The 115,343-nt window shown below is 38.4% G+C and carries 110 protein-coding genes, 1 tRNA gene and 1 pseudogene (1 of these 112 running past the window's edge); 86 read left to right on the forward strand and 26 right to left on the reverse strand.

Going from position 1 to position 115,343, the window contains the following annotated elements:
• Nucleotides 1-429 precede the first annotated feature (429 nt).
• A complete protein-coding gene (locus C9J37_RS11090) occupies nt 430-1,260 on the forward strand; it encodes an aldo/keto reductase (RefSeq protein ID WP_107895397.1) in 831 nt (276 codons plus the stop codon).
• 49 nt (nt 1,261-1,309) lie between these two features.
• Here the strand turns inward: C9J37_RS11090 and C9J37_RS11095 are convergent, their stop codons facing one another.
• From C9J37_RS11095 to C9J37_RS11105, 3 genes are all read right to left on the reverse strand, one after another.
• Nucleotides 1,310-3,484: a 5'-nucleotidase C-terminal domain-containing protein gene (locus C9J37_RS11095; RefSeq protein WP_107895398.1), complete on the reverse strand. Its 2,175-nt coding sequence runs from the start codon at nt 3,482-3,484 to the stop codon at nt 1,310-1,312.
• A 255-nt stretch (nt 3,485-3,739) separates the two neighbouring features.
• On the reverse strand, nt 3,740-4,579 hold the full coding sequence (locus C9J37_RS11100) for an RluA family pseudouridine synthase (RefSeq protein ID WP_107895399.1): 840 nt from the start codon (nt 4,577-4,579) through the stop codon (nt 3,740-3,742).
• A gap of 220 nt (nt 4,580-4,799) precedes the next feature.
• The gene (locus C9J37_RS11105) at nt 4,800-5,225 is read right to left on the reverse strand and encodes a disulfide oxidoreductase (protein ID WP_107895400.1); all 426 of its coding nucleotides are present in this window, start codon (nt 5,223-5,225) and stop codon (nt 4,800-4,802) included.
• 214 nt (nt 5,226-5,439) lie between these two features.
• Here C9J37_RS11105 and C9J37_RS11110 point away from each other — a divergent pair, with 214 nt between their 5' ends.
• Nucleotides 5,440-6,555, forward strand: a complete 1,116-nt coding sequence (locus C9J37_RS11110) for a GAF domain-containing sensor histidine kinase (protein ID WP_024362329.1) — start codon at nt 5,440-5,442, stop codon at nt 6,553-6,555.
• Between the two features lie 13 nt (nt 6,556-6,568).
• Entirely contained in the window at nt 6,569-7,216 is a 648-nt protein-coding gene (locus tag C9J37_RS11115; protein ID WP_107895401.1) for a response regulator, read from the forward strand.
• 109 nt (nt 7,217-7,325) lie between these two features.
• On the opposite strand, the gene C9J37_RS11120 is transcribed toward C9J37_RS11115, so the two are convergent.
• Entirely contained in the window at nt 7,326-8,447 is a 1,122-nt protein-coding gene (locus tag C9J37_RS11120; RefSeq protein WP_107895402.1) for a response regulator, read from the reverse strand.
• Between the two features lie 409 nt (nt 8,448-8,856).
• Here C9J37_RS11120 and C9J37_RS11125 point away from each other — a divergent pair, with 409 nt between their 5' ends.
• Nucleotides 8,857-9,783, forward strand: coding sequence for a helix-turn-helix transcriptional regulator (locus tag C9J37_RS11125; protein WP_107895403.1), 927 nt, complete (start codon nt 8,857-8,859; stop codon nt 9,781-9,783).
• Nucleotides 9,784-9,874: 91 nt separating this feature from the next.
• Nucleotides 9,875-10,621, forward strand: a complete 747-nt coding sequence (locus C9J37_RS11130) for an effector binding domain-containing protein (RefSeq protein WP_107895404.1) — start codon at nt 9,875-9,877, stop codon at nt 10,619-10,621.
• A gap of 58 nt (nt 10,622-10,679) precedes the next feature.
• On the opposite strand, the gene C9J37_RS11135 is transcribed toward C9J37_RS11130, so the two are convergent.
• The 4 genes from C9J37_RS11135 to C9J37_RS11150 form a co-directional block, all read right to left on the reverse strand.
• Entirely contained in the window at nt 10,680-11,588 is a 909-nt protein-coding gene (locus C9J37_RS11135) for a cation diffusion facilitator family transporter (RefSeq protein WP_107895405.1), read from the reverse strand.
• Between the two features lie 74 nt (nt 11,589-11,662).
• Nucleotides 11,663-13,006: a hemolysin family protein gene (locus C9J37_RS11140; protein WP_256093288.1), complete on the reverse strand. Its 1,344-nt coding sequence runs from the start codon at nt 13,004-13,006 to the stop codon at nt 11,663-11,665.
• A 460-nt stretch (nt 13,007-13,466) separates the two neighbouring features.
• Entirely contained in the window at nt 13,467-13,877 is a 411-nt protein-coding gene (locus C9J37_RS11145) for a hypothetical protein (RefSeq protein ID WP_107895406.1), read from the reverse strand.
• A gap of 170 nt (nt 13,878-14,047) precedes the next feature.
• Nucleotides 14,048-14,251: a YheE family protein gene (locus C9J37_RS11150; RefSeq protein ID WP_024362321.1), complete on the reverse strand. Its 204-nt coding sequence runs from the start codon at nt 14,249-14,251 to the stop codon at nt 14,048-14,050.
• 221 nt (nt 14,252-14,472) lie between these two features.
• On the opposite strand from C9J37_RS11150, the gene C9J37_RS11155 reads away from it, so the two are divergent.
• The 3 genes from C9J37_RS11155 (at nt 14,473) to C9J37_RS11165 (ending at nt 16,812) form a co-directional block, all read left to right on the forward strand.
• Nucleotides 14,473-15,615 (forward strand): DUF445 domain-containing protein, encoded by a 1,143-nt coding sequence (locus C9J37_RS11155; protein WP_107895407.1) that lies wholly within the window; start codon nt 14,473-14,475, stop codon nt 15,613-15,615.
• Between the two features lie 15 nt (nt 15,616-15,630).
• Complete coding sequence (locus tag C9J37_RS11160; protein ID WP_024362319.1) at nt 15,631-15,975, forward strand: YlbF family regulator; 345 nt, start codon at nt 15,631-15,633, stop codon at nt 15,973-15,975.
• A gap of 174 nt (nt 15,976-16,149) precedes the next feature.
• Entirely contained in the window at nt 16,150-16,812 is a 663-nt protein-coding gene (locus C9J37_RS11165) for a ribonuclease H family protein (protein ID WP_107895408.1), read from the forward strand.
• A 147-nt stretch (nt 16,813-16,959) separates the two neighbouring features.
• Here the strand turns inward: C9J37_RS11165 and C9J37_RS11170 are convergent, their stop codons facing one another.
• A complete protein-coding gene (locus tag C9J37_RS11170) occupies nt 16,960-17,337 on the reverse strand; it encodes a hypothetical protein (protein ID WP_235617089.1) in 378 nt (125 codons plus the stop codon).
• Nucleotides 17,338-17,514: 177 nt separating this feature from the next.
• Here C9J37_RS11170 and C9J37_RS11175 point away from each other — a divergent pair, with 177 nt between their 5' ends.
• The 14 genes and pseudogenes from C9J37_RS11175 to C9J37_RS11240 form a co-directional block, all read left to right on the forward strand.
• The gene (locus tag C9J37_RS11175) at nt 17,515-19,020 is read left to right on the forward strand and encodes a coproporphyrinogen III oxidase (protein WP_107895409.1); all 1,506 of its coding nucleotides are present in this window, start codon (nt 17,515-17,517) and stop codon (nt 19,018-19,020) included.
• A 300-nt stretch (nt 19,021-19,320) separates the two neighbouring features.
• Entirely contained in the window at nt 19,321-20,451 is a 1,131-nt protein-coding gene (locus C9J37_RS11180) for a glycerate kinase (protein ID WP_107895410.1), read from the forward strand.
• 171 nt (nt 20,452-20,622) lie between these two features.
• Entirely contained in the window at nt 20,623-21,411 is a 789-nt protein-coding gene (locus C9J37_RS11185) for an HAD family hydrolase (protein ID WP_024362314.1), read from the forward strand.
• Nucleotides 21,412-21,706: 295 nt separating this feature from the next.
• Nucleotides 21,707-23,491, forward strand: coding sequence for a XylR N-terminal domain-containing protein (locus C9J37_RS11190; RefSeq protein WP_107895411.1), 1,785 nt, complete (start codon nt 21,707-21,709; stop codon nt 23,489-23,491).
• A 170-nt stretch (nt 23,492-23,661) separates the two neighbouring features.
• Nucleotides 23,662-25,200, forward strand: a complete 1,539-nt coding sequence (locus tag C9J37_RS11195; protein WP_107895412.1) for a 4-hydroxyphenylacetate 3-hydroxylase N-terminal domain-containing protein — start codon at nt 23,662-23,664, stop codon at nt 25,198-25,200.
• 20 nt (nt 25,201-25,220) lie between these two features.
• Nucleotides 25,221-26,186 carry a catechol 2,3-dioxygenase gene (locus C9J37_RS11200; protein WP_107895413.1) on the forward strand — a complete coding sequence of 322 codons (966 nt, stop codon included), beginning with the start codon at nt 25,221-25,223 and terminating at the stop codon, nt 26,184-26,186.
• 92 nt (nt 26,187-26,278) lie between these two features.
• Nucleotides 26,279-26,758 (forward strand): flavin reductase family protein, encoded by a 480-nt coding sequence (locus C9J37_RS11205; RefSeq protein ID WP_107895414.1) that lies wholly within the window; start codon nt 26,279-26,281, stop codon nt 26,756-26,758.
• 10 nt (nt 26,759-26,768) lie between these two features.
• Nucleotides 26,769-27,557 carry a 2-keto-4-pentenoate hydratase gene (locus C9J37_RS11210; protein ID WP_107895415.1) on the forward strand — a complete coding sequence of 263 codons (789 nt, stop codon included), beginning with the start codon at nt 26,769-26,771 and terminating at the stop codon, nt 27,555-27,557.
• A gap of 2 nt (nt 27,558-27,559) precedes the next feature.
• Nucleotides 27,560-28,444 (forward strand): acetaldehyde dehydrogenase (acetylating), encoded by an 885-nt coding sequence (locus C9J37_RS11215; protein WP_107895416.1) that lies wholly within the window; start codon nt 27,560-27,562, stop codon nt 28,442-28,444.
• Nucleotides 28,445-28,459: 15 nt separating this feature from the next.
• Entirely contained in the window at nt 28,460-29,464 is a 1,005-nt protein-coding gene (gene dmpG, locus C9J37_RS11220) for a 4-hydroxy-2-oxovalerate aldolase (RefSeq protein WP_107895417.1), read from the forward strand.
• Between the two features lie 29 nt (nt 29,465-29,493).
• Nucleotides 29,494-30,285: a 2-keto-4-pentenoate hydratase gene (locus C9J37_RS11225; protein WP_107895418.1), complete on the forward strand. Its 792-nt coding sequence runs from the start codon at nt 29,494-29,496 to the stop codon at nt 30,283-30,285.
• A gap of 16 nt (nt 30,286-30,301) precedes the next feature.
• Nucleotides 30,302-30,499, forward strand: a complete 198-nt coding sequence (locus tag C9J37_RS11230; RefSeq protein WP_107895419.1) for a 4-oxalocrotonate tautomerase — start codon at nt 30,302-30,304, stop codon at nt 30,497-30,499.
• 13 nt (nt 30,500-30,512) lie between these two features.
• Entirely contained in the window at nt 30,513-31,988 is a 1,476-nt protein-coding gene (locus tag C9J37_RS11235) for an aldehyde dehydrogenase (RefSeq protein ID WP_235617090.1), read from the forward strand.
• 394 nt (nt 31,989-32,382) lie between these two features.
• Nucleotides 32,383-32,691, forward strand: a pseudogene (locus C9J37_RS11240) (transposase); the annotation flags it as partial.
• Between the two features lie 158 nt (nt 32,692-32,849).
• Here the strand turns inward: C9J37_RS11240 and serA are convergent.
• Nucleotides 32,850-34,457, reverse strand: a complete 1,608-nt coding sequence (gene serA / locus C9J37_RS11245) for a phosphoglycerate dehydrogenase (protein WP_107895421.1) — start codon at nt 34,455-34,457, stop codon at nt 32,850-32,852.
• A gap of 812 nt (nt 34,458-35,269) precedes the next feature.
• Here serA and C9J37_RS11250 point away from each other — a divergent pair.
• Nucleotides 35,270-36,934, forward strand: a complete 1,665-nt coding sequence (locus tag C9J37_RS11250) for an FAD-binding dehydrogenase (RefSeq protein WP_107895422.1) — start codon at nt 35,270-35,272, stop codon at nt 36,932-36,934.
• An 81-nt stretch (nt 36,935-37,015) separates the two neighbouring features.
• Here C9J37_RS11250 and trhO read toward each other — a convergent pair whose 3' ends face one another.
• Entirely contained in the window at nt 37,016-37,972 is a 957-nt protein-coding gene (gene trhO, locus C9J37_RS11255; protein WP_107895423.1) for an oxygen-dependent tRNA uridine(34) hydroxylase TrhO, read from the reverse strand.
• A 139-nt stretch (nt 37,973-38,111) separates the two neighbouring features.
• On the opposite strand from trhO, the gene C9J37_RS11260 reads away from it, so the two are divergent.
• Nucleotides 38,112-38,894: an enoyl-CoA hydratase gene (locus C9J37_RS11260; protein ID WP_024362300.1), complete on the forward strand. Its 783-nt coding sequence runs from the start codon at nt 38,112-38,114 to the stop codon at nt 38,892-38,894.
• Nucleotides 38,895-39,146: 252 nt separating this feature from the next.
• Here C9J37_RS11260 and C9J37_RS11265 read toward each other — a convergent pair whose 3' ends face one another.
• Nucleotides 39,147-39,332, reverse strand: a complete 186-nt coding sequence (locus C9J37_RS11265) for a YhzD family protein (protein ID WP_024362299.1) — start codon at nt 39,330-39,332, stop codon at nt 39,147-39,149.
• Between the two features lie 289 nt (nt 39,333-39,621).
• Here C9J37_RS11265 and C9J37_RS11270 point away from each other — a divergent pair, with 289 nt between their 5' ends.
• From C9J37_RS11270 to yhaM, 3 genes are read left to right on the forward strand one after another with little or no spacing between them, the layout of a single operon-like run.
• Nucleotides 39,622-40,836, forward strand: a complete 1,215-nt coding sequence (locus C9J37_RS11270) for a metallophosphoesterase family protein (RefSeq protein ID WP_107895424.1) — start codon at nt 39,622-39,624, stop codon at nt 40,834-40,836.
• Nucleotides 40,833-43,733, forward strand: coding sequence for an AAA family ATPase (locus C9J37_RS11275; protein ID WP_235617091.1), 2,901 nt, complete (start codon nt 40,833-40,835; stop codon nt 43,731-43,733). The genes C9J37_RS11270 and C9J37_RS11275 overlap by 4 nt, the downstream gene beginning before the upstream one ends.
• The gene (yhaM, locus tag C9J37_RS11280) at nt 43,730-44,668 is read left to right on the forward strand and encodes a 3'-5' exoribonuclease YhaM (protein WP_069514654.1); all 939 of its coding nucleotides are present in this window, start codon (nt 43,730-43,732) and stop codon (nt 44,666-44,668) included. The genes C9J37_RS11275 and yhaM overlap by 4 nt, the downstream gene beginning before the upstream one ends.
• Nucleotides 44,669-44,721: 53 nt before the next feature.
• On the opposite strand, the gene C9J37_RS11285 is transcribed toward yhaM, so the two are convergent.
• On the reverse strand, nt 44,722-45,678 hold the full coding sequence (locus C9J37_RS11285) for a peptidylprolyl isomerase (protein WP_107895426.1): 957 nt from the start codon (nt 45,676-45,678) through the stop codon (nt 44,722-44,724).
• Between the two features lie 143 nt (nt 45,679-45,821).
• Here C9J37_RS11285 and C9J37_RS11290 point away from each other — a divergent pair, with 143 nt between their 5' ends.
• Nucleotides 45,822-45,929, forward strand: a complete 108-nt coding sequence (locus tag C9J37_RS11290) for a YjcZ family sporulation protein (RefSeq protein ID WP_080647610.1) — start codon at nt 45,822-45,824, stop codon at nt 45,927-45,929.
• A 181-nt stretch (nt 45,930-46,110) separates the two neighbouring features.
• Here C9J37_RS11290 and C9J37_RS11295 read toward each other — a convergent pair whose 3' ends face one another.
• The 6 genes from C9J37_RS11295 to C9J37_RS11320 all read right to left on the reverse strand — a co-directional run bounded on the left by C9J37_RS11295 (nt 46,111) and on the right by C9J37_RS11320 (nt 49,485).
• Nucleotides 46,111-46,296: a hypothetical protein gene (locus tag C9J37_RS11295; protein ID WP_010857338.1), complete on the reverse strand. Its 186-nt coding sequence runs from the start codon at nt 46,294-46,296 to the stop codon at nt 46,111-46,113.
• Between the two features lie 70 nt (nt 46,297-46,366).
• Nucleotides 46,367-46,912 carry a DUF3267 domain-containing protein gene (locus C9J37_RS11300; RefSeq protein WP_107895427.1) on the reverse strand — a complete coding sequence of 182 codons (546 nt, stop codon included), beginning with the start codon at nt 46,910-46,912 and terminating at the stop codon, nt 46,367-46,369.
• Between the two features lie 121 nt (nt 46,913-47,033).
• Complete coding sequence (locus C9J37_RS11305) at nt 47,034-47,594, reverse strand: HTH-type transcriptional regulator Hpr (protein WP_107895428.1); 561 nt, start codon at nt 47,592-47,594, stop codon at nt 47,034-47,036.
• Between the two features lie 156 nt (nt 47,595-47,750).
• The gene (locus C9J37_RS11310) at nt 47,751-48,146 is read right to left on the reverse strand and encodes a YtxH domain-containing protein (RefSeq protein WP_107895429.1); all 396 of its coding nucleotides are present in this window, start codon (nt 48,144-48,146) and stop codon (nt 47,751-47,753) included.
• 209 nt (nt 48,147-48,355) lie between these two features.
• The gene (locus tag C9J37_RS11315; RefSeq protein ID WP_107895430.1) at nt 48,356-48,892 is read right to left on the reverse strand and encodes a tryptophan transporter; all 537 of its coding nucleotides are present in this window, start codon (nt 48,890-48,892) and stop codon (nt 48,356-48,358) included.
• Between the two features lie 179 nt (nt 48,893-49,071).
• On the reverse strand, nt 49,072-49,485 hold the full coding sequence (locus C9J37_RS11320) for an HIT family protein (protein WP_107895431.1): 414 nt from the start codon (nt 49,483-49,485) through the stop codon (nt 49,072-49,074).
• Between the two features lie 104 nt (nt 49,486-49,589).
• Between C9J37_RS11320 and C9J37_RS11325 the strand changes: the two genes are divergently transcribed.
• Nucleotides 49,590-50,339 carry an ABC transporter ATP-binding protein gene (locus tag C9J37_RS11325; protein WP_107895432.1) on the forward strand — a complete coding sequence of 250 codons (750 nt, stop codon included), beginning with the start codon at nt 49,590-49,592 and terminating at the stop codon, nt 50,337-50,339.
• Nucleotides 50,323-51,507, forward strand: a complete 1,185-nt coding sequence (locus C9J37_RS11330) for an ABC transporter permease (RefSeq protein WP_107895433.1) — start codon at nt 50,323-50,325, stop codon at nt 51,505-51,507. The genes C9J37_RS11325 and C9J37_RS11330 overlap by 17 nt, the downstream gene beginning before the upstream one ends.
• Before the next feature lie 76 nt (nt 51,508-51,583).
• Here the strand turns inward: C9J37_RS11330 and C9J37_RS11335 are convergent, their stop codons facing one another.
• Both C9J37_RS11335 and C9J37_RS11340 read right to left on the reverse strand, forming a co-directional pair.
• Nucleotides 51,584-52,744: an amidohydrolase gene (locus C9J37_RS11335; RefSeq protein ID WP_107895434.1), complete on the reverse strand. Its 1,161-nt coding sequence runs from the start codon at nt 52,742-52,744 to the stop codon at nt 51,584-51,586.
• 22 nt (nt 52,745-52,766) lie between these two features.
• Nucleotides 52,767-53,282, reverse strand: a complete 516-nt coding sequence (locus tag C9J37_RS11340) for an antibiotic biosynthesis monooxygenase family protein (protein ID WP_107895435.1) — start codon at nt 53,280-53,282, stop codon at nt 52,767-52,769.
• A 233-nt stretch (nt 53,283-53,515) separates the two neighbouring features.
• Here C9J37_RS11340 and hemE point away from each other — a divergent pair, with 233 nt between their 5' ends.
• The 3 genes from hemE to hemY all read left to right on the forward strand — a co-directional run bounded on the left by hemE (nt 53,516) and on the right by hemY (nt 57,057).
• Complete coding sequence (gene hemE, locus C9J37_RS11345) at nt 53,516-54,568, forward strand: uroporphyrinogen decarboxylase (RefSeq protein ID WP_107895436.1); 1,053 nt, start codon at nt 53,516-53,518, stop codon at nt 54,566-54,568.
• A 123-nt stretch (nt 54,569-54,691) separates the two neighbouring features.
• Nucleotides 54,692-55,612: a ferrochelatase gene (gene hemH, locus C9J37_RS11350; protein WP_103977681.1), complete on the forward strand. Its 921-nt coding sequence runs from the start codon at nt 54,692-54,694 to the stop codon at nt 55,610-55,612.
• A 14-nt stretch (nt 55,613-55,626) separates the two neighbouring features.
• On the forward strand, nt 55,627-57,057 hold the full coding sequence (hemY, locus tag C9J37_RS11355) for a protoporphyrinogen oxidase (protein ID WP_107895437.1): 1,431 nt from the start codon (nt 55,627-55,629) through the stop codon (nt 57,055-57,057).
• Between the two features lie 578 nt (nt 57,058-57,635).
• Here hemY and C9J37_RS11360 read toward each other — a convergent pair.
• Together C9J37_RS11360 and C9J37_RS11365 are read right to left on the reverse strand one after the other, a co-directional pair.
• Nucleotides 57,636-58,394, reverse strand: coding sequence for a hypothetical protein (locus C9J37_RS11360; protein ID WP_107895438.1), 759 nt, complete (start codon nt 58,392-58,394; stop codon nt 57,636-57,638).
• Nucleotides 58,395-58,489: 95 nt separating this feature from the next.
• A complete protein-coding gene (locus C9J37_RS11365; RefSeq protein WP_107895439.1) occupies nt 58,490-59,050 on the reverse strand; it encodes a hypothetical protein in 561 nt (186 codons plus the stop codon).
• A gap of 360 nt (nt 59,051-59,410) precedes the next feature.
• Between C9J37_RS11365 and C9J37_RS11370 the strand changes: the two genes are divergently transcribed.
• From C9J37_RS11370 to C9J37_RS11395, 6 genes are all read left to right on the forward strand, one after another.
• Entirely contained in the window at nt 59,411-60,379 is a 969-nt protein-coding gene (locus C9J37_RS11370) for a YncE family protein (RefSeq protein WP_235617092.1), read from the forward strand.
• Nucleotides 60,376-61,059 carry a response regulator transcription factor gene (locus C9J37_RS11375; protein WP_107895440.1) on the forward strand — a complete coding sequence of 228 codons (684 nt, stop codon included), beginning with the start codon at nt 60,376-60,378 and terminating at the stop codon, nt 61,057-61,059. The genes C9J37_RS11370 and C9J37_RS11375 overlap by 4 nt, the downstream gene beginning before the upstream one ends.
• On the forward strand, nt 61,056-62,444 hold the full coding sequence (locus C9J37_RS11380) for a sensor histidine kinase (protein WP_107895441.1): 1,389 nt from the start codon (nt 61,056-61,058) through the stop codon (nt 62,442-62,444). The genes C9J37_RS11375 and C9J37_RS11380 overlap by 4 nt, the downstream gene beginning before the upstream one ends.
• Before the next feature lie 3 nt (nt 62,445-62,447).
• A complete protein-coding gene (locus C9J37_RS11385) occupies nt 62,448-62,957 on the forward strand; it encodes a FixH family protein (protein ID WP_107895442.1) in 510 nt (169 codons plus the stop codon).
• A gap of 123 nt (nt 62,958-63,080) precedes the next feature.
• Entirely contained in the window at nt 63,081-63,650 is a 570-nt protein-coding gene (locus C9J37_RS11390; protein WP_024363870.1) for a TetR/AcrR family transcriptional regulator, read from the forward strand.
• Nucleotides 63,651-63,752: 102 nt separating this feature from the next.
• Nucleotides 63,753-65,942 (forward strand): YhgE/Pip family protein, encoded by a 2,190-nt coding sequence (locus tag C9J37_RS11395; RefSeq protein WP_107895443.1) that lies wholly within the window; start codon nt 63,753-63,755, stop codon nt 65,940-65,942.
• Nucleotides 65,943-66,318: 376 nt separating this feature from the next.
• On the opposite strand, the gene yhfH is transcribed toward C9J37_RS11395, so the two are convergent.
• Complete coding sequence (gene yhfH / locus C9J37_RS11400; protein WP_069514604.1) at nt 66,319-66,444, reverse strand: protein YhfH; 126 nt, start codon at nt 66,442-66,444, stop codon at nt 66,319-66,321.
• A gap of 142 nt (nt 66,445-66,586) precedes the next feature.
• On the opposite strand from yhfH, the gene C9J37_RS11405 reads away from it, so the two are divergent.
• The 29 genes from C9J37_RS11405 to C9J37_RS11545 all read left to right on the forward strand — a co-directional run bounded on the left by C9J37_RS11405 (nt 66,587) and on the right by C9J37_RS11545 (nt 95,215).
• On the forward strand, nt 66,587-67,579 hold the full coding sequence (locus C9J37_RS11405) for a lipoate--protein ligase (RefSeq protein WP_107895444.1): 993 nt from the start codon (nt 66,587-66,589) through the stop codon (nt 67,577-67,579).
• A gap of 219 nt (nt 67,580-67,798) precedes the next feature.
• Entirely contained in the window at nt 67,799-68,503 is a 705-nt protein-coding gene (locus C9J37_RS11410; RefSeq protein ID WP_107895445.1) for a response regulator transcription factor, read from the forward strand.
• Nucleotides 68,503-69,486, forward strand: a complete 984-nt coding sequence (locus tag C9J37_RS11415) for a sensor histidine kinase (protein ID WP_024363874.1) — start codon at nt 68,503-68,505, stop codon at nt 69,484-69,486. The genes C9J37_RS11410 and C9J37_RS11415 overlap by 1 nt, the downstream gene beginning before the upstream one ends.
• A gap of 11 nt (nt 69,487-69,497) precedes the next feature.
• The gene (locus tag C9J37_RS11420; protein ID WP_107895446.1) at nt 69,498-69,929 is read left to right on the forward strand and encodes a hypothetical protein; all 432 of its coding nucleotides are present in this window, start codon (nt 69,498-69,500) and stop codon (nt 69,927-69,929) included.
• A 12-nt stretch (nt 69,930-69,941) separates the two neighbouring features.
• Nucleotides 69,942-70,718 (forward strand): ABC transporter ATP-binding protein, encoded by a 777-nt coding sequence (locus tag C9J37_RS11425; protein WP_024363876.1) that lies wholly within the window; start codon nt 69,942-69,944, stop codon nt 70,716-70,718.
• On the forward strand, nt 70,690-72,630 hold the full coding sequence (locus C9J37_RS11430; protein WP_107895447.1) for an FtsX-like permease family protein: 1,941 nt from the start codon (nt 70,690-70,692) through the stop codon (nt 72,628-72,630). The genes C9J37_RS11425 and C9J37_RS11430 overlap by 29 nt, the downstream gene beginning before the upstream one ends.
• A gap of 141 nt (nt 72,631-72,771) precedes the next feature.
• Nucleotides 72,772-74,319, forward strand: coding sequence for a fatty acid--CoA ligase family protein (locus C9J37_RS11435; RefSeq protein WP_107895448.1), 1,548 nt, complete (start codon nt 72,772-72,774; stop codon nt 74,317-74,319).
• A 305-nt stretch (nt 74,320-74,624) separates the two neighbouring features.
• Entirely contained in the window at nt 74,625-75,272 is a 648-nt protein-coding gene (locus tag C9J37_RS11440; RefSeq protein WP_407656243.1) for a VTT domain-containing protein, read from the forward strand.
• 497 nt (nt 75,273-75,769) lie between these two features.
• Nucleotides 75,770-76,999: an EAL and HDOD domain-containing protein gene (locus C9J37_RS11445; RefSeq protein WP_107895450.1), complete on the forward strand. Its 1,230-nt coding sequence runs from the start codon at nt 75,770-75,772 to the stop codon at nt 76,997-76,999.
• A 425-nt stretch (nt 77,000-77,424) separates the two neighbouring features.
• Nucleotides 77,425-78,273: a YitT family protein gene (locus C9J37_RS11450; protein WP_069514576.1), complete on the forward strand. Its 849-nt coding sequence runs from the start codon at nt 77,425-77,427 to the stop codon at nt 78,271-78,273.
• A 50-nt stretch (nt 78,274-78,323) separates the two neighbouring features.
• Nucleotides 78,324-78,650 (forward strand): cytochrome c551, encoded by a 327-nt coding sequence (gene cccB / locus C9J37_RS11455; protein ID WP_107895451.1) that lies wholly within the window; start codon nt 78,324-78,326, stop codon nt 78,648-78,650.
• Nucleotides 78,651-78,875: 225 nt separating this feature from the next.
• Nucleotides 78,876-79,811, forward strand: a complete 936-nt coding sequence (gene hprK, locus C9J37_RS11460) for an HPr(Ser) kinase/phosphatase (protein ID WP_069514570.1) — start codon at nt 78,876-78,878, stop codon at nt 79,809-79,811.
• A 37-nt stretch (nt 79,812-79,848) separates the two neighbouring features.
• The gene (gene lgt, locus C9J37_RS11465) at nt 79,849-80,670 is read left to right on the forward strand and encodes a prolipoprotein diacylglyceryl transferase (RefSeq protein WP_107895452.1); all 822 of its coding nucleotides are present in this window, start codon (nt 79,849-79,851) and stop codon (nt 80,668-80,670) included.
• 12 nt (nt 80,671-80,682) lie between these two features.
• Nucleotides 80,683-81,324, forward strand: coding sequence for a pyrophosphatase PpaX (gene ppaX / locus C9J37_RS11470; RefSeq protein ID WP_107895453.1), 642 nt, complete (start codon nt 80,683-80,685; stop codon nt 81,322-81,324).
• 4 nt (nt 81,325-81,328) lie between these two features.
• A complete protein-coding gene (locus tag C9J37_RS11475) occupies nt 81,329-81,871 on the forward strand; it encodes an acyltransferase (protein ID WP_024363886.1) in 543 nt (180 codons plus the stop codon).
• A gap of 649 nt (nt 81,872-82,520) precedes the next feature.
• Nucleotides 82,521-83,693 carry an ATP phosphoribosyltransferase regulatory subunit gene (locus C9J37_RS11480; protein ID WP_107895454.1) on the forward strand — a complete coding sequence of 391 codons (1,173 nt, stop codon included), beginning with the start codon at nt 82,521-82,523 and terminating at the stop codon, nt 83,691-83,693.
• Nucleotides 83,686-84,309 (forward strand): ATP phosphoribosyltransferase, encoded by a 624-nt coding sequence (gene hisG / locus C9J37_RS11485; protein WP_024363888.1) that lies wholly within the window; start codon nt 83,686-83,688, stop codon nt 84,307-84,309. Before C9J37_RS11480 ends, hisG begins: the two co-directional genes overlap by 8 nt.
• Nucleotides 84,310-84,398: 89 nt before the next feature.
• Nucleotides 84,399-85,673, forward strand: a complete 1,275-nt coding sequence (hisD, locus tag C9J37_RS11490; RefSeq protein WP_107895455.1) for a histidinol dehydrogenase — start codon at nt 84,399-84,401, stop codon at nt 85,671-85,673.
• Between the two features lie 4 nt (nt 85,674-85,677).
• A complete protein-coding gene (gene hisB / locus C9J37_RS11495) occupies nt 85,678-86,277 on the forward strand; it encodes an imidazoleglycerol-phosphate dehydratase HisB (protein ID WP_024363890.1) in 600 nt (199 codons plus the stop codon).
• Nucleotides 86,274-86,906, forward strand: a complete 633-nt coding sequence (gene hisH, locus C9J37_RS11500) for an imidazole glycerol phosphate synthase subunit HisH (RefSeq protein WP_107895456.1) — start codon at nt 86,274-86,276, stop codon at nt 86,904-86,906. Before hisB ends, hisH begins: the two co-directional genes overlap by 4 nt.
• Entirely contained in the window at nt 86,900-87,661 is a 762-nt protein-coding gene (hisF, locus tag C9J37_RS11505; RefSeq protein WP_069514549.1) for an imidazole glycerol phosphate synthase subunit HisF, read from the forward strand. The genes hisH and hisF overlap by 7 nt, the downstream gene beginning before the upstream one ends.
• Nucleotides 87,658-88,275: a bifunctional phosphoribosyl-AMP cyclohydrolase/phosphoribosyl-ATP diphosphatase HisIE gene (gene hisIE / locus C9J37_RS11510; protein WP_107895457.1), complete on the forward strand. Its 618-nt coding sequence runs from the start codon at nt 87,658-87,660 to the stop codon at nt 88,273-88,275. Before hisF ends, hisIE begins: the two co-directional genes overlap by 4 nt.
• Before the next feature lie 90 nt (nt 88,276-88,365).
• Nucleotides 88,366-89,883 (forward strand): tetratricopeptide repeat protein, encoded by a 1,518-nt coding sequence (locus tag C9J37_RS11515; RefSeq protein ID WP_024363894.1) that lies wholly within the window; start codon nt 88,366-88,368, stop codon nt 89,881-89,883.
• 105 nt (nt 89,884-89,988) lie between these two features.
• A complete protein-coding gene (gene trxB / locus C9J37_RS11520) occupies nt 89,989-90,933 on the forward strand; it encodes a thioredoxin-disulfide reductase (protein WP_107895458.1) in 945 nt (314 codons plus the stop codon).
• A gap of 533 nt (nt 90,934-91,466) precedes the next feature.
• The gene (locus C9J37_RS11525; protein ID WP_107895459.1) at nt 91,467-91,934 is read left to right on the forward strand and encodes an NUDIX hydrolase; all 468 of its coding nucleotides are present in this window, start codon (nt 91,467-91,469) and stop codon (nt 91,932-91,934) included.
• A gap of 9 nt (nt 91,935-91,943) precedes the next feature.
• Complete coding sequence (gene rapZ / locus C9J37_RS11530; protein ID WP_107895460.1) at nt 91,944-92,831, forward strand: RNase adapter RapZ; 888 nt, start codon at nt 91,944-91,946, stop codon at nt 92,829-92,831.
• 4 nt (nt 92,832-92,835) lie between these two features.
• The gene (locus C9J37_RS11535; protein WP_107895461.1) at nt 92,836-93,807 is read left to right on the forward strand and encodes a gluconeogenesis morphogenetic factor MgfK; all 972 of its coding nucleotides are present in this window, start codon (nt 92,836-92,838) and stop codon (nt 93,805-93,807) included.
• 90 nt (nt 93,808-93,897) lie between these two features.
• Nucleotides 93,898-94,845 carry a DNA-binding protein WhiA gene (gene whiA, locus C9J37_RS11540; RefSeq protein WP_024363899.1) on the forward strand — a complete coding sequence of 316 codons (948 nt, stop codon included), beginning with the start codon at nt 93,898-93,900 and terminating at the stop codon, nt 94,843-94,845.
• A 112-nt stretch (nt 94,846-94,957) separates the two neighbouring features.
• Nucleotides 94,958-95,215 carry an HPr family phosphocarrier protein gene (locus tag C9J37_RS11545; RefSeq protein WP_024363900.1) on the forward strand — a complete coding sequence of 86 codons (258 nt, stop codon included), beginning with the start codon at nt 94,958-94,960 and terminating at the stop codon, nt 95,213-95,215.
• A 169-nt stretch (nt 95,216-95,384) separates the two neighbouring features.
• Here C9J37_RS11545 and clpP read toward each other — a convergent pair whose 3' ends face one another.
• The gene (clpP, locus tag C9J37_RS11550; protein WP_024363901.1) at nt 95,385-95,972 is read right to left on the reverse strand and encodes an ATP-dependent Clp endopeptidase proteolytic subunit ClpP; all 588 of its coding nucleotides are present in this window, start codon (nt 95,970-95,972) and stop codon (nt 95,385-95,387) included.
• 307 nt (nt 95,973-96,279) lie between these two features.
• On the opposite strand from clpP, the gene C9J37_RS11555 reads away from it, so the two are divergent.
• From C9J37_RS11555 to C9J37_RS11570, 4 genes are all read left to right on the forward strand, one after another.
• A tRNA-Arg gene (locus C9J37_RS11555) sits at nt 96,280-96,354 on the forward strand.
• A gap of 505 nt (nt 96,355-96,859) precedes the next feature.
• On the forward strand, nt 96,860-97,654 hold the full coding sequence (locus tag C9J37_RS11560; RefSeq protein WP_107895462.1) for a basic amino acid ABC transporter substrate-binding protein: 795 nt from the start codon (nt 96,860-96,862) through the stop codon (nt 97,652-97,654).
• A 94-nt stretch (nt 97,655-97,748) separates the two neighbouring features.
• On the forward strand, nt 97,749-98,453 hold the full coding sequence (locus C9J37_RS11565; protein ID WP_107895463.1) for an amino acid ABC transporter permease: 705 nt from the start codon (nt 97,749-97,751) through the stop codon (nt 98,451-98,453).
• Nucleotides 98,450-99,172: an amino acid ABC transporter ATP-binding protein gene (locus C9J37_RS11570; RefSeq protein WP_024363904.1), complete on the forward strand. Its 723-nt coding sequence runs from the start codon at nt 98,450-98,452 to the stop codon at nt 99,170-99,172. Before C9J37_RS11565 ends, C9J37_RS11570 begins: the two co-directional genes overlap by 4 nt.
• A gap of 56 nt (nt 99,173-99,228) precedes the next feature.
• On the opposite strand, the gene C9J37_RS11575 is transcribed toward C9J37_RS11570, so the two are convergent.
• Nucleotides 99,229-99,843, reverse strand: a complete 615-nt coding sequence (locus C9J37_RS11575) for a spore coat protein (protein ID WP_107895464.1) — start codon at nt 99,841-99,843, stop codon at nt 99,229-99,231.
• 157 nt (nt 99,844-100,000) lie between these two features.
• Here C9J37_RS11575 and C9J37_RS11580 point away from each other — a divergent pair, with 157 nt between their 5' ends.
• From C9J37_RS11580 to rnr, 14 genes are all read left to right on the forward strand, one after another.
• Nucleotides 100,001-100,582: a LemA family protein gene (locus C9J37_RS11580; RefSeq protein ID WP_107895465.1), complete on the forward strand. Its 582-nt coding sequence runs from the start codon at nt 100,001-100,003 to the stop codon at nt 100,580-100,582.
• On the forward strand, nt 100,582-101,340 hold the full coding sequence (locus tag C9J37_RS11585; RefSeq protein WP_107895466.1) for a TPM domain-containing protein: 759 nt from the start codon (nt 100,582-100,584) through the stop codon (nt 101,338-101,340). Before C9J37_RS11580 ends, C9J37_RS11585 begins: the two co-directional genes overlap by 1 nt.
• Before the next feature lie 266 nt (nt 101,341-101,606).
• A complete protein-coding gene (locus C9J37_RS11590) occupies nt 101,607-103,883 on the forward strand; it encodes a S9 family peptidase (protein WP_107895467.1) in 2,277 nt (758 codons plus the stop codon).
• Between the two features lie 147 nt (nt 103,884-104,030).
• Entirely contained in the window at nt 104,031-104,258 is a 228-nt protein-coding gene (locus C9J37_RS11595; protein ID WP_107895468.1) for a glutaredoxin family protein, read from the forward strand.
• Between the two features lie 368 nt (nt 104,259-104,626).
• Nucleotides 104,627-104,749 (forward strand): hypothetical protein, encoded by a 123-nt coding sequence (locus tag C9J37_RS29390; RefSeq protein ID WP_255313811.1) that lies wholly within the window; start codon nt 104,627-104,629, stop codon nt 104,747-104,749.
• A gap of 253 nt (nt 104,750-105,002) precedes the next feature.
• Nucleotides 105,003-106,031 (forward strand): sugar-binding transcriptional regulator, encoded by a 1,029-nt coding sequence (locus tag C9J37_RS11600; protein ID WP_107895469.1) that lies wholly within the window; start codon nt 105,003-105,005, stop codon nt 106,029-106,031.
• A 37-nt stretch (nt 106,032-106,068) separates the two neighbouring features.
• Nucleotides 106,069-107,085 (forward strand): type I glyceraldehyde-3-phosphate dehydrogenase, encoded by a 1,017-nt coding sequence (gene gap / locus C9J37_RS11605; RefSeq protein WP_107895470.1) that lies wholly within the window; start codon nt 106,069-106,071, stop codon nt 107,083-107,085.
• A gap of 427 nt (nt 107,086-107,512) precedes the next feature.
• On the forward strand, nt 107,513-108,697 hold the full coding sequence (locus C9J37_RS11610) for a phosphoglycerate kinase (protein ID WP_107895471.1): 1,185 nt from the start codon (nt 107,513-107,515) through the stop codon (nt 108,695-108,697).
• Nucleotides 108,698-108,751: 54 nt separating this feature from the next.
• Nucleotides 108,752-109,513 (forward strand): triose-phosphate isomerase, encoded by a 762-nt coding sequence (tpiA, locus tag C9J37_RS11615; protein WP_025220484.1) that lies wholly within the window; start codon nt 108,752-108,754, stop codon nt 109,511-109,513.
• On the forward strand, nt 109,506-111,047 hold the full coding sequence (gene gpmI / locus C9J37_RS11620; protein WP_107895472.1) for a 2,3-bisphosphoglycerate-independent phosphoglycerate mutase: 1,542 nt from the start codon (nt 109,506-109,508) through the stop codon (nt 111,045-111,047). The genes tpiA and gpmI overlap by 8 nt, the downstream gene beginning before the upstream one ends.
• 2 nt (nt 111,048-111,049) lie before the next feature.
• The gene (eno, locus tag C9J37_RS11625) at nt 111,050-112,342 is read left to right on the forward strand and encodes a phosphopyruvate hydratase (RefSeq protein WP_024363916.1); all 1,293 of its coding nucleotides are present in this window, start codon (nt 111,050-111,052) and stop codon (nt 112,340-112,342) included.
• Between the two features lie 781 nt (nt 112,343-113,123).
• Nucleotides 113,124-113,351, forward strand: coding sequence for a preprotein translocase subunit SecG (secG, locus tag C9J37_RS11630; RefSeq protein ID WP_024363917.1), 228 nt, complete (start codon nt 113,124-113,126; stop codon nt 113,349-113,351).
• A gap of 204 nt (nt 113,352-113,555) precedes the next feature.
• A complete protein-coding gene (locus tag C9J37_RS11635; RefSeq protein ID WP_024363918.1) occupies nt 113,556-114,302 on the forward strand; it encodes an alpha/beta hydrolase in 747 nt (248 codons plus the stop codon).
• 37 nt (nt 114,303-114,339) lie between these two features.
• Nucleotides 114,340-115,343: the beginning of a ribonuclease R gene (rnr, locus tag C9J37_RS11640; RefSeq protein ID WP_107895473.1), read on the forward strand. The gene runs 1,444 nt beyond the window's last position; only the first 1,004 of its 2,448 coding nucleotides appear in the window; it begins with the start codon at nt 114,340-114,342; its stop codon lies beyond the right edge, outside the window.

The following is a 115,343-nucleotide window of genomic DNA, read 5'->3' on the forward strand; positions in this document are numbered from 1 at the left end:
CCACGATTGAGGTGAGATACCCGCGGGATGGGAGGGAATACCCGCGAAAAAGAGGTAAATACCCGCGAAATGGGAGGGAATACCCGCGAATCAGAGGTGAATCCCACGATTGAGGTGAGATACCCGCGGGATAGGAGAGAATACCCGCGAAGCAGAGGTGAATACCCGCGAATGAGGTGAGTTATCCGCGGGATGGGAGGGAATACCCGCGAAGCAGAGGTGAATCCCACGATTGAGGTGAGATACCCGCGGGATAGAGGTAAATACCCGCGGAATAGAGGTAAATACCCGCGAAGCAGGAGTAAATCCCACGGAACGAGAGCAATTCCTTGCGCACAGCAGAAAGAATTCGATAACAGAAATGAATGGTATTATTTTTAATCCAATTTTTTGTATAATGAAACTAGGAAAAGAAAGGGGCTGATGTTTTTGAATATACAATCAACAAAAACGTTAACAAATGGTATTGAAATGCCTCGCTTTGGTCTAGGCGTATACAAAATGACAGAACGTGATGAAACGTTACAGGCGATTGATAAGGCATTGAAAGTGGGGTATCGTGCAATTGATACTGCTTCGTTATATGGTAATGAGGTAGAAGTGGGTGAGGCGATTCGTTACTCAGGCATTAAGCGCGAGGATATTTTTGTCACAACAAAGGTGTGGAATACAGACCAAGGTTATGATGCAACGCTACGTGCCTTTGAAGTGTCACTAAAAAAATTAAACATGGATTATTTAGATCTATATTTAACGCATTGGGCAGTGCCTGAAACATTTGAGGAAACATACAGAGCTATTGAGCGTTTGTATGATGAGAAGTTAATACGAGCAACAGGTGTGTCAAATCACCATGAACATCATTTGCAAAAACTATTATCAAAAGCCAATATCGCGCCAATGGTCAATCAGGTTGAATTACACCCATACTTACAACAAGAGGCATTAAAGGCATTTTGTGCAGAGCATGGAATTGCAGTCACAGCATGGTCACCACTAGGGCGTGGGGGTGTGCTTGATAATTCTACTATTCTTGAAATCGCTCAAGAAATAGGGAAGACAGCGGCTCAAGTCGTGCTTCGTTGGCATTTGCAAAAAGATACATTGATTATTCCGAAATCTGTAACTGCCAGTCGTATTGAGGAAAATGCACAAATATACGATTTTGAATTAACGCAGGCTCAGATGGATCAAATGACAACATTAAATCGCAATCATCGTTTTGGACAAGATCCAGATAATTTCAAATTTAATTTTTAACTATAGAAAATCCCGCTATCAAACTAGTTGAAGCGGGATTTTGTTCATGTTATTTCGATTCTTTTACATAAGGGATGTAGTTTGATAGCATTTTTGCCATATGTGCACGTGTCGCGTTGTTACTTGGCATGAATTTGCCATTTGAACCGCTAGCAATCTTTAAATCTTGCATAAGTGCGATAGCTTTTTGTGTTTCTTCATTGTATTTAGAAATATCGCTGAAATCAGCAGTTAAACCAGTTTTTGCATCATGTTGTAAGTTATAGGCACGTGCAAACATTAATGCAAGTTGAGAACGTGTTACTTTTGCAGTAGGGTTGAACTTGCCATTTTGACCTTGTACAATGCCAGCTTCTGCAAGTGCTGTAATCTCTTTTTGAGTCACAGCTTCTAAACTAGTAATATCAGAGAATGTTGTTGCACCTTTTGCTTCTAGCTTTAAGACACGCGCAATAAATGATGCAGCTTGTGCACGAGTTAAGTTTGCATTCGGCGAATATGTTGTTGCCGATGTACCTTGTGTTAAATCACGATAGTAAAGATCACGCACGTAACCTTCTGTTTCAGAACCTTTAGCAATATCCGTAAATGGAATTGTTGCGATAATGCGTCCTTCCACTTTAGCGTCTACTGTTTTAAGTGAATTTAAGTGATCGATGAACATTTCAAAGTCTACTGTACCAGGTTCACTTACACGGCCGTCTGCATAAACTTTTGCAAGCATATCATAGCCGTCTTTTCCTTGAGCAATAAATGTATTAGTTGCTCCTTTGTAGTAAGCTGCTTTATCTAGCTCTTTACCATTTAATTTAAGAGAAGTGACACGTTTGCCAGCAGGCGCTTTACCATCGAATTCTACTTGTAGACCAGAGAAATGCAGGAAGCCCCCTGATTCTTTCGGGAACTCTTTCACACTTTGTTCGACAATTTCATAGAGTTCAGCACCTGTTACTTTTACGATACCAAGTGCATTACCGAAAGGCATTACCGTCATTACTTCACCAACAGTGATATCGCCTGCGTCAATGCTCGCACGGATACCGCCACCATTTTGGAATGCGAATTGTACTTCTGGGTCAATTTTTTTAGCGCCAGCTAGCATACCATCCGCAATAACGTTCCCTAGATTTGTTTCGCCAGCACGAACGCCCCAAAGTCCACGTTTGCCATCAAGTATTGAAACAGCTGTATTGCCTGTTGATTGTTGCTTAACTGCTGCAATTTTTTCATTATAAGGCGCTAATAGTTTTGTTGCATCAGCATCTGCCGCTACAGGATTTTCTTTATTATTTAAAGCATGTAATTGGCCGAAGTATTCAACAACAGCACCGTTATCGTCAAACGTTAAATCTAGCTCACCTAAGTTTTCACTATATTGTCCTGTTTGAACAATAATTGTCGGATTTTTAAATGAAGTATCTGCTTTCACAGCTTTATCTAATTTTGTATGTGTATGTCCACCTACAATGACATCGATACCTTCTACTGCTGATGCTAGTAGTTTATCATTATCCCAATCAGCAGAATCGTCATAGCCTATATGAGTAAGCGCAATAATTTTATTGACGCCTTGTTTTTCAAATTCAGCTACTGCTTTTTTTGCAGAGTCGATATAGTTTGCAAATTGTACGTTTGCTACGCTTGAAATAGATGGCGTTTCCTCTGTCGTTAAACCGAAAATACCAACTTTTTCACCGTCAATATCTTTAATAATGCCGTTATAGATTTTACCGTTTTGGAAGTCTTTTGTTACTGTTTGGAATTGTAAGCCATCAAATAATGGGTCTTTTGAGAAGTCGAGGTTGCCTCCAAGTAATGGGAATTCAGCACCTTTAACAAATTTTGCAAGAGCAGCATGACCTTCTGGGCTTGACCCTAAATCGAACTCATGGTTACCAAATGTCATCGCATCGTAACCCATTAGGTTCATTAACTTCATTTCTACTTCTCCAGTAAATTCGTTGAAGTAAAGCGTACCAGTTAATGCGTCACCTGCATCTAATAGAAGTGAATTCGGATTTGCTGCACGTAACTCTTTAATTTTTGTTGTACGTTGCGGAGCATATTCAGCGTGCGAATGTGTATCATTAGAATGTAAAATTGTTAAATTAAAGCCTTCCTTTGTAGCAGCTGGTGCTGTTTCTGCTGCATGTGCCGCAAAGCCCGGTGAAGCTAGTAAACTGGCAGCTAGAGTTGTTGCTGCAATACTTTTAACCCATTTCATATAATGAATTCCTCCTTCATGTATATGTCAGATGACTGACAATTTACTCTATTCTAACATGAAAGAAATCCATCGTCATTACCAATATTGGAAAAATCAATATTAAAATTATTGTAAAAAATAGGTGAAGTAATTATTAATTCATAAATTCATATTGTAATTTGAAATAAATATTAAAAATGGATATTTTTATTTTTGGAACTTTTCCATAAAAAATAGCACAAACCTTGAGCAGGTTTGTACTACATTAGGTTACTATGATTCGTCTTTCACTAAAATGAGCTTATTTAAAAATGGGTGTTCAAATTCTAATTGGATAGCATGTAGTGCATAGTCACCACTTGCCGTTTCACGTGCACCGTACATTGTATCGCCAATAATAGGATGACCGATATGCGCCAAATGTACACGAATTTGATGTGTACGACCTGTTTCTAGTACAAGGTGGACAACACAAGAATGTTTATAGCGTGCTACAACTTCATAGTGTGTGACGGCATGTTGACCTGTCTTTGAAACGACGCGTCGTGTCGGGTGATGACGATCTTTACCAATAGATTCAGCAATCGTACCAGATGTGGAGCGAAGATTGCCTTGTACCTCAGCAGCATACGTACGAATAATTGTCTTTTCTTCAATCATCCGATCAAAAATTGATTTGGCTAGAGGATGTTTTGCAACTAATAATAAACCTTCAGTGCCCTTATCTAGGCGATGTACATGCTCTGCATAGTGATGGCCTTGCTCTTTCATATGAGCCATTACATGGTTCATACAAGTATGTGTATCGTGGTCATCATTTGGATGGGTGGACATGCCCTTAGGTTTAGAGACAATTAAACAGTGATCATCTTCATAAACAACGTCAATTGCACAAACAGGTGTTGGCTTATAGCTAGAAGCTGGGATTGGGAATGTAAATTTTAACATGGTTCCTGCTGGAAGTGGCTCCTTCCAAAGTAAGGGCTCGCCATCTATTGTTGTGACAGCCTTTGCCATACGTAATTCATGTACTAGCTTTTTTCCCAGTCGCCAATGATTTCGCAAAAGCTCCTCAATCGTGATATTACTGTCTTTTATTTCATATTGAAACATCGATTTTCCTCCGTGGAATAGGGTATATATAGATACCCTTGTTTTTGATACAAAAAAATCCGCTCCATTTCCGCAGGCGATTCACACGAAACAAATGTTAAAGCCGCTAGATAATCTAGCTTGAATCGCAGTCCCGCAGGCATAGCGCGAATTTTCTTATGTTATTCTGTCTTTCAAACATCATACTTACATGAAAGAGAACTTTACGCATTAAGTTGGATCACTTTGCAGCTTTAGAAGCCTTTAGTAAATAGAAGCTAGCTCCTGCAATTAAAATAAATGCAGTTAGGGCCAAAAACGGGATTGTAATGAACCCAAGCCAGTTTATGTATTGACCTGTACAAGATACGGCACCACAAGATGGGGCAGATTCAGCTAAAAAGCTTAGTTTCTGAATACCATAATGATAAAGTGATACTGTACCTCCCATTATAGCAAAGGCTGCTGTTGTTACCGCAATACGTGTATTTTTTTGAATAAGGGCTATAGTAGTCATGATTACAATTGGATACATAAATATACGTTGAATCCAACACATTTTACAAGGCTCGTAATGACGAATTTCAGAAAAATATAAAGAACCGAGTGTTGCAACGACGGACACTATCCAAATAAATAATAAACTATTTTCCTCTTTTTTAGACATATCAAAACTCCCTTTATTATAACGCTGTACTTGTTAAGATTATATGTGTTTTGAATTTAGAAGTAAAATGTTTCAATTATAACCAGCCAATACGCTCATACCATTCCAAAATCCGTTGGAAATTCAGTCTAAAGTATGAATGGCTCAGGCAGACACCTGCTACTTGGAAATGTTATCATTACTAGTAGTAATGCCAATAAAAAGAGGTGTTTTTGTGAGAGAGAACGAGCACTCCAATATTAGTATTTTAAAGGAAATTGCTGAGTTATTGAACGAAGAAACAGAAATCGTCACAACATTAAAAGGCGCACTAGTAAAGTTTTTAAATGGCACAAATTTTGAAACAGGCTGGATATTCTTTATTGACGAAAAGGGACGATCAGAGCTCGTTGTCCATGAAAATTTACCAGAGGCACTTGAATATAAAAATTGTCACTATTTAAAAAAGGGAGGTTGTTGGTGTGTCTCCCGCTATCGCAATGAGGAGTTAAAAAAGGCTTCGAACATTATTGAATGTCAACGTATCGAAAGTGCAATTGCTGCGAATGTTGGCGATCACGATGGCATCACACATCATGCAACAGTACCACTTCAATCGGGGCAGGAACGTTTTGGTGTCTTGAATGTAGCGTCCAAAAATACAGTGCGTTTTTCAGAGGAGGAACTTGCTTTACTTGAATCAGTTGCCTTTCAAATGGGCTCGGCTATTAAACGGATATTATTGACAAAGCAAGAGCAGGAAATGGCACTTGTGAAAGAACGTAACCGATTAGCACGTGACTTACATGATTCTGTCAACCAGCTATTATTTTCCGTGACATTAACGGCGAGGGCTGGCATTGAAATGAGTAACGATAGTGAAGTAAAGGAAACGTTTAAGGAAATTCAACATTTAACACAGGATGCTTTAACTGAAATGCGTGCACTAATATGGCAGCTACGACCAAAAGGCTTGGAAAATGGGTTATTAGAAGCGATAAAAGTGTATGCAGAAATGCTTGGCTTAAAGCTTCATGTAACCGTATCGGGCGTACTGCAATTTCCATCTCGTATTGAAGAAACATTATTTCGTGTGGCACAGGAGGCACTTAATAATGTGCGTCGCCATGCTGGAGTACTGGAGGCGGCACTTTATATTACTGTCACAGCTACGGATATATTATTAGTTATTCGTGATGAGGGACGAGGCTTTGTGATTGATCATGATACTAAGCTTCTATCCATGGGCTTACAATCGATAAAGGATCGGGCTAAATCGGTAGGAGGTACTGCTGACTGGGTAAGCGAAATTGGCAAGGGAACTGAACTGCTAATTCGTTTACCGTATTGAGGGGGGAACGACAATGATTCGTGTACTAATTGCAGATGACCATCATGTAGTCCGACGAGGATTATTATTTTTTTTAAAGACACAGAAAGATATTGAAGTGGTAGGGGAAGCGAAAAATGGTGTGGAAGCGGTCGCACTTGCTGAAAGTATACAGCCAGATATTATATTAATGGATTTAGTAATGCCAGAAATGGATGGTATTCAAGCAACGAAACGTATAAAAGCTAAGTTTCCACAAATTGAAATTTTAATGTTGACGAGTTTTTCTGACCGAGATCATGTTGTACCAGCTATGGAAGCTGGAGCGGCAGGCTATCAGCTAAAGGATATTGAGCCCGATGAATTAGTATTATCAATTCGTCGCATTATGCAAGGGGAACATACTTTGCACCCTGAAGCAACATCGACGCTTGAAATGGATCGTCAACAATCAGAAAATGCACTACATGTGTTAAATCCACTAACCCCACGTGAGCAAGATGTGCTTGCTGAACTGACGAAGGGAAAAAGCAATCGAGAAATTGCATCATCTTTATTCGTTACGGAAAAAACAGTGAAAACACATATTTCAAATATTTTTGCGAAACTACAAGTACAAGATCGCACGCAGGCTGCGCTTTATGCAGTAAAGCATGGATTGACAGAGGGCAGTGGTCAGTAGAATAACCAGAAATGGGACAAAAGCGAAAAAGTGTTAGATTGACTAAAGGCAATCTAACACTTTTTGCTATGTGCATTTTGCAAAGATTCACCATGTCGTTCATATAAGTTTATTGATTATGACTAAATAATTTGTTCGACATTTCTTGCAATGTAGTACTCGGCGTAAGGGCCAAGTCTTCATTTAATTTTTGTTCGTAGGTTAAAAAAACCGAGTGAGCCTGTTTTTGCATTCCTGCATCAATCAACAGTTTTAAGTATTGTTCGATTTTATAATCATTATAAGGGTCGAACTCTAATAAGCGATTCAGATAATCTATGGCCACTTCTGTTTCATTCATTATGCTAATTTGAAAGCCTTTTTCCAATAACTCTATGTAGGATTTAGTTAGCTTATCTCTGTCTGCAGTAGCCCATTCATAATCATCAAAAATGAGTAGCCCATCTTTATAAATGGCAAGGCATTGATTGATTAATGACAGAGGGGGGCAATCTAACTTCTTGAAATCACTAAAATAATCTTGGAAGTCATATAAATCACACATGATATTGGGTTTTTCAAAAATATAATACTTATTTGAAAATATAATACAATTGGAATATCCCATATTATTTAATGTTTTCCTTAAATAGGATAAGGCTGTATGCAAATTCGATTTTGCGCGAACATAATCTAAATTTGGCCAAAGAATTTCAATGAGAACATCCCGATGAATGGGCATGTTTGGACGTAATATGAAATAAGCAAATAATTCCTTTGTTTTTTCTGTTTTGAAGGAAACGAGACTATTATTGCTATAGGTAGCGAATTGATTAAAGCATTGGACGTTTAACGTAGTATTAGAAGTTTGATGTACCAACTGTTGCATAGAAAATTCATGTTCAATACGTGATACGGTTTTTTCTAATCGTGCTAGGCTAATCGGTTTAAGTAAATAATCAAGTCCTCCAATTTCATATGCTTGTATGGCAAAATCTGAATACGAAGTAATAAAGATAACAATTACATGTGGTCGATTGCTTTTGATAATATCAGCAACTTCAAGCCCATTCAGTTCATCAAGCTTTATTTCTAAAAATATGACTTCAAAGTCCAGTGATGGAAGGCTATTTAAAAATAGCTTTACACTAGTGAAGGTTTTAGTAACCTCTATTTGTTGAAAGTTTTGTAGCTTATTTTGAAAATAGTGTAAAGCTAGAGGTTCTTTGTCTATTAAAACGGCTCGAATCACATCAAAATCTCCTTTATACAATTAAATTGAAAACCATTAAACTCTAGTTCATTTTTTTGAAAAGGTCTCCCCTTATATAGAGGATAGAAGTTTTTTATGTACTGTTAAGAGAATTGAAATAATTGTATAAGCGTTTATAATTAAACTATTTTGAAAAAAATAAAAATATAATAGTTAAACTAGAAATTTGATTGAAGGGTTAAAGTTTGTTTTTTTTCTTATTTTATAAAACCTTTTTAATGCTTGTATTATGTAATAGCCGTTATTATAGTACATTTGACTTAAAGAAAACTCAAAAGGTACTTAAAAAATACTTAAAAATAATAGGATATAAGTAATTGAAAATTACTTTGTTGTGGAAAAGTAGTGTGTGATTTAAAAAAATGTACAAAGTTGAGGGATTGAAGAAATGAAAGTAGATCGTTTACTCACGATGACAATGATTTTAATTAATCGTAAAAAAGTAAAAGCACAGGAATTAGCCGAGTTATTTGACGTATCTGTTCGAACCATTTATCGGGATGTCGAAACCCTGAGCTGTGCGGGGGTCCCAATCTTAAGCCAACAAGGGGTTAATGGCGGAATAAGTTTAATGGATGGCTATCGAATGGATAAGCAAGTATTAACGAAAGAGGAACTAACCTCTCTTTCAATTGCCCTTAAAAGTGCTTTAACCTCCTATGAGGATGCCCATGCTAAAGCTGTTTTAGAAAAGTTAACTGGTGTAGCAGATGAGCAAGTAAAACAATCCATTGATCATTTTTTTATTGACCTTAGTCCATGGGGACAAAATATACTATTAAAAGAACAAATCACATTATTGAAAAAAGCAATCGAGGGCGAGCGTTGTGTAAGCTTCTTGTATTCGACTACTTATGGTACGATGACCAATCGAATAATAGAGCCGCACACTTTAGTGCAAAAGGGCAAGATGTGGTATATTTACGGCTATTGCACATTAAGAAACGGTTTTCGTCTATTCAAAATATCAAGAATGAAGCAAATGAAAGAGGAGCAACGCAGTTTTGAACGAAAGGAAGTACATTTATCTGACCTTCCGTGGGATAAAGCATGGCAACAACCAGAAAATTTAGTAGTACTCACACTGTCATTTGATGCACAGATTCTAACATTAATGGAAGAAACATTTGGTGTGGAACAGATAGATTATGAAAGGTCCATCGTGCAAGTTGCATTGCCGGAAGATGAATGGCTCTATGGCTTTTTGCTAAGCTTTGGTAATCGAATAAAGCTTCTTGACCCACCTTACTTAGTTGATATCGTGCAAAAACGGGCACAACAAATCGTCGAAATGTATACAGCAAACAATAGGTAAAATCATTTTTGTCCATTCAATAGATGACATACAGATGTCAAGTTTGCTTTGTTATAGTAATAACAAATTAAACGAAGGGTGGACGTAAACTATGCAAAGTTATTGCCAAAGCTGTGGGATGCCATTAGTGCATGAAAAATTATTTGGAACAGAAAAAGAGGGGCAAGTTTGTCGGGACTATTGCACATATTGTTACGAATTAGGAGCGTTTAAACAGCCGAATGTAACGATCCATGAAATGATTGACATATGTGTACCTCATTTAAAGGAAGAAGGGATGGCAGAAGAAGAAGCACGACAAATGTTAGCTTCCTTTTTACCACGTTTAAAAAGATGGAGAACAGATACTGGAAAACAACCTGTGATGAAAGAAAAACAAAGCTTTCATATCGCTGGGATTTCAGCAAAAACGAATAATGCGAACGAAATCACAGCACAAGCGAAAATACCACAATTATGGACCACTTATTACCAGCAAGATATTGCAGGTCAACTACCAAGTCAAAAAAACAATGCCGTCATGTATGGGCTGTATTCAGAGTACGAAACAGATGTGACCGGAGAATATACACTCACGCTTGGAGTGGGGGTATCGGCTGACGTCGAAGTTCCAACAGGAATGGTCATAAAAACAATTCCCGCATCAAAATATTTAGTGTTCACTTCAGAAAAAGGGCTAATGCCAGATATTGTAATACAAGCTTGGCAAGATATTTGGGCTTGGTTTGCCAATACTACGGAAGTAGAACGAACGTATAGTGGGGACTTTGAATTGTATGATGAACGATGTGCCCAGCCTCATGAGGCACAGGTGGATATTTATATTGCAATTAAGTAAATACAATACTGCTAGTTAAAACGCGAGTGACATAATACAACAAAGCCAGTGCCTACCATCAAGTGGTAGGTGACTGGCTTTTGCTTGTTGGAGGTAGTTCTTTGATATGTGGTTCAATATGCACAAGCACCTGACAAAAGCGATTTTCGCGCATAATGGTATGTTCAATTTCCTCTGTAATACGATGACTTTCATAGACGTTTAAATAAGGATCGACAGTCACTGTTATATCGATAAAGTACATATTCCCATGTGCACGCCCTTTGAAATCTAAAAGCTCAATCACGCCACTAACATTGCGAATTAATACCGATAATGTCTCGACTTCATCAATATCAAAGGCATCTGTAAGACTTTGAACAGCTTCCCAAAATATTTCTACAGCAGTTTTAATTATTAGAAAAGCGACAACAAGGGCTGTTAATGTATCAATAATCGGAAAGCCAAAAATTGCTCCGAATATCCCGATGGCTGTGCCGATACTGACCAGCGCATCCGAGCGATTATCATAGGCAGCAGCTTTTACAGCCGCACTTCGTATTTTTTTTGCCAGTGCTAAATTATAACGATAGACAACATACATGACGGCTGCACTTCCGATTGCCACAAATGCTGTTAACAAAGATGGTGTTGTGCCAGATGGCTCCCATAGTCCTTGTAAAGAAGCAATTAAAACTTGTAAGCCGACGATTAGCATAATAAATGAGGCAACGAGTGACGCAACAGTTTCAGCTCGTAAATGACCATATTGGTGATTTGAATCTGGTGGTCTTTGCGCAATGCGTAAGCCGATTAAAACGGCAATGGATGCAATGATATCCGTTGTATTGTTTAATCCATCTGCTTTTAAAGCTTCTGATGTTCCGATATAGCCAATTGTTAGTTTTACTGAGCTCAGTATTAAGTAAGTGGCAATTGATAGCCAAGCTCCTTTTTCCCCTTGACGTAAATTTGTATAGAGCTCCATTTTGTTTCCTCCTCGCAAAACTTTCGGGCATTATAAAACGACCCCCTTATATGAAAGGGAGTCGTTTTGCATTTTTATTTATCGTCTTTCGATTCTTCGATTTCATTTGTTAAATCAAGTTCAGGTAATTTCAGAACTTCTAAGTATAATATGTGGTGACCATCTAATTCTTTTGCTGTAAATTCATAACCTTGCTCTTCAATGCTATCACCTTCGATTGCATCAAAACGCTTTGTCATGAACCAACCACCAATCGTATCGATATCATCATCTTCTATGTCAGTACCTAGCATATCATTGACGTTTTCTAGTAGCATTTTTGCATCTAAAATAAAATGATTTTCTGCAATTTCCTGTACTTCTGGAATTTCATCTTCATCAAACTCATCTTGAATATCCCCGACAATTTCCTCGATAATATCTTCAATGGTTACAAGACCTGATGTACCACCATACTCATCCATTAAAATAGCCATATGAATACGTTCACGTTGAATCTTGAGTAACAATTCGTTAATTTGCGTAGTTTCCATCACGCGAATAATCGGTTGCATATAGTCAATTACTAATTTATCACCATTTGCAGGGTCTTTAATATAAGCAGTTAATAAGTGCTTCATATTCACTAAACCAATAATATGGTCTTTATCCCCGTCGATAATTGGATAACGAGTATATTGCTCCACACCCATTAAATCAAATACTTCTTTAATCGTAAGTTCTTTCTCAATACCGACGATTTCAGTACGTGGCACCATGATTTCTTTTGCAAGACGATCTGAGAACTCGAAGATACTGTTAACATATTCATATTCTGCGTTATTAATTTCTCCACCTTTTAAACTATCTGACAAAATCATGCGCAATTCTTCTTCAGTATGTGCAACTTCTGATTCTGACATCATTTTAAGACCGAATAGACCTGTTAAACCACGTGCAGAGCCATTCAATAATTTAATGATTGGATAAGTAATGTTGTGGAATAAAATTAATGCACCAGAAAAGTTTAATGTTACAAATTCTGCTTTTTGGATGGCTAAAGTTTTTGGCGCCAATTCCCCAATAACTACATGCATAAACGTTACGATTGAGAATGCAAGTATAAATGAAAGGATAGATGTTATGCTACCGCTCAGATTTAGAAACTCGAACACTGGATGTAAAATGATTTCAAATGTAGGCTCACCTAGCCAACCCAGTCCAAGTGCTGTAATGGTAATACCTAATTGACATGCAGATAAGTATTCGTCTAAATCTGATACAACACGTTTTGCATTTTTCGCTTTTTTATGTCCTTCAGCGAGTAATTGATCGATGCGGGTAGTTCTCACTTTTACGATTGCAAATTCAGTTGCAACGAAAAATCCTGTCATTATAATTAGTAGGGCGAATGCCGCCAACCTAATGGTTATTTCCAATATGTCTCCGTCCAAATAATTCCTTTGTCCCCGCCCAAATGAGGGAAGTAAACAAAGTGTACACCTCCTATGATTTAAAAAATTGTTGGATGTTTTAATCATAAGTTATTTGTAACTAAAACACAAATATTGACAACGACTTTTTTATACTATTTTAAGATGGATTTGCTAATAAAGAAAACGGATACTTTCAGATGACAAATGATTGAAAATCAATAGGCATTATGCTAACTTTAAATGGAGCAAGGATAGTTTGTTTAGAGAAAGAAGCATTTGCATCTCATATAAAACGACACGTCAAAAATCTCAAGAGAGCTTTACTTGCTGATTTTTTTAAATGAATTATTTTAATATGCAACAAAAAAAGGTTGTCTCATATGAGGCAACCTTTTTTGCGCGAACGAGAAGCACATAAATGGACACTTTTATAATATGTATTTCTAAATAGGGCAATAATTTTTTACTGTTGGAAGCGCAACTTTAGACAAGCCTTTTCCACATCATGAACAGTTTCTTTTAAAGGGATCGCGTCTAAGTATGTGGAGATGGTGATAGGAGCCTTTTCGGTTAGTCCTTGTTGTGTTAGGACATAATGTTTCCCATTGTAAGATAAGTATAGATGTTTAATGGAACGTTTTCCTATTCCATTAGGAGATTCGAAAATAGCTTTTAGCTGGCTGCAATACTCACTATAAAAATTACTACTATATCCAGATAGTGCTTCGAATTTTTTACTATCGATTGAACTGGACTCATCGACTAACTCGAAAATTTTTGCGGAAAATTCCGAAAAAAGTTCTTTTACTTTAGCACGAATTAACGCTTTTGAATTATAGTTATTTAAGTCATCAGAAAGTGCGACTTTACTCATTGAAATAGCCTCCTGCATATAAAACATTTAGAATTAAATTCATTTATTAAATGTATAAGAAAAATACAGGAATATCAATATAAACAGACACTTTTCGTATAATAGCAGTGGTTTTAATAGTAAAAATTAGGCGTTTTTAATTATGCAAAGGCAAAAAAATATTGGTTTTTTTAGTCATAAATATGGAAGAGCATTAACTCATGAATCATTTTTTTAACATCTTCTTCATGTGGAGGAATAGGACCAATCCATTGGATGACGCCATCCTTTAAATATTCTGCCGCGTAACGTTCGCGTTGATAGAAAAAGGAAATGGCCCATCCAGGAAGCTGTGTATTTTCAAATAAAGGTTTAAAGCTAAAATGCTGAATCATATACAAACCCCATTTCTAATGATATGTATTTAATATTATTCAAGGATAGTGGTAATATTGCAACTAAACAATATCGGATGATGTTTCGATAGGAACAATTATGCTTTGTCGTAATAAAATGGAGGGTATTTCTTTCGTTGGATTTCATTGCTCTGCTATAATGAGTGCAATAGGCGACAAATTACGCCAAATGTGAATACGATTGAAATGAGAGGATGCTAATGGACAATTTTTTAGTGACATTATTATTTATGGCAATTATCGGCGCCGCAATTGGTGGTATAACAAATCATCTAGCGATTAAAATGCTTTTTCGACCGCACGAAGCAATCTATATTAAAAATTGGCGCGTACCATTTACACCGGGTCTTATTCCAAAAAGACGTGATGAACTAGCGAAACAATTAGGTCTTACAGTTGTAAATTATTTATTAACACCTGAGACGTTTAGAAAGAAATTTTTCTCTAAAGATATTCAAGATAAAGTTGAACAATTTGCACAAGTAAAAGTGGAAGAGACATTTTTCACGAACGATAAAACCATTCAGGACTGGCTAGATTTAGCTGGCTTCTCTGATATGCCTGCCACTATTGAACAAAAAGTTGAACGAATTGTAGCGGGACAATTTGAATCAGTAAAGAATACATTATCCACGAGATCAATTCGTACACTGTTATCGGAGGACATCCAAAATACGATTGATGCTAAAATTCCATTAGCAGTGGGACATATTTTAGAGAAGGGTGAGGAGTATTTTTTATCACCCGCAGGCGAGATGACGATAAAGGCAATGATTGATGACTTTTTATCGTCAAAAGGGTCACTTGGCGGTATGATTAATATGTTTTTAGGCGATTCCTCATCACTTGTCGGCAAAGTACAACGCGAGCTTGTAAAGTTTTTACAAGCCCCTGGTACAACATCGCTGCTGACAAACATTTTTTCACAAGAATGGGAAAAGTTAAAAGACCGACCAGCTATGGATTATTTAGGGGATATTGACTTTGAACCGATATTGGCAAATTTACAAAGCTATGTAAAAGATCAATTAGCAGTAGCACAACGCTTACAGCATCCTATTTCCTATTATTGGCCAACAGGTAGTTCTTGGATGAGGGAAACGGTAATACCTCAAGTAATTGATAAAGCATTTGTTAGAGCAGAAGATAAATTAGAAGATGTGCTAAAACGTTTAAATTTACAAGAAGTAGTTCGTGAACAAGTGGATTCGTTCCCAGTATCAAAACTAGAAGAGCTTGTACTTGGTATTTCCAAGCGTGAATTTAAAATGATTACAGTGCTAGGTGCAGTTCTTGGTGGTTTAATTGGTATTGTGCAAGGTTTAATTGTCTACTTTATTTAGAAAGGGGAAATAAGAATGGTTAATATTTATAATGAAATTAATGCTTTGGAGGCTACTTTCCGTAAAACAGAGGAATTTAAAGCATTGGAAGCCGCAGTCGCTGTAGTGAAGGCAGATGAAGATGCCATAAAGTTATTCCAAAACTTCCGCAAAATTCAGGTGGATTTACAGAAAAAACAAATGGCTGGTGAGGATTTACAAGAAGATGAACTGATTTATGCACAAAAAACTGCTCAGCTTGCGCAACAAAATGAGAAAATTGTAGCGATGCTTGAGGCAGAGATGAAGCTTAGTGGTGTAATCGAAGAAGTAAATCGTATTTTAGTAAAACCGATACAGTCGTTGTATGAAGGCATGTAAGTAAGTCAAAAACTATAGTAGCTGAAAATAGTTGTCGATAGACTGTTACATGTTGCGACGAATAAATAAACGGTTATTTGCACATATAACAAAGTAAGTAGGAAAACGTGTCTCGGCTATTCGGGACACGTTTTCACTTTAGTTAACCGTAGCTTATATTATGGAGGGATTGTCATGCATGTTTTAATTGAATGGGCTTATAAAACACCAAAGGGTGCGGGAACAGTATTAAGGTCAGAAGAAATGCCGGCAGCACAAGCTTTATTGTTGGCAGAAGATATGGAACGTACTGGACGTGTCAAATCACTACAATTTATTGACCGACAGAATACGAACTGGTCTATCAAGGAGGTCAAGGCTTATTTAAAGGAAGTTGAAACAGAACCTCATAACATTACTGTTTATTTTGATGGAGGCTTTGACCGTACAACGAGACAATCTGGGCTTGGGTGTGCCATTTATTATGAGCAAAATGGTAAGCCCTATAGGTTAAGAAAAAATGCATTTTCTGCTGAACTTAAATCAAATAATGAGGCAGAATATGCCGCGCTATATTTAGGTTTAGTAGAGCTTGAATTATTGAATGCTCACCATCTACCGATACAGATTGTAGGCGATTCGCAAGTAGTTATTAATCAGCTAACTGGCGAGTGGCCAGCTTTGGAACAGGATTTTTCAGACTGGGCGGATAAAATCGATGCAAAATTAAGCGAGCTTGGCCTACAAGCAAACTATCAACTAATTTCCAGAAAAGAAAATACTGAAGCGGACAGATTGGCTACACAAGCATTAAACGGTATTGATATTACAGGGTTGAGTGAAATGATAAAGGAATAATACACGAAAGTGAGGTGTCCAAATAATGATAGCTCCTAAGACTGAAGATAAGGTCAAAGAAATTTGACATTGTCTTCAGTCTTTTTATTAACCATACATATTAGGTTTCGTGATGTTTTGAGGTAGGAGTCTTTGTGCTTACTTGTCCTATGCGAGCTGTTTATTTGTTACATACTTCGGATACTTTTTAGCGAATTGCTGTAAAGCTTGCTTGAAATGAAATGTATGCATAAAGTTTTGAGCTAAACGTAATTCATCAGAATAGTGAAGGATATGGCGAAAATGTTGTTGAATAAAGTTTCGGGCGTGTTTATAATGCTCGTTGATAGAGATAGCACCGTACATTTCTTGTTGATTGATAAGATAAATCAAATCACAAAGAACTTTTTGCCCACGATATTTCAGTAATATGGTCACATACAAAGTCTTTTCATCACAGCGTTGTAAATCAAAATGATGGAAAGCTACTTCTAATTGCTCAATGAAGTTAGAAACAGGAGAATACTTGTCTGTAACTAGAACCACTATCAACACCACCTTTTTTAAAATTATAAGTAATAGTACTTAATATGTCTATCGTTAGACGGAATATTCTGTCATTATGGCAGTTTTGCTTATCATTAATAAAATTTGTTAAACTATTGAGGCAATCCATTTATTGAACAGAGTACACTGGAATATTGAAAGAAGAGAGCGAATACGATGAAAATTATTCAAATAGATCAAAAGTATCCTGAAGATTGGATTCGCGTGTTAAATCATATTGCGAATTTATTTTTTGAGGATTCGAAGTTGAGTACAAATGCACAAGAAGCGGAGATGTCAGTTGCATTCAGTTACCGCGTTGATGCTAATTTTACTGTCTATACAAGCGCGGTATTAGAGGTTGATGGTAAACGCTATACAAATGATTACCATATTGAATATGCGACAGAAGCTGTTGGACGTGAGCAAAATATTCGTATGAAACGTGCATTATCGCATGTATTTTTAGATGTGCTCGAGCAACATACGGGGATGCATCAACAATGGGGTATTTTAACAGGTGTCCGTCCTACAAAGCTCTATCACAAATTCCGTAAAGCTGGTATGGATGACGCAGCAATTGCGGAAGTGTTAATTCGTGATTTTCGATTGTCAGAGGAAAAGGTAGCATTGTTGAAAAAAATTGTTGAACGACAGTTAGTTACTATTCCTGACTTAGACCATATCGGGAAAGAGATTAGCGTTTATATTGGCATTCCGTTCTGCCCAACCAAATGCGCTTATTGTACCTTCCCGGCCTATGCGATTGGTAGTAACCGTAAGCAGGGGCGTGTGACCACGTTTTTAGATGGACTACACATCGAATTACGTGAAATGGGTAAATGGCTGACAGAAAATAACATGACAATAACTTCTATTTATTGGGGCGGGGGTACACCCACTTCAATCGAAGCACATGAAATGGATGCATTATATCAAACGATGTATGATTCTTTCCCACATCCTGAAACGATTCGTGAGGTAACAGTTGAAGCCGGTCGTCCGGATACGATTACACCAGAAAAATTAGCTGTTTTAAAAAAGTGGGGCATTGATCGAATTAGTGTTAATCCGCAGTCTTATACAGATGAAACACTGAAGGCAATCGGACGTCATCATACGGTACAAGAAACGGTTGATAAGTTTTGGTTAGCACGTGAATCCGGTATGAATAATATTAATATGGATTTAATTATTGGCTTGCCGAATGAAGGGACAGAGGAGTTCCAACATTCTTTAGAGGAATCAGCAAAAATGCAACCAGAGTCGTTAACTGTGCACACGTTATCCTTTAAACGTGCTTCAGAAATGACGCGTAATAAAGATAAATATAAAGTAGCTGATCGCGATACGGTAGCAGAAATGATGCAGATGGCACAAGTGTGGACGAAGGAAAATGATTATGTTCCCTATTATCTATACCGTCAAAAAAATATTTTAGGTAATTTAGAAAATGTAGGCTATAGTAAAGCAGGCGAAGAAAGCATTTATAATATTGTCATTATGGAGGAAGTGCAGACGATTTTAGGGATTGGCTGTGGAGCATCTTCTAAATTTGTTCACCCTGAGACAGGGAAGATTACACAGTTCCATAATCCAAAAGATCCGGCGGCTTATATCATGACGTTTGAAGAAGCCATAGGTAAAAAAATCGAGCTATTAAATGATTTATATCATGCCTAAAGAGCAAAGTGTTAGATTGAGTGTGACCAATCTAACACTTTTGCTGTTTTAATGTCTATGAATCGCCAGTAAAAGTTTGTGAATCGCCACAAAATGACCATGAACCGCCACAAAGACAGGGCGAATCGCCACAAAATGACCATGAACCGCCACAAAGGCAGGACAAATCGCCACAAAAACTTCCTCTAGCTTTTGAATTTATTGTTATTATAATAATTTGTAAGCGCTTAACATTTGATATTCTATAGGATTGTCCGACTGCTAACACCAAGGTAAATATGAACAGAGTGGGGGTATAAAATGAAAGTCATTATTTGTCCAGATGCTTATAAAGGTACTTTATCTGCATTTGAGGTTGCAAATGCAATGCAGGCAGGCGTCTTGGATGTAGATCAAGCAATTGAGACAGTTATTTTACCAGTAGCGGATGGAGGAGAGGGTACATTAGAATCACTTATTGCTTCAACAGGCGGGAGATATATTTCAGCAAGTGTACTTGATCCGCTAGGCAGAATGATTAAAGCAAACTATGGAGTGCTTGGGGATGAAGAAACCTGTGTCATTGAGATGGCACAAGCTTCGGGTATTATGCTGTTGCAGGACAGCGAAAAAAACCCTGAGCTTGCATCAACGTATGGCACGGGACAGTTAATTAAGGCTGCGCTAGATAAAGGTTTTCGTAAGTTTATTATCGGTATTGGTGGCAGTGCCACAAATGATGCGGGTATTGGTCTATTACAGGCACTTGGGCTGCAATTTAGGAAAGGTGATGGTTCATCCATTGCTAATGGCGTGTCGGGATTACTAGATTTAGCATCCATTGATAGTAGTCAACTCGATGTACGGTTGTCTGAGGCAACATTTACTATTGCTTGTGATGTGGATAATCCTTTGATTGGAGAGCGCGGAGCTACAGCAATTTTTGGTCCGCAAAAGGGTGTCAAAGAGCATGAAATTGCTTTGTTTGATGAGTGTTTAAAACGATTTGCAGATATTGTGGAAAGACAATTTCACATTCGTTTACACGATTATAAAGGAGCTGGTGCGGCAGGAGGCGTTGGTGGCGCATTAATTGCCTTTTTAAATGGCACTTTCCAAGCAGGCATAGATATTGTGTTAGAGGCTGTACAGTTAAAAAGGCATCTACTAGACGCTCAAATAGTTATTACTGGTGAGGGCAAATCGGATCGTCAAACATTACATGGAAAGGCGCCATTGGGGGTAGCGCTAGCTGCAAAATCAACAAATGCTCATGTTGTGCTATTGTCTGGTGCTATTGATGAAAAGGATAAGCCTGCTTTGCTTGATTTTTTTACCGTTGTGGAATCACTAGTAGATGAATCCACTACTGTTGTGCAGGCAATGCAAGAACCATATCGTTTTATTCGCATGAAAACAAAACAAATAGTAGCGCATTACGTGAAAAATTGAGTGCCAGTCACCGAAACAATTCTGAATTCAGTGCCAGTCACGCAAACAATTATGATGTTTGTAGGAGCGAGAACTTGCTCAAAAAGCTATGCTAACTATTTTGAAAATATGCTAAAATAAGCGATATGAATGCTTTTTGTTCAAGTAGAAAAGAAGCTAGGAGCTGACACTATGTCAATTAATACAATTATTTTTGATTTGGATGATACGTTGTTATGGGACAAAAAATCTGTTAAAACAGCTTTTGAAAAAACATGTGAATATGCAGCGACAATACATAATGTGGATTCAGCAGCATTAGAGGAAGCAGTACGCAAAGAAGCACGTGCACTTTATGAAGGCTACGAAACATATGATTATACAGTATTAATCGGTATTAACCCTTTTGAAGGGCTTTGGGGAACATTTGATGACCCTACTGATTCTTTCCAAAAAATGAAAAAACTTGTGCCAGGTTATCGTACTGAAGCATGGACCAAGGGTTTAGCGGCACTTGGTATAGACGATGCAAAGTTAGGTGCTGAACTAGGAGAACGCTTTGTAGCCGAACGCAAAGTTTCACCTTTTTTATATGAAGATACTTTTACCGTTTTAGATGAGCTAAAAGGCAAATATCAACTGATATTACTAACGAACGGTGCACCAAGTTTACAAAATTTAAAGCTTGAAATTACACCTGAAATCGCACCGTACTTCGACCATATCATTATCTCTGGTGATTTTGGTAAAGGAAAACCAGATGCCTCTATATTTGAGCATGTGATGGAAACGGCGGGCATTACTGCTAGCGATGCTATTATGGTTGGCGATAACTTAAATACGGATATTTTAGGCTCTTCTCGAGTGGGTATGCGCAATGTGTGGATTAACCGTGAAAACAACGAACTAACTGGGAATGTAACACCAACCTTTGAGGTAGATTCGTTAACAGCCTTATTAAAGCTTGTACAAGAGCTTTAATATCTTTACTATTTTTTAAGTACTGATTGTTAAATGGTCAGTACTTTTTTTATGCAAACATATTGGGGTCTAGTAATTTAAATTGTCTGAAAACTAAAAATATACTATGATTGTTAGTAAACTTAAACACTTTAAATCTTCGAATTATCTATCTGGCAACGCTTTTGTGCTCTTCTTTGTTTAATGTCAAGAAAACGCTTACTTATTCGTCTGGGAAATCGTAGTAGTAAGGGAAGATGTGTAGACAGTAAAAACATGATGGGAGAAAACAGCATGTTTATGGGGGTGCCTATTCATGAAAGCAAATCGTTTAGTGTTTGAAAATGCTATAGATATTAATCCACGCTCAGGCATTATAAAATTCAATGGGAATCGAATGATTTTAAAGTCAGCTGAAGCGCTTGGCTTTTTTAGACGTGATATTATTCAAACCTTGAATATGGAGCGTGCAAAAGGTTTTTTATTACGATATGGCTGGGCGTGTGGCTACAGTGCTGGTGGCTCTATCGAGAAAATGTACAACTGGAAAGAGTTAAAAGAGTTAATTAGGGCTGGTGCTGCCATTCATACATTAGAGGGCGTTGTCAGTGTACAAATTGATGTATTAGAAATAACTAATGACAAATTTGAAATGGAAGGTAAATGGTTTCATTCTTACGAGGCAGAGGAACATGTCCGCCATTTTGGTTTTAGTGATGAAAGTGTTTGTTGGACATTAATCGGTTATGTAGCAGGCTTTTTAGCCAAAACGTATCCAAAAGAGATTGTCGTTTTTGAGGAAAAATGCCGGGGGAAATGCGATGATTATTGTAAATTTGTTGTACGGACAAAGGAGCACGCTACTGAAGAACAGTTGGAAATATTACGCTACTTTCAAGATACTTCGTTAGCTGATGAATTAGATAATACATTTAATGAGTTAAAAAGTCTCAATAATTCCATTGTGCATTCAGACACTATTCATAAACAAATGACACATGCAATGCTTGAAGGATATACATTAAACCAGCTGTTATACCTGTTAAGTGATGCGTTACAATGCAGTGTAACTGTGGAACGAAGATACTTAATGAAACCAATTGGTTACTATTTTATACATGAGGATGATGAACGACTTTATATAGAAGCGAGTCGTAAGAAAAAAGAGTTTCGCCATGAATATGATATTATGACAATGAAAAAACAATTGGGTACATTGGTAATTTTAAGTCACAAAGCATTAACACGTGAACAGGAAATGATTATTGAACGCGCTGTAACGGTTTTTTCGATTTATTTATATACACAAATACAAATCGCACAATCGCAGTGGAAGAAAAAATCGGATTTTTTAGATGAAGTTATGAGTCAACAATCTCCTTCTGAGGAGCTTATTAAAAAAGCACGAAATATTTTTTATTTTGATCCGAGTAAAAATAATCGTGTTATCGTTATAACAATGGAACAGGAAGAACCCGAAATAGTGCATAGCTTTTTAGCTACTGAGTATTTAAATGTGGAGTGCTTTATTAAAAATCAGGAAGTACTGCTTATTCTTGAAGATTGCAAGAAAGATGTTCAATATATGTCGAACTTCCTTAGCGGTCTATCGAAAAGGGTAATGGAGCGCTTTAAGCAAGCAACTTTCCAAATTGGCGTAGGAAAAAATGCAGAGAAGTTAGAAGAAATCGGGAATAGCTATAACGATGCGAAATTAATATGCCAATTTTTACGTTACGCAGCCCCACAACAGACACAAGCGGCCATTTATGAAAACTTCCAGCATATTATGTTATTTTTAAAAACGACAAATCCAAGAGAGCTTTTACAGTTTTATAAAGAGGTACTTGGTCAGTTATTAGAATATGATGAGCAAAATCATGCAACACTTGTCCATACGTTAGAAGTCTTTTTAAACCATAGCGGTAACGTCAATCAAACTGCAAAAGCTTTGAATCTATCAATCCCTGGTTTTCGTTATCGTATGGAAAAAATTGAATCATTATTGCAGGAAGACATGCGTATAGGGGATGGTCGTTTTCGCTGTCATTTAGCGTTAAAAATTTATTATGCAATTAAAACTTTAGAAAATGAAAAATGAGAAAAGTCAGCGATTTCGCTGGCTTTTTCTATTTTATACGAAAATTTCTTTCAAATTTTAAAGAAAAAAAAGAGAAGACTATACTTTTTGTTAATTATCAAAAAATTCAAAAAGTATTAAATTGAAATAGACATGTCAAACAAGAAAAAAGATTTGTAGGAGGGAAGGGAATGGTTGTTCAACAAAGTACGAAGCCATTGACAGGGCAGGAATATTTAGAAAGTTTAAAAGATGGTCGGGAAATTTGGTTACATGGTGAACGTGTGAAGGATGTCACGACACATCCAGCTTTTCGAAATTCAGCACGATCGATTTCACGTTTATATGATGCCATGCATGACCCGCAATACAAAGATATTTTAACTTGTGAAACGGATACGGGGAGCGGCGGTTATACACATAAGTACTTCCGAGCAGCACGGAGCGCAGATGATTTAATTCAAGGACGAGACGCAATTGTTGCTTGGGCAAAACTGACTTATGGACAAATGGGACGCACACCAGATTATAAAGCATCCTTCCTTGCAACGCTCGGAGGAAATCCCGAATACTATTCACCTTTTCAAGAAAATGCAAAGCGTTGGTATAAAGAGTCACAAGAGCGCAATTGGTTTTTCAATCATGCCATTGTCAATCCACCAGTGGACCGTCATAAAGACGTGCATGAAGTCGGCGATGTATTTATTCAAGTAGAGCGTGAAACGGATAAGGGCTTAATCGTTAGTGGTTCGAAAATGGTGGCTACTGGCTCTGCAATCACAAACTACAATTTCGTTGGTACGTATGGTTTACCTATCAAAGATAAAAAATTTGCGGTGGTTTTTATTGCACCTATGGATGCTCCAGGAGTGAAGCTTATAAGCCGTACTTCATATGAAATGACGTCTGCTATTATGGGAAGTCCGTTCGATTACCCATTAAGTAGTCGCTTCGATGAAAATGACGCCGTACTTGTATTCGAACAAGCGCTTATTCCTTGGGAAAATATTTTAATTTATGAAGATATGCAGAAGACGACTTCATTCTTTGTAGAAAGCGGTTTCATTAATCGTTTTACGTTCCAAGGTGTCACACGCTTAGCGGTGAAATTAGATTTTATTATTGGTGTCTTGCTAAAGGCATTAAAGACAGCAGGTACGGATCAATTCCGAGGTGTCCAAGTGCATATTGGCGAGATTATGGCGTGGCGTCATATGTTCTGGTCATTAAGTGATGCGATGGCGCTGAATCCAGAGAAAAAAGAGAATGGCATTGTCATTCCAAATTTAAATGGTGGATTAGCCTATCGGGTATTTTTGCAGGAAGGCTGGCCGAAGATTAAAGGCATTATACAGCAAATCGTAGCAGGAAATTTAATTGTGCAGCCATCCAGTGCAAGGGACTTTTTAAATGAGGAATTCCGTCCAACATTGGATAAGCTTTATCGTGGTTCAAATGGTATTGAGGCTCTTGAAAAAATTAAAACCATCAAGCTACTGTGGGATGCCATTGGTACAGAATTCGGTGGTCGAAGTGAGCTATATGAACGGAATTACGCTGGAAACCATGAAGACATAAGGTTACAAACATTGTTTGGTGCACAAGGGAGCGGGAAGACAGACGAGTTTATCGCTTTTGCAGAGCAATGTATGGCTGATTATGATTTAACCGGTTGGACAGACCCAACTTGGGTAAATCCAGATGATGTGAATTATTTTACAAATAAATAAAAAATCAGGGGGAATGATGGATGACAAATTTTGATGTAGCACAATTAGCGCACGTGGAGCTTTTTACACCGAAACCAGAGGAATCTTTAAAATTTTTCACCGATTATATGGGGCTACAAATTACAGCGCGTGAAGGGCAATCGGTTTATCTACGAGGGTACGAGGATTTTTATCATCACACATTAAAGTTAACAGAAGGTAAAGAAGCTGGTCTTGGACATTCGGCATGGCGTGCAAGTTCACCTGAAGCGTTAGAACGACGGGTTGCATCGTTAGAGAAAAGTGGCTATGGGAAAGGTTGGATCGATGGCGATTTAGGGCATGGTCGTGCTTATCAATTTGTTACACCTGATGGTCATAAACAAGAAATTTTGTGGGAAGTAGATTATTTCCAGCCAGCGGAAAATCAAAAAACATTATTAAAAAGCCGTCCACAAAAAAGGCCATTAATGGGTGTCCCTGCTCGCCGTTTAGATCATATCAACTTAATGTGTAGAGATGTAGCAAAAAATCGTGAATTTATGTCTGAACATTTAGGCTTTAAGCTACGTGAACAAATTGTCTTAAATAATAATGAAGAAATTGGTGCGTGGATGAGTGTGAGCCCATTAGTACATGAAGTGGCATTAATGAACGATCAAACTGGTAATAGTGGTCGCTTCCATCATATTGCGTTTTGGTATGGCTATCCACAGCATTTAATGGATACAGCGGATATTTTCGTAGAAAACGGAATTCAAATAGAAGCGGGCCCAGGAAAACATGGTGTAAGCCAAGCGTATTTCATGTATGTAATGGAGCCTGGTGGAAACCGAGTAGAATTATTTGGTGACTCTGGTTATCTCATTTTTGACCCTGACTGGAAGCCAATCACTTGGCGCGAAAATGAGTTAGATGAGGCGATTATTTGGTATGGCTCACCTCTACCTAATGAGTATTTCTTATATGGCACACCTGATCGTGCAGTGAAAGTTCCAGTGAAATAAATAGATGTGTAATAAATAGCGCGCCTAAATAGCTGTCTTAACTACTACTTTTTAGTATTTGAGACAGCACTAATTGATGAGGAGGTTATGTAATGGATGATCGTCTGTTTAGAAATGCAATGGGGAAATTTGCAACAGGTGTAACTGTCATTACAACAAATGTGAATGGCACTATTCATGGCATGACGGCAAATGCGTTCATGTCTGTTTCACTTAATCCAAAACTAGTAGTGATCTCGATTGGGGAGAAGGCTTCAATGCTGGAGCATATCAAGCAAAGTGGGACATTTACAGTCAATATATTATCGGCACAACAGCAAGAATTGTCTATGTTATTTGCCGGCCAAATGAAAGAAAAGCGCGAGGTCCAATTCAGTGATTTACAAGGGGCCCCGACAATTGAAGGGGCGCTTGCACAAATAAGCTGTGAAGTAGCGAGCACATATGTTGAAGGCGACCACACGTTATTTATCGGCAGTGTAAAGGACATTCAGCTAGAAGATGGAGAGCCGTTACTATTTTTCAATGGAAGATACGGCTCACTTGCAGTGGAAACAACAATGCAGGCTTAGGAGGTTGACAATGGATAGACAACTTTATGCAAAGAAATTATTAGAAGCAGAAGAAGCAAAGCGACCTATTGCCCCATTAACGTCCACTGTACCAGATATTACTGTCGATGACGCTTATACGATTCAATTACTTCAAATTGCCGCAAAGCAACAAATGGGCAAACAAATTATCGGTAAAAAAATAGGTTTAACAAGCAAGGCGATGCAACAACAATTTCAAGTAACAGAACCAGATTACGGTCATATTTTATCGGATATGGTTGAGGTGGACGGTGCAACCATTTCTCTCAATCATTTTATTCAGCCAAAGTTGGAATTTGAAATAGCATTTATCTTGAAGAAGGATTTATATGGGCCCTCTATTACGGAGATGGATGTTATCGAAGCGACAGATTATATTGTGCCAGCTTTAGAAATTATTGATAGTCGTATTACCGATTGGAAAATTAATTTTGAAGATACAGTAGCAGATAACGGTTCTTCCGCAATGGTTATTATTGGCGGCACACCAACAAAATTGACTGAGGTAGATTTACCGCATATTGGTATGAATGTTTATCGCAATGGCGAGCTTTTTGATAGTGCAGCAGCGGCTGCTGTAATGGGAAATCCACTACGGGCAGTAGCATGGCTTGCTAACAAGCTAAGTAAATATCAGATTGGCTTGCAAGCAGGAGAAATGGTTTTAGCAGGCGCATTAACATCAGCCGTAACGATAGAAGATGGAGATAGTTTTACAGCGGAGTTTGCTCATCTTGGTGCTGTTTCCGCCACGTTTAAAAGAAAGGAGGAGAAATAAAAGTGGTCAAATTGAAAGTTGCCATTTTAGGCTCTGGAAATATTGGGACAGATTTAATGTACAAAATTGAGCGCAGTGAGTATTTAACGATGAGTGTAATGGTGGGAATAGACCCTACATCGGATGGCATTCAGCGTGCGAAGGATCGTGGCTATCATACCATTACAAATGGTATTGCGGGCTTAATTGCATGCCCAGAGCTCTTCGATATTGTGTTTGATGCAACAACTGCTAATGCCCATAGTGCGCACAGTGAACAAGTACTGGCACTTGGCAAAAAGATAGTCGATTTAACACCAGCGGCTATTGGTCCATTTGTTGTGCCGTGTGCAAACTTGGAAAAGTACGTGGCGGTTGACAATGTCAATATGGTGACTTGTGGGGGGCAAGCGACGATTCCTATTGTGTATGCCATTAATCAAGTGGTGGATGTTACGTATGCAGAAATTGTGGCAACGGTGGCGAGTAAAAGTGCAGGGCCTGGCACACGGGCTAACATTGATGAATTTACACGCACAACAGCTAGGGCGCTAGAGGAAGTAGGCGGTGCAAACAAAGGGAAAGCCATTATTATATTAAATCCCGCAGAGCCGCCAATTATGATGCGTGACACCGTACATGTATTAGTGAATGAAGGTGGCAAGGAAGAGGAAATTACAAAGGCTATTGAAGAGATTGTGAACGCTGTACAACAATATGTACCGGGTTATCGCATGACGAGTGCCCCTATTTTTGAAGGTCAACAAATATCAGTTTTTTTGGAAGTTGAGGGGGCGGGAGACTTTTTCCCACCGTATTCAGGAAATCTCGATATTATGACAGCGGCAGCAGTGCAAGTCGGAAATCAAATGGCTAAGCTGCAACATGGAACAGTCAAGTCGAACTAATTGGAGGTGAGGATGATGACAAAACAACTAACCGTTTTAGACGTGACATTGAGGGATGGTAGTCATTCAATGCGCCATGCATTTACGGAGCAGCAAGTGCGAGATGTTGCAAGAGGTTTAGGAGAAGCAAAAGTGAAATACTTTGAGGTTTCTCATGGGGATGGATTAGGTGGTTCCTCTTTGCAATACGGTTTTTCGAAAGTGGATGAACTGAAGTTAATAGCGGCGGCAAAAGAAGAATGTGGTGATTCGGCAATTTCAGTCTTAATATTACCTGGAATTGGTCTAAAGGAAGATTTAAAAAATGCTGTGAAGGCGGGCGCTACCATGGCGAGGGTTGCAACGCATGTCACGGAGGCAAATGTTGCTGGTCAACATATTTATTTAAGTCGAGAATTAGGATTGAAAACAGTCGGCTTTTTAATGATGGCACATATGGCTCCGACGTCAGTAATAGTGGAGCAGGCGAAATTATTTGAAAGTTATGGAGCTGAAATTATCTATGTGACAGATTCAGCAGGTGCCATGCTTCCCCATGAGGTGAAAGAGCGGGTAGCTGCACTAAAATCGCATGTTGCTTGCGAAATTGGCTTCCATGCCCATAATAATTTATCACTTGCTATGGCAAATACGATGGCTGCAGTCGAGGCAGGTGCTACGTATGTGGATGGTAGTTTACGCTGTTTAGGTGCTGGTAGTGGAAATACTCAAACGGAAGTAATGGTAGCGGTTTTCGACCGTCTAGGCTATGAAACAGGCATTGATTTATATCGAACAATCGACGTTGCCAATGAAGTCGTAGCGCCATTTATGCCACGACCTCAGGAAATAACGGGGTCTAGCTTAATGATGGGCTATGCAGGCGTTTACTCAAGCTTTTTACTATTCACTCAAGAAGCAGCGAAAAAATATAACGTAGATGAACGCGAAATTTTAGTAGAACTTGGCAAAATGAAAGCAGTAGGTGGTCAGGAAGATTTAATCGCAGAAATTGCGCGTAACATAGCAGTTGTTAAATAGTCAGTATAAAGAGAATGGAGGAACGAGCGATGATGAAAACCGATACGCTAGATCAAATTGCGTATGAGCTGTATTTAGCTGAGCGGGATGTGTACGAGGTTACGAAGTTTGTTGAGCGCTATCCAGAATTAACCGTTGAGACAGCCTATGATATTCAAGACAAACTTATTGAACTAAAGTGCAAACATGAGCAAACATCCATCTCGGGGCTTAAGCTCGGTTTAACAAGCAAAGCTAAACAGCATATGATGGGAGTTCATGAGCCTACTTATGGCGTGTTATTAGCGAATATGGCGGTCAATGCCCAACATCCAATATCACTAAAATCACTTATTCACCCCAAAATTGAGCCAGAGATTGCCTTCGTGTTTAAGCAAGATTTAGTCGGCCCAGTAGTGACTGTCGCGCACGTACTGACAGCAACTGCGTATATTGCACCTGCCATGGAAATAATTGATAGTCGCTATTTAAACTTCCATTTTACATTACCGGATGTAATCGCTGATAATTCCTCTTCCTCTCGCTACATAGTGGGTTCGCAAAAATATGCAGTGAATGAAGTGGATTTGGTTAATATGGGCTGTATTTTTACACAAAATGATGAAATGATAGCGACGAGTACAGCAGGTTCCGTTATGGGGCATCCAGCAAGAGCCATTGCATGGATGGCGAATAAATTAATTGCCCGTGGTCAGCAAATTCGAGCAGGGGATATTGTACTTAGTGGCGCATTAACAGGTTCTGCTACAATGCATGCAGGAGATAGCTTTACTGTAAGTTTTGACGGAATGGAATCATTATCTGTTCAAGTGGAGCGATAGATAAGGAGGAGTCGAGATGCCATTTATTCAAGTAACGTTTATTGAGGGGCGAACGAAAGAACAGAAGGAACGATTAATAGAAGAAATGAGTAAAACCGTTTCTTCGGTACTCGATGCACCACTGGAAACGGTTCGTGTATGTTTAAATGAAATCCCAAGTTCTCATTGGGGGATTGCAGGAAAGTCCATCCAACGTCGACAAAATGAAGAGTAAGGAGTGGTCTATCATGGCAAATACACAAACGACATTGAAGGAAGTTAAACTATTTATAAATGGAGAATATGTAGAATCTTCTTCTCAAACATTGTTCGAGGTGAAAAATCCAGCGACTCAGGAAATTATTGCAAAAGTTCACGAAGCTAGTTTTGAAGATGTGGATCGTGCTTGTGAAGCTGCACGTCAAGCTTTTGAAGAAGGTCCTTGGCGAACGATGCCACTCTCGGAACGTTGTGCAAAAATTCGACGGATGGCAGAAATCATCATTGAACGAAAAGAAGAGTTAGCACGCTTAGAGGCATTAGACGTAGGGAAGCCTTATCAAGTAGCGTTAGAGCGTGAAATCCCGCGGGCAGCGGAAAATTTAAAGTTTTTTGCGGACTTTATGGAGCAGCAAGGTGGTGAGGTATATCCAATGGATGATGCGTATTTAAATTATACGCGTTATGAGCCAGTTGGGGTAGCTGCATTAATTACACCATGGAATTTACCTTTTATGCTGACAACGTGGAAGCTTGGGCCATGTTTAGCTTCAGGGAATACGGCAGTTATTAAACCAGCAGAAATTACCCCATTAACCGTATCGTTACTTGGGGAGATTGCACAGCAGGCTGGCATTCCAGATGGGGTTGTTAATGTCGTTCATGGTTTTGGTGTTCAGTCAGCAGGAGAATTTATGACGACACATCCTGAAGTTGATTTAATTTCTTTTACGGGGGAAACAACAACAGGGAAAGCTATAATGAAAAATGGTGCAGATTCATTAAAAAAGGTGTCATTTGAATTAGGTGGAAAGGCAGCTAATATTATTTTTGAAGATGCGAATTTAGATAAGGCCATTCCTATCTCCATTCAGGCGGCATTTATGAATTCGGGTCAAGTATGCTTAGCAGGATCACGTATTTTAGTGCAGCGTACTATTTTAGATGAATTCCTTACACGCTTTAAAGAAGCGGCTGCAGCATTAGTTGTTGGCGATCCTCAAGATGCCAAAACGAATATGGGGCCAGTCGTAAGCCAAACGCATTACAACAAAGTAACTAGTTATTTAAGCATCGCTGAATATGAAAACTCTACGCTTATTTATGGCGGCAAACGCCCTGAATTACCAGCACATTTAAGCACTGGATATTACCTACAACCGACTATATATTTGCAGGAAAATGCTCAAGCACGCATTTGCCAAGAGGAAATTTTCGGTCCAATCGTGACGATTATTCCATTTGACACAGAAGCGGAAGCATTAGCGATTGCAAATGGCACAGAGTATGGATTGAATGCAGTGGTCTGGACAGAAAATTTACAGCGTGCACATCGTATTTCACATGATGTGCGGGCGGGAACAATTTGGGTCAATTGCTGGTTTGTACGCGACTTACGTGCCCCGTTTGGTGGCTTTAAAAAGAGCGGCGTAGGGCGTGAAGGTGGTCACCATAGTCTAGAATTTTTCACCGAAGCAAAAAATATTTGTATTGCGTTAAAATAACACCCAAACAAAAAGTAGGGCAGACAACAACGGCATAGCCAAAAGAGTTAGATTGACTGCCATCAATCTAACTCTTCTTTTTTTGTCCCAGCTTGTTAAAATAAACTCCGTTTTTCATGAATAAGAAAAAAAGCAGAGAGTAATCACTCTCTGCTCAGACTGTAGACAAACTCGAAAAATTTCGAGTTTGCCTACAGTCTTTTTTCATTTAAAAAAAAAATAGATGTCTACTCCCGTTGATTTCCGCTACGTTCGGGCGCTTTCCGCGGGCACATCGTAAGCCGCAACCCTCGCTAACGCGCGGTCTGTTGCGTCTTACGTACTGTGCGTTCCCGCAGGAGTCGCCCGCCCTTCGCTCCAATCAACTTGATATGAATTGCTATCAATCAACTATAAATTTTGTGCTAATTGCCCCTGGCTATCACAATGTACAGAAAGCAAGAATCATCAAAAACTTATTCAACGTCATATAAGGGAAACATATATGGAAGAAGCTGAACATTTACGCCATTCATATGATATTAAACAAATTTATGCAAAGCGTAAAGAAACGATTGAACGTGTCTTTGCAGATGCAAAAGAAAAGCATGGTATGCGATGGACAAACTTAAGGGGTCTTAAAAAATTGTCCATGCAGGCGATGCTTACTTTTGCTGCCATGAACTTGAAAAAGCTTGCTACTTGGACATGGCAAGCTGCTTAAGGAGAGTAGATATGCTCATAGAGAATGGTCAACTTGGGAATTAAATCCAATTATTTACTATAAAAAATGACAAAAGACATCAAGGTTAAAACTTCTTGATGTCTTTTGTCGACAATCTGAGCAGAGAGTAATCACTCTCTGCTTACGTATTTTAATGATTAAAGGTCAATTGCTTTTACTTCGTCGATGTTTTCAAGTTGTGCAACGAATGCTAAATCTTCTTCTGTCACAACATTATCGATAGTTAGCATCATAACAGCTGTTCCGCCAACTTCAGCGCGTCCCACTTGCATCGTAGCGATGTTGATGTCTTTTTCAGCTAATTTCGTTGCCACACGTCCAATTGCACCTGGTTTATCTGTGTTTTTAATGTAAAGAAGGTGCCCTTCTGGTACAACGTCTACTACGTAGTTTTCTACTTTTACAATACGTGCGCCAAGGCCATTTAGTAATGTACCAGCTACTGTATGTGTTTCATTTGCTGTTTTTACTTCAATCGTAATTAAGCTTGTGAAGCCTTTAGCAGTAGTAGTTTTATGTTCGTTAATTTTCATACCGATACGTTCAGATAAGTAGCGAGCATTAACGTCATTGACATGGTTGCCGTGGTTTTTAGCTAGTAATCCTTTTAATGCATTAGAAGTTAAAGGACGTACGTCGTAATTTGCTACTTCACCAGCATAAGATAAGTTAATCTCTTTTACAGGCTCTACTGTAACTTGTGATAAGAATGAACCAAGTTTTTCAGCTAATTCAAAGAAAGGTTCTACTTGTGCAAGAAGTTCTTTTGGAATTGAAGGCATATTAACTGGGTTTGTCACTGTACCTGTTTTGTAGAATTTAATAATGTCATTAGAAACGTCAACGGCTACAGATTCTTGCGCCTCAATTGTAGATGCACCTAAGTGAGGTGTTGCAATCACTTGTGGTAAAGTTAGTAATTTATGATCAGTCGCTGGTTCAGAAACGAATACGTCTAGTGCTGCACCTGCTACTTTGCCTTCTACAATCGCATCATATAAATCGTCTTCATTGATGATACCACCACGTGCACAGTTAATGATACGTACGCCATCTTTCATCATAGCGAATTTTTCTTTGTTAATAAGGTTACGTGTTTCAGGAAGTAATGGTGTGTGTACTGTAATGAAGTCAGCTGCAGCACAAATTTCTTCTACAGTAGATTTTGTTACACCTAATTCATTTGCACGTTCATCAGTTAAGAATGGATCGTACGCCATAATATTCATACGTTGCCCTTTTGCACGGTAAGCTACTTCTACACCGATACGACCGAAGCCAACAACACCTAATGTTTTATTTTTAAGCTCAACCCCAACATATGATTTACGGTCCCATTTACCATTTTTCAGTGTGTTGAAAGCTTGTGGAATGTGACGAGCAAGAGAAGTCATCATGGCGATTGTATGTTCAGCTGCAGAGTTTGTGTTACCATCGGGAGCATTGACTACGATAATACCATGCTCTGTTGCAGCAGCTAGGTCAATGTTGTCAACACCTACACCAGCACGTCCAATTAATTTTAAATTTTTTGCAGCTTCGATTACTTCGCGTGTCACAGTAGTTTGAGAACGCACAAGTAATACGTCGATATCAGCGATTTTTGCAATTAACTCCTCTGGTGCTAGCCCAGTATCAATAATAACGTTTAAGTTTAAATCTTTCTCTTGGCGTAGTGGGAAAATACCATCTTCACTTAGTGGGTCAGCGATAAATACGTTAATAGTTTTTGTTGCAGTTGTCATTTGTAATTAGCTCCTTTTAAATAAAATTATTAGTGGTGTCTCTATGTGACAGTCCGGATTTTGTAATATTGCGGCATCTTACAGCATGCAAACAATCTCCTTTCTTTATTCGAAACAATATAAAAGCCCTCCACGCCTTACAAACACAGGTATTGTGTCGTAAGGGGCGAAAGGCTGAATAAATATAGGTTCGCGGTACCACCCTTAATCACTGAACGAAAGGATTCCGTTGCAGTCTTAGCTATATGCGTAACGTGCATGTGACGGATAGGCTTACTTTGACAGTTTCGGCTTATCTATTCGGGAGTGGAACTATATCGTAGAAATCACTGATTTACACCAACCATCAGCTCTCTTTGGATTTTCTTTCGACTAGCGTGTCTCCGTCGTTATATTTTTGTGTGATTAAATTTGATAACATCATAATCCTTATTGTTCACCTTTGTCAACAATAAATCGAAAAAAGATTAAAATTTCTCACTTCAAAAGTCTGAAAACTACTTAAAAACGAACTATAATAACAATTTAATTTAATAATGTTCGTCTTTTTGCGGAGGACAATGTAAGCGCTAACGAATCTGTCAAGACAGGTGACATGGGGGTTTCTAGAGAATGAAAAGATAAAAAAACAATAAAGAATTATTGGAATATAATAGATTATTTCCAAAAAACTCTCTTTATTTTGATGCGGAAGGCGAACAATTTTGTGCTGAAACATTTTTGGCAAAGTAATAAAAAGTTAGAAGGTAAAGCAACAACAAGAGAAGAATGTATGTAGTGAAAGGTGGATTTAGATATTTGGGGGTGTAGGCATGAAATACGATGTAGCGATTGTTGGTGCTGGACTGGCTGGACTTGTTGCCGCCTGTGAATTAATAGATGCGAAGAAGCGTGTACTGTTAGTGGATCAGGAGCCTGAAAATTCGATGGGGGGACAGGCATTTTGGTCTTTTGGTGGCATCTTTTTAGTAAATTCACCAGAGCAAAAGAGGCTTGGCATTAAGGATAGTAAAGAGCTTGCATGGCAGGATTGGCTAGGGACTGCTGGTTTTGACCGATTGGAAGATGAGGATGCATGGGCTTACAAATGGGCACGAGCGTATGTAGATTTTGCTGCTGGAGAAAAATACGCTTGGCTTAAATCGTTCGGAATAAAGTTTTTCCCTGTTGTTGGTTGGGCTGAACGTGGGGGCTCATTAGCAGGTGGTCACGGTAATTCAGTTCCGCGTTTTCATATTGTCTGGGGAACAGGCCCAGGGATTGTAAAGCCATTTGCCGATAAAGTGAAAAAAGCGATTAAGGAAGGCTTTGTAGATTTTAAGCCGAGGCACCGTGTCGATGAATTTATACAAAAAGACGACAAAATTGCAGGGATAAGTGGCACAATTTTAGCAGAAAGCTTTGCCCAACGTGGAGAGCAAAGTTCGCGTCTTGGCATTGGTGCATTTTCCTATGAAGCAGATGCGGTTATTGTAGCAAGTGGTGGTATTGGTGCCAATATTGACTTAGTGCGCAAAAATTGGCCAGCTCGACTTGGGGCACCACCGAAAAATATGGTATGTGGTGTGCCAGCGTATGTAGACGGCCGAATGCTAGAAATTACTGAACATGTAGGTGGCCGTATCGTTAATCGTGATCGTATGTGGCATTATACAGAGGGATTGAAAAATTGGGATCCAATTTGGCCAAATCACGGTATTCGTATTTTACCAGGCCCATCCTCCTTGTGGTTTGATGCCGAGGGAAATCGCTTTGGGACACCCAACTTTCCAGGATTTGATACATTAAGTACATTAGAGGCTATTCAAAAAACAGGTTATGATTATTCATGGTTTATTTTAACGGAGAAAATTATTGAAAAGGAGTTTGCTTTATCGGGTTCAGAGCAAAATCCAGATTTAACAAATAGAAGCATCCCGCAGTTGCTGAAACGTATATTGCCTGGTCCACCTGCGCCGATTCAAGCATTCAAAAATCATGGTGAGGACTTTGTTATTGCGAACGATTTAAAGCAACTCGTCGATGATATGAATAAACTTGCAGGTAATGACTTGCTTGATTTTATAAAAATTAAGGAACAAATTCTAGCACGAGATCGTGAAATGGATAATAAATTTACGAAGGATGTCCAAGTGAATGCCATTTACGGAGCGAGAAATTATATTGGTGATAAGGTCGTGCGCGTTGCAAAGCCTCATAAAATGTTGGATACAAAAAATTGGCCATTAATTGCGGTGCGCTTAAATATTTTAACCCGTAAAACATTAGGGGGATTACAAACCAATTTAGATGGGGCTGTAATTGGTATGGACGGACAGCCGGTGCCAGGGTTATTTGCAGCTGGAGAAGTGAGTGGTTTCGGTGGCGGTGGGGTACACGGATACCGCGCGTTGGAAGGCACATTTGTTGGCGGATGTTTATTCACTGGACGGCAAGTAGGACGATATTTAGCCCGTGCCAGTCACTCACACAATTAGGGTATCTGCGGGAAGCACGAAATGTAAGTCGCTTGCGGCTTACAACGTGCCCGCAGTGCCAGTCACTCAAACAATTTAACGTTAAACTTGTGCAATTTTTACGATTTGTTCTTCCACTTGCTCTTTTGTCCAGCCATTTTCTTCAACAAAGAAATTACGTTTTGCGCGACGGCAATCATCTGAACAGCTGCGCATATAAAATGCCTCATGCTTTTCCTCGCATAGCATTAATTTATGACATTCCGGATTCGCGCAATTTGTATAACGCTCTGTTGGCTCTCCTGTAAAATAGTCTTTGCCAACAATCACATGCTCAACCTGATTAATCGGCACACTGCGACGGCGGTCAAAAACAAACATCTGTCCATCCCATAATTGTCCCTGAACTTCAGGGTCTTTAGCATACGTGGCAATACCGCCATGTAATTGACCGACACTTTCACCGTAGCCCTCACGCTTTAACCAACCAGAGAACTTTTCGCAGCGAATGCCGCCTGTGCAATAAGTTAAAATATCTTTACCAACAAAATCCTCTTTATGTTCCTCCATCCAAGCAGGAAGATCACGGAAGTTTTCGATCTCTGGACGCACAGCATTGCGGAAATGTCCTAAATCAAATTCATAATCATTTCGTGCATCGATAATAACGGTATTATCTGCCTGCATACGCGTCATAAATTCCTTAGGTGTTAAATATTCGCCCGTTATTTCTAATGGGTTAATATCCTGTTCTAGCCCTAGGTGGACAATCTCTTTACGAGGACGTACATGCATTTTTTTAAAGGTATGTCCTTCTGCTTCATCGATTTTCCACATAATATCTTTAAAACGAGGATCTGCCTTCATATGATTCATATAGCGTTCCGTTTGCTCAACCGTACCAGAAACTGTCCCGTTAATGCCCTCTAATCCTACTAAAATACGACCGAGTAAACCAAGTTCTTTACAGAATGCTAAATGCTCTGCTGCAAATGCTACAGGATCCTCGATAGCAACATATTTATAATAAAGTAATACACGAAAGTCCTTTTGTGTCACAAAAATACCCACCTTTAATTTCATTATTCGACATTAAATATAGCATAACAACAGCTATTTTGCGTAGAACAGAAGGAGTTTTCCAAAAAAAGACGAATAGTACATAGTGAATGACTATTCATATTTGGGGGTGTGGGACATGGAATTTTCAACAATTACATTAGAAAAATTAGAGCGTCGTGCAACATTAACGCTCAATCGACCACAAGCTATGAATGCAATGGACGATGTGATGATGCGTGAATTAGCGGAGTGCTTTGAAGCATTACAGCAAGAACAGGAAATACAGGTTTTGGTTATTCGCGGGGAAGGTAAAGTTTTTTCTGCAGGTGGGGATATTAAAGCAATGCTTGATCCTAATAAGCCGTTAAATATTGATGAGGCAATGGGCTATTTAACCCGTATTGTTAAGGCTTATTACCAACTACCAATGATTGTGATAGCTGCAGTTCATGGTGCTTCAGCGGGGTTAGGATTTAGTTTAACACTTGGTGCAGATATTATCGTTGCTTGTGAAAATAGCAAGCTGGCAATGAACTTTATCGGGATTGGCTTAATACCAGATGGTGGGGGTCATTTCTTTATGAAGGAAAGAATTGGCACTGTAAAGGCAAAACAAATGATTTGGGAAGGAAAAGTGCTAACAGCCGAGGAAGCACATAGTGTAGGCTTAATTGATTATGTTGCGCCTGAAGGGTCGGTTTTTGCAGTGGCTGATCAGTTAGTAGGAAAGATGCTTGCTTCACCAATTGCGTCAATGATTATGACAAAAAGAATTTTGCATAGTCAGAATATGCCTCAATTAGAGAGCATTTTAGCGATGGAAGCACAAGGGCAATCCGCTATGCGAAAAACGGCAGATCATTTAGAAGGTATTCATGCATTTGTTGAAAAAAGAACACCTGTCTTTGTAGGACAATAAGGCATTCTTGTAATTGAGGTATAGGTCACAGCTTAGCAAAGAACAGGCTGGATAAAAGTACGATTGATGTTTTGATAACAATAGACTATACAAGGTAAGCCCCGCCACGAACATTTCTGTAGCGAGACAACGAGATTCCGTTGCATGCATGATGCAAAAGAGAATGCTCGATGCTCGACCACAAAAAGCGAAGTGGCGGGGCTTACCTATTTTCAAAGATATAGCTAATTACAATGTGACATGCGTCATCGATTAAACATGGAATAATATTAATTTTCCAGAAGAGTTAACAAGGCGATGTGTTTTTTCCGCAACTCCCTTTTCTTCGATTTGCTGTTGACCGTTTACTTTTGCAGCTTCATCATTTTCAAATGTCCAAGTTTCATCATACAAAGTTTCTCCAGTTTTCTCAAAAGCTGTAAAACGATAATTATTCATACACAAACCCCACCCTTTACTAAATTATATCTCTATTATACATAGAAGAAATATAAACTTCACGGTATATCTAGCGAATATTTCGATAATTTACGAAAATTGTGGAAAATTTAGTACAACCTCAAGAAGAGCTGTTACATGAATTCGTTTCTCATATTGTAGGAAGTATGATAAAATAGAACAAATATTCGCTTTTGATTCATCCTTTCTGTAGATAGGCACAAATCTACAAACAAAATTAAAATCTAGACTTAATTATGAGATTCCATTTATTTATAGAGGTGATTAGATGTCCGCAATTCGTTTTTTCCATATGGCAGATTTACATTTAGATAGTCCTTTTAAAGGCTTATTTGGATTACCTGACAATAATCTTAAGAAAATTAGAGCAAGTACCTTTGAAGCATTTGATAAAATTATTCATAGGGCAATCGAAGAAAGACCAGATTTCTTGCTTATTGTTGGGGATATTTATGATGGAGAAAATCGTAGCTTACAGGCACAAAGACGTTTTCAAACAGCAATGGAAACACTTTTTGAGCATAACATCCCCGTTATTGTCAGCTATGGCAATCACGATCATTTACATGGTTCTTGGACACGCTTTGCCTTGCCAAGCAATGTCTACGAATTACCAGCAGATACGAGTGTTGTGCAATTAAAAATTCGTGGTCAGCAGGTCAATATTTATGGCTTCAGCTATGGTCAGCGTCATGTAAAAGAAGCAATGATCCATCATTATCCAGTTGCGCAGGATCAGCATGCTATCCATATAGGTATGTTGCATGGCAGTGAAGCCAGTGATTCAACGCACGCAGTTTATGCACCATTTAAAAAAGAACAACTTCTTGCAAAAGGCTATCATTATTGGGCGCTTGGCCATATTCATAAACGACAGTTATTACACAAAGAACCACCTATTGTTTATCCAGGCAATATTCAAAGCCGCCATCGTAATGAACAAGGAATAAAAGGATTTTACGATGTAACCTTGTCACAAACCTCTGCTAATTTAACATTTGTACCAACTTCTGCTGTTGTTTATAACGTCGTAGAAGTGGATTGTACAAATGTAATGCATGCCAACGAGTTACTGCAAAAATGCGAGGAGGCTATCGCAAACAATCGCATGGAATATGGTGCCTCAGTTATTGACTTGCACTTACACCATATAGATGATGAAGCTGAAACATTATTTGAACATGCCACGATAGATGAATGGCTAGAAACCATTCGGGAAGCAGAGGATGGTATTGAACCGATGGGGTGGGTGCAAAAACTATTTATCCACAAAAGTACAGCTTCTTCTGAATCGACAGCTATAACAAAATCGGTAATAAGCGTTATGGATCAATGGGACATTACGGAGTGGAAGGATATTTTAAAGGATTTGTACCAACATGCGAGTGGTGCGAGATTTGTTGAACCTTTAACGGAACGAGAAATTGAGCATTTGAAGCTTGAGGCGCAGGCGTTATTAGCGGATGAAATTCAAAGGGTGTGAGAACTTTGTTAACGATACAGAAAATCCACATTTACGGCTTTGGTAAACATGAAAATATCACCATCTCCCTCCAAGATGGTGTGACCATTTTTTACGGTATGAATGAAGCTGGGAAAACGACAATCCAGCAATTTATACTGCAGATGCTTTTTGGTTTTCCAACAAAGCAGCAAAGCCAGCGGAAATATGAGCCGAAGACATCACCGAAATTTGGCGGTCAATTGACCATTCAACACCCAATATATGGTCAGTGTACAATTGAACGTGTAAAAGGAAAGGCAACGGGCGATGTCACAGTTTATACAGAAGATGGTACAAAGGGGCATGAGGAACTGTTAGCGAAGCTTTTGTATGGCTATTCACGCGCATCATTCGAAGCTATTTTTTCATTTTCCATTCATGAACTACAAGGCATCGAAAAAATGTCGGAGGAGGAACTGACGCATTTATTGCTCGCATCGGGAACGACCGGTATTCACCAACTATCAGCACTTGAAAAGAAATTAGACAAAGATGCTGGCGAACTTTTTAAAAAATCTGGTAAGTTGCCACTTATTAATCAAAAGATTGAGCATTTAAAACAGCTTGAAAAGACGATTAAAAAAGAACAGGCGACCATTCATACCTTTGAAGCTAAATCGCTCAAATTACAGCACCTCGAACACCAGTTAAAGGATTTATACAACCAGCAAAAAACATTGCAACATGAATGGCAACAACTTACTATCATGAAACAAGCGCTGCCACTTATTGAACAGCAAGATAAACTACAGCAGTCACTGAATAGCAATGCACCTGTTCAATTCCCTCCAGAAGGAATTAGACGCTATGAACAGTTAAAAGATCGATTAACGCATGAAACGTTGCAACTGACGCAACTAGAGGACCAATATCAAGCTCTACAAAGTAAGCTACATTTGACCGCGGATGAACAGGCCATTGAAGAAATGACAAGGCTGATGCATAAGGAAGCAACGTGGAATCAGCTTGTTGTTAAAGAACAGAACTTAAAGGACGAGCTATTTGTCCTACAGCAAGACATCGAAGCCCAGTTTCGTTTATTAGGTGTGCAAGAAAAAGAAGCGCAAGCAATACTTCTTGAGGGTACTGTATCTTTACAACAAGAGGAACAATTTCAACGACAATTGACCGTATTAAGTGCAACAGAAGAAGAGTTAAAGTTTTATTTACAATCATTGGAGCAAATACATGCGGAATTAGATAACATTGCTGGACAGAAAAAGCAGCTTCAGCAGGAGGCATTAACTGCTGAGGAAGAACATATTTTAGCACAGTGGCCCCAGAAAAAAAAGCGCTTGGAACAATTACGGCATGTTCAGTTACAACGCTCGAAACCGAAGCAACCGATACTTTTTATTTATCTCGTGTTAGCTATAAGTATTGTGGCAGTTGTTTATGGTGTTGTTGAAAAGAATTGGGCGGTCATTGTGATTGGAGCCATCTTAGGGCTATTATTCTTATTGTTTTTAAAACATGCTAAACAAGTGGAAGAAGAGCCGCTGGAGCGTAATAGCCACTTACTAAAGGAACTAGAGCAAGAAGAACACTTAGTTCAACAGTTGCTTGCGAAAAAACAGCGTCTTGAAGATCGGTGGATAGTAGCTAATGAACAACAGCGCGACAAAGAACGCCAGTATGCACAGCTCGAACATAAAATTCAACAAGCTGAACAAACAAGCGCTGAAGCAAATCAAATGCTGGAAAACTTTTTGCGGCGTTTTCGTTTAGAAGGAAATGTGCCAAGGACTTTATTGCCGGAGTTGTTTATGCGCATTCGCGCTGTACAGGAAATGGACGTAAAGCAAAGGAGCACATTCAAGCTTTTGCATGCGATACAAAATGAAAAAAACGAGCTTTATGAAGCGGTACAGCAAGTTTTAAAAAATGAATATAGTGAGCAGGAAATTTTTATGCATCTGCGTGCAAGCTATTTAGCGATTCAGCAGGCACAACAACAAATGTTGCAAACAACAGAACAAGTTGCCCATCTACTATCAAAAAAGCAAGAGGTACAATCACTTTTGCAAAACTATGAATCGCAAATCGCTCAGTTATTTACTAGAGCAAACGTCAATTCAGAACACGCTTTTTATGAGACGTTTGAGCACTTTCAGCAGCAACAAAAGCTACAGACACAATTACAAACAATTCAAAATCAGTTAGCTTCTCTAGAAATACAGCAGCAAGAGCGTTTGCTAAATGGGGCACAACTTCATGAAAAAATACACGCATTAGAAGAAGAGCGTAATGCCCTTCAAGTGACAATTGATCAATGTCTAGAAGAGCGAGCTACATTGCAGATTGAAAAAGAACAATTGCTCAACGATGAAAAATATGGACTATTGCTGCAACAATTTGAGCAAGAAAAAGCACTATTGCAACAACTGATAGAACAATGGGCTAGTAAAAAAATGTTGGCAACCGCAATTCATGAAACATTATTTCGCCTACGTGAGGAGAAATTGCCACATGTCCTTACGCAAGTAAATGCTATTTTCCATTCCTTAACAGCTGGCCGTTACGATAAGCTCTTTATTCATGAAGAAGGCTATTTTGAAGCACAAGCCGTTTCTGGCTTACGCTATCATGTAGCAGAATTATCACAAGCCACAAAGGAGCAAGCTTATATTTCTCTGCGAATGGCACTTGCGAAAACCCTTGCAACTTCAGCACCATTCCCGTTTATTATGGATGATCCTTTTGTCCATTTTGATCGAAACCGTACAAACAAAATGGTACAATTAATGAAAGAAGTAGGATATGAACGTCAAATTTTATATTTTACTTGCCATGAAGGGATGCTCGATCTTTGGCAAAAAGAACAAATTGTCGATCTAGGAGCACTAGCAAATGAAAGGGGAGTGACGTCCACATGAAAGGTATTACGACGCTCCAAGTAGGAGAATCAGTTGATCAATTTTTATTAATTAAACAGTCGACAAAAGGGGTTACCACTGTAGGTAAGCCATTTATGTCACTATTACTACAAGATAAAAGTGGAGATATTGAGGCGAAACTATGGGACACAAACGAAGAGCATGAAAAAATGTATCATGCAGAGGCGATTGTCCATGTAGGTGGAGAAATTCACGACTATCGCGGGAAAAACCAATTACGTATTAAAACGATTCGTGTGGCAAAACCAGAGGAGGGAATTGCAGTGAATGATTTAGTTCCTTCTGCAGCTACTCCAAAAGAACAGCTTTACGAAGAATTAACACAATTTTTCTTTGATATTAAAAATCCGAATATTTCTCGTATTACACGTGCAGCTATTAAAAAGCACCAGGATGCTATTTTAGTATATCCAGCAGCAACAAAAAACCATCATGATTATGCTTCTGGCTTGCTGGATCATATGGTATCGATGCTGAGACTAGGAAAAGCAATTGCTGATTTGTATCCAACGTTAAATCGTGATTTGTTATACGCGGGCATTATTTTACACGATATAGGTAAAGTTGTTGAATTATCTGGACCTGTGGCAACAATGTACACAGTGGAAGGGAACTTACTTGGTCATATTACCATTATGGTCAATGAAATAGCTAAAATCGCAAGTGAGCTTGGAATCGAAGGCGAAGAAGTGATGCTTTTACAACATTTAGTGCTTTCACATCACGGGAAAGAAGAATGGGGCAGTCCGAAAAAACCGATGATTCAAGAAGCAGAAATCTTACATTATATTGATAACATTGACGCGAAAATGAATATGCTTACACGAGCATTGGGTAAAACAGCTCCTGGAGAATTTACAGAGCGACTATTCCCACTCGATAATCGTTCGTTTTACAAGCCAAGTATTCAGTAAAAAAAGGGTTACGCTTTATCAGCGTAACCCTTTTTTCTATCGACAAGCCAAGATTATTTAGATTCTTTATCTGTAGATTCATCTTTGCTTTTTTCTTCAGCTTTTTTAGCTGCTTCTTCAGCTGCTTTTGCTTGTTCTTCAGATGTTGTTGTAAATGATTTTAATGCATCTTTTAATTCTTTATCAGAAGTTTTAAAGTCTGCATCTTTTGCCATTTTTGCAACAATGTCTTTTAGCAATGTTTGATCTTCACCAGTTTGTTTTAATTTGTTAATCATTGTTGTACGAATTTTATCTTCTTCGTCTTTAAATGACCCAACACCTTTTACATCGCGCTTTTCCGTAATTTCAATTACGTGATAGCCGTAGCTTGATTGAACTGGTTCACTTAATGTATTTAATGGAAGTGCATAAGCAGCATCGTTGAACTCATCTACCATAGAGCCAACAGTAAACCAACCTAGCTCGCCGCCTTTTGCTGCAGAACCAGTATCAGTTGAGTATTCTTTTGCAACATCAGCAAAAGATGCGCCACCTTTAATTTTTTCAATAGCTTCTTTCGCAGTTTTTTCATCTGCTACAAGAATATGACGACCATTTAATTCTGTTTTCATTTGTTCATAATATTTTTTTACGTCTTCTTCTTTAATTGCTTTGTCTTTTAAAGCTTTATCTTGAAGCAGTTGTACACGTAAAGAATCTTTAAAGCCTTGTTCAGTTAAGCCGTTCTCAGCAAGCGCTTGTGCAAAGCTATCACCAAATTGTGATGCCGTTGCGTCGTATTGTTCTTTGATTTCTTTATCAGTCACTTCATATTTGTCGGCTAATACTTTTTCTGTCACCATCTGTTGTAATACATAAGAGCCTGTTAAAGTCTTTGCTTTGTCGTTAAAATCAGATACTGAAATATCGCCTACTTTAGATGTAACTAACGCTTTATCAGCTCCACTACAAGCACCAAGAGCTAAAATTGAGGCTGCTAATGTTAAAGATAATACAGTCTTTTTCATATGGATATTCTCTCCTTACTTTCGTTTCGTCCATTTTTTACTATAACATAAACGTTTTAAAAACAAAATGGTTCCCCCTTGAGTATAGCCTAAATTTCAAATTTCAAAGCGCATAGGATATAGAAAAGAAAGGGGGTGAAGTTATGAGCAACGGAGGATACGGTGGTGGCGGTGGCTACGGCTCAGGCTTTGCTTTATTAGTTGTGTTATTTATTTTATTAATTATTGTTGGTGCAGCGTTCCTATACTAATTAATAAAAAGCCGAAAAGCTAAGGATATGTTTTTCCTTAGCTTTTCTTAGCAATATCTAGGCATTCGCACCGCACGCTTGGGTCGAGGCCAAAAGAATTTTGGCGTCACTTAAAACCAATAGCTGTTTCAATGTTTTAAAAATAAAGACCCGCGTGCGGACGGGCGCGGATGCGTCTTCATTAGACTGCAAATAAAATTTCAACATAAAATGATACAAGTAAAATTGTAATAAGTATATTGATAGTTCGGAATATCTTTGGTTGGTTTTCTTCGGGAATTTCACGTCGCATGCACAGTGCGTATGTCATGCGGTTAATTTGAAATAAATAGAATACCGAGAATAGAACTACAATCATTAATAGCAAGTCTATTCCTCCCCTCTTTCAGTATTATTAGCATATCAAAAAACTTCAATAAAACACAAGTACAAGCGAATCAATGAATCGTAGGTGGTACTAAAATTTCATAGCCCTTCGGTGTTTCTTCGATTTGGGCATCTTTAGGTGAATTTAATAAATATTTCACGTAAAGAATATCAATTAAACATAAACTGCAATGATACGCTAAAAGTAATGTTCCATAATGTGTATAGGCAGGTAATAGCCATGTACCGATAACGATACTTGTATTTAACACAATAAAGGGTGCAAGTAATGCAAAAATATATCTAGTTTTTGATAAGGGCTCTCGGATACGCATGTGTAGTACAGGAATAACGTAAAACTGGGTACGGATACGTAATTTGAGATGCTGGCGTAAGTCAAATAATGCGAGAAAGTGAATATATTTATGGATAGGGTAAAGAGCAAGTACAGCAACCACGAATAACCAGAATAAATGGTCAGTATAGTACTCATCATTGAATAAATTAAATGTCACATAGGACACTGAAAAGACAGATAGAAAGACGATTACAGCCATCATGATGATACGTGTCTTGCCATAATGATGTTCGAGGTTTAAAATTTTCCAGCAATGCATGTTTAATATCAACTCCATAATAGGGAAGGGTCCTATTTAATGTAAATTGATTTCTAACAGAATGCAAGAGAAAGGAGGTATTTCAGAAATGTTTCTGAAACGCCTCCTTTTTAACATACATTTATCCTTTTACAGTTGAACGTTCTTCTAACGTGTCAAAGGAATCACGGAAGTGTTGAAATGAGCGTTCAAAAATATCGATAAAGTCTTCACCATAAATATTACGAATAACAGCCATCACATCTAAAAATTCCGGGAAGCGACCATATAAGTCTTTTAACGCTAACGAGCCCTCAAGTACAGAATGATATGTGTTATGATAATTGCTATTCATTTCAATAATAAGGTCTGTCCCTGTGTCAGTGAGCTCTACATAAGTATTACGTTTGTCATCATCACGTTTCGAAAACTTTAGTAATCCACGTTCTTCTAGTTTTTTAGAGAAGTTAAAAGCGGTTGAAACGTGCATTACGCCAAATTTTGCTACATCTGAAATGGAAGCCCCTTTTAAATGATAGGAAATCCACAGTATATGGTGCTCGTTAATGTTTAAATCATAAGGTTTAATCCACTGTTGCCAATCCTTTTCAACTGCTTTCCATAAGGCCTTTGATAACTGTGCAATTCTTTGACTGTAAAGCATCGCTTCTTTTTGTGTGTATAGTTCCTCTGACAAAGCCATCACCTGCTGCTTTCTTTAACATTTTAAAATTATTATAGCAATAAAGAAAAAAAGTTTAAAGTTAGAAAAATTAAAAAATTGAAAAGTGGTTAAAAAATAATATTTTGATGATTATTTTTGGTAAAAAAATGTGATTTTATTTCGGAATATAAAACTTTATACCTGCGCTTTTTCTTGTGGTTTTTTCTTTTTATCGGTAAATTGTGCAATGTTTTTCTCGATTTCGTTAATTGAATTCTGTAATGCTTCTATTTCTTGTTGTAAATTATTCTTTGTCGGTTCGATTTCTTGTGAGAAAGTAGTAATCGACTGTTTTAGATCATTTATTATTTGTGGTATATTATTTTTTGCTTCATTTGTCAATGTGCTAACGGATTGTTTCACGTTGTTAACTTGATATTTAACATCTTGAAGCTTTTCTTTTGCACTATCTGTGTTAGACAGTAAAGTAGTGCGTAATTGTTGACCTGATTGAGGTGTTGAAAAAAGGACCGCAATGGCACCACCAATAATGCCTGTTGTTAATCCGAGTAAAAATGGTCTTGCTTTCATAATTAAGTACCCTCATTTCTATATTTGTTATCTTTTCCTCTATTAAACCATGAAATCCATAGATTCAAAAAGAAAAAAGAAGCTAAACGAGTGATTTTGCTTCACATTTTAGCTTCTTCCCTTATATTTAGGCTTAAAACGTCTTACGTTCGCACCTGTATTCATTGTTCGTTAAAAAAGTGTAGCAACAAGCAATAGCTGCTGCGATGTTATAAAGCTTGTGAAATTGCTGTGTTGAATTTAGAGCGTTTCACTAATTTTGCAACGATTGGATAGATAATCACAAAGGCTACAACGTTAAATGCAACAGCTGGTATGACAACACCAACAAATAACATTGTGAATGTTGCGCCAACGTTTGCGTTAAACACAAAAAGGGCAACGGATAAAAAGACTGTACCTGATAAAATGGTACCTAACCCAACTAAAATAGCTGATACAGCAAAATGACTAACAACTTTTTTCAGCATGATCAGTATTGCTAAAAACGCAAATCCAGTAACTGCTTTATCAATAATATTTGGGATAAAGCCTGCTGGGAAAGTTGTAAACAAACCTGATAGTACCCCTGTTGACAAGGAAAGTAAAAACGTTTCTTTTATTGTAGGGAACAATAAAATACCGATAAACATCATTGTTAACATGAAGTCAGGTTTCATGCCATTAACCATACCTGGTGTGACCACATAAAGGGCAGCACCGACACCAACTAAGAGTGCCATTAACACTAAATTTTTTGTATTCATTTCTAATCTCTCCTCAACTATGCTAATCTAGTCGTCTCCTAACGTGTCCTCATGACCGTTAGCGAAACTTATTAGTGATTGTACGCTAAAATTGTTCGTTTGACAATAGCGTTCCATGTCCAATTGTAACCAGCACTCATGTATGCAAATTGTTTGCGTGCCTGGCACCAAAGAATGCACTAAAGATTCGCTTTAATGCTGTCGGCAACTTCTGTCAATTGAGCTGGCGTATATTTTTGTGTTTGCCAAATTAAGCCTAAGCCTTCTTTTTCGTCATAACGCGGAATAAAATGTAAGTGGTAGTGGAAAACAGTTTGTCCAGCTGCGGCACCATTGTTATTAATGGTATTCATGCCAATTGGGTTAAATGCTGCTTTAATGGCATTGGCTAGCTTTGGTGCGACCGCATATAAATTACGCGCTACATCTTCAGGCATTTCAAATAGGTCTTGGCAGTGCTGTTTAGGTATTAATAAAGTATGACCTTTTGCAACAGGTGCAATGTCCGTGAATGCATAGACATGTTCATCTTCATATACTTTTGTGCTTGGAATTGTTCCATCAATGATTTTGCAAAATAGGCAATCGCTCATTCGTAAAATCCCCCTTATTTAATATGTAAGTTTATTCTATCATACTCATAACTGAATCATTTGCTAATTTTTGATAAAATAATAACTAGAAGAGGAGTGAGGGTATGTCGGTATTAGAAGTGCAACATGTGACAGGTGGTTATACGAAAAAGCCTGTGATTAAAGATTTGTCATTTACAATAGGTAAAGGAGAACTTGTCGGGCTAATAGGTTTAAATGGTGCAGGTAAAAGTACGACCATTAAACATATCATAGGTACAATGCTCCCAAAGGAAGGCGACATTCGTCTAAATGGCGTAACGTTAAAAGAAAACACGGACAAGTATCGAACAGCATTTTCATATATTCCTGAAACACCAGTTTTATATGATGAGTTAACATTGCGTGAACATCTGGCATTAACAGCAATGGCCTATGGTATAGATGAGGCTACACTTGCGGCCCGTTCTGAACAGTTGTTAAAAGAATTTCGAATGGAAAAGCGTTTAAACTGGTTTCCATCGCATTTCTCCAAAGGAATGCGTCAGAAAGTGATGATTATGTGTGCTTTTTTAGTTAATCCAAGCCTCTATATTATAGATGAGCCGTTTGTTGGGCTCGACCCGCTTGGTATTCAATCATTGCTAGATCAAATGGATACAAAGAAAAAGGAAGGGGCATCGATTTTAATGTCCACGCACATTTTATCGACGGCCGAAAAACATTGTGACCGCATTATCTTATTGCATGAAGGAAGAGTGCGAGCGCAAGGAACGATGGCTGATTTACGTAAAGCATTTGCAATGCCTCATGCAACGTTAGATGACCTCTATATTGCTATGACGAAGGAGCGGGACCATGAAGAACATGCGTGATGTATGGTCCTCGCGCTTCATGCACTATATCAGTGAAGTACAAAAATATATGCAGTTTATTTTCACTGGACATATAGCGATTGTACTTGTATTTCTTGTTGGAGCCGGGGGCTATCAATATAGTGAATGGTTGAAAATCGTAGAAACAGATTTTCCGGCGGAAGGGCTCATTGCTTTAATAATCGGTATACTATTAGCATTTAGCCGCCCAACAACATTATTGCGCGAGCCAGACCAAGTATATTTATTGCCATTAGAATCAAAAATGTCACAGTATTTTAAAAAGGCGCTAGCGTGGACGTTTTGGTCACAAGTTTGGATTGTGGCAATTGTTTATATCGTTTGTATTCCGTTAATAAAAGCTGTCACAGAATTAACAACCTTAAATATTTGGTCAATATTTTTCATTGTCATCGCCTTGAAATTTGTAAGTGTGCAGGGAGAATTTAGTTATCGTTATAGTGAACGTGGTCACTACGTATGGGTCGATCGATTAGTACGCGCTATCGTATGTGGTGTAACCGTTTATATGGGGCTTCAAATGCAGCTTCTGTTAGCACTCGTTGTGGCGGTCATCGGATATGTCTATGTATGGGTGTTTCGTAAAAAATGTGCGAATGAGCCTGTACCATATGAACATTTTGTAAAACTAGAACAAAATCGCATGATGAGTTTCTACCGTTTTGCAAATTATTTCACAGATGTACCCCATCTACATGGAAGTATTCGACGGAGAGCGTGGCTTGACTGGTTTTATCAGTTCATTCCCTACCAAAAGGGCAATGCTCAAAAGTATTTAGTGTTCCGTACGTTTATTCGGACAGACGATCATTTTTATTTATGGCTTCGATTAACGGTTATCTCAGCCGTAATTGCAGCCTTTGTCAATACACCATTGGTAACATGGAGTGTGGCTGGTGCACTTAGCTTTGCGACGACGATTCAGCTAAAGCAAGCATTAATAGCTAGCGGAGAATTCCGTATGGACATGCTTTATCCATTGCCAGAAAATGCACGTAAAGTTGCCGTTCAGCAACTAGTGCGCCTGACTATGATTGCCCAAGCTGTAATTGTCGGTCTTTGTGGTGTGACACAGCCGATGTTTTATGTGACACCCATCATCATCTTTGTGGTAAGTGAATTGACTGCCAAGATGTCTAAGTCTTAAAAACAGGATGTTTTGTTAGGAGCAATGTTAAAAAGCTCATTTTACCGAATCTTCGTAGGTAAAATGAGCTTTTTGTTTATTTGACATATTGATATTCGAGGGCAGCGTTTAACATAACTTTTGCTGCGACAAGCATACCTTTTTCATCAATATCAAATTTTGGATGATGATGTGGTGCATATTCAGTAGGAGCTGCTCCTGTGAAGAAAAATGTCCCTGGCTTTTCCTCTAAGTAGTAAGCGAAATCTTCACCGCCCATTGTAGCTGGTATTTCAACAACATCGCAAATATCTTGCGCGATATCTCGAATAAAACATGTTTCTTTTTCATGATTGACAATTGCAGGATAGCCTCGACGGTAATCAAGTTCTATCGTGCAATCTTGAGCAATTTCAGTGCCATGTACAACCCGTTTAAATTCACGTTCCATCGTTTCACGTACCTCTTTGTCAAAAGTACGGATTGTGCCATTTAAATAGGCTGTATCTGCAATAATGTTATCAGCATTCGAAGCAACGAATGAGCCAACTGTAAGAACTGCTGACTCAGTTGGCGCTACACGGCGTGCCACAAGTTGTTGCAAGTTCATAACAAGTTGGGAGCCAATCACAATAGCGTCTTTTGTTTGATGAGGGTGTGCGCCATGGCCACCTTTACCTTGAATTTTCAGTTCAAAACTATCAACTGCTGCCATTAATGGACCAACCCGGTAGCCAATCATACCCGTTGGATGATTGGATGATAGGTGTGTTCCAAATATAGCATCAACCCCGTTCAGTGCACCTGCTTGTACCATACCGATAGCACCACCTGGATCGGCTTCTTCAGCATGTTGATGAATCAGCACATATTCTCCTGCTAAGTCATCGCGCATTTCCCATAAAAGTTTTCCTATGATTAATAATGTAGCGGTATGCCCATCATGACCACAAGCATGCATAACACCAGCTACTGTCGATTTGTAAGGGACGTCCTTTTCATCTTGGATAGGAAGTGCATCAAAATCTGCACGTAAGGCAATTCTTTTACCAGGTTTGTTCCCTTTAATGCGCGCGATTAGTCCGTAGCCGCTAACATTTGGTTCAACAGGGACACCGAGCTTTTGATAATATTGCATAATATAATTGGCTGTTTCTTGTTCTTGGAAGCTTAGTTCTGGATGCATATGTAGATGGCGGCGAATCGCCACCATTTCTTCAAAATGAGCATCAATTTTTTCGAGTAATTGTTGATTCATAAATAAGTGCTCCTTTTAAAAATTAAGCCTCTTCTTCTTGAGGGGCAACACTATATGTTGAAACATAGGAAGCGGCAGAAAAAATATTTTGTTGTCGCATGCCAGTCGGCTCTTCACGTTGGGCATGAGCTGTTTTATAAGCTTGTGAGCTTTTCCATGCTTCAAATGAGTGTGGTCCATTCCATTGTGTCATGACAATATACGTGTCACCATTCAATGGACGTAGTAGTCGGAACGCCACAAAACCAGGCTCGTCTTCAATTGCACGTGCGCGATTTAAAAAACGATGTTCAAATACAGGACGACCTTCATCAGTAACGGGAATATTGTTGAAGACAAAGAAGCCGCGTTCTTCTAATTCGTTTACAGAATCCAATACTTCGAATTTACGTGGCGTTGCAAAAACAGATTTTCCTTCTGTTTCATGTATAAGCACAGAATTTCCTTCTCCGTGCAATAAAATCATTTGCTCATCAGGGTACTTATTTTTCACCTGTTCCATAAATTCTCCTGTGCCAGAAGTTAAATAAATATACATTATTTTGCCCTCCTTATGAATAGCTAAAATTGCGTGATTAACTCCATTTAAGTGCAAGTCGAATGCTTTGTCAAAAAAGAAGGCGCGTAGAAAGAACAATTTTATGACATTTCATGAGGAAAACTATACAATAGCAGAGGAAGCGTTTACTATTGAAAACGGATATCAATAATAATGGAATAAACAAGTGATTTTTTAAGATTTGAATTTCATCGAGGGGAAGGAAATAATCAATGACAACACTTTTTAATGATACACTTCTACGTGCTGCAAAAGGAGAAAGGACTGAACATACACCGGTCTGGTATATGCGACAGGCAGGTCGTTCTCAGCCAGAATATCGTGCAATTAAAGAAAAATATTCATTAGAGGAAATTACACATCAACCTGAGCTTTGTGCGTATGTAACACGTTTGCCGGTAGAAAACTACAATGTGGACGCTGCAATTTTATATAAAGATATCGTAACGCCACTACCAGGTATCGGTATAGATGTGAAAATTAAAGCGGGTGTAGGCCCAGTTATTTCTAATCCAATTCGCTCAGCAACAGACGTGGAAAAATTAGGTGAGTTCAATGCAAAGGAACATACACCTTTCGTATTAGAGACAATAAAATTACTAACAGAAGAACAACTTCATGTGCCATTAATATGTTTTGCAGGAGCGCCATTTACATTAGCGAGCTATATGATTGAAGGCGGACCTTCTAAAAACTATAATAAAACAAAATCATTTATGGTTTCAGAACCACAAGCATGGTTTGCGCTAATGGATAAATTAGCAGATATGATTATTGCGGACGTTTCTGCACAAGTAGAAGCAGGTGCTAAAGCGATCCAAATATTTGACTCATGGGTAGGTGCTTTAAGTGTGGAAGACTATCGTGTCTTCATTAAACCTGTTATGACACGTATTTTCGGCGAGTTAAAAAAAGAAAATGTACCACTTATTCAATTCGGTGTAGGTGCAAGCCATTTAGTAAAAGAATGGCATGATTTACCAATCGATGTAGTAGGCTTAGATTGGCGCTTACCAATTAAAGAAGCGCGCGCAAAAGGTATAACAAAACCAGTACAAGGAAACTTAGATCCTTCATTATTACTTGCTGATTGGTCAGTAATTGAAAAACGAACAAAAGATATTATCGATCAAGGCTTAGAGGTGCCAGGTCATATCTTTAATTTAGGCCATGGTGTATTCCCAGAGGTTGATCCAGCAGTATTAAAACGTTTAACAACACTTATTCATGAATATAGTGCCCAACAAATTCAAGCACATTCGTAAAGTAAGTGTAAGTAAAAAGTAAATTTAACTAAACGATTACACTTCTTTTGATGTAGTTGTTGTTAACGTATAGAAATCATACAAAAAATATAGCTTAACTATTATTTAGAGGTGAAAAGGACTATGAAAAAAGTTAAAGGTTTATTAGTGATGGCATATGGTACACCCTATAAAGAAGAAGATATTGAACCGTACTACACACATATTCGTCATGGGCGTAAACCGTCTGACGAGCATTTAGAAGATTTACGCAGTCGCTATGAGGCGATTGGTGGTTTATCACCACTGGCTGCTGCAACAGAAGCACAGGCTGAAGCTTTGTGTGCACGTTTAAATGAAGTGCAAGATGAGGTAGAATACAAGCTATTTATTGGTTTAAAGCATATTCATCCGTTTATTGAGGATGCAGTGGAGGAAATGGTCGCTGCGGGCATTAAAGAAGCCGTATCAATCGTCTTAGCACCACATTTTTCAACATTCTCTATTAAATCATACAATGGCCGCGCAGCGGAAACAGCAGGTGACCGCCTAACAATTACGTCTGTTGAGTCTTGGTATGATGAGCCTAAGTTTATTGAATATTGGAAGGAGAAAGTGAACGAAACATTCGATGCTATGTCTGCTGAAGAACGCGAGAAGGCTTGCTTAATCGTATCAGCGCATTCACTTCCAGTAAAAATTAAAGAACTAGGCGATCCTTACGAAGACCAATTAATTGAAACAGCTCGCTTAATACAAGAAGCTACGGGTGTGAAAAATGTAGAAGTGGGCTGGCAATCAGCAGGACAAACACCAGAGCCATGGTTTGGTCCAGATGTGCAAGATTTAACACGTGATCTTTATGAGCAAAAGGGGTACCGTTCATTTGTTTACACACCAGTAGGGTTTGTAACAGAACATTTAGAGGTACTTTACGATAACGATTATGAATGTAAAGTTGTTTGCGATGAGTTAGGTGCTAACTATTATCGTCCTGCAATGCCAAATACACATCCATTATTTATTGATGCGATGGTAGATGCAATTCATAAAAAATTAAGCTAAGCGAAAAGAAAGTGATGATGTTGGTGACTCAAAAAAGACGAAAGGTAGTTGTTGTTGGCGGTGGCATTACAGGCCTTACAGCTGCGTTCTATATGCAAAAACAAGCGCGTACAAAAGAATTGCCGGTAGATATCGTACTTGTCGAGTCGTCATTACGTCTTGGCGGAAAAATCCAAACGCTTAGAAAAGACGGCTTTATTATCGAGCGTGGACCAGAATCCTTTTTCGATCGTGAAAGTCATGTGCAAGCACTGGCAAAAGAGCTTAGTATTGAACATGAGATGATCACTGGAGATTCGGGCCCAACTTATGTAGCTGTAGGAAGTAAATTGTACCCTATTCCGAGCAGTCTGATGTCAGGAGCAACGCCACATATCTCGTCATTCATTACATCTGGTTTGTTTTCACTTAGTGGAAAAATTCGTGCAGCGGGAGATTTTATTCTCCCGCGTTCTGCACGGGTTGACGACCAACCATTAGGGGAGTTTTTTCGAAGGAGATTTGGCGCAGAGGTTGTAGAAAACCTAGTGGAACCTTTACTTGCAGGAACATTTGCAGGGGATATTGAACAGCTAAGTATGCGCTCTATATTTCCACAGCTTTACGAATTGGAGCAAAAATATCGCAGTTTGCTCTTCGGTATGAAGAAATCAGGTACAAATTTTTTAAGTTACAATCAGATAACAAAGGATAAGGGGATTTTTCAAACCTTTGAAAATGGACTTGAGACACTGATCGAAAAGTTAGAAGAATCTCTACTTCCAGGGACAGTTATGAAGGGTGCGAAAGTAGAACAAATTGATCATGGTAAAGATGGTGCTGTGCAAGTCGTCCTAAATAATTTTTCGCATATAACAGCAGATGCAATTATAATCGCAACGCCATTTAATGTGGCACAAAAGATGTTTAGTAAGCATCAGCTTTTGACAGAGTTAAATACGATGAAAGCCGCAACTATTGCTACAGTGACGATGGCATTTAAAAAAGAGCAACTTGGAGACTTAGATGCACTTTCGTTTTTTGTCTCTAGAAATAGTGATTTTTCAATAACATCTTGTACGTGGATTAATCGAAAATGGCCGAATACTACCCCTGAAGGCTATGTATTATTACGTAGTTATATTGGTCGTGTCGGTGATGAAACAATCGTTGCCTTATCTGATTCAGAGATTGAAAAGACAGTATTACAAGATTTAAAGAATACAATAGGGCTAGACGGTGAACCCGTGACAACCGTTGTCTCTCGTTGGAAAAACGCTATGCCACAATATACTGTTGGACATGAAGCTAAAATTGCTCGTGTAAAGGAAGAACTTTATCAACACTTTCCAACAGTAAAACTTGCAGGCAGCTCTTTTGAGGGAATTTCAATTCCGGAGTGTGTAGAGCAAGGCTGTAAAGTGGCAAATGAAGTTTTAAGTGATATTTTTAAACAGGAACAGTAAAAGGAGGCTGGGACATAACTAGAAAAATTTAAGGAATAGAGGAAAGCTGTTCATAAATTTTTGCTATATGGAGACCTTAGCTATTCTTGCTTTTGCAAAAAAAAAAAATTAGAAGTGTTCACTAGTTGTTGGTAGCGAAGGAGGTGACTCCAGCTCAGAACAGCACATAATGTTAGACGCGGGCATTCTGCGCGCAAGCAGAGGGTTGCGGCTTACTGTGCTGAGCGGAAAGCACCGTCGTAGCGGACAACAACGGCATAGCAAAAAAGTGTTAGATTGATTAGGTTCAATCTAACACTTTTTCTCTTATGTCCCAGCTACTTTTTTCTTGATAGGATGTTTTTTTAAGTATTTGTTTAAAGCATAATTACTAGTTTGAATAATCATAAAGTGGCTGTCGGGTCATTTTGGATATACAGCACGTTAATTTTGAGAGAATTTTAAGAGAGGTTTATCGTTTCACTGCCTATGAAATTGCGATTGTGAAAGAGGACTTTATATAGCTAAATAAATATCAAATTATGCAGATGAAAAGACAATAACTGCAAGAGGTTAGTTCTTGCAGTTATTGTCTATTTCTAATCTTTCAATTCCTTTTTTGCTTCATCTACAAATGACCAATATATTTGATAAAATTCCTTCTTTTTAATCGATTCTGCTGGTGTTAAACCATAATGCCATTTTCCATTAACACTTTCTAGTAATGTATGTCCTGCGATGGTTACATCATAGTCATAACCACCTAAAGAATTCATAGTTGCACTAACAATACCACCACCTGATAGTGGTTTATTGGTTTCTATAGTAATGTTATCCTTTTTGTTTAAATAATCAACAAGTGACCGTTCTCCCAAGGGTAGCATCCTATTTTCAGATCCATGTTTTTTTATGGCATTCATGGCCTGTTGATGTAGTGTTTTTCGATCTGGAGATACTGGTGAAATATATTGTGCCAGTAATTTTTCAATTTGTATATTAATTGCTGTGCTTTCATCAGCATTTCTTAGTGCAGATTTTGCAGCGATTGCAGTTCTAGTAGCTACTGCTTTAATTTGGTTTATTAACTCATCCTGTGAAGGAATCTTCATACCTTTTGTCGGTATCACATTCCAATTAGGTGTATATAAACTATTCAGACCTAATGAAACTGTATTTATATGCGATGTCTTACCGACTTCATTTTTTGTATAGTTCCATAATGAGGGGGAAGTATTTGGATTTTCTTTTTGAAATTCGTATTTTTCTGCCAACCGGGATTGGTCGTCTTTTTTCTCGTAATTTGTATTCGTTTTGTATATGGGTTTAGATTGTATTTGCGATAAAGTAGTGATTTTCATAATTATATTCCACCGCCTTCGAATAGAAATGATAAGTAGTTATTAAAAAGTGGATGTCTAGAGTATAGATTAATATCTAGTGCAGTTTTAAAAAGTTATTTATATTCTACAATCATTGTACTACCCATTACAGTGAACCCATCCATGCCTGTATGCTGCATAAGAATATTTCCTTCTATTTGGACGAACCAATTAGTATTGGCTTTTGCATCCTTAAAGGCTGTTGTTTTGCTAGTAGATGTAGGCTTATCGGTCTTTTGGAACTTTACAGCAACTGGTGAACCACTACCATTGCTAATAAGATAGTTGTCAATCGATGTATATTTTGATTGTGTGACTGTTATATTAGTTGGACAATAAATCGTGATGCTGACTACTTTTGAATCATCAGGGATCACTTTGGTTAAATCAATGGATTGACCGATAGATTTAATTTTCCCTGTTTGTCCTGTTGATGTAGCGAAATCCTTAGATAGTATACTTGTTTTCGACGGATTAGTTGCGTACGCATCTAGTACATCATCTAATGGTACCTCAATGCTTTTTATTTCAATGTCATCTGTATCAGTTGGTATGTTTTCTGTTGCAAGCGTAGCAGAAGTCCCCATCGATAATACCATGGCTGCCGTTAGTCCTGAGTATATAAGCTTCTTCAAATTCAAAACCACCTTATATATTTTTTTATATCTTTAGACTGCACTATGAACTATTGTATCACCAAATTCCAAAATTTTCATACATAAACAATGTTTACAAAATATGTGTTTAGCGATAATGGAGAATAGGTCCACAATATGCAAGATTTTGCACGCTAGGAGCTTAGGAGATAAAAAAGACTTCCTTATAACAATCATACATAAACTAATGGTTACCATAATGTGATTCCTTCTTACGATAAAGTCTTTTGCTATTGATAGTAAACACGCGCTGTTATCAGCTAGCAATGTGTCATAAATTTACCTTTCAAGTTTCACGCAGATTTCACAAATGTGAAGTATAGTTAGAGGGCAGAGGTGATGATTTTGAAAAAATGGGCATTCTTCATTTTTTCTTTTATACAAATTATTTGGTTAGCAGGGTGTACAGAGAAATCTTTTGAGCCGATTGAACGTAATCAGCATTTTATAGCGTCTCTCAATATTCAAGAACCATCCCTTGATTTTATTGATGATCAGGGTGGAGTTTTTGCATCTTGGACATTTGACAAAGCGTATACAGGCGCAATACTCCTCGATAAGGACCAAATTTTACTATATGGTCATCAATTAGATGAAATAGATGTTTTTGCACTTTCGACAGGTAAAAAGCTCTATTCAAAAAAAGTAGAAATTGGCACGACCAATGTGTATTATGCGCCGAAGTTCAAACAATTTTTTGTTACGAATAGTAAGATGAATACAGTGACAAGCTTTGATGTGGAAGGCAATGAACTTGCTTCACAGCGGCTTGGCAATTATCCGATGTCGATGGCAACGTATAAAGATAAGCTTTATGTGGTGAACTATAAAGACACGAAACTATCAGTGTTATCCATTAAAGATTTAGCGATAGAACAACAGTGGCCAATAGAAAAATCGTCACATGGGATTGTCATTATTGAAGAGACAAATGAGTTATGGATTGGTGGACACGGTGAAGGAAGCAAACCGAATAGTTCGGTGAAACGTTATGATCTTACAACGGGTGCTGTTCATGGTCAAATAGAAATGCCTTTAATGCCAGTAGGTTTAACAAAGACGAAAGATAATGTGTTAGTGGTCAGCCATGGTCATAATGAATTATATGTCGTGGATTTTAATGGTACAGTGAAATGGCATAAAGAGGTAGGGGCCAACCCATTTGTTGTAAATCAGTTTAAGAATTATATTGTTGTAGCTGGCTATGACGACCACACATTATATTTTATAAAAGACGGTCAGGTACAAAAAACAGTTGATGTTGGTAAAGGTGCATTTCAACTGTTAGTAAGGGAGGAAGAAAAGTGACAACGGTATTAATTGTTGATGATGAGCAAGATATGCGTAATTTAATCGAAATGATGCTCAATAATTCCAAGTTCGAGACCTTTACAGCTGCAAATGGAACTGAGGCGTACGATATTATTGTGCGGGAAAAAATCGACTTAGTTCTATTAGATGTGATGATGCCGCATGAAGATGGTTTTACAGTTTGTCAAAGTATTCGTGCGATGTCGAATGTTCCTGTAATTTTCTTAACGGCACGAGATGCGAATGAGGATAAAGTAAAGGGTCTGACACTCGGTGGAGATGATTATATCGTAAAGCCGTTTACAAATGATGAACTAGTGGCACGAATGCATGCTGTATTAAGAAGAAGTGGTTCTAATATAACCGATTTGCAGCAAAATATTGTTGTCTTTGGGTCCATTAAATTAGATGAGATTTCTCGGAAAGTTTCAGTTGAAGGGAAAGTAATCCCGTTAACTTTAAAGGAATTTGAATTATTACATTTATTTATGAAAAATCCAGGCAATGCCTATTCACGTGAACAATTGTTAGAGCGTATTTGGGATATAGATTATTTAGGGGGAACAAGGACGGTTGATACCCATATAAAAACATTACGCTTGAAGCTTGGAAAGGAAGCGGCAGGGTATATTCAAACCGTTTGGGGAGTAGGCTACCGCTTTGACCCTGGCGAATGAAAAAGATTTCCACACGTATTTGGCTACTAATATTTGCATTTTTGATTATTACAGTTGTTTTTATGTATGTACTGACTGATTTTTTATATGAACAGCTTTATGTGGAAGATACAGAAAGCATGATGATCGAGGTCGGTACAAAGTTACAAACAATGTATACGAGTGGCAAAGTGACAGATGAATTTATTGCTGATATTGAACATTATAATAATTATTCTAATTTAAATATTTTTGCTGTTAGAAATCCACGTGAACTTAGTGCATGTGTTCCGTTTGATATTGATTATGAAACATTGATAGGTGCAGAAGAACGGCAACAATTGCTAGAAGGTAATTATGTGCAAAAGATTGGCTATGAGCCTCGGTTCGATCGGCAACTTATTTCAGTTGTTCTGCCATTAGTAGATCAAAACAGGTTAGAGGGCATTATTTATATTTACTTCCCATTAGCAAAAATCAGTGAGTTAGCAAGCCAAGAAGTCATTTTCTTATTTTTGAGCGCATTTGTCTTTTTGATTGTGATGAGCTTCTTTGTATATAAAGGTATTCAACGTATTATGCGGCCATTAAATAACTTACAAATAGCAGTGGAGCAAATGTCGTATGGTCATTATGAAACACGAGTGCCGGTTAAATCTAGTGATGAAATAGGTAAACTATCCAGCACTTTTAACGGCATGGCGGAGGCTATACAACGTGAAGATGAAGTACAAAAAACATTTTTAGCAACTGTTTCTCATGAATTACGAACACCTATTAGCTATGTAAAAGGGTATAGTGAAGCAATGCAAAATGGTATTATTGCAGAAGAGCAAAAACAAGAGACCATTCAGTTGATCGTGCGAGAAGCAAATCGTATGGAACGTTTAACAAATGAGCTTCTTCAACTTGCTCGAATGGAAAACGAACAGAAGGATATTGCCCTTTATCCGATTCCACTTGCAGAAACATTACGAGAAGTACGAAAAATTTTAATGCATCAAGCTCAAAAAAAGAATATTACGTTGCATCTTAATGTAGATGATGAACTAATTGTCAAAGCGGATGAAGTGAAGCTTAAGCAAATATTTATTAACATTATCGAAAATGCTATTAATTACTCTTATGAACAGTCAACAGTGGACATTGTGGCAGTCGAAAATAATGGGCATGCACTTATTACGATAAAGGATGATGGCATCGGTATACCGCTGGAAGATTTATCGCATGTGACAGAGCGTTTCTATCGTGTTAATAAAGCGCGTAGTCGTGCAGATGGTGGCAGTGGCTTAGGTCTATCTATAGTGGAACAATTATTAAAGCAGTTACATGGTAAAATTGAAATCGAAAGTGAATTAGATAAAGGTACAACAGTAAAGATTACGATGCCGTTAATGGAGGAATAGAACATGAAGAAGTGGATTTTGACATTGTTAGCTGTACCCGCATTATTAGTTGGGTGTGGGGAAAAGAAAGAACCGGCTACAACTTCCACATTAGAGGAGCCTCAAATGTTGGAAGTAGAAATATTAACGTCAAAAGAAGTAGCAATTAATGCTCCGGTCGAGCTAGCTGCTCACGTTACCCAAGGTGAAAAAAATATTGATGATGCAATCGTAGAATTCGAAGTGTGGGAATCAGGTAAACGCGATGAAGGTCAAATGTTAGAAGGTAAATTAGAGAAAGATGGCGTCTATAAAGCCCAGACAACATTCGATCATGACGGCGTATATTATATGTTTGCTCATACTACAGCTAATGGCATTCATAATATGCCGAAACAGCAAATTACTGCTGGTACACCTGATATGACAAAAGTAATTCAAGAAGATGAAAAAGCCAATATGAACATGCCAAATCAAGGTACAGATTCATCAGAGGACACAGAGCAACAAGAAAATGAAAAAAATCATCATTAAAAGCTTGCATTATTTTTAAAATAGGAATATTATAATGACCAGATGACCGAAATGGTTTTCTGGTCATTATTTAATTTCAGTGTACAAAAGGTGTACATAACTTAACAGGAAAGGATGTCACAAATGGATCGTAGGCAGGAAATTATTGAAGCAGCTGCAAAATCATTTACGTTGTTTGGCTACAAGGCAACGACGATGGAACAAGTGGCGAAAATTGCGAATGTCGGTAAAGGAACGATTTATACATTCTTTGCAAATAAAGAAATTTTATTTCAAGAGATTGCGATGTCACTTGTACGTGAGATGAAGGCGGAAGCGGATGCAGTGTTGGATGTATCAGCAAGCTTTATGGATAATGCGCATCATGCTTTAATGAAAATGCTACAGTTCCGTGAGAAGCATCTTTTATTTGCGAAGTTAATAGAAGAAGAAAAAGAATTACGTACGCCAGCGGTCAAACAAGTTCTAATTCGCATTGAGTCTGAAATATTATCTTATATGGCAACATTAATTCAACGACGAATTGATAAAGGTGAAATTCGAGATTGTGATGCAGAGTTAGTAAGTTACCTGTTATTAAAAGCGTATTTAGCGTTCGTAGTAGATTGGCATGAGCTACATGGCGACATGATTCCAGAAGAAAAGATACTAAATCTTTTTAAGGAGACAATCTTTCGAGGGCTCGTTCTTTAAGAAAAAATCTACAAATTTTACACATGGTGAAGTTTGCGATTTTTTTGCAGTAAAATGACCAAATGACGTTTTCGGTCAACTAGTATAGGAGTGAGAAAAAATATGATTAAAGCTGAATGGCTGAAAATCCTTAAAACAAGAAAAATGCTTGTTTCAATAATCGCTGTCCTATTTATTCCGGTCATGTATGCAGGCATGTTTTTATGGGCGTTTTGGGATCCATATGCAGGTATGTCTAATTTGCCGGTAGCGATTGTTAATGATGATAAGGGTGCAGAAATGGATGGAGTGAAGTTAGACTTAGGGAATACCTTAGTCGATAAACTCGTCGATAGTAAGCAATTTGACTTTATAGAAGTGTCAAAAGAAGAAGCAGAAAAAGGATTAAATGGTCGAGACTATTACATGATTTTAGAAATCCCAACAAATTTCTCAGAGCATGCTACGACTTTACTTGATGACAAACCTTCTAAATTAGTAATGAATTATATTCCGAATGAAGGCTTGAACTTCTTAGGAGCACAAATTGGCGAAACAGCAATGGATCGCATTCGTGCGGAAGTAAATACGCAAGTTTCTGCTACGTATGCAGAAAAATTATTTGATTCTATTGCCACAATGGGAGATGGCTTTACAGAAGCAGCTGATGGTTCTGTTAAGTTAGACGAAGGCGCTCAAAAGGTAGCAAATGGAGCGAAAGATTTAAAAGGATACTTAGAGCAATTAGCTTCTAGCACAATTGAACTTTCTGATGGTACAGATAAAATTACCAAAGGTGCAGCGAAAGCGGCTACGGGTGCTAACGACTTATCAACTGGTCTTGTGAAATTAGAGAATGGTACAGTGCAGTTACAGCAAGGTGCACAGCAGGCAGCTGCAGGTGCAACAAGTCTTCAACAAGGTCTATCTCAATACACACAAGGTGTAGCGAAAGTAGAAGCAGGCCTTACAACAATAACTGAAAAACAACAGCAAATTATTGCTGGTGCAACATCAGTTGCTGAAAATGCTGGTAAGCTAAACAGTTCAGCAAATCAGTTATCTAATGGTTCTGCACAAGTGGAAGCAGGTATTGCGGCTCTAACAGCACAGCTAAACAGCACAATTGATGCAATGCCAGCAGAGCAAGCCGCTGCTTTAAAGCAAACGTTAGCTGAGTTACAAGCTGGTAGTACCAATGTGCACAACGGTTTAAATGCATTAGCAGCAGGTACTGAAAAATTACAAGCTGGTGCTAACCAAGTTAGCGGTGGTGCATCACAAATTGCTGCAGGTCAAAAAGATGTTTTAGCTGGTGCAAATGCATTAGCAGCAAAAAGCAATGAACTAGTTCAAGGTGCACAAAGCCTTCAAGCTGGTAATGCCACTCTTGCTAGTAAACTAGGTGAATTACATGCAGGTGTAAACACAGCTGTTGCTGGTTCACAAACATTAGCTTCAGGATTAAATGACTTAGCGAGTGGTACAACAACATTGAATAAAGGTACTTCAACACTTGCTTCAAAATCTGGTGAGTTAGCAGAAGGCTCTGCAACACTTGCTGATGGTTCAACTGAACTTGCCGATGGTACAGCGACACTATCTAGCAAATTAGGTGAAGCTAGTGAAAAAGCAAACGAAGTACATGCAAATAATGACACATATGATATGGTTGGTAGTCCGGTTGAAGTAGAAAAAGAATCAATCAACCATGTTCCAAACTATGGTACAGGTTTCGCACCTTACTTTATTTCACTTGGATTATTTGTTGGAGCATTGCTAATTTCAATCGTATTCCCACTTGTAGAACCAGCAATTCGTCCGAAAAATGGCGCATCATGGTTTACAAGTAAAGTGACAGTCCTTGCATTCGTAGGTTTAGTGCAAACTTTATTAACAGTAGCCATTGTAAAATGGGGCTTAGGTCTTGAAGTACAAAATTTAGGTTACTTTGTACTAACGGCGTTACTAACAAGTTATGTGTTCCTAGCCTTAATTCAAATGTTAGTTTCTATTTTCGGTGATCCAGGTCGTTTTATTGCCATTGTTGTACTGATTTTACAACTTACAACAAGCGCGGGTACATTCCCACTTGAACTGATTCCATCACCATTGCAAGTATTCAATAAATTATTGCCAATGACATATACTGTTCAAGCGTTTAAAGCAAGCATCTCAACAGGCGACATGACGTATTTATGGCAAAACTATGGTATGTTATTTGGCTACCTAATTGTGTTCTTAGTTATTACTTTTGGTTATTTCATGTTATTACACACAAAACGTTACTCAAAAGTAGCAGAAGAAAATTAAACGAGTGCCAGTCACTCAAACAATTAGTGACTGGCACTCAAACAATTTGGCACTTAGCATAATATAGGCTCCTAAATCGTAAAAATCCACTTCGCTTTCCGCGGGCACAGTGTAAGCCGCAACCCTCGCTGTCGCGCGGTTTGTTGCGTCTTACAACTTGTGCTGTTCCCGCAGGAGTCTACGTGGATTTTTACTTAGTGCCAGTCACTCAAACAATTTCATTTTAAATGTAAAACAGCAGCTGATATGAGCGTATCAGCTGCTGTTTTGTGTAAGTGTAAGAGATTTAATTAATGGTTCATCATAAATGTATGATGAGTGGTGTCATTATTAGTTCGTGTGGGGCACGAAATGACGTTACAGCATAGGCAAATGCTTATAGGCAGTTACATTTTTCACAAGTGTTGCTGTAGCATTCGCTTTGTTCTTCGATCTTTTCACCGCATTCTGTGCATTGTTTTGCAGGTAAGTTCTTGAAAAATTCAACTACGTTTTCTAACATTGTGGACTCCTCCTTTAAGTTCATCTGTACTATTACTGTTTTATTATTTTCTAGTGTATTATAACAGATGCGTTTCGTCAACACAAAATGCCTAATTTACGTTAAAATAAAATATGGATATTTTGTGAAGGAGGAAACGACTATGATTTTCGTTGATAATAAAGGGATTCATGATCCACGCATTAACCTTGCCATTGAGGAGTATTTACTAAAGACAATGGATGTAGAGAAGGAACCGGTGCTGTTATTTTACATAAATCAGCCATCTATTATTATTGGGAAGAACCAAAATACGATTGAAGAGATTAATACAGATTATGTTGAAGATAATGGTATCATCGTTGTGCGCCGCCTTTCTGGTGGAGGTGCGGTGTACCATGACCTTGGAAACTTGAACTATAGCTTTATTACGAAGGACGATGGCGATAGCTTTATGAATTATAAAAAATTCACACAGCCAGTTGTCGACGCGCTTGCAAAAATGGGCGTAAATGCGGAGTTATCGGGTCGTAATGATATTTTAGCTGAAGGACGTAAAGTATCTGGTAACGCGCAGTTTTCTACTAAAGGCCGTATGTTTAGTCATGGGACATTACTGTTTGATACAGAAATAGATGCAGTTGTATCTGCATTGAAAGTAAAGAAAGATAAAATTGAATCAAAGGGTATTAAATCCATTCGTTCACGTGTAGCAAATATTTCTGAGTTTTTAAAGGATAAAATGACCGTTGAAGCATTCCGCTTAGAAATTTTAAAATCCATTTTCGGTGGCGAAGAAAACATTCGTTATTATGAGCTAACGGAAGAAGATTGGGCAAATATTCATCAATTATCTGCTGAACGCTATCAAACTTGGGAATGGAACTACGGGAAATCCCCTCGCTTTAATATTCAAAAAACACATCGCTTCCCTACAGGTGGGATTGATATCCGCCTAGAAGTGAACCACGGCATTATCGAAGAAGCACATATTTTCGGTGATTTCTTCGGGGTGGGCGATATTGCCGATGTTGAGCAACGCTTAGTTGGTACAAACTATGATCGTGCTGCGATTGCGATGTCTTTAGATGATATCAATATCCCAACATACTTTGGTGGCATTTCTACAGAAGAGTTTTTACAGTTAATTTATTAACAGTAGACAAAAAATAGTTGGCTAATGCCTTTTCCTAAAAAAGATATTTTAGCCTAACTTGGTGTATATGATGGCAGTCATGCTGTGGAAAAATTAAAGTCTAAACATGATGGAACCGTTGAACTTGAAATTACCAATATATTCACAATAAATAGGGCACGCGCAATTAGGGCGCGTAGCCTTTTTTTGGTACAATATATGATAGAAAGGAGTGTCATTATGGAGAAGCATCGAATATTTATTGTCGAGGATGATGTGAAAATTGCATCATTGCTTGCAGAAACACTGAGGAAATATCAATACGAAGTGGAAACGATTCAAGAATTTGACCACTTAATAGAAGAATTTACAGCCTTTAATCCACATATGGTTTTGCTTGATATAAATTTACCTGCGTATGACGGCTATTACTGGTGTCGTCAGCTACGTCAACATACAACATGTCCCATCATTTTCATTTCAGCGCGTTCTGGTGAAATGGATCAAATTTTTGCGCTTGAAAATGGGGGTGACGATTTTATTACAAAGCCATTTAATTACGAAATCGTTCTCGCTAAAATCCGTAGTCACTTGCGTCGTACATATGGAGAATATGCCGCTAGACAAGAAGAACGGACGATTAAACAAGGACAGCTTATACTGCATTTAGAGCGTATGGAGCTGCACAAAAATGATTTAGAAATTCCATTACAGAAAAAAGAATGTATTATTTTAGAATTGTTAATGGGCCATGCACCCAAAGTAGTAACACGTGAGCAACTGCTAGAGGAGCTATGGGACGATCAAGCATTTGTCGATGAAAATACGTTAAATGTGAACATGACACGTGTTCGCAAGAAGCTAGCCGATTATCATATTGCCTCAACAATTGAGACTGTTCGCGGAGCAGGCTATCGTTTTATATTAAGTGCGGGTGAGCTGTAATGGGCTGGAAATTATTTTTACGTGATTATGCAACATTTTTTATTTTTCAACTGATTTTAGTCGGTTTTATTATGGTGTTGTACTGGCTTGATGGCTTTCGTAACGTCGATACGGCTATTTATTCTGTAAGTATTAGCTTGGTATTACTATGCTCTTTTTTACTTATTCGTTATTTAATGCGCCAAAGTTATTTGGGTAAAATATTACATCTTCCAAAATCAATGGAAGATGTGTTACAAAAAAATGCCAAGACACCAGAAGCGGTGCAAGTAGAAAAATATATGCATGAACTGTACCGACTGTATCAGCATGAGCTTCATTCCTTGTATGCTAGCCAAAAGCGCCACGATCAATTTATGAATCAATGGGTACATCAAATGAAAACGCCTATTTCTGTCATTGAGATGCTGTTACAGGATGAACGCCCTCTCGATAAAAAGAATGTGCAAGAAGAAATAGATCGCTTACGTAGAGGATTGGATATGGTGCTTGTTAACGCACGTCTAGAAAATTTTGAAGAGGATATGCAAGTCGAACAAATTCCGTTAAAAACAATTGTTACTGCAACTGTTAATGAAAATAAACGTTTATTTATTACGAATCGTGTTTTTCCAGAAATCCATATTGAGGACGATATTATCGTAGCAAGTGATTCAAAGTGGCTTCGATTTATCATCGGGCAATTTGTAACAAACGCAGTGAAATATACATTTGAAGAGAATAAAAAAATCGTGATGTCTGCGATTAAACAAGATGATCATATTCAGTTAGCGATTTGTGATGAAGGAATTGGTATTCCTGCTTCGGACCTTTCACGTGTGACCAAAGCCTTTTTTACAGGTGAAAATGGGCGTAAAACTGGAGAATCCACAGGTATGGGCTTGTATTTAGCAAAGGAAATCTGCGGAAAACTAGGGCATCAATTGGACATTACATCTGAAGTAGGCAAAGGGACGATTGTCACCGTGACATTTACAAATTAGGGGGAGCAGAAATGGCAGAAGTACGGATTGAAGACTGGGTATTAAATATTGAATTAGATAAAACGAAGGAGTTGTACGCGTCACACACAGAACTTTGTGATTGTTTGTTTTGTGAAAATTTCCGTCAGGCAAGCTTATGCCTACAAGATGAAGTTGTGCATTTTTGTGATGCACTTGGGCTAAACTTACATAAACCAAGTCTCCTAAATGCTTTCCCAGTTGAAGGCGAGCAAGTGATGTATAGTGGGCACTATTCAGTTTATGGTGAAATAATTGAAGGTGAGTTAGATGCATGGGATGTGGTAGTTGGAGAGCATTGCTTTAGTCTAGTGCAAGAAGAAGTGAAGAATGCTTCAGCCGAAATAGAACCGCACTTTCAAATTGGCTTTGAGGTGGTATTCAATTGGCTTTTACCAAAATCTATGGAATTAATCGAGAAATAAGGTGAACAAAGTATGCCTATTTTAGAAATAAAGGATGTTACGAAAGTATACGAGGGCAAGGTGACGCATCGTGCACTCAATCAATTAAGCTTTGAGGTTGAACAAGGCGAGTTTTTAGCAGTAATGGGTCCATCAGGAAGCGGCAAGACGACGTTATTAAATATTATTTCTACGATTGATGAACCAACAAGTGGGGAAATCATTTTAGATGGCATGAACCCGCATAAGCTAAATGCGACAGAGCTTGCTTATTTTAGAAGAAGACAGCTCGGCTTTGTATTTCAGGATTTTAATTTATTGCATATGCTTACGGTTGAAGAAAATATTGTATTGCCGTTAACGCTCGATCAGCAGCCGTTAGAAGTAATGGAGGAGCGTCTTGCAGGTATTGTAGAAAAGCTTGATTTAACTTCCTTTTTGCATAAACGTCCGAATGAAATTTCAGGTGGACAAGCACAGAGAACCGCCATTGGAAGGGCGCTGATTCACAATCCAAGCCTTATTTTAGCTGATGAACCAACAGGGAATTTAGATTCGAATTCCTCGCGTGATGTCCTTGAACTATTAACAAAAATTAATAAAGAAAAACAAACGACAATCGTGATGGTGACACATGATCCAATCGCCGCAAGTTATTGTGATCGTGTGCTCTTTATTAAGGATGGGGAATTTTTCAATGAGATTTATCGTGATGATCGACGTCAAATGTTTTTCCAACGAATTTTAAATGTATTGAGCTTACTAGGAGGAGGGCAAGTAGGTGACCTTTCGACAATTCGCTTACCGTAATGTCGTACGGAACAGCCGTATTTACGGTGCCTTTTTTATGGCAAGCTTTTTTTCTGTGGCTGTATTTTTTATCTATTCAATGCTGATGTTTCATCCAGATATTGAACGTGGGATTTTAGGAGAAGTATCATTAGTCGGCATGATTGGTGCAGAAATCGTACTTGTCCTCTTTACTTTGTTCTTTTTATATTATTCCATGAGTGCCTTTCTAGAGGCGAGATCCCATGAGTTCGCTATTTTATTGCATCTTGGGATGGAAAAGCGCCAAATGAACAAACTTGTCTTTTTAGAAACAATGATTATTGGCTCAGGTTCGATTATTGTGGGCATTATTTTTGGCTTCTCATTTTCTAAGTTTTTCTTTATGATCGTTCGAGAAATTTTACATTTAGAGAATTTGCCGCTCTATGTATCTTGGCAACCTTTTTTGCTTACGATAGGAGTCTTCACAAGTGCTTTTGTAGTTATTTCGTTTATTAGCGTATATTTTACACGTGAGAGAAAATTGCGAGATCTTATCAAAGGGAATGATTATTTAACTAGTGTGGCTAGTTATTCAAAGATTCGCGCAACATATGGTGTTATTTTGATTTTAGCAACGTATGCACTGGCAGTTATCGTTTCCCATACGACGATGATAGGTTTAACTTTATTGATACCTTTCTCGGCAACATTTGGAACGTATTATTTTTTTAGTGATTCAGTACCGTTCTTTTTAGAAATTGCTCGTGGGAAACGTAAATTTCATTGGCGACGTTATCGCTTATTATCTTTAGCCGAGCAGACACATATTATGATGGATAATGTGAAAATGTTCTTCGTTGTTACAATGGTTTCGACACTGGCGTTTTTATCAGTCGGTGTTTTAGCTACAATGTCTTCTTATACGACGCAATATGATCGATTAAATCCATTAGGGCTTATTTATAAAGGAGATATTAATAATCCGTTTGAGGCTGAGCATATCAATTCTTTGCGTATGCAGTTAGAAGACAAGGGTTTATCCTATCATTTATCCCGTTTTCTTGTTGTCAAGCAAACATCCTCCTTTACACACAATGAGGTGGAAGTATTCCGCGAATCTGATATGAATGTCTTGTTGTCTTCTTTTAACTATCCGTTAATTGATTTGGCGTCTGGTGAGGCAGTGTTTATACCATATTCCGAAGAGTCTTTGAAAAAACTTAAAAATATAGTAGTCCATACAATTTTAGAAGAAAACAACATTCCTATTACTATCGATAGTGTCTATCCTAAAATCGTATTCCCAGGTTCCATTGTTAGTGTAAACTCGATTGTGATTAGTGATGAAGACTTTGTGAAGCTTGTAAAGCCGATTACTAGTAAGGGCGCTGTGCAACCCGTCTATCATTTATTTACATTCGATATTCCACAGTGGATGGAGACGAAGGAAATTGGCAAGGATATAGTGGATGTTGCCTCAACGGAATATTTTTATAGTATAAAGAAGGGCAAGCATAGTCCATTTTATTTTGAAAATGCAGGATTAAATTATTCTTATATATTAGCTACCTACTCATTATTTACATTAGTTGGTGTTTTAGTGGCCACTGTCTTTTTATTAGCTGCTGGTAGTTTTATTTACTTTAAATTGCATACCTCACTTGAACGAGAAAAGCGGAAATTTGATGTACTAAAACGCATGGGCTTAACAGATATTGAGTTGAAAAAGCTGGTCAATCGTCATTTATTCCCGCAATTTTTCTTACCGTGGGGCGTTGCTATGATGCACAGTGGCTTTGCTTTCATTATGGTGCAGGGCATTTTAAAAGACATTGCTAATATTTCAATTGTGAAAGAAGTGTTCTTTGCATTTGGCTTTTTTGTCCTAATACAAGTTATCTATTTTTACTTAATTCGTTGGCGTTACATCTCCCATATCCGTTCTTGAAAATACGTACAAAAGAGAAAAAAATGATTTTTTTAACGGTAATATTGACACGAAATAAAAAGTTTCATTGTTTTTTAGATATATTTCTTATATAATATTACTGAATAACGATTCATTTTATACGATAAGGGGATGGTGTAATTGAATTTAGTTTCATGTGTTCGTCAACAAGCAGCAGAGCAGCCGGAAAAAATTGCGTATCATTTTATGGGGAAAGATACTTCATATGGGGAATTTGAGCACACAGTTGGCCGCTTTGCACAGGGGTTACAAGATTTAGGGGTACAAAAAGGGGACCATGTGGCGTTTTTACTCGGCAATACGCCACATTATTTAATCGCTTTATATGCAACGATGCGTCTAGGAGCAACAGCAATTCCTGTGAATCCAATCTATACGCCAGATGAGATATCTTATATTTTACGAAATGGCGATGTTAAAGCGGTTATTGCACTCGATGCATTGCTTCCATTAGTAGAAGTAGGTGTACAGGCATTCCCAGAAGTAGTGACATTTGTCGTTTGTGAAACAACAGCAGATGTAGCTGAAAAAATAGCTGCTTTATCGGAAGAGGCAAAAGCGAAAACACATTTATTTTCGCATATTGTTGCAAGTGCCACTGGATCGTTAGAACCGGTAGACATCGCACAAGATGATACGGCTATTATATTATACACTTCGGGAACAACAGGCAATCCAAAAGGTGCCATGCTGACACACGGAAATGTTTATTCAAATGCCCGTGATGTCTCAACGTATTTAGGGTATCAAGCAAATGATCGGATTATTGCAACATTACCAGTTTTCCACGTGTTTGCATTAACAGTCGTAGTCAATGCACCATTGATTAGTGGAGCAACCGTTTTACTTACACCTCGCTTTAGCCCAAGTGAAATTTTCACATTGGCGAGAGAGCAACAGGCAACTGTCTTTGCGGGTGTGCCTACGATGTATAACTTTTTGTATTTATTACCAGAAGGCAAACCGGAAGATTTTTCAACAATTCGTTTAGCCATTTCAGGGGGCGCATCATTACCTGTTGCACTATTACATAATTTCGAGAAGAAATTTAATGTACGTGTATCAGAGGGCTATGGTTTATCAGAAGCTTCACCGGTAACATGTTTCAATCCATTAGACCGTGAGCGAAAAGCTGGCTCTATCGGTACATCGATTAATAACGTTGAAAATAGAGTGGTAGATGTTAATGGTATAGATGTTCCTGTCGGTGAAGTTGGTGAGTTAGTTGTTCGTGGTCCAAATGTCATGAAAGGCTATTATAAAATGCCTGAAGAAACGGCGATGGCCATTCGTGATGGTTGGCTTTACACAGGGGATCTTGCAAAAGTTGATGACGAAGGTTATTTCTATATCGTCGATCGCAAAAAGGATATGATTATTGTTGGCGGTTATAATGTTTATCCGAGAGAAGTAGAGGAAGTTCTATTTGCTCATGATAATATCGTAGAGGCGGCAGTTGTTGGCTACCCAGACCCTAATTTTGGTGAAGCAGTACATGCATATATCGTACTCAAGGAAGTAGCGGCTACGACAACAGATGATATTTTGGCATATTGTGCAAAGCATATGGTGAAATATAAAGTGCCAAAAGTTGTGGAAATATTAGATGAGCTTCCCAAAAATACAACAGGTAAAATTTTGCGTCGTACTTTAAAAGAAAAAGTATAAACGAATTGATAAGTCAGGCCCACCACAAAAAAATTTGTGGTGGGCTTGTTGGTTTTGGAACAGCTACTTAAATTATCAGAATTGTTTGGGTGTCTGGCACTTACGGAGAAATAAGTTGAGTGCATAAAGCCGGAGTGATAAAATCAGTCATGTGTAATCCTTCTACATACTTTAAAAGGGCTTGTCATATAGTAGGGGAGTAGTAACTTGTATACTTTGTTGTATTGTTTTGGAACCCTTTTGTGCGCAACAACGTCCAAGCTATTAAGAAAAATTAAATTGAAAGAGAGCATACAAAACCAATGATAGGACTCATTCAAGAGTTAATAAGTTTTATAATGCATATTGATGTGCATTTGGAAGAAATCATTCGTGATTTTGGTAATTGGAGTTATCTTATTCTATTTGCCATTGTCTTTGTTGAAACAGGTGTCGTGATTTTCCCATTTTTACCGGGTGACTCATTACTTTTCGCAAGTGGCACATTAACAGCTGCAATGGGCGCCTTTGACTTATGGATACTAATTCCTGTATTTTTGGCAGCAGCAATTTTAGGCGATACAATGAATTACCATATCGGTCATAAAGTTGGGACATCAATTCCTCCGAAAAGTTTTTTAGGCCGTATCGTTAAAAAAGAACGTATGGAAGCAGCGGAGAAATTTTTTAACACGCATGGTGGCAAAACAATTGTAATTGCTCGTTTCATGCCTTTCATTCGTACGTTTATTCCGTTTGTTGCAGGGGCAAGTAAGATGCATTATAGCTACTTTTTACTGTACAACATTGTAGGCGCTGTTTTATGGGTATTCAGCTGTACACTCCTTGGATATTTCTTTGGTAATATTCCAATTATTAAAGATAACTTCTCAGTAGTTCTTATTTTAATCATAGTTATCTCAGTTTTACCGGCTGTTATTGGCGCTTTTAAATCTAAATTTGGTGGGAAATAAAAAGATGCTTCAGATAACATTTGCAGGCTGATACTAAAAGAAAATTATGTTAAGCATTATTTACACTGGCTAGCCCTACCACTATTTTTGGTGGTAGGGCTTTTTGTTATTTCCATGGTGGGAGGAAAATCTATCTAAACTTTAAAAATCTCAACTATAGTGTCCGGCATCAATATGAAATATCTAATCTTAAAAATTTACTATCACAATGCAAAACTGTAGGATGCTATTGTCCAAGCTGTTACTTTTGAAAAATCAGTATAACACCCTTCTTAGTAAATGTTGCGCATGGTAAGCAAGTAAAAAGTGAAAGCAAATTTTTAATATAGATGCATAAAGTAGTAATGCTTTATCTTTTTTAGTCATAAAATGTAAATTATATAGGTAAATGCTAGTTTCTCGATAAGAAAAATTTATTATAGTGTTGAAAAAATAAGTGTAAGGTAATGAAAAGTGCTATAATAATTACTAGAAAATGGTGAATTGGAGGCAACGAAATGGAAGTATTCATCGGAAGACAGCCAATCTTTAATCTTCACGAACAGGTCGTTGCATATGAGTTGTTATATCGAAACAAAAATGTAAATTCATTTCCTGATGTCGATTCAGATGCTGCAACAGTGGATGTGTTAGTGAACTCATTTTTATCAATTGGTATTGAAGAGGTGACGAAAGGTAAGCCTTGTTTTGTTAATTTTACGGAAAACTTGCTTATGAGTTCAATCGATGAATTTTTAGATCCTTCGCAAGTAGTAATCGAGATTTTAGAAGATGTACCACTAACACCAAATCTAGTTAAGCGTGTCATTGAGCTGAAGTCGCATGGGTTTAAAATAGCGTTAGATGATTTTATTTTAAAAGAAAATGTACCAATATATGATACGCTTTTCCCGCATATTGATTTAATTAAAGTGGATTTCTTAATATCTTCTTTAGTTGAAAGAATGGAAATTGAAAATATGGTAAAGGAAAATTTCCCCCATATTAAATTGCTTGCGGAAAAAGTGGAAACACAAGAGCAATATAGAGTCGCCAAGCATTCAGGCTATGAGTTTTTTCAAGGTTACTTTTTTGAGCAACCTCAAATCATTAAAGCGATGGATATTCCCGCAAATGCCATCCAATATTTTCATATAATTTCTCTCTTAAAGGAAGAAGAACCGAACGTTCATCTGTTAGCAGAAAATATTGAACGGGACATATCGTTGACGTATAAATTATTACAAATGATTAATAATTCTAGTAAGCGTTCAAAATCGAAGATACGCTCCATTAAGCAAGCTATTTTATTACTTGGCTTAGCAAATCTTCGAAAGTGGATTTATTTACTAGCTCTGCGTGAATTCGATGATAGGGCGGATACAGATCTTTTTCAAGAGTTGATGCGAACATCTTTGTTCAGAGCAAAGGTTTGTGAAAAATTAGCCAAACGCAATTATAAGCAAAACTTTTCTGAATACTTTTTAGTTGGGATGTTTTCGTTAATTGATGCGATCTTACAAAGACCGATGAATGTTATTTTGCAACAATTACCTTTTTCAGAGGCGATTACAGAAACAATATTAGGTGGTCAAACAGAGATGACACCTTATCTTGAATTTAGTATTGCGCTTGGAAAATTAGATTGGCAACGATTAGAAGAATTAGCACCACAAATTAATATTGAAATGGCAAGTATTGATCTTTTATATAATGAAGCACTAGAATGGGCAGAAACATCATTATAATTAGGGAAAACGACAGCTTATAGGAATTGTAGCAAGGGGTGACTCCTGACGAAAGGTATTCCGCACGCAACAAGAGGTATGTGTCCTTACGGTGATGAGCGCAAAGTGCACCTGTAGCGGACAACAACGGCTTAGAAAACGAGGCTGGGACATAACTAGAAAAATTTAAGGAACGCGTTAGCGAGGGTTGCGGCTTACTGTGCTGAGCGGAAAGCACCGCCGAAGCGGACAACAAAGGCACAGCAAAAAAGTGTTAGATTGACTGCCATCAATCTAACACTTTTTCTCTTTTGTCCCAGCCTGTTTTCCTCATTTATTCAAACTACTTTCTCTTTATCAAGATGAAGTTCTCAACGTGAATACTATTTGCTATAATCATGTCGTCATCTTTAGAAAAATCTGATAGTTGAAGCGGGCGTGAGGAAATGAATCAAACACAAGATGTAAGGGCAAGTATTGTGGAATATGTTTATGTGATTGTTGGTGCCGCAGTTGTGGCAATAGGTTTTAATGTCTTTTTACTACCAAATCAAGTAGCGTCAGGTGGAGTTAGTGGCATAAGTACCATTTTACATGGTTTATTTGGCTGGAATCCTGGCCTTGTACAATATGCATTTAATATCCCATTGTTTCTAGCAGGAGTAATAATACTTGGTAAAAAGTTTGGCGTAAAATCTTTTATTGGGACAATAACATTACCGTTTATTGTGTTATTGACAAATCACTGGGAGCCGTGGACAGATAATCCTTTACTTGGTGCGCTTTTTGGCGGAATTGTTGTAGGCTTAGGAATAGGACTTGTCTTTAAGGGGAATGCTTCTACTGGTGGCACTGATTTACTAGCCCAAATTATTACAAAGTATACCGGATTATCGCTTGGTACAAGTGTACTATTAATTGATGGAATTATCGCAATTAGTGCTGCAATTGTTTTTGACTTAGAAAAAGGGCTCTATGCGTTAATTGGACTGTATGTCACAACGAAAACGATTGATATTATCCAGTTAGGTTTTAGTCAATCGAAAATGGTTTATATTATTACGTTAAAACAAGATGAAGTGCGTGATGCGATATATGCTGAAATTGATCGTGGTGTGACAAAGTTACCTGCAATTGGCGGTTATACAGGAGAAGCACGACCCGTTTTAATGGTCGTTGTCTATCAAACAGAGTTCACAAAGCTGAAACAACTCATTAAAAACGTTGATCCATCAGCGTTTGTCATCGTTTCTGATGCTTATGAGGTGTTAGGTGAAGGTTTCAAACGTGCATAATTTTGGTATAATAGCTTGGAAAGATATTCATTTACTTAGGAGGGGTACTAATGAAAAAAGCAATGTTAACATTAGTGTTCGGTTCAGCGATTTTCTTAGCAGCATGTGGTGGTGGCGGAGATAAAGCAGCTACAGATAACAAAGATACTGCTGCTGAACCAGACGGTAAAGCAATCGCAATGAAATCATGTGTTACTTGTCACGGTGGCGAGCTACAAGGTATGGGGAATACACCTGCACTAAACAATGTAGGTTCTCGTTTATCTGAGCAAGAAATTTTAGACGTAATTAACAATGGTCGTGGGGCTATGCCAGCTGGACTTATTAAAGGTGCAGACGCTGAAGCCGTTGCAAAATGGTTGGCTACACAAAAATAATACAATGAAAAAACTAGCGGTTCTGGAGACCGCTAGTTTTTCTATTTTTATCATGTGCATAAGCTTTCTGAGATAGTTTTACATTTGTTATGTACAACCTTTAACTAGAAGTAAGTATAATAGTGTTACTAATCATCATGCACACAAGTGTAAATTCATTTCTTTTATACATAGGCATGCTAAAATAAAACAATATTCAATTCGTTTGAATGGAGGCTGCAAATATTGGTCGTAGTATTGACAAGGGATGTAATGGAAAAATTTAAGCTAGAGTTATTAGGCGGCGAAGAAGGTATAGGAAGAACAATTACCACAAGTGATATTTCTAGACCGGGGCTTGAAATGGCTGGGTATTTTACGCATTATCCTGCTAATCGAGTACAGCTACTAGGGAAAACAGAGCTTTCCTTTTTTGAAATGTTACCAGCGAATGTTAAACTTGAGCGCATGCGATTGCTATGTTCACAGGATACGCCTGCTATTATTATTTCGCGTGATTTAGAAGTACCAGAGGAGCTTATTCAAGCTTCAAACGAAAAGCATGTACCTGTATTTAAAACTCACATGACAACAACGAAATTTTCGAGTAGGTTAACCAATTATTTAGAGGGACGTTTAGCACCTATGACAGCGGCACACGGTGTGTTAGTCGATGTGTATGGCATTGGTGTGCTTATTATCGGAAAAAGCGGGGTTGGGAAAAGTGAAACAGCTCTTGAACTTGTAAAAAAAGGGCATCGATTAGTTGCAGATGATTGTGTGGAGATCCGTCAAGAGTCGGAGAACTTTTTAATAGGGAGTCCGCCACCGCTGTTAGAGCATTTATTGGAAATACGAGGTATTGGTATTATCGATATCATGACACTTTTTGGGGCAAGTGCCGTACGACCATATAAACGTATTACCTTAATTATTGAGTTAGAAATATGGGATCCAGACAAGGTTTATGATCGTTTAGGTTTAGAAGAAGAAAAAATGAAAATCATTGATACGGAACTAACAAAACTCACAATTCCAGTACGACCTGGACGAAATGTATCCGTAATCATCGAAGTAGCGGCGATGAATTACCGTTTGAAGAAAATGGGTGTCAATGCAGCGGAAGAGTTTTCAAGACGCTTAGATGAAGTTATTGCTTCATCAGATGAGTTAGATGATTAATGGGAAACGGATTGTCACATATTGAGAGGAGCATAAGATGGATTTATTACTATTAGACATTAACCCGGTCGCCTTTCATTTAGGGCCAATTGCTGTACGTTGGTACGGACTTTTAATTGTGTCGGGGATTATATTAGCATATTTTGTTGGACAACGAGAGGCGGTAAAACGCGGATTACCTGAGGATTTTCTAGCTGACTTATTATTATGGGCAGTACCGATTTCCATCGTCTGTGCGCGCATCTATTATGTTTCTATGCGTTGGGATTATTATAGTGAAAATCCAGGCAATATTATTGAAATTTGGAATGGTGGTATTGCGATTCATGGTGCGTTATTAGGTGCATTTGCGACGGCTTACATATTTACGCGGATAAAAGGGGTAAGCTTTTTACGAGTAGCTGATATTGCAGCACCAAGTATTTTGATTGGTCAAATTATTGGTCGTTGGGGCAACTTTATGAATCAAGAAGCATTTGGCGGCCCAGTGTCACGTTCATTTTTAGAAAACCTGATGCTACCGGATTGGATTATTAATCAAATGTACATTGAAGAACTAGGCACATATGTACATCCTACATTTTTATATGAATCTGTTTGGAATTTCATCGGTTTATTAATATTATTGGCATTACGTAAAGTGAATCTAAATCGCGGTGAAATTTTCTTTAGCTATTTAATATGGTATTCAATTGGTCGCTTCTATATAGAAGGTTTACGTACGGATAGTCTTTATTTAGTAGGAGACTTGCGTTCGGCTCAGGTTGTTTCCATTATCGGCATTGTGATAGGTCTTGCGGCAATTATTTACCGTAGATTGAAAGTAAAGCCTGCTGTGAAATATTTGGACAATAAGTAAGGGGTGTGTAATATGGCTGTAAAAGCATTACTTTTTGATTTTGATGGTACATTGTTAAATACAAATGACTTAATCATTCAATCATTTATGCACGTGTTAGAAGAGAGATTTCCCGGGCAATATTCGCCAAAAGATTGCCTGAAATTCATGGGTCCGTCATTAAAACAGACATTTAGTGAATTAACGCCAGGTGAAGAAGACGAAATGATGGCTAAATATCGCGCTTGGAATGAAACACATCATGATGAGCTTGTCACAGAGTTTCCGGATGTTGTGTCAACTTTAGAGCAATTAAAGTCAATGGGCATTAAATTAGCCATCGTCTCAACAAAGCGCAATGCGATGATTGACCGAGGATTGAAGATCCTAGGTGCTAGTCATCTATTTGAGGTGATAGTGGGAACTGATGATGTCCAACATGTGAAGCCTGATCCAGAGCCAGTTTTACTTGCTCTTACACGTCTTGGTGTCGCAAAGGAAGACGCCATTATGATTGGTGATAATTCACATGATATTGAAGCTGGACACAATGCGGGTGTAAGAGCTGCGGGTGTCGCATGGTCACTTAAAGGGGAGCAATATTTACAGCAGTTTAATCCGGAATATCTATTGCACCATATGAAGGATTTACTTGCTATTGTGAAAGAGGGGTAAAGGGATGGCGCGTAAAACGGAAAGATATCGTGTCGAAGGAGCAAACTCGCTATGGAATGTATATGATACGGTGTCCTTTTGGAAGGTGATGAAGTGCTTCATTGTCATTCAAATTGGACGCTTCACACCTTTTTTACGCGTGAAGAACTGGCTGTATCGCACTTTTTTAAAAATGAAAATTGGTGACCAAACGTCTTTCGCTTTAATGGTCATGCCAGATACGATGTTCCCAGAACGTATTCATGTCGGCAATAATACAGTTATTGGCTTTAATACGACAATTTTAGCGCATGAATATTTAATTGAAGAGTATCGTTTAGGAGATGTCCATATTGGCAATGAAGTAATGGTTGGTGCCAATTCGACCATTTTACCGGGAGTGACAATAGGGGACGGTGCTATTGTGTCTGCGGCAACACTCGTTCATAAGGATGTACCAGCAGGTTGTCTAGCAGGTGGCAATCCGATGCAAATTATTTACACTGCGGAACAGATGGCGGAGCGCAAACGAAGTGAAGTTGTCCAATGGTGCACGCCGAAAAAGTAAAATAATGAAGATGAAAAGTGTTAGATTGACTGCAAATCAATCTAACACTTTTTTGCTATGTCGTTGATGTCCGCTACGGCGGTGCTTTCCGCTCAGCACAGTAAGCCGCAACCCTCGCTAACGCGCGGAATGCCAGCGTCTTACGTTGTGCGCGTTCTGTGCTGGAGTCATCGCCTTCGCTACCAACAACTAGTGAACACTTCTAATTTATTGCAAAAGCAAGAATAGCTAAGTTCTCCATATAGCAAAAATTTATGAACACCTTTCCTCTGTTCTTTAAATTTTTTAGTAATGTCCTAACCTCTTTTTTTGCTATGGCGTTATTGTACGCTTCAGCGGTGCTTTCCGCTCAGCACAGTAAGGCTGCAACCTTCAACTCATTTCGCTTGCAATTATTATATTTTTAAAGCAAGAACAGCTAAATTTAATGTAATGTCCGCACTTTGATGTCCCCTATATAAGTGAGGCAATCGTCTCGATAAACATTTCACTTTGTGTAAATAGGTGTATAATTAACAGAAGTATTGAAATTATTTGTGAATTTAATGTGTAAAACATTGACTGAAATAAAGGAATGAGTTAAAATACTTTCATATTCTAATTCTCTAACACTCTAGTGAATTAAAGCGAAACGTAAGGAAGTGTCAACATGTCGTCGATTAAAATGTTCGAAAAGCCACTTGGTATGCGTGATAAATTTCCGCAAATTTATGAAAAAGTAGAAGCTGTAAGACATACAGGTCGAAATTTTTTACGCTCAAGAGGCTATGAATTTATCAAAACGCCTACAGTAGAGTATTTCGATACGGTAGGGAAAGCATCTGCAATTTCCGATGCGCATTTATTTAAGCTTGTAGATAGTCAGGGCAACACCCTCGTCCTACGTCCTGATATGACAACACCGATTGCTCGAGTAGCCACTTCAAAATTATTGAAAGAAATGATACCGCTGCGCTTAGCTTACTTTGCAAGTGTATTCCGTGCACAGGAAACAGAGGGTGGACGTCCCGCAGAATTTGAGCAAATGGGTATTGAGTTAATTGGTGATCATTCCGTGTTTGCGGATGCTGAAGTAATTGTTACAGCAATGGAGCTATTAAAACAATTTGGATTAGAAAACTTCAAAGTCACAATAGGCCATGCAGGTGTCTTGAATTGTATTTTGCAGGACTATACGGAAAGCATTGAACAAGAAGATGTTCTGCGTACACTGCTTGTACAGCGCAATTATGTAGGCTTTGAGGAGGCGGTTGCATCATTTGATTTACCAAAAACAAAATCAGATGCACTGTTACAGTTTATTGAAGAGGCGATGACCTTAAAGGAAATTCGTGATATTGAAAAATATGTGCGTAAAAATGACGCATTAGAATATATGCAACAACTTGCAAAATTATTAGAAATCGCTAATCTTGCACAGTATGTCGCGTTTGATTTTACTCTTTCAAGCCATATGAGCTATTACACAGGTATGTTATTTGAAGTATTTGCTTCAGGCAGTGGTTTCCCATTAGGAAATGGTGGCCGTTACGACGGTTTGCTTGAAGTATTTGGATCAAAGGTCGGTGCTACAGGCTTTAGTATTCGTGTAGATAGATTATTAGAAACGATTACTGCACAAGCTTCAGACAAGGAAGAAGCCATTGTGGTGCTATTCGAGGAAGAAGATTTTGAAGAGGCTCTAGAAAAAATAGAGGCTTTAAGAGCAGCGGGTAAACAAGCGACTTTACAGTTGAGAAGTAGTTTAGTTGATGAAGCAGCCTTTTTAACGCATTTTACAAAGGTAGTTGTTGTTGGACAGGAGGAAATTCGCGGTGAATGAATTAACCATTGCTATGCCGAAAGGGCGCATTTTTGAAGAGGCATACCAAATGCTTATTGAAGCGGGCTTTAATTTACCAGAAGAGGTTGAAATGTCGCGTAAATTAATGATCGAAATTCCAGAAGAAAAAATACGTTTTATTCTAGCGAAACCTATGGATGTGCCTGTTTATGTTGAGCACGGTGTAGCCGATATTGGAATTGCTGGAAAAGATGTTTTACTGGAGCAACAGCGCGTGGTACATGAGCTTCTTGATTTGAAAATAAGTACTTGCTATATTGCTTCAGCTGGCTTACCGAATACGACGATGAACGAACTTGCGCCACGCATTGCGACGAAGTATCCGAACATTGCCATGAAGTATTATAAAGGGATTGGCGAACAAGTAGAAATTATTGAATTAAACGGGTCGATTGAGCTTGCGCCAATGATTGGTTTAGCGGACCGTATTGTTGATATCGTATCGACTGGACGTACGTTAAAAGAAAATGGCTTAGTTGAGTATGAGTATATTACGGAAGTTTCATCACGCTTAATTGCCAATCCAGTAAGTTACCGCATGAAAGGTGACCGCATAATCGATTTGGTGAAACGTTTAAAGAAGTGTGTCGACTAATGAATGTTGTTTCATCGTAATAACTGAAAAAACGCAAGTTGCGAAAAGGAACTGCACGAATAGCTAGAAATTTAAAGGAGACTTTTTCCATGAAAATAACAAAGTTAGCAAAAGGTATTTCCTTGAAACGACCACTAGAAGGTGGCAACGAAGAGCAATTAAAAATTGTACGACAAGTATTGGCAGATGTTCGAGCACAAGGTGACAGCGCAATACGTACATATACAGAAAAATGGGATGGCTTTGCTCCAGACAATTTACGTGTCACAAAGGCAGAGATTGAAGAAGGAGTAGAGGCAATCGACGCGCAATTATTTGCAGATTTAACAGAAGCTGCCCACAACATTCGCGTTTATCATGAGCAACAAAAACGTTCTGGCTATCGTTTGGAATTAGCGGATGGCTCTTGGCTTGGGCAACGGATTACCGCACTCGATGCAGTAGGTCTTTACGTTCCAGGAGGAACAGCGGCCTATCCTTCTTCCGTGTTGATGAACGTTATACCTGCTCAAGTAGCTGGTGTTAAGCGAATTGTTATCACATCACCGGCGGGGCGTGACGGGAAATTACCTGCTGGTGTACTTGCCGCAGCTCATATTTTAGGTGTGGAAGAAGTATATAAAATTGGTGGGGCACAGGCAATTGCAGCACTTGCCTATGGAACGGAAACAATTCAAGCCGTCGATAAAATAACGGGTCCAGGTAATATTTACGTTGCCCTTGCTAAACGCGAAGTATTTGGTGAGGTCGCGATTGATATGATTGCCGGACCAAGTGAAATTGCCGTAATCGCAGATGAAACAGCTTTTGCAGATGAGGTGGCTGCAGACCTATTATCACAGGCAGAACACGATAAGATGGCCTGTGCCATTTTAGTGACAACATCTGAGCAACTTGCTCACGGTGTGGCGCTGGAAGTGGAAAGACAATTAGCGACTTTACCACGTGAAGAAGTAGCGCGTGCCTCAATCGAAAATTTTGGCGCGATTTATATTGCTGAAACGATGTCAGATGCAGTGGAGGCAATTAATTCATTAGCCCCTGAACATTTAGAAATCGTGACCAAAAATGCCGAAGCGGTGGCAGAGCAAGTGCGCCATGCAGGTGGTATTTTCATCGGTCGATATAGCTCCGAGCCTGTTGGAGATTATTTTGCTGGCACAAACCATGTGCTACCAACAAACAGCACAGCGCGTTTTGCAAGTGGCTTAAATGTGGATGACTTCGTAAAAAAATCGAGCATCGTTTATTATACTGAAAAAACTTGGGCAACGAACGCCCCGAAAATTGCACGCTTAGCTCGGATGGAAGGCTTAGAGGGCCATGCTCGTGCTGTAGAATCTCGTGGATGGGAAAAGGAGTAAGACGATGACAGAACAGAAACGCTACGCAAAGGTAGAACGCAAAACAAATGAAACACAAATTTCAGTTGCCATTGAGTTAGATGGCGAGGGCAAGGCGGATATCCAAACAGGTGTTGGCTTTATGGATCACATGCTGGATTTATTTATTAAACATGGTCTATTTAATGGCACAATTCAAGCGAATGGTGATACGCATATTGACGACCACCATACAACGGAAGACCTTGGCATTGTATTAGGACAAGCCATTCGTCAAGCGCTCGGCGATAAGAAAGGTATTAAACGTTATGGTAATGCCTTTGTACCAATGGATGATGCACTGGCACAAGTTGTTGTCGATTGTTCAAATCGTCCACATTTAGAGTATCGTGTGCCTGAACTAAAAGAGAAAGTAGGAACTTTTGATACGGAGTTAGTGCATGAGTTTTTATGGAAATTTGCGCTTGAAGCAAGAATGAATGTCCACGTTATCGTACCGTATGGTCATAATACACACCACATTATCGAAGCTATTTTTAAAGCATTAGCTCGTGCCATTGATGCGGCAGTTGAAATTGATCCTCGCGTTAAGGGTGTACCTTCCACAAAGGGGCTGTTAACGTGAAAATAGGTGTCATTGACTATGGGATGGGTAATTTATTTAGTGTTGAACAAGCACTAAAACGACTTGGCTGTGAAGTCATTGTAACAGCACAAGAACAGGAACTAGATGAAGCCGATGCCCTGTTACTGCCAGGTGTTGGCGCTTTTCCCGATGCTATGAAACGTTTAGCTGAAACAAAATTAGATAGCTACTTACAAAAAGTACAAGCAGATAATCGACCATTGCTCGGTATTTGTTTAGGCATGCAGTTATTATTTGAGGAAAGCGTAGAGGTGACACCTACGAAGGGACTAGGTTTCTTCAAAGGCAGCATTCAACGTTTTAGCGGCATTCAAGGGGAGCAGTCCTATCGAGTACCTCATATGGGGTGGAATGAATTGATTGTGACGAATCGACCAGCATGGCTCAAAGAAGAGGCACCTGCCGAGCACGTTTATTTTGTTCATTCTTTTTATGCCACGAATATTGAACCGACAGAACTAGTGGCTTATGCTGACTACCATGGCATTGAAGTCCCAGGGATTGTTGCCAAAGGCTCGATTACAGGTATGCAATTCCATCCTGAAAAATCAGGTGAGTTAGGCGTGTACTTATTAGAACAATGGTTAAAAGGGGTGGCGGCTTGCTAACGAAACGTATTATTCCATGTCTTGATGTGAAGGAAGGACGAGTTGTCAAAGGTGTACAGTTCGTATCATTACGTGATGCAGGAGATCCGGTTGAACTTGCAAAGTTTTATGATGAGCAAGGTGCAGATGAGCTTGTTTTCCTAGATATCTCTGCATCGCATGAAGGCCGTGAAACAATGGTCGATGTAGTGCGCCAAACTGCGGCGACACTAGCCATTCCATTTACTGTTGGTGGCGGTATTCGCTCGTTAGAGGATATGAAGCGTATTTTACGCGCTGGTGCCGACAAAGTATCTGTTAATACTTCCGCTTTAGAACGCCCAGCGCTGATTAAAGAAGGTTCTGACTATTTCGGTGCACAATGTATTGTTGTTGCAATTGATGCGCGCTATAGTGAAGAAGACGGCACGTGGATGGTCTATACACACGGTGGTCGCAACAAAACATCTTGGCAAGTAATAGAGTGGGCAAAAGAAGCTGTCCGCTTAGGTGCTGGCGAGATTTTATTAACAAGTATGAATCAAGACGGTGAAAAATCTGGCTTTGATTTAGCTTTAACGAAGGCTGTACGACAGGCCGTGACAGTCCCAGTCATTGCAAGTGGCGGTGCAGGGAATGCCGAACATTTTTACGAAGTATTAGCGGACGATGTAGATGCAGATGCAGCACTTGCAGCATCCATTTTTCATTACAAAGAAACGAGTGTAGCGCAAGTAAAACAATACTTACGTGAAAAAGGAGTGGCAGTAAGATGATAGATAACATTAAATTTGACGATAAAGGTCTTGTTACAGCAGTTGTGCAAGATGCCAATACAAAAGAAGTATTAACTGTGGCTTATATGAATAAAGAATCATTAGAAAAAACATTAGAATCAGGCGAAACATGGTTTTACTCACGTTCTCGTGAAGCGCTTTGGCATAAAGGAGCGACGAGTGGTAACGTACAAAAAGTAGTGTCCATTAAAGCGGACTGTGATGGCGATGCATTAGTTGTAGAAGTACTTCCTGCTGGTCCCGCATGCCACAATGGCACAACATCTTGCTTTACGACAGTACTGCAAGAAAAAGAAAAAGTTGGTTCGGTTAGTATTATCCCTGAGCTAGTCAAAGTAATTGAAAAGCGTGAGCAAGAAATGCCTGAGGGTGCATATACTACATATTTATTCGATAAAGGCATCGATAAAATTTGTAAAAAAGTCGGGGAAGAAGCAACAGAGGTAGTTATCGGTGCAAAAAATCGTGATCCAGAAGAAGTAAAATGGGAAGCGGCTGATTTAATTTACCACTTATTAGTTTTACTGCAAGAACAAAAAGTAAATGTTTTTGACGTATTACATGTGTTGGAAAAACGTCACGAGGAGAAATAACAGCATATCGCTTATTGTATGGTATAATATGAGTTACTGTAAAAAGGAACGTATAATGCGTTCCTTATTTCTTGTTTCGGAGGAAATATTTTGGAAAAGAAACGTCAAAAAGAGAAGCAAACGAATGTCGTATCGTTCATTCCAACAGGCGACTATTATTATAAAAAGTCAATTCAAGCGATGAATAGCGGTCAAATGGATAAAGCCTATAAATATTTACAGCGTGCTGTAGATTTAAGTCCGGATGATCCAATGATTTTATTGCAACTAGCGATTGTAGAGTTAGAAGGTCAAGGTTTTGAGGAAGCCTATGATCTGCTTCGTCGTGCCTATCAATTAGACCCCAATGAGCCGGAAATTATTTTTTATATGGCTGAGGTATCAGGATGTGTCGGCATTATTCAAGATGCCAAACGCTTTGCAGAGCAATACTTAGAAATGGAACCAGAAGGTGCATATGCGGATGAAGCGGCAGAAATATTAGATTTTGTTGCTTTTGAGCACAATGAATATGAAGAGCTTGAAGGCAGTGGCGAGGATTTATATCGGCAGGAGCAAGCACGTCGTTGCATGGAAAAGGGTGACTTTCCAGAAGCAATCAATATTTTAGAACAATTAGTAGAAGATAGACCGGAATTTTGGTCAGCATACAATAATTTAGCTTTAGCTTATTTTTATGTAGGTGAAGCGGAACAGGCTAAAGCGATTTTGAACACGGTTTTGCGTGAAAATAAAGGGAATCTCCATGCATTGTGTAATCTAACGGTTATTGCCTACTATGAGAAAAATGATGAGGAATTAAATGCTCTTTTAGAAGTATTGGTGAAAATTCAACCTTATGCTTGGGATCATCGTTACAAATTGGGCGCAACGCTTGCGCTGATTGGTCAATATGAAACTGCATTTAAATGGCTACGAAGCATGCAGAAGCGTGGTTATTTAGGTGATCCAGGGTTTTACTTTTGGTTATCTCATGCGGCCTACTTTTCTGGTTACGATGATATTGCCAAAAATGCTTGGGAGCAGTTACTTGAGTTAGATCCAGATAAAGAAGGTTTTGAACCTTGGCGTCAGCAGGAAAATACATATGAGCTTGACGCATTAGAGCATGATCGTGACTTCATTGTAGCGAAGCTTGAAAGTGAGTATATAAGTGATCGTTTATTTGGCTTGTTTTTATTACGAGGAACAGCGCATAAACAGGAAATCATTGCGCATCCTAAATGGATAGATGTAGAGCAATTTGGTGCTTTTGAAAAGCTTTTTTTAGCTTATGCACTAGGCCATCAGTTTGATGAGAAAAACAAAGTAGAGGCAAGTTTTTTAAGAGCCGTACGTGTACCCGAGATTTTGTTGGAGCACTATGGAAAATTGACGACAATCGTCGCACCAATGTTCCAAATGTGGTTCGTGCTTTGTGAACAAGCACTTAGTCAAAATTATCGCTTTACAAATCCGGCTGCTATTGCAGGTGCAAATGATTTTTTATTCCGCTCATCTCGCATGTTGAAGGTGACGAAAAAAGAAATCGCAGAGCAATATGGCATATCTGTAGCAACATTATCGAAATATATAGATGAAATATTAATGTACTTACCAACGAGTTAAATTGAAGCTGTGAGCAACTTAGTTGAATAACTTCATGCTTTCACATACGATGAACATACTGAACGTTATTATAAAAAAGTATTACAAGTTTAGGAGGAAGTAAGTATGTCAGAAGAAAAAATTTATGATGTTGTAATTATTGGTGCAGGTCCTGCCGGAATGACTGCGGCTGTTTATACATCACGTGCAAATCTTTCAACATTAATGATTGAACGTGGTATCCCTGGTGGACAAATGGCGAATACGGAAGAAGTAGAAAACTATCCAGGATTTGATACTATTTTAGGGCCTGAGCTATCTACTAAAATGTTCGAGCATGCGAAAAAATTTGGTGCTGAATATGCTTACGGTGATGTCTCAGAAATCATTGATGGCGAAGAATATAAAACGATAAAATCAGGTGCAAAGGAATATAAAACACGCTCAATTATCCTTTCTACTGGTGCAGAGTATAAAAAAATGGGTGTACCTGGCGAAAAAGAGCTTGGTGGACGTGGTGTCAGCTATTGTGCTGTATGTGATGGTGCATTCTTTAAACAAAAAAATCTCGTTGTCGTAGGTGGCGGAGATTCTGCTGTTGAAGAAGGTGTGTATTTAACGCGTTTTGCTGATAAAGTAACAATTGTTCACCGTCGTGATAAATTACGTGCACAAAAAATTCTACAAGATCGTGCATTTGCAAACGACAAAATTGATTTCATTTGGAATGCAACAGTGAAAGAAATTAACGAAGCTGATGGTAAAGTAGGCAGCGTTACATTGCAATCAACTGTAGATGGCACAGAATCAGAATTTGTGGCTGATGGCGTATTTATTTACATTGGGATGTTGCCATTAACAAAACCTTTTGAATCTCTAGGCATTTTAAATGAAGCTGGTTATATTGTGACTAACGACAATATGGAAACAAATGTACCAGGTATTTTTGCTGCTGGGGATGTGCGTGAAAAAACGCTTCGTCAAATCGTTACTGCGACTGGCGATGGCAGTATTGCAGCGCAAGCAGCACAACATTATGTTGAAGAGTTATTAGAAAAAATTAACGCATAATAAGCGTTATACCGAGTGATGGTCTCAAAAATCTTAGAAGCGCATTGCAATTGGCCGTTATTACCGGAAAAAAATACAAATTTTTAATACGGTTTTAATATTGCTGTAACTTGAATGACATATAAAAGGTGTAATATAAAGACTGTAATTAGCAATCCCCCTTTTATTTTTTTAGTAGGTTGTTTCCGCCTAAATTAGGTGGGAGCAACCTATTTTTAGTGCCAGTCACTCAAACAATTCTGAATTCTTAAAGCGCTGCAAGTAGCTTATTTTACGCAATAGTAAACCTAATGCTAATTATTTTGGATATGTCATGTCTGACAGTAGAAAACTGTATACTATATGTAGAAGGAATAGTGTGAAATAATGGTTATTGAAAGATGCGTTGACCTTTTCTGTATGCATTTGAAACCTTTGGGATAAGTGATTTAATCATTTTTTACGCAAGATTCCATAGTTGTGAAATGAGGACAAACTCTGATAGGTCTTGCTATAATAAAAAATAGAATGCAAAAGAGATTAGAGGTGTGCCTATGCAAAGAATTGCAAACTTAATCGCCGTAAAAGACGGCCAAGTATTATTACTTCAAAAGCCGAGACGTGGCTGGTATGTAGCACCAGGCGGGAAAATGGAGAGCGGTGAGTCTATTTATGAGTCTGCTTTACGTGAGTTTCAGGAAGAAACAAATGTAATCCCATTGAAAGCGCATTTAAAAGGTGTCTATACGATGGTTATTAAAGAAGATAACGTTAAGGTAGATGAATGGATGTTGTATACTTTTGTAGCGAAGGATATTGAAGGTGTACCATTCGAAGAAACAAGAGAAGGTAAGCTTGCATGGCACCCGATTGAAGATTTAAAAAAATTGCCAATGGCTGAAGGTGACCGAACAAATTTACAATTTGCTGTATCACAATCAGGCATTCAGTACGGTACGTTCGAATACACGAAGGATTTTGAATTACTTCATGAAAAAATACAAATATCAATAGAACAATAAAGGAGCTGCATGACAGTGGTGGTTGAAAGTCAACAACATGAATTGGTCATTATTACAGGAATGTCTGGAGCTGGAAAAACGGTAGCTATTCAAAGCTTTGAGGATTTAGGGTATTACTGTATTGATAATTTACCACCAGCGTTACTCACAACTTTTTTAACTTTACTTAGAGATTCAGGTAAAAATATTACACGTATTGCCGCGGTCATGGATATGCGTGGCGGTGACTTTTTTGATTCGCTCATTGGTGCGCTTGACCATATATTAAAAGAAGGCGATATCGTTGCTCGTATTTTATTTTTAGATGCAGATGATCAAACGCTTGTAAGACGATATAAGGAAACAAGACGTGCTCACCCATTAGCTGTTACTGGTTTACCGTTAGATGGTATTAAACAAGAACGTATACTTCTATCCGAAGTAAAAGGTCGCGCTAAATTTGTTTACAATACATCCAACATGAAACCAAAAGAGTTACGCGAGAAAATCGTGAATGAATTTGCAAGCGATGCAGATCATACTTTTTCAATTAATATTATGTCCTTTGGATTTAAACATGGTATGCCAATAGATGCAGATTTAGTATTTGATGTGCGCTTTTTAAAAAATCCATATTATGTGGAGGAATTGCGCTATAAAACAGGTTTGCAAACAGAAGTTTCTTCTTATGTATTAGCGTTAGAGGATACACAAATCCTAATTCAAAAACTAACGGATTTGTTTGAATTTATGGTACCGCTTTATAAACAAGAGGGGAAATCACAACTTGTCATTGCTTTTGGTTGTACAGGAGGACAGCATCGTTCGGTGACGTTGGCAGAATATTTTGGTGCTTGCTTAGCCAAAAATGAAAATGCTGTGATATCGCACCGTGACATCAATCGAAGAAAGGATTGAGTGAATGGGGAAAAAGCATACAAGGCTAGTTGTAATAGGTGGTGGTACTGGCCTTTCCACGTTACTGCGTGGTTTAAAGCATCACCCGTTTGATATCACTGCAATCGTAACCGTTGCGGATGATGGTGGTTCCTCAGGACGTCTACGTGATGACTATGATATTCCCCCACCTGGGGATGTCCGCAATGTCATCGCTGCATTATCAGACGTGGAGCCACTTGTTGAGCAAATGTTTCAATATCGTTTTTCAGTATCAGAGGATTTGAACGGTCATTCTTTAGGTAATTTAATGTTAACCGCATTAACAGATATAACTGGGGATTTTAGCCATGCTATTAGTGAGATGGGAAAAGTGCTAAAAGTACATGGGCGAGTGATTCCGGCCGCTAATAAGAAGATTACTTTACATGCCGAGTTAGAAGATGGCGTTATAATTGAAGGTGAGTCTAAAATCCCGACAGCATCAAAACGCATTAACCGCGTTTTTTTAGTGCCTGAAAATGTGAAACCGTTACCAGAAGCAATACGGGCAATTCATCGGGCAGACTATATTTTAATAGGTCCTGGAAGCTTATATACGAGTATTATTCCGAATTTGCTTGTGAAAGAAATTGGGGAGGCTGTCGTAAAAGCAAAGGGGCGCAAAATTTATGTATGTAATTTAATGACTCAAAAAGGTGAGACAATTTCCTATACAGCAGGTGACCATGTGCAAGCGATACACAAGCATGTTGGAAATTCTTTTATCGATTCTATTTTAGTCAACGCTGAGCAACTGCCGCATCCTGTTAAAGAGTTGTATAAAGAAGAATGTGCAGAGCCCGTAACATTTGATGTTGGAAAGCTTGAAAGTATGGGATTAGAAGTTATTAAACGAGATATTGCAACCATTCGACCTGATGGGACAGTTCGCCATAATGCGGCAAATGTTGCAAAATGGCTTGTGGATTATGCAAAAATCTTACCCAAAAAGTAAGGAAGCCTATAATAGAGTCCTAAAGAATGCTTGTTGTATATGGTAAGATGAACATATACATAGAAATAAAGGTCGAAAGGGGGGCGTGCTATGTCATTTGCTTCAGAAACAAAAAAAGAGCTTACACAGGTAGAAGCGGACGATTACTGTATGAAAGCAGAAGTATCCGCGTTAATTCGTATGAATGGTTCGTTATCTTTTGCTAACAAACAACTTAGCTTAGACGTGCAAACCGAAAATGCTGCAATCGCACGAAGGCTTTATACGATAATGAAGAAGTTGTATCCATATAATGTGGAGCTACTTGTACGTAAGAAAATGCGATTGAAAAAAAATAATGTGTATATATGTCGTGTACGTGAAGGTGCACGTGAATTGCTCATTAATTTAGCTATTATTTCAGATGATTTTCAATTTAATCATACGATTTCTAAAGAGCTGATAAAAAAGAGTGGTCATAAAAGAGCCTACTTACGTGGAGCGTTTTTAGCAGGTGGCTCGGTAAATAATCCAGAAACGTCTGCCTATCATTTAGAAATTTATTCTTTGTATAAAGAGCATGGTGAGGCATTAATGGATTTAATGAACGAATTTGAATTGAATGCAAAAACCATTGAACGCAAGAAGGGATTTGTGACATACTTAAAGGAAGCGGAAAAGATTTCCGACTTTTTAAATATTGTCGGAGCCCATCAAGCAATGATGAAATTTGAAGATGTTCGTATATTACGCGATATGCGCAATAGTGTTAATCGGATTGTGAACTGTGAAACAGCAAACTTGAATAAAACGATAGGTGCTGCACTGCGTCAGGTAGAAAATATTCGATTTATCGAAAATTCCATTGGTCTGGATCAGTTGCCTGAAAAACTGCGCGAAATTGCACGCCTACGTGTGGAATACCAAGATGTGACGTTAAAAGAACTTGGTGAAATGGTATCAAGTGGAACGGTTAGTAAATCAGGAGTCAATCATCGATTGCGTAAAATAGATGAAATAGCAGATGCATTAAGAAGAGGTGAAAAGATAGGCGGTTAAGTTTTCATGCGTATTTGATATGAAAGCAAGCACAATCGCTTATTGTTCTTCTGCTGTTAAGTGAGGTAATATAATACTAATAGATGAACGGTAGTGAAGGGGAGTATTGCGAATGACTGAAAAAACAGTCCAGGTAAAATTAAAATTAGGACTTCAAGCTAGACAAGCAGCGTTGTTTGTACAGGAAGCAAATCGTTTCAGCGCTGATATTTTTCTTGAGAAAGACGATAAAAAAGTAAATGCCAAATCCATTATGGGTGTAATGAGCTTAGCCATTGCAAAAGGCACGAAGGTAGTTTTAAGCAGTGAAGGTAGCGATGCAGAGCAAGCGGTTTCATCCTTAGCTGCGCTTATTGAAAAGGAAGACTAATCAAAAACCTCTAAGTCACAAGAGCTTAGAGGTTTTTGATATTGCCGTTGAGTGGACACACATGAAAGTTGCGACTCTCGCTAGTGAGCGGATGTTTTATGTCTTACTTGAGTGCCTAGTACCTATTAAAAAAACCGCTAAGTCATTTGGGCTTAGCGGTTTTTCCTTATTAGCGTTCGTTGCGTACAAAAATATGGTCGATTAAGCCGTATTCTTTCGCACGTTCAGCTGTCATGAAGTTATCACGGTCAGTATCTCTTGAGATGACTTCTAATGGCTGACCTGTACGTTCAGATAAAATACCATTTAATTTTTCACGAAGGAATAAAATGCGTTTTGCCGCAATTTCAATTTCAGTCGCTTGACCTTGTGCACCACCAAGTGGTTGGTGAATCATTACTTCTGCATTTGGTAAAGCATAACGTTTACCAGGTTCACCAGCAGCAAGTAGGAAAGCACCCATAGATGCAGCCATACCAATACAAATTGTTTGTACTTTTGGCTTGATGAATTGCATTGTATCGTAGATTGCCATACCAGCTGTAATCGAACCACCTGGTGAGTTAATGTAAAGAGAAATATCTTTATCTGGATCTTCTGCTTCTAAGAATAGAAGCTGTGCAACGATTGAGTTTGCAACGTTGTCATCAATCGCACTACCTAATAGGATAATACGGTCTTTTAGTAGTCGTGAATAAATGTCATAAGCACGTTCACCACGACTTGTTTGTTCAATAACTGTAGGAATTAAATTCATGTTAAATCCTCCTTAAAAAGCTAAATTCGAATACTTTTACTGAAATCATCCATTATATTTCAGTTGTAACCTTATCATACACATTATAGTCAGGGAAGGTCAAATATTAACGCTGATATTAAGAAATAAAATACATAACAAAAATAATAATTTATAGTTGAAAAATGGGCAAGACGTTTGTATAATGGAAAGGTCGTAAGTTAAAGTACAGTACACTATTTTGCAGGTATGCTTCTGAAATGAGGATTATCTACATGATGCTTTACCGTAAAGCCTTAGAGTGAGTACTTTTTTTTTATGTTCAATTGCCCTCGTGGTGTAATGGATAACACGTAAGATTCCGGTTCTTGCACTGGGGGTTCGATTCCCTCCGAGGGCGCCATTTTACTGATTATTTGAGATACTTTTATAGCTCGTTCTCCTATAAGTAGTTTAGCAGCCTGCTTAGGGGAGAAAGAGAGGAATAGGGGGGAATATTGTCCCGTAGGCATTATTCCCAGATTTATTCCTTTCTAAACCTTCAAAAAGCAACAACTCCAAAAAGTTTTTTAGTGAACATACTGAACGTGAGGCTAGCACGCTAGCCCAAAAGAAGAATCCTATCTGAGGGGATTCTTTTTTTGTGCTCAAAAATATCTAAAATCTGTATAAAAACGATCTTAAAATTGCATAAGTATACATTTTACGACAAGTATCTTGTTTTTATTACATAATTTCTCTTCGTTATGTTTAGTAAAATTCATTTTTATGAAAAAATAATCACTTTTATACGAAATCGTATTGTATATCAACTCTATTGACACTATAATTGACCTAATAGTCGAACATTTCCGAATTGAGAAAAATGAAGTGGTCGGAAAATGATTAAATGTTTAGGGGGAAAAACTATGAAAAAACGTTTTTGGACGTTATTGATGATCGTGGCGGCATTTACGCTTGTGCTAGCGGGCTGCGGTGCTAAAGAAGACACATCTACTGGCGATACACCGGCTGATGGTGGCGCGAAGGACAAGGTGTATAAGGTAGGAACAGAGGCTACATTTGCACCGTTCGAATCAATTGACGATAAAGGGAATATTGTAGGATTAGATGTCGATATTTTGCATGCGATTGCTGATGAAATGGGCTTTAAAGTAGAATGGGAAAACATTGGCTGGGAGCCAGTATTCCAAACAATTAAAAATGGTGAAACACATATTGGTGCATCTGGTATTACGATCAATGAAGAACGTAAAGCATCATTTGATTTTACAGAACCATATTATGAATCTCAATTATTAATAGTTGTAAGGGAAGATTCAAAAATTAAGTCTTTAGCAGATTTAAAAGATAAAAAGATTTCAGTACAAATTAATGCAACGGGTCATACGGCAGCAAAAAAATTACAAGGCGATGCAAGTACAAATATCATGGCATTTGAAAACCAACCAGTTGCTATTCAAGAAATGTTAAACGGTAACGTAGATGCAACAATTGGCGACAATGCAGTTATTTATGAATATATCAAGGCAAATCCAAATGCCAAACTTAAAGTAATTGAAGATGATGCATTTGAAAAAGAATACTATGGCTTTATGGTGAAAAAGGGCAATACGGAATTATTAAACCTATTAAATGAAGGTCTACAAAAAATTAAAGACAATGGTAAATTAAAAGAAATTACTGGTAAGGACTTAAAGTAATAAATGATGCCGTTAGCCCTAATCATGCTAGCGGCTCATTTGATTTATTAGGGTATTTATAGTAGAGAATTTGAATGGGAAAGTAGGGGTTCTGATGGACATCTTTGATTTACAATGGGACATAGTTTGGAACTACCGTGATATGTTTATACGTGGTATAGGTATAACAATCATTTTAACACTCAGCGGTTATTTTGGTGGTATCATTTTAGGCTTACTATTAGGTTTAGGAAAACTATCGCAAAATAAATTAATTTACTGGCCATGTAAACTATATGTGGATTTATTCCGTGGAACACCAATGCTTGTGCAAATTTTACTAATTCATTTAGCGGTTATTCCCACAATTTTTGGTCAGTCATTAGGTTATATGGTTTCTGGTATTACAGCACTTGTATTAAACTGTGCTGCCTATAATGCAGAAATTTTTCGTGCAGGTATTCAGAGCATTGATAAAGGACAAATGGAAGCAGCGCGTTCACTTGGCTTAACACACAATCAAGCGATGAAAAAAGTAATTTTACCCCAAGCTTTTAGACGAATGATTCCACCACTTGGTAACGAATTCATTGCGTTACTAAAGGATTCTTCTTTAGTAACGGTTATTGCAGCACCAGATATTTTATATGCAAGTAAAGTAGTAGCGGGTGCGAGCTTCCGTTTCTGGGAACCGTATATTGTCGCTGCCCTACTATACTTGGTTTTAACTTATGTTGTAACAAAGGTAGTCGCATTTATAGAGAAGCGATTTAGCAATAGTTATGTCCCTCGTAAAGCAGAAGGGAGAGAAGCGAGATGATTAAAATTGAAAACCTACACAAATACTTTGGAAAGCTAGAAGTATTGAAGGGTATTGATTACGAAATACAAGAGAAGCAAGTGGTATGTGTAATTGGTCCTTCAGGGTCAGGGAAAAGTACTTTTTTACGTTGCATCAATATGCTGGAAGAAGTGACGGACGGTGCCATTTATATAGAAGATATCAAGATAAATGCACCAAAAACAAATATTAATGCCATCCGAGCAGAAGTCGGGATGGTATTCCAACAATTTAATCTGTTCCCTCATATGAATGTCATTGATAATGTCACGATGGCGCCGATGCAAATTCGCAAAATGAGTCGTGCGGATGCAGAGCAACTAGGTCATGAGCTTTTGAAAAAGGTCGGTCTTGATAGCAAAGCTTATAGCTATCCTGAGCAGCTTTCAGGTGGACAACAACAACGAGTAGCGATTGCTAGAGCGTTAGCGATGAAACCAAAGGCTATATTATTTGATGAACCAACTTCTGCACTTGACCCAGAAATGGTGAAAGAAGTATTAGATGTTATGAAAAATCTAGCATCTGAAGGTATGACAATGATTGTAGTCACACATGAAATGGGCTTTGCACGAGAAGTGGGCGATCGTGTTGTGTTCATGGATGGTGGTTTTATTGTAGAGGAAGGTACGCCAGAAGAGATTTTTGGTAATCCACAAAATGAGCGAACAAAAGCCTTTTTAGGGAAAGTTCTTTAATTTTTAATAATAGGAAAAACCATTCATTGCGAAATGCGATGAATGGTTTTTTGTTATTAATGGAGGGGATTTGTAGTAGTGCCGTACGAATCAAGCAATGCACGCATATCTTGTTGTGAGTATTGTGGCACTTGATAATAGCCATGCTTATTTTGGTAAATAGAAAGTTCGTATGCCATTTCGATACAGTTGGGAATACTATCAGCAACAACACGGCGCACAACTGGATTTGTTGTTTCTGTCGCTGCTGCAGTCATGCATTTAGCAGACCCTTTATGTGCACCAAGTAAGAAGCCAGAAATAATTTCATCATTGATCTCACTTACATTTTGCATTGGCTTTTTCGGCTGTGAAGGTGTAATGCCGTATTGGAAGTTATTCCCAGTTTGCATTTCATAACGACCAGTTGGCACAGATGGATCATGCCCTGTTTTAAATGATTCCACAATCGTATTGTACATACCGAGTGTGAAATTATATTGATTGTCCAAAATGCTAAGTAATTCTGGATCCTTTACTTGCGGACGTAAAAGCATGGATTGATTCAAACATGCAATTATTTCGCTAATTGCTTCATGCATGTCCATTACTTCATGTCCACCGTGGTTTAGGCTTTGTTGTTGGTTGGATGATGTTACATCATTTGATTCATTATAAAAAGATTGTGACAAAAAAAACGCCTCCTGAATGTATAGTTTGTTGCAGTAATTAGTATGTCTTGTTCGTCATATTTCATACGACATAAAACTGTTTGCATATATTTAGCATAGCGATGTTTTTTTGCAACACATTAGAGGTATAAGAAAAGAACGTAAGGAGGCTGTAAAATTGAAAAAAGTACTTGGACCTGTCGCAATAATCATCATTATTTTAGGTGTATTCGCTTTATTATTTATTCCAAAATATAATAGCCTTGTGACGGCGGAGGAAAATGTGGATTCGAAATGGGCTCAAGTCGAAAATCAGCTACAACGCCGCTATGATCTAATTCCCAATTTAGTGGAATCGGTCAAAGGATACGCAAAACATGAGCAAGAAGTCATTGCCAGCATAACAGAGGCACGTGCACAGTTAGGTAATGCACAAACACCAGAGCAACAAGCAATCGCCAATGATGCGTTAAATGGTGCGCTTGGTCGATTGCTTGTAGTGGTAGAAAATTATCCGAATTTAAAAGCAGATGCGAATTTCCGCCAATTAATGGATGAGCTTGCAGGCACGGAAAATCGTTTAGCAGTAGCACGAGAAGATTACAATAATGAAGTGCAAGGCTTTAATAAAATAGTAAAACGCTTCCCAGGTAATGTAGTAGCAGGTATGTTTGGCTTCGAGCAAAAGGAATACTTTAAGGCAGCAGCAGGAGCTGAAAAAGCACCGGCAGTAGATTTTAGTGATTCAGGTAAACAATAATGAAGCGTTTGACCGTAATACTTGCTTGTTTCATATTTCTTGTAACAGCCAACAATGCATATGCCCAGTTCCCAACACCGATGAAAAATACGTACATTCATGATTTTGCCAATGTACTGTCAACGTCTGTAAAGGAAGAACTCAATCATTATTCGGAGCAGTTAGATAAAGGCACTGGTGCTGAAATTATGGTTGTAACAGTAGATAGTATTCATGGGCAAGAGGCTAAAATGTACGCTACCCAATTGATTCGTGCTTGGGGCATTGGTGATGCACAGAAAAACAACGGCGTTTTGCTATTGGCTACATTTGGGCAAGGGCAAGGGAAAAATGATGTGGTGATCGCGGTAGGCCAAGGTCTAGAGGGAGCGTTACCAGATGGGAAATTAGGACGGATATTGGATTCTGCTTTTTATCCTTCTGCAAGTAATGGTGAAATTGACCAAGCATTTCAAGCGACGTATGCAGCATTATATCAAACTGTAGCGCAAGAATATCATTGGGAAGGTCAAATGCCAGCTCAAACAGAAGAGGGTGAGTCGATGCCAACTTGGATGTTTGTGCTACTCGTGATCCTCGTACTCGTCGTCATTATCTTCTCTAATGGAGGAGGTGGACCACGTTCAAGAGGACGAGGAAGAGGAGGTTATCCAGGCGGTTTTGCTGGAGGTTTTGGCAGAGGTGGCTCCAGTGGCGGAGGATTTGGAGGCTTTGGCGGAGGATCATCTGCTGGTGGCGGCGCTAGCCGAAAGTTTTAATTTGTCGAGTGGTGTCGAAAATGGTGTCAGGCACCCAAACAATTTTGGAAAGTGCCAGTCACTAGAACCGCAGCGGATTGTTATGTTTTCATAATAAAATAATTTACTTGCTAAAGGACTCTTCTTCATACGAAGAGTCTTTTTAAGTTGGATAAAGAGGATAATTAAATAAATTTTATCATTTATTGACAAAAAAACTAGATTTGTTATAATTTCTTTGTATCGACTAACGATATAACGAACACTGATAGTAAGGAGGAATCATTTTGAAAAAAAGATTTTTGTCAGCATCTTTAGCGGTCATTTTAACAGCTTCTGTTGTATATCCTGTTTCCATTCAGGAAGTACGAGCTGCAAATGAAACGAGCAATGTGATTGTTGCACAAGAGGAGCGCCTAACAGCAAAAGAATTTCTTGAATTGGCTGTGACTTCTTTAACATTCCAACATGGGTCAGAGGCAATGCGTCAAGAAATCATGGATAAGTGGGTTAAAGAGGGAGAATTAAAAGATTTAAGTACTGCCATTAAACGTGATGAAGTTGCTCGAATTTTAGTAAGAGCTCTTGATAAAGAGGAAAAAGAAGCATCATTAGCAGACTATTTAGAAAAAGCGAATAAGCTAGGCTTATTTAAAGGTATTTCTGAAAATAGTGAAACCATCTCAAAACAAGATGCTACTAAGATATTTACAACTTTTAAGACGATAAAAAACGGAACGAATAATGAAGGGGTAAAAGAAATTTCTGTAGAGGATTTTATGAAAAATCCAGGAAACTTCGGTTACCAATTGTCGCCAGATGGTAATTACATTACATTTTCTTCAGCATGGGAATCTCGTTCAAATGTATTTGTGAAGAAAATGAATGACGATAGTGAACCTGTTCGTGTATCCAGTTCAAAAGATCGTGATATTTCAGGATTCTTCTGGAAAGACGATACATTGCTTTATGCAAAAGATAAAGGCGGCGATGAGAACTTCCATATTTATTCATCTTCATTTAATGGGAAAGAAGAAAAAGATTTAACACCTTACCCTGGTGTAACTGTAGGGGTATTAAGTAATTTACAAGGTGTTAAAGATGAAATATTAATTATGATGAACAAAGAAGATGCGAAAGTTTTCGATGTGTACAAGCTTAATGTCAAAACAGGCGAAACAAAACATGTTGCCAAAAATCCTGGGAACGTATCGAATTGGGTAGCGGACCGTGATGGTAATATTCGTATCGCTGTTGTTTCTGATGGTGTAGAAGGTACAATTTTATACCGTGAAACAGAAAAAGATGAATTCAAACCATTTATTGAAATGGCTGCGGGAGATGAAGTAAATCCGTTTGCCTTCTCTAAAGATAATAAACATATTTACGCGACTTCTAATAAAGGTCGAGATAAAGTACAAGTTGTGAAATACAATCTTGAAGGTAAAGAAGAAGTGATTATGTCCAACGATGAAGTAGACGTTACAGGCATATTATATAATAGTGAAAAAGATAAAATTTTATATGGCGCATATATAACTGATAAAGCGCATTATCAATTCTTTGATGAAGATTTTGAGAAACTATTCCGCAAAATTCAAAACAAACTAGGTGTTGAAGAAAGCGAACTAGGCATCAATGACTACAATAAAGAAATGACTAAGTTTATTGTCAGCGTGTCAAGTGACACTGTGTACGGCAAATATTATTATTATGACTCAACAACAGATAAAATAACAGAACTAGCAACATTAAGTCCTTGGTTAAAGTCAGAAGAACTTGCTGAAATGCATCCAATTTCGTATAAGAGCCGAGATGGACTGACAATTAACGGTTATTTAACATTACCGAAAAACAAAGAAGTAAAAGACTTACCGCTTATCGTGAATCCACACGGCGGTCCATGGGCACGTGATATGTGGGGCTTTAACCCAGAAGTACAGCTTCTTGCAAACCGAGGATATGCTGTGCTACAAGTGAATTTCCGTTCTTCAACTGGATACGGAAAAGAATTTTTACAAGCTGGTAATAAGCAATGGGGTCTAAAAATTCAAGATGATATTACAGATGGCGTGCAATGGGCAATCGATCAAGGCATCGCGGACCCTGAGCGCATCGGTATTTATGGTGCATCATTCGGTGGCTATGCTACATTAGCTGGTATTACAAAGACACCTGATTTATATGCTGCGGCAGTTGACTATGTTGGTATATCAAATATCTTCACATTGCTTGATACAATCCCACCTTATTGGGAAACAATGCGTAACATGTTCTATGAGCGTGTAGGGCATCCAGAGACAGACAAAGAGCTATTAACAGAAGCCTCTCCTGTCTTCCATGTTGATAAAATTAAAACACCGTTATTTGTTGCGCAAGGTGCAAACGATCCACGAGTTAATCAGGCAGAATCTGATCAAATCGTAGAAGCATTGCGTGCTAGAGGTGTGGAAGTAGAGTACATGCTGAAAGAAAATGAAGGACATGTCTTCCAAAACGAAGAAAACCGCATTGAATTCTATAATGCAATGGTTAAATTCTTCGACAGCCATTTAAAAAAATAACAAACGCTGAGACTGTGCAAAAGTTACCTTGCACAGTCTTTTTTCATTTAAAATAAAGAAAGATAGTTACGCCAAGGTCACACGTAAATCGAAATTGTTTGAGAATTGTTTGCGTGCCTGGCACCATAAAGTAAAGGGGTTGGTAAAATGGACGTGAAATTTTTTAGTCGTTCCCAGTGTGAGCTTTGTGTGGAAGGATTACGCACATTAAAGCTTGTTCAAGAAGAGTTAGGTTTTACCATTGATATGATCGATATTGAAACCGATGAAGCGGTACATGAAAAATATATGCTGATGATACCCGTAGTGGAAAAGGATGGAGAGGTTATACAGTACGGCAATTTAGATTATGTAACATTAATGGAACGTTTGTGACAAATCAAAGAGCCATTACGTGAGAAGTACATAGCTATTTTAGCCAACTAAATTATCATTCACTAAATGAAGAAAAATCGATTGAGGCAAATGGTTATAAATAAAGCGAAAAAATTCGTTATTCTCTAGCCGAGAGAATAACGAATTTTTTATTTTTAAACCTGTAAATTCACGTTATTCACAAATTGTTCAATGAAAGCGTTATGAATATGAACAGTTTGTGAAGACCTTCACACAAAGCTTTATTTTTTAAAAAATTGGAGTAGAATAAGAATCAAGTAAAGGTTGTTATAAAACAGATTAGAAAAAGTATCACATTTGTACGTGGTTGTTATATTACAAAAATAAACTTAAAGGGAGATTTGACTATGTGGGTTATTACAGTATTTGAACAAAAGGACGTTCGTATTTTTGAATACACAAACAAAACGGAAGCTACAAAAGCTTTAGCAGGTTTCAAGAAAAACGCAGTATTGTCTTTCACTAAATAAGAACAAAGCCATCTCGCAATCTCGCAATCATAATGGATGATTGCGAGATTTTTTTGTGCCAACAAAACAGTACAGCGTGTCATTTTTACTTTGCTAATAATGGGTATCGCTATGTATAAAGGTTATACTAGCAACACATACCATTAATTACTTGCTCTTTTTTATAAAGCGTATTATAATTAAATTGTAAGTGGGACATTATTTAATGTAGTGGGATAAAAAACGACCCACTAGTGAGAGGGAGTAGATAGATATGTTAACTGTACCTGAGGCACAGCGAAGACTACTTCCGGAAATGAATCCGCTTCTACAATCGAGATATCGTATTCTACAATCGGTACAGCTGATGCAACCAATTGGCAGACGAACGCTTGCAGAGTCCCTAAAAATGACAGAACGTGAAATCCGTAAAGTAACAGATATTTTACGTGAGCAAGGGTTATTAGATTCCCAAAAGTCGGGTATGGTATGTACGAGTGATGGCGAATTAGTGATTGAACAGTTAAGAGCATTAGTGTATGAATGGTCGGGCCTTACTCAACTAGGCAAAGCGCTCGAACAACAATTAGGGTTGCAACATGTGCTAGTCGTACCAGGTGATTACAACGATGACGAAACCGTTTTAACATTGCTAGGAAAAGAAGCGGCACAGCAATTTCTTTTGACTATTGCCAATGAGCAAGTAGTGGCTGTTACTGGAGGGAAATCAGTTGCCTCCTTAGCGCAGTTTTTACAACCAGTCGATCATCAGCAAAACATTACATTTGTTGCTGCTCGTGGTGGTATCGGTCATGAAATGCACATGCAGGCCAATACACTGGTTGCTACGTTCGCTATGCAAATGGATGCCCAGCACCGTACATTATTTTTACCAGAGCATTTAAGTGAACAGGCTTATCAAGCGATGTTAACAGAGCCTATGGTAACAGAAATAATGGCTTACTATGACCGTGCTGACTGCGTTATTCATGGCATCGGCTCTGCTGAAGAAATGGCGATTCGTCGTAATACATCTGCAGAAGATTTACGTATTCTCGAAGAAAAAGGTGCTGTTAGTGAAGCATTCGGCTATTATTTTAATGCCGAAGGACAAATTGTGCATCGTATTCGCACGATTGGTATTCAACTTGAACAAGTTGAAAAATGTAAGCATATTATTGCGGTGGCAGCAGGCAAACAAAAGGTGAATGCCATGCTATCTTACTTTAAGGTAGCACCGAAGCAGACGATTTTTATAACAGATGAAGCTGCAGCAAAGGCAATCGCTGAACGTTTACTGTAAAAATAAATCAATGAAAACATTATTGGAGGAATTGACAATGGCATTAAAGTTAGCAATTAATGGATTTGGACGTATTGGTCGTTTAGTATTTCGTGAAGCAATGAAGCATGATGAATTTGAAGTAGTTGCAGTGAATGACTTAACAGATGCTGGTCAGCTTGCACACTTATTAAAATACGATTCTGTACATGGTATCTATGATGCTGATGTAAATGCAGATGAAGATTCTTTCGTAGTGAATGGAAAAACGGTTAAAGTATATGCTGAAAAAGATCCAGCGCAATTGCCTTGGGGCGAGCTAGGTGTAGATGTTGTCCTTGAATGTACAGGTCGATTCCGTTCAATGGAAGATGTAGGGAAGCATATTGAAGCAGGTGCTAAAAAAGCCATTTTATCAGCACCAGCTAAAGGAGATATGCCGACATTCGTAATGGGTGTGAACCATGAGGATTACAATCCAAAAACAGACGATGTCATTTCAAATGCATCTTGTACAACAAACTGTCTTGCACCAGTAGCCAAAATTTTAGATGAAAAATTTGGCATTGAACGCGGTATGATGACAACAATCCATTCTTATACAAACGACCAACGTATTCTTGACTTCCCGCACTCTGACCCGCGTCGTGCGCGTGCAGGGGCAGTGTCAATGATTCCAACAACGACGGGTGCAGCAGTAGCAGTTTCCAAAGTATTACCTCAATTAAAAGGTAAACTAGATGGATTTTCTATGCGTGTTCCAACACCGAATGTATCATGTGTGGATTTAGTGGTAGAACTAAAAGCAGATGTTACAAAAGAGTCTATTAATGCCGCTTTAAAAGAAGCTTCAGAAAATGAGCTAAAAGGTATTTTAGGCTACAATGAACTACCATTAGTATCAATTGATTACAATGGTAACCATCATTCTTCAACAGTAGATGGCCTTTCTACAATGGTTTTAGAAAATAGTATGGTGAAAGTTCTTGCTTGGTACGATAACGAAATTGGTTACTCTACTCGTTTAATGGATCTTGCATTATACATTGCTCAACAAGGGTTAAATCATAAATAAGTGTCATAATTCGCAATTTGAAGTAAAAAGTGTGACATAATACGGCTTTTTACGCAAAAATAGTATAGCCTTTATAATATCGAAAAGATATAATATACAAGGGTAATAGGAGTAAGGGATGTACCCTTACTCCTTTTTTTAATAAATATATTTAGCGCATGGCTTGTTAAAGCGTATACAGATATAGGAGATGTTAGATTGGCTTGTGCAAGACATCAAACGGTACTTTTGCTACTATTAAAATTGGTAAAGGTATACTTTCACTTGCTTGGACATTTTGCCATTCGATAAGCAAAGGAATTTTACAAGCATACTCGAAAAATCTTGTTACCAATACTGTTATTCGCCAATCCAAAATGTGAACAGCCAAGATGGGTGAAGCACATTTTATTATGTCCGTACTACGAACTTTGAAGGGGGTTTCTTCATGTTAAATAAGAAAACAATGAAAGATATTGATGTAAAAGGTAAGCGCGTCTTCGTACGTGTTGATTTTAATGTACCAATGGCAGATGGGGTTATCACAGACGACACGCGTATTCGTGCAGCCATTCCTACGATTGACTATTTAGTCGAACAAGGGGCAAAGGTGATTTTAGCGTCTCATTTAGGTCGTCCTAAAGGTGAAGTAAAAGAAGATATGCGTTTAACAGCAGTCGGTATTCGCCTAGCTGAAATCATTGGCAAGCCTGTCACGAAATTAGACGAGTCAATCGGTCAAGAAGTAGAAGCAACTGTCGCAAAAATGCAAAACGGCGATATCGTTCTCCTTGAAAATGTCCGCTTCCATGCTGGTGAAGAGAAAAATGATCCTGCATTAGCTGAACAATTTGCTAAAATTGCGGACGTTTATGTGAACGATGCATTCGGTGCTGCTCACCGTGCACATGCATCAACAGAAGGCATTGCTAAGCATGTTCCTGCTGTATCAGGTTTCCTTATGCAAAAGGAATTAGATGTGCTAGGTAAAGCATTATCAAACCCAGAGCGTCCTTTCACAGCCATTATTGGTGGCGCAAAAGTGAAAGATAAAATCGGTGTGATTGAGAGCTTACTTGAAAAGGTCGATCATTTAATTATTGGTGGGGGACTATCATTTACCTTCATTAAAGCGCAAGGTCATGATATCGGTAAATCTTTATTAGAAGAAGATAAAATTGAACTAGCAAAATCTTTCATTGAAAAAGCACAGGCAAAAGGCGTGCAGTTACATATGCCAATTGATGCGGTAGTAGCAAATGAATTTTCGAAAGATGCGGAGACAAAAATTGTCGATGTTGATGCTATTCCTGCAGATTGGATGGGTCTTGATATTGGACCGAAAACAGCTGCGCATTATGCAGAGGTGATTGAAAAATCGAAGTTAATCATTTGGAATGGACCAATGGGCGTATTTGAAATGGAACCATTCGCAAATGGTACGAAAACTGTAGCAGAGGCAATGGCAACAACTGCTGGTTACACGGTAATCGGTGGCGGAGATTCTGCAGCAGCAGTAGAAAAATTCGAAGTAGCTGATAAGATGGATCATATTTCGACAGGTGGCGGTGCTTCACTTGAATTAATGGAAGGCAAAGAGCTTCCTGGCATTGTGGCATTAAACGACAAATAATAGCGTTTATTAAGTAATCTTTTTAGCAAACATAATAGATAGGAGGCATAAACGATGCGTAAACCAATTATTGCAGGTAACTGGAAGATGTATAAAACATTTGAAGAGGCAATACAGTTTGTCGAAGCTGTGCAGGATAAACTACCTTCAAATGACAACGTAGATGCAGTTATTTGCGCACCGGCACTATTCCTACCAACGCTTGTGCAAATTGCTAGTGAATCTGAATTAGCAATTGGCGCACAAACAATGCATTACGAAAATGAAGGGGCGTTTACTGGCGAAATTAGCCCTGCGCAGCTTGCGAGCGTTGCTGTGGACTATGTCATCTTAGGTCACTCTGAACGACGTGAGTATTATAACGAAACGGATGAAGCTATTAACAAAAAGGTGGCTGCAGCACTTTCCCATAATATCGTCCCAATTATTTGCTGTGGTGAAACATTGCAAGAACGTGAGGCTGGTACGACAGAGCAAAAGGTAGCTGGTCAAATTACAGCAGCACTTGCCGGTTTTGCGGCACAGGATGTGGAGCATATGGTACTTGCCTATGAGCCTATCTGGGCAATCGGCACAGGTAAAACAGCAACGGCAGAAGATGCCAACCAAGTATGTGGTGCTATTCGCGCAGTTGTTGAAAAATTATACGATACCGCAACAGCACAGGCTGTTCGTATTCAATACGGCGGTAGCGTAAAGCCTGATAATATTGAAGAATTGTTATCAAAAGAGCATATCGATGGTGCGTTAGTCGGTGGTGCGAGCTTACAAGCCGAATCATATTTAAAATTATTGGAGGCGGCAGCAAATGCCTAAAAAGCCAGTAGCATTAATTATTTTAGATGGTTTTGCATTTCGTGATGAAACATTCGGAAATGCAGTTGCGCAAGCAAAGAAACCAAATTTTGATCGTTTTTGGAATCAGTTCCCACATGCAACATTAACAGCGGCAGGTGAAGCAGTAGGGTTACCAGATGGTCAAATGGGGAACTCTGAAGTAGGGCACTTAAATATTGGTGCCGGTCGTATCGTCTATCAAAGCTTAACACGTTTAAATAAGTCGATTCGTGAAGGAGATTTCTTTAAAAATCAAGCATTTTTAGATGCTGTAGCGCATGTAAAAGCACATAGGTCGAAGCTACATGTAATGGGTTTACTATCAGATGGTGGTGTTCACAGCCATTATGAGCATATGTTTGCGCTGTTAAAGCTAGCGAAGGAACAAGGCTTAGATGAAGTATTTGTTCATGCATTTTTAGATGGTCGTGATGTAGGTCCAACGACAGCAATCAACTATATTGAAGAAACTGAAAAACAAATGGCTTCTATTGGCATTGGTAAATTCGCTTCGATTCATGGTCGCTATTATGCAATGGACCGCGACAAGCGTTGGGATCGAGTGGCATTGACGTATAATGTGCTCGTGGATGGCGTAGGACAAACAGCGGACAGCGCAATTGCTGGTGTGACGGAGTCCTATGAACGTGAAGTAACCGACGAATTTGTTATTCCATTTAGTGTGCAAGAACATGGTGAAGCAGTTGCGACAATTGCAGATAATGACGCGGTTATTTTCTTTAATTTCCGACCTGACCGTGCGATTCAATTATCAAAAGTATTTACAAATCCAACATTTGACGGTTTTGCGCTGTCAGCAAAACACCCGCAAAATGTAAAATTCGTATCGTTCACTCATTATAGTGATGAAGTGGATGCGCAAGTTGCTTATGAAAATGACAACTTAAAAAATACGATTGGTGAAGTGTTAGCCTCTAATGGGAAAACACAGCTTCGTATTGCAGAAACAGAAAAGTATCCACATGTTACATTCTTTATGAGTGGTGGACGTGAGGAGAAATTCGCTGGTGAAGAACGTATTTTAATTGCTTCTCCAAAGGTCGCAACATACGATTTAAAACCTGAAATGAGTGCATACGAAGTAACAGAAGCATTGCTTGCAGAGATTGCAGCCGATAAATTTGATGGCATCCTTCTAAACTTTGCGAACCCCGATATGGTGGGACATAGTGGCATGTTAGAGCCAACGATCAAAGCAATTGAAGCAGTGGATGAATGTCTTGGGAAAGTAGTAGATGCCCTGCTGGCAAAAGGCGGTGCAGCTATTATTACAGCTGACCACGGTAACTCTGATGAGGTTGTTACGTTAGAAGGGGAACCGATGACAGCTCATACAACAAATCCTGTTCCAGTAATTGTGACAAAACCAAATTTAATGTTAAGAAATGGTGGCATTTTAGCCGATTTGGCGCCAACCATGTTAGAATTATTAGAGGTGTCACAACCTATTGAAATGACAGGGAAATCATTAATCGAAAAAGAGGAGAATTAGTTATGCCATTTATTACACAAGTTTATGCGCGCGAAGTTTTAGACTCACGTGGGAACCCAACAGTAGAAGTTGAAGTATTTACAGAATCAGGTGCTTTTGGTCGCGCAATCGTGCCATCAGGTGCCTCTACAGGTGAATACGAAGCGGTAGAATTACGCGATGGTGACAAATCACGTTACCTAGGCAAAGGTGTATTAAAAGCTGTCGAAAATGTCAACACAATTATTGCACAAGAATTAGAAGGTAATTTCTCAGTTCTTGACCAAGTAGTAATTGACAAAGCTTTAATCGAGCTAGATGGCACAGAAAACAAAGGTAAACTAGGTGCGAACGCAATCCTAGGTGTATCAATGGCAGTTGCACATGCTGCAGCAGATTATTTAGATGTACCTCTTTATCAATATCTTGGCGGTTTCAACTCAAAACAATTACCAGTACCAATGATGAACATCTTAAATGGTGGTGCTCATGCGGATAACAACGTAGACATCCAAGAATTCATGGTAATGCCAGTTGGCGCAGAAAACTTCCGTCATGCATTACGTATGGGTGCTGAAATTTTCCACAGCTTAAAAGCAGTATTAAAAGACAAAGGCTACAACACAGCTGTAGGTGATGAAGGTGGTTTCGCACCGAACCTTGGTTCGAACGAAGAAGCAATCACTGTAATTCTTGAAGCTATCGAAAAAGCTGGCTACAAAGCTGGTGAAGAAGTGAAATTAGCAATGGACGTTGCTTCTTCTGAATTATTTAATAAAGAAGACGGCAAATACCATTTAGATGGTGAAGGTGTTGTTAAAACATCTGAAGAAATGGTGGACTGGTATGAACAATTAACGGCTAAATACCCAATCATCTCAATCGAAGACGGCTTAGATGAAAACGACTGGGCTGGTCATAAATTATTAACAGATCGCATTGGCGCTCGCGTTCAATTAGTAGGAGATGATTTATTCGTAACAAATACGAAAAAATTAGCTGCTGGTATTGAGCAAGGCGTTGGTAACTCAATTTTAATCAAAGTAAACCAAATCGGTACATTAACAGAAACATTCGAAGCAATCGAAATGGCGAAACGCGCTGGTTACACAGCTGTTATCTCTCACCGTTCTGGTGAATCAGAAGATGCGACAATCGCTGATATCGCAGTTGCGACAAATGCTGGTCAAATCAAAACAGGTGCGCCATCTCGTACAGACCGTGTTGCGAAATACAACCAACTTCTTCGCATCGAAGATCAACTTGGTGCAACATCAGAATACCTTGGTTTAAACTCTTTCTATAACTTAAAATAAGGTGAATCGCTAGAAATAGCTTCGGACTATAGACAAACTCGTTTGTCTATAGTCTTTTTTTAACGGCTTAGATTTAATATTATCCTAAATCGTAAAAATTCACTTCGCTTTCCACGGGCACGTCGTAAGCCGCAACCCTCACTTGCGCGCGGCATGTTGCGTCTTACATTACGTGCGTTCTGAGCAGGAATCTACGTGAATTTTTACTTAGTGATAAAAAATCATAGGAACTGCCTGTGTCATATATCTTTTTTGTAATAAACACCTTTGAATGGCATTTCTAAGCTAGTAAAATTCATAAGGAAAACTAGTTTTTCCACAGTGATCTATGTGGTGTGTATGTTGATTTCCATTCCAAGCACGCCCTTTCCGCAGGCACGGCTCCAACTAATTTTTGTGGCGGTAAGCCACAAAAATGGATTTTCCGGCGTTCTGTTCTGAGTAGGAGTGTCGCGCCTTTTATTCCAATCACCTGGTGCTATCTACTAATACAATAAAATTGTTTGAGTGCCTGTCACTCTGCAAGAAATTTACTTTTTAAAGCGTGAGAATACTTCACTTTTCAAGGGTACTTGGTAAGCTACAACCCCACGCTGTCACGCCGATTGTAGCATCTTACGTACAGTGCGTTCACGAAGGAGTTCACATAGATTTTTTAGTGCTAGAAAATTCTGAATTGTTTGGGTGCCTGTCACCCTATATTCTGTGTTTGTCATGAGAACCTTTATTTGTTATAATATAGTGTATGTTGTGATGTTTCAAAGTTCGGGAGGTGCAGTGTATGCATACAGCAGTATTAGTAGCTTTAATTATCGTATCATTAGCATTGATTGTTGTAGTCTTATTACAATCTAGTAAAAGTGCAGGCTTGTCAGGTGCCATCTCGGGTGGAGCTGAACAACTATTCGGCAAGCAAAAAGCACGTGGTATGGATTTAATTCTTCACCGTACAACAATTGTATTATCCATTTTATTCTTTATTTTAGCAGTTGCGATTGCAAAACTATAATAGTTGAAGATATGCCGCCTAACCTCAAATGGTTGGGCGTTTTCTTTTATCTTTTAGTTCAAAGCGTAATGTTGAGATTATGTACATAGATAAACGAAGATAAATAGGTATGAATTATACTAAATATGCACTAAAATAAGCCAATGTATCATGGATATGGCTATAATAGAGTGTATATGTTTTACAGTGAAGGAGAACTTGCGAATGAATAAATCATTATCACAGCCATTTTTCTTTCAAGCAGGCCCTCGTGCCGTGTTATTATTACACGGCTTTACAGGTAGCTCGGCAGATGTGCGTATGCTTGGTAGATTTTTAGAGAAAAAAGGGTATACTACATTAGCGCCACATTATAAAGGCCACGGTGTGCAACCAGAAGAACTCATTACAACAGGTCCAGCTGATTGGTGGCAAGATGTCAAAGCGGCCTACCAACAATTACAAGATGCTGGCTATCAAGAAATTGCGGTGGCAGGCTTATCACTTGGCGGTGTGATGGCTTTAAATGTAGCGCTCAACAATCCTGTACAAGGTATTGTGACAATGTGTGCACCAATGACCATGCGAACAACAGACGTAATGTTCGAAGGCGTCTTAAAATATGCAAAAGACTATAAAAAATTTGAAGGTAAAACTGAAGCGGAAATTGATGCAGAAGTAGCGTTAATTGCTGACAAAGGGATGCCGTCATTACAAGAACTTCGTGAGTTTATTGCGCAGACTCGAAAAGAAATTGATATGATTTATGCCCCTATATTTGTCGTACAAGCGACAAATGATGAGGTTATAGAGACAGAATCTGCCAACATTATATATAATCAAACTGAGTCACTAGAAAAGTATATCAAGTGGTATGAAAACTCAAAACATGTCATTACATTAGATCAAGAAAAAGATCAACTACATGAAGATATTTATCGTTTTTTAGAAGGGCTAAATTGGGCACACTAAAAATGAATAAGGATTTTTATATGAGGGAGGGAATAGTATGACAGACAAAAAAGATTCACTACAAAGTCGTTTACTCGATTTTTTCGGTGAAGAAGAATATAAACCGTTAACCGTTGGAGAAATCGAAGACGAATTCGGGTTTGAAGATGCAGAAGAATTTAAGGAGCTTGTCAAAACGCTCGTGCGAATGGAAGGGCAGGGCTTAGTTGTTCGCTCACGCTCCAATCGCTACGGCTTACCGGAGCGCATGAATTTACTCCGAGGTAAATTTATCGGTCATGCAAAAGGATTTGGCTTTGTGACACCGGATATTGAAGGGATGGATGATGTTTTCATTCCACCGCACGAAGTAAATGGTGCCATCAATGGCGACACGGTCCTCATTCGCGTATTAAAGGAATCCTTTGGCGATCGCCGTGAAGGCACCGTGACAAAGGTTGTGGAACGCGGACAAACAACATTTGTAGGCACATTCCAAGCAAATAGAGGCTTTGGCTTCGTCGTATTGGACGATAAAAAACTACCAATGGACATCTTTATCGCAAAAGGCGATACATTAGGTGCGGTTGATGGTCACAAAGTTGTCGTAGAAATTGCCACATGGCCAGAAGATTTAAAATCAGCAACAGGCTATATTACAAAAATTTTAGGGCATAAAAATGACCCAGGTGTCGATATTTTATCGATTCTGTATAAACATGACATTCCACCAGAGTTTCCAGAAGAAGTCATCGCTGCTGCACAACGTGTGCCAGATGAAATTTCACCAGCCGATTTAGAAGGTCGTCGTGATTTACGCCATGAAACCATCGTTACTATCGATGGTGCAGATGCAAAAGATTTAGATGATGCGGTAACAGTGACAAAAAATGTAGATGGTTCTTACAAGCTTGGCGTACATATTGCAGATGTCAGCTACTATGTAACACAAGGCTCTGTAATTGATATTGAAGCATATGACCGAGCGACAAGTGTCTATTTAACAGACCGCGTTATCCCAATGATTCCGCATCGACTGTCAAACGGTATTTGTTCATTAAA

Origin of the sequence: Lysinibacillus mangiferihumi, from assembly GCF_003049665.1 — a bacterium.
GTDB lineage: Bacteria > Bacillota > Bacilli > Bacillales_A > Planococcaceae > Lysinibacillus > Lysinibacillus mangiferihumi.

Excerpts from the sequence above, each read along its gene's own strand:
- trxB (WP_107895458.1), top strand. The coding sequence starts at position 89,989 with ATGTCAGAAGAAAAAATTTATGATGTTGTAATTATTGGTGCAGGTCCT.
- secG (WP_024363917.1), top strand. The coding sequence starts at position 113,124 with ATGCATACAGCAGTATTAGTAGCTTTAATTATCGTATCATTAGCATTG.
- C9J37_RS11610 (WP_107895471.1), top strand. The coding sequence starts at position 107,513 with ATGTTAAATAAGAAAACAATGAAAGATATTGATGTAAAAGGTAAGCGC.
- C9J37_RS11595 (WP_107895468.1), top strand. The coding sequence starts at position 104,031 with ATGGACGTGAAATTTTTTAGTCGTTCCCAGTGTGAGCTTTGTGTGGAA.
- C9J37_RS11310 (WP_107895429.1), bottom strand. The coding sequence starts at position 48,146 with ATGAAAGCAAGACCATTTTTACTCGGATTAACAACAGGCATTATTGGT.
- serA (WP_107895421.1), bottom strand. The coding sequence starts at position 34,457 with ATGACAACTGCAACAAAAACTATTAACGTATTTATCGCTGACCCACTA.
- C9J37_RS11160 (WP_024362319.1), top strand. The coding sequence starts at position 15,631 with ATGGTTAATATTTATAATGAAATTAATGCTTTGGAGGCTACTTTCCGT.
- C9J37_RS11405 (WP_107895444.1), top strand. The coding sequence starts at position 66,587 with ATGATTTTCGTTGATAATAAAGGGATTCATGATCCACGCATTAACCTT.
- C9J37_RS11285 (WP_107895426.1), bottom strand. The coding sequence starts at position 45,678 with ATGAAAAAGACTGTATTATCTTTAACATTAGCAGCCTCAATTTTAGCT.
- C9J37_RS11450 (WP_069514576.1), top strand. The coding sequence starts at position 77,425 with ATGAATCAAACACAAGATGTAAGGGCAAGTATTGTGGAATATGTTTAT.
- C9J37_RS11585 (WP_107895466.1), top strand. The coding sequence starts at position 100,582 with ATGAAGCGTTTGACCGTAATACTTGCTTGTTTCATATTTCTTGTAACA.
- C9J37_RS11300 (WP_107895427.1), bottom strand. The coding sequence starts at position 46,912 with ATGCATTGCTGGAAAATTTTAAACCTCGAACATCATTATGGCAAGACA.
- hemH (WP_103977681.1), top strand. The coding sequence starts at position 54,692 with ATGAAAAAAGTTAAAGGTTTATTAGTGATGGCATATGGTACACCCTAT.
- C9J37_RS11535 (WP_107895461.1), top strand. The coding sequence starts at position 92,836 with ATGGGGAAAAAGCATACAAGGCTAGTTGTAATAGGTGGTGGTACTGGC.
- gap (WP_107895470.1), top strand. The coding sequence starts at position 106,069 with ATGGCATTAAAGTTAGCAATTAATGGATTTGGACGTATTGGTCGTTTA.
- C9J37_RS11315 (WP_107895430.1), bottom strand. The coding sequence starts at position 48,892 with ATGAATACAAAAAATTTAGTGTTAATGGCACTCTTAGTTGGTGTCGGT.
- C9J37_RS11415 (WP_024363874.1), top strand. The coding sequence starts at position 68,503 with ATGGGCTGGAAATTATTTTTACGTGATTATGCAACATTTTTTATTTTT.
- C9J37_RS11360 (WP_107895438.1), bottom strand. The coding sequence starts at position 58,394 with ATGAAAATCACTACTTTATCGCAAATACAATCTAAACCCATATACAAA.
- cccB (WP_107895451.1), top strand. The coding sequence starts at position 78,324 with ATGAAAAAAGCAATGTTAACATTAGTGTTCGGTTCAGCGATTTTCTTA.
- C9J37_RS11340 (WP_107895435.1), bottom strand. The coding sequence starts at position 53,282 with ATGTATATTTATTTAACTTCTGGCACAGGAGAATTTATGGAACAGGTG.
- C9J37_RS11105 (WP_107895400.1), bottom strand. The coding sequence starts at position 5,225 with ATGTCTAAAAAAGAGGAAAATAGTTTATTATTTATTTGGATAGTGTCC.
- C9J37_RS11305 (WP_107895428.1), bottom strand. The coding sequence starts at position 47,594 with ATGGCTTTGTCAGAGGAACTATACACACAAAAAGAAGCGATGCTTTAC.
- hisIE (WP_107895457.1), top strand. The coding sequence starts at position 87,658 with ATGATAGATAACATTAAATTTGACGATAAAGGTCTTGTTACAGCAGTT.
- tpiA (WP_025220484.1), top strand. The coding sequence starts at position 108,752 with ATGCGTAAACCAATTATTGCAGGTAACTGGAAGATGTATAAAACATTT.
- C9J37_RS11165 (WP_107895408.1), top strand. The coding sequence starts at position 16,150 with ATGCATGTTTTAATTGAATGGGCTTATAAAACACCAAAGGGTGCGGGA.
- C9J37_RS11390 (WP_024363870.1), top strand. The coding sequence starts at position 63,081 with ATGGATCGTAGGCAGGAAATTATTGAAGCAGCTGCAAAATCATTTACG.
- hisD (WP_107895455.1), top strand. The coding sequence starts at position 84,399 with ATGAAAATAACAAAGTTAGCAAAAGGTATTTCCTTGAAACGACCACTA.
- C9J37_RS11635 (WP_024363918.1), top strand. The coding sequence starts at position 113,556 with ATGAATAAATCATTATCACAGCCATTTTTCTTTCAAGCAGGCCCTCGT.
- C9J37_RS11325 (WP_107895432.1), top strand. The coding sequence starts at position 49,590 with ATGTCGGTATTAGAAGTGCAACATGTGACAGGTGGTTATACGAAAAAG.
- C9J37_RS11560 (WP_107895462.1), top strand. The coding sequence starts at position 96,860 with ATGAAAAAACGTTTTTGGACGTTATTGATGATCGTGGCGGCATTTACG.
- C9J37_RS11180 (WP_107895410.1), top strand. The coding sequence starts at position 19,321 with ATGAAAGTCATTATTTGTCCAGATGCTTATAAAGGTACTTTATCTGCA.
- whiA (WP_024363899.1), top strand. The coding sequence starts at position 93,898 with ATGTCATTTGCTTCAGAAACAAAAAAAGAGCTTACACAGGTAGAAGCG.
- C9J37_RS11320 (WP_107895431.1), bottom strand. The coding sequence starts at position 49,485 with ATGAGCGATTGCCTATTTTGCAAAATCATTGATGGAACAATTCCAAGC.
- C9J37_RS11130 (WP_107895404.1), top strand. The coding sequence starts at position 9,875 with ATGCAAAGTTATTGCCAAAGCTGTGGGATGCCATTAGTGCATGAAAAA.
- hemE (WP_107895436.1), top strand. The coding sequence starts at position 53,516 with ATGACAACACTTTTTAATGATACACTTCTACGTGCTGCAAAAGGAGAA.
- C9J37_RS11265 (WP_024362299.1), bottom strand. The coding sequence starts at position 39,332 with ATGAATAATTATCGTTTTACAGCTTTTGAGAAAACTGGAGAAACTTTG.
- C9J37_RS11425 (WP_024363876.1), top strand. The coding sequence starts at position 69,942 with ATGCCTATTTTAGAAATAAAGGATGTTACGAAAGTATACGAGGGCAAG.
- clpP (WP_024363901.1), bottom strand. The coding sequence starts at position 95,972 with ATGAATTTAATTCCTACAGTTATTGAACAAACAAGTCGTGGTGAACGT.
- C9J37_RS11210 (WP_107895415.1), top strand. The coding sequence starts at position 26,769 with ATGGATAGACAACTTTATGCAAAGAAATTATTAGAAGCAGAAGAAGCA.
- C9J37_RS11600 (WP_107895469.1), top strand. The coding sequence starts at position 105,003 with ATGTTAACTGTACCTGAGGCACAGCGAAGACTACTTCCGGAAATGAAT.
- C9J37_RS11260 (WP_024362300.1), top strand. The coding sequence starts at position 38,112 with ATGGAATTTTCAACAATTACATTAGAAAAATTAGAGCGTCGTGCAACA.
- lgt (WP_107895452.1), top strand. The coding sequence starts at position 79,849 with ATGGATTTATTACTATTAGACATTAACCCGGTCGCCTTTCATTTAGGG.
- ppaX (WP_107895453.1), top strand. The coding sequence starts at position 80,683 with ATGGCTGTAAAAGCATTACTTTTTGATTTTGATGGTACATTGTTAAAT.
- dmpG (WP_107895417.1), top strand. The coding sequence starts at position 28,460 with ATGACAAAACAACTAACCGTTTTAGACGTGACATTGAGGGATGGTAGT.
- C9J37_RS11250 (WP_107895422.1), top strand. The coding sequence starts at position 35,270 with ATGAAATACGATGTAGCGATTGTTGGTGCTGGACTGGCTGGACTTGTT.
- C9J37_RS11235 (WP_235617090.1), top strand. The coding sequence starts at position 30,513 with ATGGCAAATACACAAACGACATTGAAGGAAGTTAAACTATTTATAAAT.
- C9J37_RS11395 (WP_107895443.1), top strand. The coding sequence starts at position 63,753 with ATGATTAAAGCTGAATGGCTGAAAATCCTTAAAACAAGAAAAATGCTT.
- C9J37_RS11150 (WP_024362321.1), bottom strand. The coding sequence starts at position 14,251 with ATGATTCAGCATTTTAGCTTTAAACCTTTATTTGAAAATACACAGCTT.
- C9J37_RS11195 (WP_107895412.1), top strand. The coding sequence starts at position 23,662 with ATGGTTGTTCAACAAAGTACGAAGCCATTGACAGGGCAGGAATATTTA.
- C9J37_RS11175 (WP_107895409.1), top strand. The coding sequence starts at position 17,515 with ATGAAAATTATTCAAATAGATCAAAAGTATCCTGAAGATTGGATTCGC.
- C9J37_RS11335 (WP_107895434.1), bottom strand. The coding sequence starts at position 52,744 with ATGAATCAACAATTACTCGAAAAAATTGATGCTCATTTTGAAGAAATG.
- C9J37_RS11225 (WP_107895418.1), top strand. The coding sequence starts at position 29,494 with ATGATGAAAACCGATACGCTAGATCAAATTGCGTATGAGCTGTATTTA.
- C9J37_RS11570 (WP_024363904.1), top strand. The coding sequence starts at position 98,450 with ATGATTAAAATTGAAAACCTACACAAATACTTTGGAAAGCTAGAAGTA.
- C9J37_RS11270 (WP_107895424.1), top strand. The coding sequence starts at position 39,622 with ATGTCCGCAATTCGTTTTTTCCATATGGCAGATTTACATTTAGATAGT.
- C9J37_RS11100 (WP_107895399.1), bottom strand. The coding sequence starts at position 4,579 with ATGTTTCAATATGAAATAAAAGACAGTAATATCACGATTGAGGAGCTT.
- C9J37_RS11135 (WP_107895405.1), bottom strand. The coding sequence starts at position 11,588 with ATGGAGCTCTATACAAATTTACGTCAAGGGGAAAAAGGAGCTTGGCTA.
- C9J37_RS11230 (WP_107895419.1), top strand. The coding sequence starts at position 30,302 with ATGCCATTTATTCAAGTAACGTTTATTGAGGGGCGAACGAAAGAACAG.
- C9J37_RS11370 (WP_235617092.1), top strand. The coding sequence starts at position 59,411 with ATGATTTTGAAAAAATGGGCATTCTTCATTTTTTCTTTTATACAAATT.
- C9J37_RS11155 (WP_107895407.1), top strand. The coding sequence starts at position 14,473 with ATGGACAATTTTTTAGTGACATTATTATTTATGGCAATTATCGGCGCC.
- C9J37_RS11205 (WP_107895414.1), top strand. The coding sequence starts at position 26,279 with ATGGATGATCGTCTGTTTAGAAATGCAATGGGGAAATTTGCAACAGGT.
- hemY (WP_107895437.1), top strand. The coding sequence starts at position 55,627 with ATGATGTTGGTGACTCAAAAAAGACGAAAGGTAGTTGTTGTTGGCGGT.
- C9J37_RS11145 (WP_107895406.1), bottom strand. The coding sequence starts at position 13,877 with ATGAGTAAAGTCGCACTTTCTGATGACTTAAATAACTATAATTCAAAA.
- C9J37_RS29390 (WP_255313811.1), top strand. The coding sequence starts at position 104,627 with ATGTGGGTTATTACAGTATTTGAACAAAAGGACGTTCGTATTTTTGAA.
- C9J37_RS11525 (WP_107895459.1), top strand. The coding sequence starts at position 91,467 with ATGCAAAGAATTGCAAACTTAATCGCCGTAAAAGACGGCCAAGTATTA.
- eno (WP_024363916.1), top strand. The coding sequence starts at position 111,050 with ATGCCATTTATTACACAAGTTTATGCGCGCGAAGTTTTAGACTCACGT.
- yhaM (WP_069514654.1), top strand. The coding sequence starts at position 43,730 with ATGAAAGGTATTACGACGCTCCAAGTAGGAGAATCAGTTGATCAATTT.
- C9J37_RS11410 (WP_107895445.1), top strand. The coding sequence starts at position 67,799 with ATGGAGAAGCATCGAATATTTATTGTCGAGGATGATGTGAAAATTGCA.
- C9J37_RS11380 (WP_107895441.1), top strand. The coding sequence starts at position 61,056 with ATGAAAAAGATTTCCACACGTATTTGGCTACTAATATTTGCATTTTTG.
- C9J37_RS11385 (WP_107895442.1), top strand. The coding sequence starts at position 62,448 with ATGAAGAAGTGGATTTTGACATTGTTAGCTGTACCCGCATTATTAGTT.
- C9J37_RS11480 (WP_107895454.1), top strand. The coding sequence starts at position 82,521 with ATGTCGTCGATTAAAATGTTCGAAAAGCCACTTGGTATGCGTGATAAA.
- C9J37_RS11125 (WP_107895403.1), top strand. The coding sequence starts at position 8,857 with ATGAAAGTAGATCGTTTACTCACGATGACAATGATTTTAATTAATCGT.
- C9J37_RS11185 (WP_024362314.1), top strand. The coding sequence starts at position 20,623 with ATGTCAATTAATACAATTATTTTTGATTTGGATGATACGTTGTTATGG.
- C9J37_RS11445 (WP_107895450.1), top strand. The coding sequence starts at position 75,770 with ATGGAAGTATTCATCGGAAGACAGCCAATCTTTAATCTTCACGAACAG.
- C9J37_RS11095 (WP_107895398.1), bottom strand. The coding sequence starts at position 3,484 with ATGAAATGGGTTAAAAGTATTGCAGCAACAACTCTAGCTGCCAGTTTA.
- gpmI (WP_107895472.1), top strand. The coding sequence starts at position 109,506 with ATGCCTAAAAAGCCAGTAGCATTAATTATTTTAGATGGTTTTGCATTT.
- C9J37_RS11115 (WP_107895401.1), top strand. The coding sequence starts at position 6,569 with ATGATTCGTGTACTAATTGCAGATGACCATCATGTAGTCCGACGAGGA.
- C9J37_RS11420 (WP_107895446.1), top strand. The coding sequence starts at position 69,498 with ATGGCAGAAGTACGGATTGAAGACTGGGTATTAAATATTGAATTAGAT.
- C9J37_RS11475 (WP_024363886.1), top strand. The coding sequence starts at position 81,329 with ATGGCGCGTAAAACGGAAAGATATCGTGTCGAAGGAGCAAACTCGCTA.
- C9J37_RS11545 (WP_024363900.1), top strand. The coding sequence starts at position 94,958 with ATGACTGAAAAAACAGTCCAGGTAAAATTAAAATTAGGACTTCAAGCT.
- yhfH (WP_069514604.1), bottom strand. The coding sequence starts at position 66,444 with ATGTTAGAAAACGTAGTTGAATTTTTCAAGAACTTACCTGCAAAACAA.
- rapZ (WP_107895460.1), top strand. The coding sequence starts at position 91,944 with ATGACAGTGGTGGTTGAAAGTCAACAACATGAATTGGTCATTATTACA.
- C9J37_RS11290 (WP_080647610.1), top strand. The coding sequence starts at position 45,822 with ATGAGCAACGGAGGATACGGTGGTGGCGGTGGCTACGGCTCAGGCTTT.
- C9J37_RS11330 (WP_107895433.1), top strand. The coding sequence starts at position 50,323 with ATGAAGAACATGCGTGATGTATGGTCCTCGCGCTTCATGCACTATATC.
- C9J37_RS11200 (WP_107895413.1), top strand. The coding sequence starts at position 25,221 with ATGACAAATTTTGATGTAGCACAATTAGCGCACGTGGAGCTTTTTACA.
- hisB (WP_024363890.1), top strand. The coding sequence starts at position 85,678 with ATGACAGAACAGAAACGCTACGCAAAGGTAGAACGCAAAACAAATGAA.
- C9J37_RS11190 (WP_107895411.1), top strand. The coding sequence starts at position 21,707 with ATGAAAGCAAATCGTTTAGTGTTTGAAAATGCTATAGATATTAATCCA.
- C9J37_RS11565 (WP_107895463.1), top strand. The coding sequence starts at position 97,749 with ATGGACATCTTTGATTTACAATGGGACATAGTTTGGAACTACCGTGAT.